This is a genomic window from Segatella copri (assembly GCF_024330485.1).
Lineage (GTDB): Bacteria > Bacteroidota > Bacteroidia > Bacteroidales > Bacteroidaceae > Prevotella > Prevotella copri_L.
On the sequence record NZ_JANDWX010000014.1, the window covers coordinates 1 to 88,478 of the forward strand.

Sequence of the window (88,478 nt, forward strand, 5' to 3'; positions counted from 1 at the left end):
GGAAGGCATTCCATGCCCTCTCATAACGTTCTGTTGCTCTCATAATTTCGTTGCTTTTAAAATTATGGTGCAAAGGTAAGAACTTTTACGATAAAGGGCAAGGTATAAATGCGGAGCCGTTTACATACTTCTATCACATTCATGATACTTCGATGATACTTTTTGTAAAGTAATCCGAAAAGTATCATTCTTGTATATTATTATATACCAATTACTTATACCGTTACTTAGCCCAAAAGATGATACTTTGAGACTTTTTTCATAAAAAAAACTTTTCTCGTGTGCGTATAAACTCGACGCTAAATCTAAAAAGAATCTGATACAATACCTTATAGATACCCCAAAAATTACGTCCCGACGTAGACTTTACTACATGGCGACGTAATCTTTCCTACGTCCCGACGCAGAGATTCCTACATCGCCATGTAATTTCAAGGACAACGGGAAATGAAAGATGTATTGAAACAATTTGCTGGTAAATGCGAAATAAAGCCCAAATAATTTGGTGTTATCGAAGAAAAACTATAACTTTGCCACCAATAGAATTTATCAAACAATATAATTTATGACAAACCATGATTTTTGGATGTCCATCAGTGACATAATCAATGAAGGATTTACATCTGAAGGTCTAGCAAAATTAGATGATTATGCAGAACAATTCAGTACTGGAAAGATCTTATATAAACGATTTTCACCGTCAGAGCAGCTTGGCTGCGTTAAAGGGGGAACAATACATGTTATTGCATCCTTACTCGCGGGAGCAGAAGTTGGCACAGATCAACTCACTGCGCCAGAACACAGTTTCAAAAGAGAACAGCAACTTGGAAAGGTCCAAGAAAAACGCATAGAATGCTGGGCTAAAAAGACAGGATGCTGGGTAGATGACACTAGCGTATACAACCAAACCTTGGGCGATAAATTAGCGCAAGGCGGTGAAGCTATTGTATATGATAACGGTAATTCTGTACTAAAAGTAATCGGCCTTGACTATTTCATACAGCCAATTTTTGCTTTGGACAGAATTTCGTTACACAATGCTTACTTTGAACAAACCAAGATGTTTGTATTGGGATTCGGTAGAAACTCTATGGGTGACTTTATGATTATTGTTACCCAAACTTTCTTTCAAGGTAGCCAAATGACCGAAGAAGACATTGAAGAGTATACGGAACGTATTGGATTTAAACTGGTGAATCCAAGAAATTGGACATACTCCACACCAGGTATATACCTAAGCGATATGCACAACGAGAATGTTTTTCGTGGCATTGATGGAGTGGTTTATGTCATAGATTGCGACATCCGGATAAACACACCAGAACTAAAGGCTGGTGGCACACGAACTTTAACAACAGAAGTTGAATTTATAAAAGAATAAAGACATTGCAAAAATGGCTATATAGGCTATGATTAAAGAATTCAAGAAGACGCTTGCATCAACCTATAGAATTGACTCCTTTATCCCATCGAGCCGACTCCGTCATCCAGTATTTTGCCTTCATAGTCAAGAAAGAATTCTTTTGTGCAGTATTAGAAAATAAGCGTTTTACAAAGCCATTTCCTGTATAATAACAAAATGTCCGCAAAACCAAATTCTTGGAATTGCGGACAAAAATGAATAGTTTTATATAATGTTAGAAAGCTGCAACATTATTAATACATGGTGTACCCTTGGCATCATCGAATACAATGCGAAGACCATTGGTCTTTACCTTGTCAAATCGTAGGATACGCTTGTAACCGATTGTGGTTGTCTCTTCCTTTTGACTGAGCTTTACCCAGTTCTTGCCCTCAAGATAATATACAGTGAATGCTTTCACACGCAGTCCTAAAAGTATATACTCCTGGAGCAAAAGTCGAGATATTTCTCAGAGTGAGGACTATTTGGTTATCTTACAGGACGAATCACGAATTTGAATGCATAGTCCTGATAAGGAAGCATATATTTCTCAATAGGTAATGAGCCCCATGTATCGATACATCCCAATCCCATCTGTCTCTGACTAATGTGTACAGAGGTAAAGTCTCGTGGTACAAGGTCTCCAGAATGTTCTTGGTTCTTTACCGGTCCGCGGTAAAGATCTGAAGTCAGATAGTTCAGGCTTGAACACTCCATTGGCTCATTGGAGAAAAACTCCAGACCTTTATTGTCTTTTGTCAGAACCTTCCAATATCTTACCTGCGTCTTGTTGCCAGATTCCTGTGGACGGACGTATGGATAATACTGATCCTTTACCAACTGGGTAAAAATGCCCAATCTGTCGGAATTGTTACGGTCTGCATAATTCTCGTTAGGACCCTTTCCGTAGAATTCAACTCTATCAAACTTCTTAGGCATCTGCAATTCCATTCCATAGCGCAGAAGATTTGGCTTGTTCTCTGCATCAGGATTTACCTTCAGATCTTGTTCAACAGTCAGTTCTCCATTATTATTCAATGTATAGGTAAGAGTCAGTGTAGACTCTGTTTCTTTGAGATACAACTCGGCAACAACAGAACCATTCTCCTTACGGGTAAAATTCTTCAGTTCCATACTTGGCTTATTCCATGCTGCACTTAATGTAGTCATATGTGAACCAAAATCGTTGTCTGTGCATGCTCTCCAGAAGTCTGGAGTCAAATCAAATCCTCTTACAAGCATAGGTGTTTTGTCAACATCCAAATAAGAAACAAGTCCTGTTGCCTTACTGATGGTAACATCCACACCATTGGCAGAAAGAACAAGATACTTGGCATGATCTACAGCCTTGACTTTGGCTGTTTCAGAGGAATTCAATACAGGGAACTTATAGTCGCTAATCACAAACTGCTGGTGGGCGATTTCTTCATCCTTACTTAGAAGAAGTGAATCACTGTTCAATTTGTACGAAAGAGTCAGTGTCTTTTCCTTTCCTCTGTACTTCTTGTCTGCAACTATCTTTGCATATCCAGGAATTGCAATGGTCTTGCCTGTCTGAGGAAGAATATTGTATTTGCCAAGGTTGATTAAACCGTTTGCTATACTTTTTCCCTCTACCTCTATTGAATATACGAGATTTACGTTATTCAATGGAACAAAGAAGTTCTCGTTGAATACAGAGACTGTACCCTTGACCTTGTTCTCAAGTTTGCTCCAGATGTTCTGATGGAAGTATTTCACTTCGTAAGCATGAGGATTTGGTCTTCTGTCCGGACTAACCAAGCCATTGTTGTTGAAGTTCTCGTCAGACATAGGGAAACGACCATAATCACCGCCATAGGCATAGATCTGATTACCAGTTATCTTGCTCTTATCGCGCAGACCCTGATCAACAAAATCCCAGATAAAACCACCCTGATACTGAGGATACTGACGGACCAAATCCCAATACTGCTTGAATCCACCCATGGAATTACCCATGGCATGGGCATACTCCTGCTGAAGAAGAGGTTTGTCACAATAGTCCTTTTCCAGATATGCTCTACAACTGTCGTAATCAGCATACATAGGACAGAAAATGTCAGTCTTGCCAGCCTTCAGACCAGCCAACTCGTATGACTCAACAGGACGGGTTTCATCATGCTTGCCTGTTGAACATGCCATTTCGTATTGTACTGGACGAGAACTATCATATGCCTTTACCCAATCGTAGGCATCCTCAAAGTTCTTACCATAACCTGATTCGTTACCAAGACTCCACATAATGATACAAGGATGTTTTTTGAGAACCTTCACATTGTGCATGTTACGCTCAAGGTGTGTCTTGTTGAACAACTCATTTTTAGCCAGAGTCTCTTTACCAAATCCCATTCCGTGGCTTTCCAGATTTGCCTCAGCCATGACATAAATACCATATTCATCACACAAATCATACCAGCGTGGGTCATTTGGATAGTGGCTGGTGCGTATAGCATTGATGTTTAATTGCTTGGCAACCTTTATGTCACGAATCATGTTCTCAACACTGACAACATATCCTCCATCAGGATCTATCTCATGACGGTTCACACCCTTGATAAGAACAGGCTGTCCATTTACCAAGAGCTGTTTTCCCTTGATCTCGATCTTTCTAAAACCGACATTTTGGCGAATGACTTCCAATACTTTATCTCCATCCATCAGTGTCGCTCTGAGTGTGTACAAATTCGGTGTTTCTGCAGTCCATTTGGCTACATTCTGAATGGTTGACTCTACTGTTGAACTGCCACCCTGTAACTGTTGCTTTCTTTCAAAAACCGTATTGCCAGTTTTCTTGTCTATCAATTCTACCAGAACATTCTTTCCTTCACATGATTCTGTAGAAAAATGAATGGCAAAGATACCGTCTTTATAATTATCGGACAAGGAAGAGGTTACGTTCAAGTCCTTAATATGTGACTTCGGCTGAGCATAGATATAGTTCTCTCTGGCAATACCGCGAAGTCTCCAATAGTCCTGATCCTCAAAATAAGAGCCATCGCACCATCTCATCAGCTGCATGGCTATCAGATTCTCTTTTCCTGGTTCTACATATTTAGTGATGTCAAATTCCGCAGCAACCTTATTGTCTTCAGCATAGCCAACAAACTTTCCATTTACATATAGGTTAATATTGCTGGAAAATTCGCCGATGTGCAGTATTATATTGTCACCATTCCAATTCTCAGGAATAACAATCTTACGTCGGTAAGATCCGACGTAGTTGCCAAGATCCTGCACATAAGGAGGATTTGATTCCCATTCATTTTCCCACTCATATCTATAGTTGGTATAGACTGGCACGCTATAGCCATTCAACTCCCAACATCCAGGAATTGGCATCTTACCCCAATTAGAATCATCAAGATTGAGAGAATAGAAATCTAAAGGACGCTCATTGGCATTCTTCACCCAATTGAATTTCCAAATTCCTTCAATAGACAAGAATCTCTTTGAAAGCTTCTTGTCATTTCTGTCAGACAGTTCCTTATTCTCATAGCCGAAGAAATCAGAAACAGGCTCGTTACGATTGATGTTGTTCACCAAAGGGTCATTCCATGGTTCTGTCTTCTGGGCATAAACATTACCTGACAAAGCCATAAAAAGTACCATAAAATTGCATAATTTATTCATAATCAATAGGTATTTATAGTTTTACACTTGCTCCAAACTCAACAGTGAAAGGACGAAGATAGCGTCCGGACATTACGTAGCCATTGAATCGCTTGGCTTCTTCCGGACCAATAAGCTCTGAGCCGGATATTGTACCGCTGGCACCTTTTTGGTTCAGGAAGTTGACTACACCAAGGTTGAATGATAATTTGTTGGTAGCATTCCATTTCACACCTGCGAAAGTTTCCCAATGGCCGTTAAACCAAAGGGCATTTGAAAGGTTAGCATACGTTTTTCCAAAATATCTGAAACTGCCCCATACAGTCATCTTATCCTTGTAAAAGGTATAACTTGGGTCAAGTTCAATCAGTATCTGTGGTATTTCCTTGACAATGTTACCAGTGGCGTTTAAGTCTGCGGTCTCACCATCATCAAACTTTACTGTCACAGAATAGTCCTTGTATGTTGGCTTCTGATAAGTAAAGAGGGCATGAAGATGCGCACCCTTGAAAGGGTCAAGTTCCACATTGGTTGTCCATCCAACAGTCTGAATGCTATAATTTAATGATGTTGTCTTTGAAATACTAGTGCCAGGTTTGGTTATATCCTGCTGGTCTGTATTGTTCGTCTTCTGAATCCAGGTTATCATTGATGTAACATCAATCCACTTATTGCGATAGTATATACCACCACGGAGCAATGGAATGCGGAGACGCAGGTCCTGTGGTCCCATATTGGCATAATCTGTCATGCGAGGAGAGCGTTCCATTTGAGTGAAGTCAGCGGTGAGTCCCATACCTTTATAAAAGGACCATGTAGCCGAAACTGTAAATGCATAATTGAGCTTATTCTTTGTTCTGTGCTGTGGTGTAATGGTTACACCATCTGCATTGGTTGCACCGACATACATGTCTGCAAATCGTGCATAAGGCAACTGGTCTACAGACATACGACACCACTCTAAGCGTGCGCCATAGAAGAAACGAAGGCTTTCAATAGGACGCCATTCGTCTGTGAAATATCCTGCTAACTTGTTCTCATTACCGATAGCATAGTCTGTAGATATCTCATTGAACCCATAATAAGTTGTTCTTGCAGTCGGGTCTGAAACCGTGGAATGTGACAGAAACTCTGGATACTCATTTACAGTGGCATCCCATTGTGTTGACGCAGACCAGTAGTTTAAGTCAAAGTTCCACTCGTTGAGACCTATTTTAAGATTATGCTGACCATAGTTTCTCATCACCTCAGAGGTGAGAAGGAAAGATTTTGCCTTTGCAGTATGAAACCAGATTCTTCGACCATCCATCATACCTGTATAAAGCTTTCCATTCTTGTCATAATACGTATTCGTATTACCCTCAACCTTTCCATCTTTGACATTCATGATGGAACTGCCGCCAAAGTCGGCATAGTTAGCATCAACCCAGGTATATTTAGCCTTTGTATCCAAGTTCCATGCATTACCTAAATCCCATTTGAATAATACCGCAAATTCGTGAGATTTGTTCTTGTTCCAATCATTGATAGTAGTGTTTTTCACTTCACCTGTCTTCATATCACGGTACATGAAGTTCTGAGAAGCTGGAACGTATGAAGATGTCCCCAATTTAAAGCCATCCAATTCTGTCACATCACCATTAGTGTGATAGATAAATGGTGCAAAACAGGTTACGGTACCCATACGCTGACTGTTTGAGAACTTGTAGAGGAAAGACAACTGACCTCTGTTTCCCCAATGCTTTGTCAGGGCACCCTTATAAATTTGTGTACGGTCATTATAGTTGGTAAACTTCAAGTCAAAGGTTCCCGGATCAAAGTTTTGATACATATTCAAGGCATAAGTCCAGCCTTTAGCCAGAGGTCCTGAAACGTTCAAATCAAACTGATGCATACCATAATGGTTGCCTTTGTAATTCAAAATACCCTTGAACGTATCACTGCCTAAGTCGCTGAAACTGTTTACTGAATAAGCGATGTTTCCTGTAGCTATGGCTGATTCCTGCGGGTTCATCAATCCTACTTCAGCCAAGCTTCCGTCACTTCTCCAATGAGCAGATAGAGGATGGATGTAAGAAGAATAAACGACAGGTAATCCGTTCTCGTACACATTTACATCTTCACTTGGAAGACCTATCTGAATGTAACGAGGTGCATTGGCATCGGATGCATTGAGCATCACATTGCGTTCTGCTTTCTTTTCTACCATTGTAGTGTCTGACTTCTCTTGAGCACTACAAATGCTTGGGATGACCACGCAACAAGATAAGAGTAAAAGTTCTCTTCTCATAACTTTAAAACATTAAAAACGCTAAACACATAATGGATTTATTTCAACCATACATGCAATTACGCTTTATGTCCGTTGCACCTATACGGACCAAATAAACTACTGAACACATACATAAGGGAAACGGCGTTGGTGCAGTACGAGCTACTCAGTCAAACAGTCCTGAACTCCTAAAACATCCTATACAAGCCAGTAGTGGAATACACTTTATTACCTCTAAGATAATTATGAAATTTTACTATACGTTATATTCTACTAATGGAACTATTCTGGTGTAGTTGATAATAAGTTAATTATTTTTATATCTTATTGGGCGGTCTATAACTGCCTTGTATATTCCTGATCCTGGTTTGATATTATTTTGATATTATATAGAATCCGTGTGTGTATAACCAAGTGCGCTTGTAAACGCCATTTCCAATATGCTTGTCCTTCCCGTCTTTCTCACTCGGCATTCGTCAATTAAGGTAAGGCGTGAAAACGATTGCAAAGTTAAGACTTAAATCTTACCCCCAAAAAAATAACAAATATTGTCAAATTTTAACGATAACAACCGAAGCGTTTATCAGATTTCAATATATTCTTACTTGTTGGCACGGATCTTTAATCTGTAGCCCTTTAGAAGTAACATCTGTTTTTACGTTATTTGTTGCATCTTTGTTTTCTTCTTTGCTCTTTTTCTCAACCTGCGACGCAAGTTCAAGCTGTATTTTTCGGTCCAATGCAGCCAGACAACAAGCCCAAGGCACTTACTGGATACGTTATCGAAGATACGACACTTTTTACTACCTTATCATCGAAAAAATGTATGATTTAACATTCGTTATCATCGAAAAAGTGTGTAATTTACTTGTTTTTATCATCGAAAAAGTGTATCTTTGCACCAGAAACATTTAAATTCCAGTTAGTTATGAAAAGCAAGATATACAAAAGGATATGTAGACCAAGAATGGATGGAAAACATCCCTATCATAGCCATTGGCACATATTTTGAGAAATGATATGTAAAGGATTATGCGGCTTTTCTGTCCGAGAGGAACAAACTTAAGAGTGTTCTATCAGTTAGCACGGACTGAAAAGCCGTTCGAAAGAATTGCAGAACATACTCAAAGAGAATAGCGGCAAGGCTGATAGTATATACAAGGAAATATCATACAAGTTATTATATATTATACATTATAGATAAGGAGATGAAAGAAGTATTGATAGTAAGCATCGGCAGCTTCTTCGGAGGCGGCATGAGATATTGGATTTCAAAGTTGGTGCAATCCTGCACGGTGATTGCCTTTCCGTTCGGAACGATGGCGGTGAATGTGGCGGGATGCCTCATCATCGGGTTCCTCTCGGGATTGAACTGGCGGGAAGGGGGATGGATGTCGCCATCTGCCAAACTGCTGCTCACCACGGGATTCTGCGGAGGATTCACTACCTTCTCTACCTTTATGAACGAGGGGGCAGGACTGATGAAGGAAGAGAATTATGTCTATATGATGCTCTATCTCTTCGGAAGTCTGGCGCTGGGACTTATTGCCGTTCTCGCCGGACATTATCTGGCGAAAATTATCGCATAAAAGACTTCGGAGAACAGAAAGAAGAAGAGCCCGGATTATCACATAAAATACTGAAGATAGTATTCCATCAAATGAAGAAACGATGAAAATACTATCTTTTTTATTATTTTATATTTCCAAAATGCCTTAATTACGAAATTTATTCGTAAATTTGCAGAAATAATCTGCATTCGACAATTTGAAAGCAAGCTTTCATCATGCTCGTTTGCTTAATTTTTGCACCAATGAATACATTAGATACAAACAATATAAAATGGAGCGAGAATGTAATTATCGCTGATGCCGACTATATCGACCGAGTGGCTTTCGACCTGACAGTCAACTTCGAACGAATGATTAACCGTCGCATCCAACCAGCCGATATGGCACAATGGGCAGTCTGCATCGCCCTCGATGGAGGACTCAGAGAGGGCGAGCACGAGACACAGGTTGTGCTTATCCACGACAAGCAGTCGATGGCGATGAAGAACTTCCGCCCTGCCAACTATGAGAAGGATCTGAACGCTCAGGCTTTCAAGGATGATAAGCTCGGAGAATTCATCATCTCTTCTTATCCTACAGAGGAAAAGATGGTTGGCAAGGACGACTTCCTCATAGATGTGGCACGCACCGTATGCAACGCCAAGGAGGTGAAGCGAGTGATGGTAATCCCAAATTCTGAGGATGGAGATGCTTACGACCGACTCCGCGAGATACTCCGTAAGGTAGATGACGATGACAAGCGCATCACCCTCTTTGCCATGCAGCCCATGCCAGGCGGCAACTTCAGACAGGAGATTCTCGGTTATTCACTCATGAATGCCCTGGGGATTTCGGCAAACGAGATTAAGTGAAGAACGAAGAGTGAAGAGTGAAGAATTCAATAGCATTAAGGGCGTTAGCCTAATTATAAATTGTAAATTATTAATTATACATTAAATAAAAAATGAGTAGAGTACTTATGATAGGCGCAGGTGGCGTGGCTACCGTGGCTGCCTTCAAGATCGTCCAGAACCAGGACGTTTTCACCGAGTTTATGATTGCTAGCCGTCGCAAGGCAAAATGCGATAAACTGGTTAAGGATATCCATGCCAAGGGCTACAAGATGGATATTCAGACAGCTGAGGTGGATGCCGACGACGTTGAGCAGTTGAAGGCTCTCTTCAATAGCTACAAGCCTGAGCTTGTCATCAACCTCGCTTTGCCTTACCAGGATCTCACTATCATGGATGCCTGTCTGGCTTGCGGTTGCAACTACATGGATACCGCTAACTATGAGCCTAAGGACGAGGCTCACTTCGAGTACTCTTGGCAGTGGGCTTACAAGGATAAGTTCGAGCAGGCAGGTCTGTGCGCTATCCTCGGCTGCGGCTTCGACCCAGGTGTATCTGGCATCTTCACCGCTTATGCAGCCAAGCATCACTTCGATGAGATTGAGGTGCTCGACATCGTGGATTGCAACGCCGGTAACCATCACAAGGCTTTCGCAACCAACTTCAACCCAGAAATCAATATCCGCGAAATTACCCAGAAGGGACTCTGGTATAAGGATGGCGAATGGATTGAAACCGACCCTCTCTCTATCCACAAGCCACTCACCTACCCTAACATCGGCCCTCGCGAGAGCTATCTGATGCACCACGAGGAGTTGGAGAGCCTGGTGAAGAACTACCCTACCATCAAGGAGGCACGCTTCTGGATGACCTTCGGTCAGCAGTATCTCACCTACCTCGACTGCATCCAGAACCTCGGCATGAGCCGCATCGACGAAATCGAGTACGAGGCTCCATTGGCAGACGGTTCCGGCAAGACTGCCAAGGTGAAGATTGTTCCTCTGCAGTTCCTCAAGGCCGTATTGCCTAACCCACAGGATCTCGGCGAGAACTATGACGGCGAAACATCTATCGGTTGCCGCATCCGTGGCAAGAAAGACGGCAAGGAGCGCACCTACTACGTTTATAACAACTGCAAGCACCAGGAGGCTTACAACGAAACCGGTATGCAGGGCGTAAGCTACACCACCGGTGTGCCAGCCATGATTGGTGCCATGATGTTCCTCAAGGGCATCTGGAAGAAACCAGGCGTATGGAACGTAGAGGAGTTCGACCCAGATCCATTCATGGAGCAGCTGAACAAGCAGGGATTGCCATGGCACGAGGTGTTTGATGGCGATTTGGAAATCGACTAAACTTTAAATTAAAATAAGAATATGGCAAAAGAAATGCAAGAGGGAAAATTGAATCCCAATGAAGGCAAGCTGAAAGCTCTTCAGGCAGCCATGGCTAAGATAGAAAAGGACTTCGGTAAGGGCTCTATCATGAAACTCGGAGATGAGCACGTTGAGAATATCGAAGTTATTCCTACAGGCAGTATCGCTCTCGACAATGCACTGGGCGTAGGCGGTTATCCTAAGGGACGTATCATCGAGATTTACGGTCCGGAATCTTCCGGTAAAACAACATTGGCTATCCATGCCATCGCAGAGGCTCAGAAGGCTGGCGGTATCGCTGCTTTCATTGATGCAGAGCACGCTTTCGACCGCTTCTATGCAGCCAAGCTGGGCGTTGATGTTGATAACTTGTGGATTTCACAACCAGATAATGGTGAGCAGGCGTTACAGATTGCAGACCAGCTGATCAGTTCTGCTGCTGTAGACATCGTAGTTGTTGACTCTGTTGCCGCCTTGACTCCTAAGAAGGAAATCGAAGGCGATATGGGTGACAATGTGGTAGGTCTTCAGGCTCGACTGATGAGTCAGGCTCTCCGCAAGCTAACTTCTACCATCAGCAAGACCAACACTACCTGCATCTTCATCAACCAGTTGCGCGAGAAGATTGGTGTAATGTTCGGTAACCCAGAGACAACCACCGGTGGTAATGCTCTGAAGTTCTATGCATCAGTGCGTTTGGATATCCGCAAAGCTACAGCCATCAAGGATGGCGATGAGGTAGTAGGTAATCTGGTTCGCGTGAAGGTAGTAAAGAACAAGGTGGCTCCTCCTTTCCGCAAGGCTGAGTTCGACATCATGTTTGGCGAAGGCATCAGCCGTGCCGGCGAGGTATTCGGCCTGGCTGTAGCCAACAATATCATCGAAAAGAGCGGCAGCTGGTATAGCTATGGCGGTTCTAAACTCGGACAGGGTGCCGATGCCTGCAAGGCATTGCTCAAGGATAACCCTGAACTTCTCGATGAACTGGAAGCTAAGGTTCGCGAAGCACTTGCTGCTAAGGAACAGAAATAAAGCCAGATAAGGTTTCACACCTTATTATATATAGGAGCTTTATCTGAAAAGAAAGATTTCTCAATCATATTACAGGAATCAAGATAGGGAGAATGCGACATTTTATCGCCTCCCATATCTTGATTCCTTTTATTTTGTCAGCATTATCTGACACCTTGTCAGCCACTTTAAATTTTACAATCCCTTGGCACATGCTTTGTTATGACGGAAAGCGTGAACGCTGAATATAGAGGTTCCCGACAGATGCATATCTTCGGCAGACTTCCAATAGCCAGCAAGTTCATGAGATAAATAACATATTAATAACGATAAAAATAAAAAAAGATATAATTATGGGAAAAGTAATTGGAATTGACTTGGGTACCACAAACAGTTGTGTTGCCGTTTTCGAAGGTAGCGAACCAGTTGTAATCGCTAACAGTGAAGGTAAGCGTACTACTCCATCAGTAGTAGGTTTCGTTAAGGATGGTGACCGCAAGGTAGGTGATCCTGCTAAGCGTCAGGCCATCACAAACCCTAAGAACACAGTATATTCTATCAAGCGTTTCATGGGTGAGACATACGCTCAGAGCCAGAAAGAGGCTGAGGCAATGCCTTACACAGTAGTAAACGAGGGTGGTTATCCACGTGTTGAAATCGAGGGTCGTAAATATACTCCACAGGAGATTTCTGCAATGGTTCTCCAGAAGATGAAGAAGACTGCAGAGGATTATCTCGGACAGGAAGTTACAGATGCTGTTATCACAGTTCCTGCTTACTTCTCTGACTCACAGCGTCAGGCTACAAAGGAGGCTGGTCAGATTGCAGGTTTGAACGTTCAGCGTATCGTAAATGAGCCTACAGCCGCAGCTTTGGCTTACGGTGTTGACAAGGCTAACAAGGATATGAAGATTGCCGTATTCGACTTGGGTGGTGGTACATTCGATATCTCTATTCTGGAGTTCGGTGGCGGCGTATTCGAGGTACTTTCTACCAATGGTGATACTCACCTGGGTGGTGATGACTTCGACCAGGTAATCATCAACTGGTTGGCTGATGGCTTCAAGGCTGAAGAAGGCGTAGATCTCCGCAAGGACCCTATGGCTATGCAGCGTTTGAAGGAGGCTGCTGAGAAGGCTAAGATTGAGTTGTCAAGCTCTACATCTACCGAAATCAACTTGCCATACATCACAGCCGTTGACGGTATGCCAAAGCACTTGGTTAAGACTTTGACCCGTGCACAGTTCGAGCAGTTGGCTCACAACCTGATTCAGGCTTGTCTCGTACCTTGCCAGAATGCCGTTCGTGACGCTAAGCTCTCTACATCAGATATCGACGAGGTTATCCTGGTGGGTGGTTCAAGCCGTATCCCAGCCGTTCAGACCTTGGTTAAGAACTACTTCGGCAAGGAGCCTTCTAAGGGCGTAAACCCAGATGAGGTTGTTGCAGTAGGTGCAGCTATCCAGGGTGCCATCCTGAACAAGGAAGAGGGTGTTGGTGACATCGTATTGCTCGACGTTACTCCATTGACTCTCGGTATCGAGACTATGGGTGGTGTGATGACTAAGCTCATCGATGCCAATACAACTATCCCTTGCAAGAAGAGCGAGGTATTCTCTACAGCAGCTGATAACCAGACAGAGGTTACCATCCACGTATTGCAGGGTGAGCGCCCAATGGCAGCTCAGAACAAGAGCATCGGCCAGTTCAACCTGACAGGTATCGCTCCAGCTCGCCGTGGTGTTCCTCAGATTGAGGTTACCTTCGATATCGATGCCAACGGTATCTTGAACGTATCAGCTAAAGATAAGGCTACCGGTAAGGAGCAGAGCATCCGCATCGAGGCTTCATCTGGCTTGAGCGAGGACGAGATCAACCGCATGAAGGCTGAGGCAGAGCAGAACGCTGCTGCTGATAAGGCTGAGCGCGAGAAGATTGACAAGATGAACCAGGCTGACAGCATGATCTTCACCACCGAGAACTTCTTGAAGGATAACGGTGATAAGATTCCTGCAGACAAGAAGCCAGGCATCGAGCAGGCATTGCAGCAGTTGAAGGATGCTCACAAGGCTGGTGATGTTGCAGCTATCGATTCAGCTATCAACAACTTGAACACCGTCATGCAGGCTGCTTCTCAGCAGATGTATCAGGGCGGCCAGCAGGCAGGTCCTCAGGGTGCACAGGGTGGTCAGCAGGCACAGGGCGGCAATGATGGCGCTCAGGACGTACAAGACGCTGACTTCGAGGAGGTTAAGTAATACAGACTAATATTATAATAAAGGCGTACAATGCTCAGAAATGAGTTTTGTACGCCTTTTTTGTTTCATTATGTTTTTTTATATCCCAATAGTTTGCTAATTCGCTGAAAATTATGTATATTTGCAAATTAAGGGAGAAAAACATCCCCGAAAGAGATAGACAGTTTAGGGTAAATATAAAAGAAAGGAGAACGGGATATGACAAAGAAGAGACCACAGGTAGCTCTGGTTTATGATTTCGACGGCACACTGTCGCCGGGCAATATGCAGGAGTTTGGATTCATACAGGCTACAGGCAAGACAAAAGACGAGTTCTGGGAGAAAAACAGAAAGTTTGCAGAGGGTAAGGATGCCAACGGCATTTTGACCTATATGTATCTGATGCTCGACGAAGCCAAGAAGAACAATATCTCGCTCACCCGGGAATCTTTTCAGAAATTCGGCAAGGATGTAGAACTGTTCCGCGGCGTAAAACAATGGTTTTCGCTCGTGAATGAATATGGCAACAGCATCGGACTGGACGTAAAGCACTACATCAACTCCTCGGGACTGAAGGAGATGATAGAGGGCACACCTATCGCCCAGGAATTTGAGAACATCTACGCCTGCTCCTTTCTCTACAACAAGGAGGGAATCGCCTATTGGCCAGCCGTAGCCGTAGACTATACTACCAAAACGCAATTCCTCTTCAAAATCAACAAAGGTATCAAACAGGTGAGCGACAACAGAAGAGTGAACCAGTATATCCCTGACGAAAAGCGCCCTATCCCTTTCCCCCGAATGATATACTTCGGAGATGGAGAAACCGATGTGCCTTGCATGAAGATGGTAAAGGAACATGGCGGCCACTCGATTGCGGTATATGATAACGAGGATAAACAGAAGACTGCCTGCCAGCTTGTCAAGGAGGGACGGGTAAACTTCATGTGCTCTGCCAACTACAGCAAAGGAAGCGTGATGAATATCATCGTAAAGAGAATATTGGATAAAATCAAAGCCGACTTTGAATTCGACCGTCTGATAGAGCTGAACCAGAAGAAGGCATGGAAGTGATTTAAAGGTAAAAGGGTAAAAAAGTAAAAAGGTAAAAGGGTAAAAAGGGCAAGAAAGTAAAGGGAGAAAGGGATTCTTTTGTGAATTCCTTGAAACTTTTCTTGGTTTTGTCGAGGATTATGCTTAATTTTGCACGCAAAAATAATAATATCAAATCATATTAATGGGAAGAAACAAATACTCAGCAGGAGAAATCAAGGAAATCGGCAAGTTGCTGCGACTCAAAAACGCAGGCAACCGTTTACAACAGAAAATGATACGCCACGACCTTCGCGTGGATTATGAATTCAATATCTCTGACTTCAATGAGCCTGGCAAGGCTTTCGGAGAAGAGGAGTTGCAGGCTGCCATCAAGCGTGGCGCCATTCAGATTCTCGACGATGCCACCATCGAGGCAATGAAGGCAAAACGTGCCCGAGATAAGGCTCGCGACGAGGCAGAGAGACAGAAAGAAGCCGTAGCCAGCGGTGAACAGACCGACTGGCAGGAGGCTATGAAGGAGTGGAATGAGTATTATAAATAATTTTGAATGTTGATTGTTAAATGTTGAATATTGAATTGCACAATGGGCTATGCTAGCCAAAAGCAAGATATAACTCAACACTCAACATTCATCACTCAACATTCATCACTCAACATTCAACACTCAACATTCAACATTTAATTAAACGATTATGGCAAAAGTATTGATAAAGACATCAGAGGGCGACATCAAGGTACGCCTCTACGACGAGACACCTCAGCATCGTGACAACTTCTTGAAGTTGGCAAAGGAGGGATATTTCGATGGCACTCTCTTCCATCGTGTCATCAAGGATTTTATGATTCAAGGCGGCGATCCAGACAGCAAAGGCGCTCCTAAAGGCAAGATGCTGGGCACAGGTGGTCCTGACTATACCATCCCTGCCGAGTTCGTTTATCCACAACTTTTCCACAAACGTGGTGCCTTGAGCGCAGCCCGTTTGGGAGATGAGGTAAACCCGGAACGAGAGAGCAGCGGTAGCCAGTTCTATATTGTATGGGGGAAGACCTACAAGCAGAATGAACTGAAGCAGATGGAAAAGCAGATGGGCATGCAGATGGAGCAGAACATCTTCAACCAGCTTGCCAAGGAGCATCATGATGAAATTATGAACTTCCGCCGCAACCGCGACCGTGAGGGGCTGATGAAACTCCAGGATGAACTGGTGGATGAAACCAAGAAGCGCTGCAAGGAGCAGGGCTATCCTAAGTTTACCGAAGAGCAGCAGAAGGCTTACACTGAAGTAGGCGGAACACCTTTCCTCGATAACCAATACACCGTTTTCGGTGAAGTAGAGGAAGGACTTGACGTGGTAGAGAAGATTCAGAACTGCGAAACATTGCGTGGCGATCGCCCAAAAGAGGATGTTTCTATGCAGATTTCAGTCATCGAGGAATAAGAAATTTCCATAACGCTCCGCCGGACGGTAAATCCGGCGGAACGCCTAATAAAAACCTGAACAAATATTATATAAGTAATAACAACTATTCATTCGTATTACACAAAAAGACAAATCAATATGGAAAAATGAAAAGCAAAATGGTAAAGAGCATCAATGCTCTTAGCATTGGCAAGTTCTAACTACAGCTATGCTTCGTCATTTTTTTATTCCGCCTTCGTCTTTCTATCCGCAATATACATACCTGCCAGAATGCAGCAGGCACCTGCCAGGAAGTAAGGAGTTATCTTTTCGTCCAATACCAGAGAGGCGAAAATCATAGTGGTGATAGGGTTGAAATAAACCCAGTTGGTAGCTTTCACGGCACCCAACTTAGAGATACACCAGTTCCAGGTAAGGAAACATATCATGGATGCCAAACAGCCCAGGAACAAGAGATTACCCACCACCTGAGGCTTCATAAACACATCCCATGACGGCCAACCAGGGATGATAAGATAATAAGGCAAGATGGTAAGCACACCATAAAAGAATACCTTGCGGGTAATAAAAGCTGCGCCATAATCGCCCGATACCGATTTCATCAGGAGCGAATAGATAGCCCAGCTCATACATGCCGTAAAAGCCAAGGCATCACCTACAGGCGACAGATGCAGCACGAATCTGCCATTCAGCACCACGATAATCATACCTACAAAAGCAAGCAGAGAGCCCAACAGCTGTATCATGTTGATGCGCGAAGAATGGCGATAAACCAGACGTACCAGCAAGGTAGCAAAGAGCGGACAGGAGCATACGATGAGCGAAGTATTGGTCGTTGTGGTATAATTCATCGCCTCGTTCTCGCTCAGGAAATAGAGCGAACCGCCCGTAATGCCCAGCATCGCCATTTTAAACTCATCCTTCCAGCTATCAGCAAACATCTTCTTATGATTCACCATCAGCATCAGGATGTATGCAATACTGAAACGGAGCGTAAAGATCTGTGCTGGTGAAAGTCCGTTCAGCATCAGCACCTTGGTAGAAACAAAGGTGGTTCCCCAGATGGCTACGGTGATGAAAGCCACAAGATGATATAATAAATTGCTATTATTCTGTTTCATTCTATCTGCTATTTTAAATTTTGCTGCAAAATTATAACTTTTATTCGAAATGAGCAAATTGTAAGTAAGAAAAAGACAGATATTCGGAGCAAAAGAAAGCAAAAGAAAAAGTCTTAGGAGTAAGTGCAGGTACGACTTATCCTAAGACCTTTATTATTTATATAGTTAAAAAATCAAGCCTTATTTTTTCTGGAATACTCTCACATAATCCACTTCCATCTGAACTGGGAGGGCGCTTTCGTCAACACCATCCTTGCCGCCCCAATCACCGCCCCAAGCCAGGTTGAGGATAACATAGAATGGTTTATTGAAAGGCCACGAACCAACATCATTTTTACCGTCGTTGTTGAAATTGAGCAGTTCCTTACCATCTACGTAGGTCTTGATATAATCAGGAGTCCACTCCAGGCGATAAACGTGGAAACCGTCTTCAGCACCCGTAGTCAGACGCTCCTTGGTAATCTGGGTTCCCATCACGTGATTAAACTTCTCAGTATGGAGCGACGAAGAAGTATAGTTAGGATTAACGCCAACCTCTTCCATAATATCAATCTCGCCACACTTAGGCCAAGGATTTGCTCCGAAATCATTGTTGCAAGGCATCATCCAGAAAGCAGGCCATGTGCCTTTACCTTTAGGCAATTTGATGCGAGCTTCGAAGATACCGTAAAGCCATCCCTGGGTTTCGTGGGCATATACGCGACCCGAATAAATCTTGCCGTCGCTGCCCTTGAAACAGTTGATATAAAGCCGGTTATCAGCAATCTCTGTTACTCGTTTGCCATCAGCAGAGCCATTCACATAATTCTGAAGTTCATTATTCACCCAGCCCGACTTCTGCACCTCATGACGCCAATCGGTACTATTCAATTCAGAGCCTTTATTAAACTCATCATTCCAGACCAGTTTGTACCCCTCAGGAATCACCATTTCGCCCCCTTCAATAGGAGTGACCTGTTTTCCAGCCTGATGCACTGGCACCGATACCTTCTTATCCTCTAATGAAATCTCGACACTTCCGTCAAGAGCTACAGACGATTTATTCTCTTCCACATCTACAGTTACCATACCCATAGCTTTGTTATTACCACTGGCACTCACTTTAAACCAAGGGTATACATTTGCCGTAGGACCTTCTCCAGGGAAGGATGCTCTCGCCTCCCAGCCTCCTTCAGAAGCCACTACCATGATTTTATAAGTACCGCCTTTGGCAGGAACATCGATGCTCGTAGGAGAGCAGGATATCGTTATCTCTCCATTGACGTCAGACGAACTACTGCTGCAAGAAAGCAGCATGAACGAAAGAAGGAAGGAAAATATTTTCAAGAATTTCATGTCATTTAAAATTTAGAAAAGGAGCCACTCCTACTTACTTATTTATAGGAGCAGCTCCTGTATAATTCTATATAAACCTATAAAACCTAAAGCCTATTTCACAATCAAAACAATGTCGCTGATGGTTACCTCGGCATCCTTAGGAGCACCAGCAAGGTCGATGACGAGTTTCATCTTGCTCATATCCTGAGGACCGCCATCAGCTTCTTTCGTACTGTTTGGTTGGTTCTCATAACGGAAGACGTATTCGCCTTTAACATCAGTAGACTCCTGGAAGAAGAGGTTTCCATCATTAGCGTCATCACAAAGCTTCAATGTCATCATTGGCAATGGAGCAGAAGTGGTAACCTTGCAAGAGAAATCAATCTTGCTATCAGCTTTGGCAGATACAGGAATACCAAGCATTTTCCACTGTGCGTGCCATAGCTCAGCAGGAGTTTCACAAGGCACGATAATGATGTGCTTGCTTCCCTCATGCTTGATAACAGGAGTTACATCAATCTGTGCCCAAGAAGCATCACCATACCAAGTTTCCTCAGTAAATGACTTGTTGGCATCAATATCCTTCCAAAGGTTACCCGCTGTATTGTAGTCGAATGGCACCTTCAATTCTACAGGAACCACAGTACCATCATCGTTGGCATGATCTTTCAGTACCAGGCTCTCTATCATGATTTCGTCATCAGCAGCATTACCACCAAAGTCGAATACAATCTTCAAATTATTGATGTCCTTGCCTTCGAGGTCTGAACCATAAATACACTTAGGCTCACCTGCTTCCAATTTTGTATTTGCATCCTTGGAATCGAAAAGGATGATATTGTCACCACCTTCTCCAGAATCACAAAGTTTCACTTTAACGGCATTATGTCCCTTGGCAGATGTAATGATGCAAGAGAAGTCATAATGCTTATCTGCGCTAGTAGAGATACCTAAGTTTTTGAAAGGAACCTGAGCTTGCCAACGTTCGGTAGTTGCCTTAGGGAGCTTCAATGTATAGCATCCCTTGCTGTAGCTACAAACCGGGTCAGCAATTTGGGTCCATCCTGGAGCATAATAGCCAGCAGAAGGTTTTTCAGGGAAGGTAATTCTCTTGAAGAGATTAAACTCGCTGTCCTCTACGAAACCTGCGAAGCCATTCATCTTGGTTTTCTCCACCGTGAAATGCTTCTTGACGCTCTCCTTGCTAATACCATTACGGTTCTTCACAAAGCACTCCACATCGTAAGTACCCTTCTTGCGATAATACTTAGAGAGGTTGAAAGCAGAAGAATAGGCACCATCTATCACCCATACCGGGCTTACTCCCTCTGCACCACCAAAAGAAAAGTTGGCTGTGTTGGTCTCTTGGTCTACATCAATCTTGAAGTTGTCGGCAAAGTCGGCTACATTAGGCAACTCACCGTTGGCACCAGAGAACTCCTCTGCAGAACATGCGCTGAGCATCAATCCACCCAGAAGAGCATAAGCCATATTTCGAAATATCTTTTTCATATTGCTGAAATCTTAAAGTTAATATTTTATTAGGGGGTAGAGGAAACTATTGTTCCTCTACCTTAATAAGTTTTAATAATTATTCTGAACCAAAGCAGGATCAGAGTCAAGCTCTGCCTGAGCGATAGGAACATACTTCTTGGATTCTGTCCAGGAGTTGGTGCGATAGCCGTAGCTGTCTGGCACCAATACGCTGGCAGCCTTGCCTGTACGAACCAAGTCGAAGTAACGCTTACCCTCACCTACAAACTCCAAGCGGCGCTCATTGATAACATCATCCAGAGTTACGGCTCCAAGCTCTGCGATTCCTGCACGGTTGCGAATCTTATTCACATAATCCTTAGCCTGATTAGCATCGCCACCTGTCTCCAACAAAAGCTCTGCAGCATTGAGGTAAGCCTCAGCCAAGCGATATACACGGAGATTGTTATTATAGTTAAGGTTATTATCGAAACCTGCGTCAGCATTGTTCTCTGTGAACGGACGATACTTGGCCAGCCAAAGACCAGTATCCTCATAACGTTTGGTATATTTCACGCCACGACAGTCCCATACAGTAGCATCACGGCGCTTGTCGTTGTCAGCAAACAGAGCATAGGTTTCGGTACGAACAGGTAGGAATCCCCAACCGTCACCGCCTTGGTTCCAACCATCGCCACCAGGCCAAGAGTTTGGAGAAATCAAGGTAGGCAATATTGTACCACCAATAGCCAATGGTGAATCCCAACCACGCTCGTTGTTACCATCCTCATAGTTTACTTCCCAGATGCTCTCCTTGCACCATTCGCCGCTTTCTTTCCAAATAGAGGCGTAATCGTCTACTATATCATAGTCACTCTTGTCGGCGATGAGCTCCTGCATATACTGGAGAGCCTTAGGATAGCGAGTCTTGTCATTCTGATACATCACCATCTCGGCATACATCATATAGCACATGGCCTGCGACATTCTTCCACAGTTGGCATCGTCCCAACGCATTGGCAGGACCTTGGAGTCAATTACAGCCTCAAGCTCTACTATCAATTTGTCATATACTTCATCAGCCTTGAGCTGTGGGGCTGTGTAAGGAGCAGACAAGTTCTCCAGATAGAAAGGAATATTGCCGAAGTAGTGCCACAAGTTATTGTAGAAATATACACGGAGGGCTCTACCCTGCATCTCATAAGATGCCCTGTTTTTCTCGTTCAAGTTTGCCTCTGCCCAGCCCAAATACTTCAAGAGGTCATTACAACGCTTGATGCCTGAGTAGTCCACTGTCCAAAGTGAGCTAAGGGTATTGCTGGCATTTGCCTCATAGTTGGCAAGCATGTGCCAGTGCTGTTGATCGGTTTTGTTAGAACCGCCTACCCAGAAGTTATCGCCCATTATCTCGGCATCGATATTGAGAGCATTATACTGTCCCAATCCCCAGTCTGGCCAGTGGATAGGATCGTAAGCCGCATTCAGAGCCTCATTGATATGGGCATCTGTGGTATAATATTCTTCGAGGTTTTCACCTGATGGGTTCTCCACCTCTAGGAAGCTGTCGCTGCAAGATGTGTTTGCCAGTGTCATACTGGTTGCCAACACTCCTAAAGCTATATATTTTATTGTCTTCATAATAGTCTTTATTTTAAAGGTTCTTATTTTAGAATGAAAGGTTTACGCCGATGGTGTAGGTGCGAGCCTGTGGATATACACCATAGTCTACACCGAGAGAAGTTCCACCTGATGAGATTTCAGGGTCGAAGCCCCAATACTTGGTCCAGGTAATCAGGTTCTCTGCCATCACGTAGAAACGCAAGTGACTGATAGACAACTTCTGTGTAAGCTGCTTTGGCAAGGTGTAACCCAAAGAGATATTCTTCAATCTCAAGTAAGAGCCATCGCAAAGATAGAGGTCTGAAACCTGCCAGTTGGTAGCATCGCCATTCTTCAGAATAGGATACTTATTGGAGGTACCCTCGCCAGTCCATCGATCGAGCATCCAAGTAGGGAAGTTGCCAGAGAACACATCTGTACGATAGGTTGCATCAAATACCTTATTACCCGTTACGCCCTGCAAGAAGAGGTTGAGGTCGAAGCCCTTCCACTCTGCATTGAAGTTGAAACCGAAGGTCCACTTTGGTGTACCATTACCAATATTGGTGCGGTCGTCTGGAGAAATCTCACCATCGCCATTAACATCTACGAAACGTACATCACCTGGCTTGGCATCTGGCATAATCATATTGCCATCCTTGTTGACGTAAGCCTGAACCTCTGCCATATTCTGGAACACACCAGCTGTCTTATAACCATAGAAGTATGGGAAAGGCTGACCGTTAGATCCACGAGTGCCACCACCAGAGATACCCAGGAAGCCATCGAGGTCGATGTAACCTGTATCATTACCGAGGTTGGTCAACTCATTGTGCAGATAGGTAACATTAGCCTTGGCATTGAAGCGAGCATCAGAGATGTGCCACTTATAGCCGAGCTCAAACTCAAGACCTGAGTTCTTCATGTCACCCACGTTACCGATTGGCTTGGTCTCACCTACGTAGCTTGGGATAGGCATAGTAATCAACATACCGTTGGTCTTCTTTACATAATAGTCAGCTGAGAATGTCAGCGCACTGCCGAAGAAACCGAAGTCGAAACCGATATCAGTCTGCTCACTCTCCTCCCACTTCAAGTCTTCATTGGCTGTGGCATTCGCCTTAGAACCATTAAACTTGACTGCATTCTTTCCGAAGAGCACGTTGTTGCCCATAGCGGTCAATACGGTATAACGGAAGTCACCGATGTTATCATTACCATTCTTACCCCAGCTGGCACGGAACTTCAAGTTGCTCAACCAATCGCGAGTACTTTCCATGAATTTCTCGTTCATAATATTCCATCCGATAGAGGCAGATGGGAAGGTACCATATTTATGAGATGGTCCGAAACGGCTTGAACCATCTCGGCGGATTGTAGCCTGAAGCATGTACTTCTCATCATAGTTATAGCTCAATCGACCGAAGAGAGAAGATATAGCATGCACTACATTATTGCCACCTGATACAGCATGCTCAATGGTTGGAGCACCTACAGAGATGATGTTACCTTCAGCATCCTTCACGATGGTCTGGCTATATTTACCAGTAGCATAGTCGATAGAAGGCTTGTTTACATTCACAAGATTCCAACGGCTGCCGTTCAGATAATCACTCTTATTCTTCATTGCACTCTGACCTAAGACAACAGCAAAACTATGCTTGCCAATAGTCTTATCATATGTCAAAGTATTCTCCACCTGCCAGTTGATACCCTTGTCAGAACTCTTGTAAGCCTGGGTATGCTCAGCCTTGACGTTACCAGAGAGGTAATACTTGGATGCGGTGTAGCTATCTGAACCCCAGAAGCTGAGGTCTGCACTATAAGTGAAATGATACTTCAAGTTATCCCAGAGCTGGAGGTCGATAGAGAACTTAGGCACAAACTTATGTGACCAGTTCTTAGCTGCTGGGCGCGCCATCATGGCAAGAGGGTTGTTCATCTCCTGATAGGTACCTCCCATACCTGGGATGGTATAATAGTTGCCATTGGCATCACGAAGAAGCTCGTAAGTATCACGAGTACCTGTAATATTACCATCTGCATCGTATGTATTAGGATCCTCGTAGGTATTATAATACTTCTTCGCCACATTGCTATTGGTTACCGTAGGAGCCAATGTTGGAGCAAGATAGAGGGCACTACCCAATACAGAGCCATTACTATTAGCATCGATACCTGTACTCTTTACACGGGTGTAAGCCATGTTGACGGTTACATCGAGCTTGTTGAGGAAGTTGCGATCCTTGCTGGCATCCAATACATTATAAATGTTGTTGCTACGCATAGAGAGACGCTCATAGTTGCTCTGTCCGTAGTTACCACCTACGATACCTTCCTGCTTGTAGTAGCCCATGGAGAGGTAGTAGTTGATCTTATCGGATGCACCACTGATGCTTACCTCATGGTTCTGTACAGGGGCATTGTCGTTGAATACCAAGTCCTGCCAATCAGTACCAAATCCATTGATAGGATTGCCATTAGAGTCAGTCAGTTTGTATGGATCAGCATAGATAGGAGCCTGACCACCATTCACTGCACGCTCGTTCTGAAGGATGGCGTAGTCAGTGGCGCTTGTTACATCACGCTTCTTCCATGCGCTCTGCCAGCCGTAAGAGAAATTGTAGCTGATCTGTGCCTTGCCCATCTTACCCTTCTTGGTGGTTACGAGAATTACACCGTTGGCAGCACGGGCACCATAGATAGCACCCGAAGCAGCATCCTTCAACACCTCGATACTCTCGATATCACTAGGGTTGAGATAGTCGAGACCACCCTCGATAGGCATGCCGTCTACGATGTAGAGAGGATCTGAATTGCTGATAGTACCTGTACCACGAATACGAACCTTAGGAGATGCACCAGGCTGACCTGAAGAAGAGGTTACGTTGACACCGGCAGCCAGACCCTTCAATGCGTTATCAACACGCACTGGGCTCTTGCCAGCCAAATCTTCGGTGCTCACTTTAGCGATAGCAGCAGTTACCACGCTCTTCTTCTGAACACCGTAACCTACAACAACCACTTCGTCCAAAGCTTTGTCGTCTTGTTTCAGAGTAATCTTCATGTTGGCTGAAGGACGGATCTCAGCATCCTTGTAGCCAATGTAGGTAATAACCAAGGTCTGGTTAGCATCTGCATCGATGACAAAGTTACCATCAAGGTCGGTAATTGCACCGGCACCCTTGACGCCTTTAACCTGTACGGTGGCTCCGATAACGGGTTCACCCAGGTCATCCAACACGACACCCTTAAAGGTGTTTTTCTGTGCGAGCGCTGACGTCGACATCAATAATGCAGTCGCCAGCAATAGACTTTTTGTTTTCATATTCGATTATTAGTTTAGAAAAATATCTGTTTGTTAGTTCACTCTATTATAATAATGTTTAAGACTGTGCGGCTGTGCATTTCCTAAAATGCGTTAAGCCGTGTTTCCGATTGCAAATATAATATGATTTTTTGATAATTCCTAGCCCCTTCAACAGATAAGTGGGAAAAATACTTGCTTCAAACAACTTATATCGCTAGTTTTCAGATACTTATCTATTTTTAATAACTATACGAAAGTGGATGGGGTAAAATGGAGAAAATGAGGCTAGAACACCCCTGAAACGTTATATCAGTATATTTCAGTGTTCACACTCTGCCACTTTTCAATAACGCACATCGCTCATTATACTTCTCATTATCAACAACTTACAAAAGTTATATTTTTACACCCATCCACTTTTCACTTATCACACATCATTTTTTCATTATTTATTTAGTAATTTTGCAGATGAATGAGCATATACGCCTAAACGCACAAAAAACGTGAGAGGCGGTGTGCATAACAAACAACTGCAAGAAATAAACAAACCATAATAAATATTCATTAACTTATGAAACAGTTCATTTTATCATGTGTCGTGTCTGTGGCAGCCATCGCTCCGTCTCAGGCACAGCAGACTACCAGACAATTGCCTGTCTATCTCGACCAGACCAAGCCGGTAGAGCAGCGCATCGATGATGCCATCTCTCGCATGACGCTGGCAGAGAAGATACGCATCATCCATGCTCAGAGCAAGTTTTCATCAGCCGGTGTACCACGCTTGGGATTTCCTGACTTCTGGACGGATGACGGACCTCACGGAGTGCGTCCTGACGTATTGTGGGATGAGTGGGAACAGGCTGGTCAGACCAACGACTCCTGTGTAGCCTTTCCTGCCCTCACCTGTCTTGCCGCATCATGGAATCCGCAGATGAGCCGCATCTATGGCGAAGCATTGGGCGAAGAAGCCCTGTATCGCGGCAAGGACATGATTCTGGGCCCTGGCGTCAATATCTACCGCACGCCTCTCAACGGCCGCAACTTCGAGTATATGGGCGAAGATCCGTTCCTGGCAAGCATCATGGTTGTGCCGTATATCCAGGGATTGCAGTCTAAGGGCGTATCAGCCTGCGTAAAGCACTATTGCCTGAACAACGATGAGGAATATCGCCATCAGGTCAACGTAATCGTCAGCGACCGTGCTCTCCACGAAATCTATCTCCCTGCCTTCAAGGCGGCTGTTGAGAAGGGTAAGACATGGGGTATCATGGGAGCCTACAACCTATATAAGAATGAGCACAACTGCCACAACCAGTGGACCCTGAACAAGATTCTGAAGGGCGACTGGAAGTATGATGGTGTCGTGGTGAGCGACTGGGGCGGTGCCCACGACCTGGAGCAGTCTGTAAAGAACGGACTGGATATGGAGTTCGGCACCTGGACAGACGGTCTTACGATGGGCGCTACCAATGCCTACGACAACTATTATCTCTCCATGCCTTACATGAAGGCCATACAGGAAGGCAAGTTCACCCAGAAGGAGCTGGACGATAAGGTGCGCCGCGTATTGCGCCTCTTCTATCGCACCACGATGAATCCGAACCGCCCTCATGGTTTCCTCTGTTCCGAGAGCCATTATGCAGCTGCCAGACAGATTGCTGAGGAAGGCATCGTATTGCTCCAGAACAGGAACAATGTGCTCCCTATCAACACCCAGAAGGCTAAGCGCGTGCTGGTAGTGGGCGAGAATGCCATCAAGATGATGACCGTAGGCGGAGGCTCTTCTTCGCTCAAGGTACAGCGCGAGATTTCGCCTCTCGATGGTCTGAAGACGCGCTTGGGCAAGGACGGCATCGAGGTAGATTATGCCCGCGGATATGTGGGCGATGTAACGGGCAACTACAATGGCGTTACAACCGGCCAGAACCTGGAAGACAAGCGCAGCGAGGCTGAACTGATAGCCGAAGCCGTAGAGAAAGCCAAGACTGCCAACTATGTCATCATGTTTGGTGGTCTGAACAAGAGCGATTTTCAGGACTGTGAGGGTCACGACCGCAAGCATTATGAGCTGCCATACCATCAGGATAAGCTGATCGAGGCTTTGGCTAAGGCAAACAGAAACTTCGTTTATGTCAACATCTCGGGCAATGCGGTAGCCATGCCTTGGAAGGCTAAGGTTGCCGGCATCGTACAGGGCTGGTTCATCGGTTCGGAGAGCGGCGAAGCCCTTGCAAGCATCCTTACAGGCGAGGCCAACCCTAGCGGTAAGTTGCCGTTTACATGGGTCAACTCGCTGAAGGAAACAGGTGCTCATGCACTCAATACCTACCCGGGAACCTGGCGCCAGAAAGGTGGAGCCGGCACGAAGGGCAACATCATTGATGAGGAATATAAGGAAGGCATCTATGTAGGTTACCGCTGGACCGATAAGGAGCGCATCAAGCCTACCTTTGCATTCGGTCACGGCTTGAGCTACACCCAGTTTGCCATCTCTAATCTGCGCAGCGACAAGATACAGATGAAGCAGGACGGCACAATCACCTTTACCGTAAACGTAAAGAATACAGGAAAGCGTGCCGGAGCCGAGACGGTTCAGCTCTATATCCACGATGTCAAGTCATCAGTAGACCGCCCTCAGAAGGAGCTGAAGGGATTCCAGAAGGTTTATCTCCAGCCAGGTGAGAGCAAGGATATCAGCATCACCATCAGCAAAGAGGCCCTCAGTTTCTACGATGAGGCATCTTCATCCTGGAAGGCTGAAGCCGGAAAGTTTGAGGCTCTTGTCGGTAATGCAGCCGATAACCTGAAGCTCAAGAAAGCCTTCGAGCTTTTTTAAAAAAGAATGATCCGATTCTGAGAAATTGAACGGAGGGAGGAAATAAATATAACGCATAAAAGTTTGTTACGGTGAAACGCCGTAACAAACTTTTATTGTTTTCCCCTGCTTTTCATCCATTGACAAACTTGTAGAAACGGGGATTTTCAAAAATATCAATATCCTGATTATCAGAAGATTAGCCCACTTGACACCCTAAAACAGGGCGCATGGGTATCTGCAGCATTTACTCCTGAATTTTCGCAAGTTTGCGCCATTACGCCCAGAAAGGCTTATTTCATGCCAATCTGCTTCACGCGCTGCTCGAACTCTTCCCTGTCACAGATGGCACTATTCTTGATTTTGGCGCGATAATTATAGATAGTGTTCACAGAATAGTGAAGGAACTCGGCAATCTTAGAACTGTCCTCGATGCCCAGACGGATAAGGGCAAAGATACGGAGGGTGGTAGAAAGACGGCAGTCATCTTCGAGCACGATACGCTCTTCAGGCTTCAAGAGGGCATTGAACTCCTCAACAAAGTCAGGGAAGAGCTTCAGGAAGGCGGAATCGAAATACTCATACAACTCGCCCATGTAGGCCTCGCCAGCCTGCATCTGCTCCAGCAACTTGTTGAGTTCTCTTGCCTTCACCAGTTTTACTACTCGCTTGCGCATGGTCTCTATCTTGTCGACATAGATGGCACAAAGGCGCAGGAATCGACCAATATATACTTCCTTCATCTTGTTACTCTCGTTGAGTGACTGGTTCATCTCGTTAAGAGACTGGTTCATCTCGTTAAGACGCTCATTTGCCAACTGCAAGGCATGGTTGGTTTCCTTTAGCTTATGATGGGCCGCAGCAATGCGCTTGCGCTGCTTGTTGACATAGTAGAGCAAGAGCATAACCACAAAGAGAAGCAAGGCTGAACACGCTACCATGAGCCGCAGATGCTGGTTGCTCGCTGAAAGTTCTTTCTGATAGCCCTCCTCAATCTGCGTGAGCACAGGCATGATCTGGCGGCTGCGGATAGGCGTATTGAAAACGGTAGCCGACTTCCAGGCAAACTTGATATACTCGTGAGAGCGCTTCTGCTCGCCCAGTTCGGCGTTGAGCAGATTGGCAACTTCCCAGAGAGACCCCTGATCCATCACAGCCAACTGGACATCGCAGATAGCAGAACGCAAGAGGCAGCGGAGGAACTGCTCTTTATCACCAAACTGATTGTAGGTCAAGCCGCGATAAAACTGAACGATGGCATACTGATGGGTGCCCGGTTTCGTCATCGCCAGCCGCTTATCGCTCAATCGCAAAGCCTCCTTCATATTGCCTGCATCGCGTGTCCTCACCTCCTGCATCTGCAGATAAAAATCATCATCATGGCTGAATGTGCTGTCTATTGCAGCCTGATAGGCATTATGCTTGCCGGCATAATATTTCTTCAAGGAAGGAACGTTGGAATAATATGCCATCTCGCCATACAGGTGCTGGCAAGCCCAGAGGTAGTTGCGTTTGCCCTCAGCATCAAGATCAGCGATATTGACAGACTTCAGCAGGTCGTACGATTCGGCATAATCGCCCGTGGTAGATTCCTGGAAAGCAAGCAGCGCCTTGGCATTTCCCACCTTCTTTTTATCGCCCATTCTGAAGGCAAGTTCCATACATCGGTTGATATATTTCAGCGCCATATCGTTCTTGTAGGAGCGGTATTCCTCAAAGAGCGCAAAGCAGGCATCATACTTACTGCTTAGCCGCCTTGCCGCCTTCAGTTTCTGCTCCCAATCGCGAATTCGGGCTTCACGTACCTTCACATAATCAGCCGAATGGGCAATAGCGTTGTCCAGACTCTGAAAAAGCTGCTCTATATTATCTGTTGTTTTTGCTGCAAGAGAAAGAGGCATCAAGACCAAGAGCAGGAAGAAGAATGCCTTTCCCCATAATTCATTTACGCGATACATCAACTTGATTCCGTTTAAGATTGATTCATTTTCATGAGGTTTCATGTGCAAAAGTAATAAAAAAATCGGAAACGACAAATCAAATATAGAAGAAATGTAGATTTCTTCGCATTTTTCGCCTATACCGCATCCACTTTTTATATATCCTCCATTTTTCTTATCCATCTCATTATCAGACATATTTTTATCTAAAAAAGAAAAATTCATCCACATTTTAACATTCGTATCGCGCATCGTATCATCTTTTTTATTATCTTTGCAGAAGATAAACATAAAAATAACAATTAACATAATAAACAATGAGAACAGCACTTTTATCACTCACATTTCTTTTGGCTGGTTCTATGGCAGCACCTGCTTTCGCCCATACCGCAGCCCCTAAGAAAAAAGTAACTGCCACAACCAAGAAAGGCAAGATTCTACCCATGAAGGAGTATATCGACCAACTGATGGCGAAGATGACGCTACAGGAAAAGATTGGTCAGCTGAACCTGATGGTAGCTGGCGACATCACCACCGGCGGCGCACTTGACACCCAGGTAGGCAGCGATATCGCCCAGGGTAACATGGGCGGAGTTTTCAACATCAAAGGCCTCGATAAGATCAAGGCTCTGCAGGAAATCGCCATCAAGAACAGCCGTCTGGGCATCCCGCTGCTCGTAGGTATGGACGTGATTCATGGTTACGAAACGATGTTCCCTATCCCTCTCGCCCTCTCCTGCTCATGGGATACCGAGGCGATGAAGAAGGTAGGCGAAGTATCGGCCAAGGAAGCAAGTGCCGACGGCATCAACTGGACATTCTCTCCTATGGTAGACATTGCACTCGATGCCCGCTGGGGACGAATAAGCGAAGGAAATGGCGAGGATCCTTATCTGAGCGGCGTGATGGGAGCAGCGATGACTCAGGGCTACCAGGGCGTGGATATGCACACAGAAGAGATTCTGAGAGCCAACCGCATCATGGCCTGTCTGAAGCATTTTGCCCTGTACGGAGGCGTTGAGAGCGGAAAGGAATATAACACGGTAGATATGAGCCGTATGCGCATGATGAACCAGTATCTGCCACCTTACGAGGCAGTGGTGAAAGCTGGCGTAGGCAGCGTGATGTCTTCATTCAATCTCATCGACTACATACCTGCTACAGCCAACAAATGGATGATGACCGATGTCTTGAGAAAGCAGTGGGGATTCAACGGTTTCGTGGTCACCGATTACGCTTCTATCGCCGAGATTCTGCAGCACGGAACGGCAAAAGACATCCAGGAGGCTTCAGAACAGGCGCTGAAGGCTGGTACCGACATGGACATGTGCTCCAACGCCTTCGTAAAGCATCTGGCAAAGAGCATAGCAGAAGGAAAGGTGAGCGAGGAGGATGTGAACATCGCCTGCCGCCGCATTCTGGAAACGAAATATAAACTGGGCCTGTTCAGCGACCCTTACCGCTACTGCAACACCAAGCGCAGCAAGAGCGAGATTTACACCGCAGAGAACCGTCAGGCAGCCCGCAATGTAGCAGCAGAGACCTTCGTGCTCCTGAAGAACGAAGGCAATATCCTGCCACTGAAAAAGGAAGGAAAGATAGCCCTGATAGGTCCGCTTGCCGACACCCGAAACAACATAGCCGGTACATGGAGCGTGGCTCAGGTACCATCTAAATATACCACCATCAAGGAGGCAATGGAGCATGCACTTGCCGGAAAAGCCACCTTATTATATGCCCAGGGAAGCAATATCTGGCGCAATCAGGAACTGCAGCAAAACGGCGAATCCGGCAAGCCAATCAACTGGGGCAACGAGGCTGAGATGAAGGCTGAAGCGCTGAAGATAGCTAAAGAGGCAGATGTCATTATATGTGCTATGGGCGAAAGTGCCGAGATGAGTGGCGAATGCGGTAGCCGTACCAACCTGGAGATGCCGGACGTACAGCGCGAACTGCTTGCCGAACTCCTGAAGACGGGCAAGCCTGTTGTGCTCCTCAACTTTGCGGGCCGTCCTACGGTTCTTACTTGGGAGAAAGCCCATGTACCAGCCATCATGAATGTATGGTTTGGAGGTTCAGAGATGGGCGATGCACTCTGCGATGTTATCTTTGGCGACAAATCGCCATCGGGTAAGCTCACTACTTCGATGCCTAAGACCACCGGTCAGGAGCCTCTCTACTACAACCATCAAAACACCGGCCGCCCTGTAGCAGACGATAATGAGAAGTTTGCCAAGTTTGCCAGCAACTGTCTGGATGTAAGCAATGGTCCGCTCTATCCTTTCGGTTACGGTTTGAGCTACACCTACTTTTCATACAGCAACTTCCGCCTGAGCAGCCAGGAGGCCGGCATCAGCCATGAGGAGGCTACCGAATGGCAGGATGGCAAGAAGATTACAGCTAGCGTCACCGTTAAGAACAATGGCTCCCGCGATGCCGACGAGATTGTGCAGCTCTACATCCGTGACATGGTAGCCAGCATCTCCCGCCCTGTAAAGGAACTGAAAGGTTTCCAGCGCATCCATCTGGCAGTAGGTGAAAGCAAGGAGGTAAGCTTTGATATCACCCCAGATATGCTCAAGTTCTACAACGCAGATCTGAAGCACGTGATAGAACCTGGCGACTTCCAGATTATGATAGGAACCAACAGCAAGGATGTAAAGACAATGAAACTGAGCGTGAAATAAACAAGAAAAATCGCCCTGTAAAGAGCAAAGCATAGCTTGAAAGATGCTTTACTTCTTACAGGGCGATTTCTATTGACTGAGCCCACTCCAACAGAAGGTTCAGTTATGGATTCTATCCTTCAGGATTACTTAGTCATCTCGAAACCTACACGCATACCATCGTAATTATTGGCGATAGTACCGATAGCGCTGAGCGTAGAACTGCCCTTGAGGGCACCCATGGTCTTGATGAGGTTGAGCAACTTTGTCTGGTCGAAAAGCAGGCTGATGCCGTTGGTAGTCTTCGTAGCATAGCCCGACATACTCAAGAGCAAGCCCTTCATCTGAATGGCATGAGTCTTCTCATCAAAAGTATAATTACCCTGCCATGACTTGCCGTCAATCTTGGCTGCGAAAGTTCCATCAGTTTTGAAAGTGAAATAGGTATTTGAGCCGCTGAAACCAAACTTGCTGTAATACTCACCCAACTTCTCCTCTACCTTGTTGGCAGCAATCTCACCGCCAGCCTTTGCCAGGAGATTCTCAGAAGTAAAGGCGCATCCCGGCTTGCTGTACTTCCAGGTATGGGCACAGAGATCCTGCTTGCTGAAGGTACCTGAACCGATTACATTATTCAGAATGCCATTGATAATGCTGCTACCTGCAGAGCTGCTGCTGTTAGAGTTCCCACCCAGTACAGCACCCAAGATACCTGCAACGGTTGAGCCTGCATTGCTGGTTGCACTGGTAGATGTAGCGGCATTGCTGGTTGTTGCTGCAGTTGTTGTTGCAGTCGCAGCTGTTGTGTTAGATGTAGCAGAAGTTGTTTTCTTTGTAGAAGTCTTCTTGGTCGTAGTCTTCTTAGAAGTCTTCTTCGAAGTCTTCTTTGTTGTCTTCTTAGTCGTTTTTTTAACCGGCATCATCTCAGACATTGAGGCATTGAGCGCTGCCTCGTTCATAGCGCTTGCGTTGCTGCCAGCTGTGCATGCGAGCACGAGGGCAGCCAAAAGAAATACCTTTTTCATTGCTTTCTATATATTTATTTTATCACTCTTATTTATATATACCCAATACTTCCTATTGTTCTTTCGGGTGCAAAGTTCGCAAAAAAATCGGAAATACGATAAGAAAAATCCCTATTTCGCGGTATGAATCTCCCTAAAAACTCAGCATTTCTGCTCTTTCTACGTTATTATAGACGATTGCGATGACAATTCGTTTAAAAGATAATGAAAAAAATCGTTCAGGAAATACTAATTATCGGTCTAAAGGGGGAAAACTGCTCAAACGATTGCACTTTTTTTTGACATACATCAAAAAATAACGAATAAAACACGTATTTTCATGCATTTTATACCTAGAAATAGGTAGAAACCCCTATCTTTGCAAGCGGTTAACAAATATCAATAGGTTATGAATGATTTAATTAAGGTAAATTCAGAAAATCAGAATCAGGCTATCGATAGATGCCAACAGATTCTTCAGGATCGCCGAGAGGCTCTTGCCTCTAAGGCAAAGAGAAGAGGTTAATACTCTTCAGAAACAAGAAGTAAAGGAGGAAAGATGATGCTCTTATACAATATAAAGACGCATCCTTTCTTTTTAAAGAGAGATTTTTCGAAACGACTCTTAAATGATGAGTTTCAAAAATTTTGGGAAAAGAAAAAAACGTAAAAATCCCGTTGTCAGCCATTTGGCTCGTACAACGGGATTTTTTCGTTTATTATATCAAGTCCGAGATTTTACTTCTCGTTCTTCACTGCCTTCATGATGATCTCGAAATGATTACCACTCTTCAAGATGACATTCTTCAGGAAGTCTGAAATCTCAGATGCCTTCAGATTCTTCACCATCTCCTTGTAATCGCTATGAGTATCAACACCCATACGCTCGTATGTGCTCAATGCACCAAGCCAATAACCGTTAGACTTCTCGCTAACAGCAGCCTGCTTCAGGAGAATCTCCTTTACCTTCTGAAGGTCTTCTGCATTTGGCTGGGCTACGGTCTCGTCCATACCCTTGAAGAAGTAAGGAATAGCGATATCCGACTTCTCTGGGTTCAGCTGAGCCACGGCAGAAATAGAGATGGCAGCCTTGTTATCATAATCGCGAAGCAAACCATAGTTTGCACCTGCATGATAAGCAGCGCTGAGTTCCTCACGGATAGTACGCAAATACTTCATCTCCAAAAGGCGGGCTGAAACATCAGCAAGAACCATATACTGCAAGGTGAATGGAGCCTTGGTATACCAGATCTCTGTTGCCTGGTTCTGTGGATTCTCCATTGCCTTGGTAAAGACATTGCTTACCTTACCCTTAGCATAAGGAATCTGCTTGTTCTTAAGCTTGAAGCCATTGTTTGGCAGACTGGCGATATACTGCTCGATGAGTGGGAGGAGAGTCTTCTCATCATAGTTACCTACGAAATAGAAGGTGAAGTCCTTGGCATTGCCGTAGAACTGCTTACCAATCTCCAGGATACGGTCGTAGTTAATATCCTTTATATCGCTTGCCTCTGGCACACGGGCAAGTTTGCTACCCAAATAGAGGGTGCTCTGAACAGAATCCTGATATACGAGGCTTGGGTTGTTGCTCTTGTTGGCAAGAACAGTAGCCATCATGCTCTTCATATTGTCAAAGCTCTTCTGGTCCTTGCTTACTGCGGTCATCTTGAGATAGATGAGCTGCATCAGGGTTTCGATGTCCTTAGGAGTAGAATTACCCTTCAAACCATGATTAAAAGGACTCAAGCTGAACGAAACGCCAGCCTGCTTACCTGCCAAAGCCTTATCAAGCTCATTGCTTGAGAAATCGCCAAGACCACTAGCATCGAGCACATCTGCTGCAAATGCAGCATTCAGGAAGTCTTCCTTGCCGAAAGTAGAATAGCCCACATTGGCTGAAGCTGCGAAAGCAACCTCATTGTCCTTGAAATCAGTCTTCTTCAATACCACCTTAGCGCCATTAGAAAGAGTCAACTCCTTGAAGCCCAGCTTCTTATTCTCAACAGTCTTCTTAATCTTACCAGCCTTAGGAGCCTGAGCGATGAGAGGTTCCTGCTTAACATTATCCACATAAGCCTCGAGCTTCTCAGCACGTACGTGCTTTACGATGGCAGAGAGTTCCTGCTCTGTAGGATAAACGGCACCAGCCTGCTCGCGCATCATAACCAATGATACAAGGTTGGTATCGCTCTGGCAAACCAACTGCTTGGCATAGCTGTTGATAACCTCAAGAGGCAAGTTTGGAACTACCATCTTCCAGATCTGACTCTCCTCTTCTACTGACGGAATAGGCTCGTTAGAAGTGAAGTTATCCACATACTGGGTGGTAAACTGCTCGTTCTTCATCTTATCCTTGTTGGCAAGCGCCTTGTCAACCTGGCTCATGAATTCATCCTTGGCACGCTGATACTCAGTAGCTGTGAAACCGAACTCATGCATACGCTGTGCCTCGCGGAGAACAGCAGCATAAGCCTCCTTAATCTTTCCTGGCTTAGCAACACCGGTAAGGGTGAAAGCATCCTTAGTACTTGAAATCAGGTATGAACCATCACCGGCATTTGCCTGGAGATATGGACAGTCTGGCTCCAATGCCTTCTCAGCATAACGGGCAGCAATCATAGAAGAAATCACGCTATCCATGTATCCCTTCAGGAGATAGCTCATGTTGCTCTTCAGAGAATCTGGCACAGCATTGTGCTTCATATAAACCTGGAAGAGATCAACCTGCTGCTCCTTATCCTTGTCGATAACATAGATGGCAGAATCATTATCAGATACTTCTACCTTCTCTATCTTAGCGGCATTCTTAGGTACCTTGATACCTGAGAAGAGTTCCTTAATCTTAGCTTCGATATGATTTACATCTACATCACCCACGATGATAATAGCCTGATTGTCTGGGCGATACCATTTGCGGTAGTAAGCACGGAGAGTTTCTGGTTTACAACCATCGATAACGCTCATCAAACCGATAGGAAAACGGTAGCCATACTTTTCGCCCTGATAGAGCTTAGGAAGTGAACGCTCTATCATGCGCTGCTGACCCACGATACGCATACGGTACTCATTGTGTACCACATCGCGCTCGCTCTCGATAGCATCCTCTGTAAGACTGATACCATTACTCCAGTCCTTGAGGATAAGCATACAGGAGTCTACGGCTGTTGTACGGGTAGTAGGAACATCTGTGAAGTAATAAACTGTCTTCTCTACTGCTGTATAGGCGTTGAGATTACGGCCATACTGCACACCGATGCTCTGCAGGTAATCCTGGAGGGAATTACCTTTGAAGTGATCGGTACCGTTGAAGGCGAGGTGCTCGAGGAGGTGAGCCAAACCGCGCTGGTCATCATTCTCATTGATAGAACCCACTTTCTGAGCGATGTAGAAACTGGCTACATGCTCAGGATAACTGTTGTGACGAATGTAGTAAGTCAATCCATTATCAAGACGACCTATCTTCACATTCTTGTCTACCGGAATAGCTGGCATCTGCTGTGCCATCGCTGTACCTGCAGAAAGGAACAGCACAACTGCTGCAAAAATCTTTCTTAGTTTCATCTGATTTTAATTATTTATATATTTATTGATTTCTATATCATTCTTTCTTTATACCTTATTATATATATCATGCTACTTAACAAGTTCGCCTATATATAACGACAAAACCTGTGACATGGTTACTGTCTGCGATGCAAAATTAAGAAAAATAAAAAAGATTTGCAAACATTTTAGAGAATATCTTCCCGATGTATGCAAATCTTAACCTAAAACTAACATTGGAGGCAGAAAACCAATCCTAACCTACATGAAAACTCTTCATCCATGAACCTCTGAAGAGGCGGATAAGGAAGAGGATTCCCCTGAATGTGAGTTCGGTAGCCATCGCTATCCATACTCCCTCCAAACCATAGCTCTTGGAAAGCGCATAAGCCAGAGTGAGGCGCACCAGCCACATGGTACCGAGATTGATCATCGCCGGTTTCCTGGTATCGCCCGCTCCTACACAAACACAATAGGTCACGATGCTGGCTGCAAAGAATGGTTCAGCAAAAGCCTCGATGCGCAAACAGATGGTACCCATCTCACGGATGCTTTCTACCGGAGAAAGAACGCCAATCATCTCAGGAGCAAAGACATACATCACCACTCCCATCACAGCCATCACAGCCATTCCCAGTCCTACTGTCATATAGGCAAAATTCTTGCACAAACCTACTCGCCCTGCTCCATGCGTCTGTCCCACCAGAGTGGTAGCCGCATCACCAATTCCATAACCCGGCATATAGCAAAGACTCTCTGCCGTTATAGCAAAAGAATGGGAAGCAATGGCTATATTGCCAAGAGGTGCCACAATCATGGTACTCACTATCTGCGCCCCACTCATCAATATGTTCTGTATGGCTATCGGAATGCTTATTTTACAGGCATTATGAACATACGACCTGACCCAACGGAAACGGACATGGTCCTGACGGAGATTCAGTATCTTATTCTTGAAACCTGCAAGATAAAGATTAGGCAGAGAGATGCAGACATAAGCCATCGCCGTTCCTAAGGCAGCCCCCACAACACCCAACTTCAGGATATAGATAAACAGGTAATTGAATATCACATCGCAGATGCAAATCAATACTGCCATCACACTAGGTGTATGCATATTGCCCGCAGATTTCAGCATCATCTCGGATATATGATAAAGGAAAACGAATGGAAGTACCAGACCGTATATCAGAAAATAGCGAGAGGAATTGGTGACAATATCAGCACCTCCACCCAGCCAATAAGGCAGATAACCATGAATGCCGACACAGAGAAGAGAAACAAAAATGCTGAACGCCACACCGCAAATCAGCGCATGACGAAACACCTGACGGGCATTTGCAAAATCATTGGCTCCGATAAAATGAGCCACCTGTACTGAAAAGCCAGTAGCCGCTGCACTGAGCAAGCTACCTATAAGCCAGGTAGTAGACTCAATCAATCCGATACTGGCAGAAGCCTCAGCTCCCAGATGACCCACCATAGAAGCATCGATGAAGAACATCATCACCGTAGAAATCTGAGCCAGCATAGAAGGTATACTCAACCCTACAATAAGATTGAGTTTCTCGCGCCGATCCATCTCCCTACCCAGGCGAATCGACTCCATCAAATAATCTGTCTTCTTGCTATAAAGCATAAATTAATTTCTCGTATATCGCTCATACAAAAAAATATGTGCATATATCATTTCAAACATATGCACATACTTTTCTCTAAATCTTTATTCTTATTATTCAGTAATCCACTTCTTGCCAGAAGCTCTCTTATAACTCTTGAGCACCATCTCAAAACGGAGCATTGAATAGCCTTGGATTGAAGAATTACCACTCTCGCCATAAGCCAGCTGGTATGGAATGAACACCTGCCAATGGTCGCCCGGATGCATCTTGAGCAATGCGGTGGTAAAGCCATCGATAAATCCACCGGCCACACTACGGGTAGGATTAGCTGTAGTTGCATCAAAAGTACCCGTAAAACTCTGGTCGAAGACGTAACCTTCCTTATAATTATCAGTAGGAATGAAACGGCCACGATAGCTCACCTGTACCGAATCGGTAAGGATTGGAGAAGTTGTACCCTCTCCCTCCTTCAGAACATGAACGATGATATTATCGCAATCCTTATAAGTAAGGGTCACTAAATTACCATTCTGATCTTTGTTCGGAGTCTGTTTTTCGAACGTCCAGTTCTTATAAACGTACCAGCCGTTAGCTTCGCCCATCTTCCTGGCATAAGCCAATGTATCGGCAAAAGCCTGCTCGTTACGCTCCTTCCAGTTGGCATATTCCGAGACAGTATCATCATCTTCGCTACATGATGACAGTGTGATCACTGCCATCATGAGGAAGAAGAAATATTTCAAACTCTTAAGATTCATCTAAATGTATTTGATTAATTAGAAGTTCTTGATTTCCTTGCCAAGCTTCTTCAATACGCTAGTGATGCTTACGCGCTCCTCGATGATGCTGCGAAGATCTGAGATAGCTACGCGCTCCTGCTCCATGGTATCACGATAACGCAGAGTTACCTTATGATCGTTTGGAGTCTCGTGGTCTACGGTGATACAGAATGGAGTACCGATAGCATCCTGACGGCGATAACGCTTACCGATAGAATCCTTAGGATCGCCATAGTGAGTATTGAAGTGGAACTTCAGCTCGTCAACGATTTCGTGAGCCAACTCTGGCAAACCATACTTCTTATCCAATGGGAACACAGCACACTTAACAGGTGCCAAAGCCTCTGGCAAACGCAAAACAACACGTGTCTCGCCATTCTCCAGCTTCTCCTCGCAGTAAGAGTGGCACATTACGCTGAGGAACATACGGTCTACACCGATAGATGTCTCTACATCGTAAGGTACATAGCTCTCGTTCTTCTCTGGATCGAAGTACTTGATAGAACGGCCGCTGTACTTCTCGTGCTGAGAAAGGTCGAAATTGGTACGGCTGTGGATACCCTCTACCTCCTTGAAACCGAATGGCATCTTAAACTCGATGTCGGTAGCAGCATTGGCATAGTGAGCCAGCTTCTCGTGATCGTGGTAACGGTAATTCTCATTACCCATACCGAGAGCCTCGTGCCAAGCCAGACGAACCTTCTTCCAATACTCAAACCACTTCATCTCAGTACCAGGCTGGCAGAAGAACTGCATCTCCATCTGCTCGAACTCACGCATACGGAATACGAACTGACGGGCTACAACCTCGTTACGGAAAGCCTTACCAATCTGGCAGATACCGAATGGCAACTTCATACGGCCGGTCTTCTGAACACTCAGGTAATCTACGAAGATACCCTGAGCTGTCTCAGGACGGAGATATACCTTGCTTGTAGCATCGCTGGCAGCACCCATCTGGGTAGAGAACATCAGGTTGAACTGACGGACATCAGTCCAGTTCTTGGTACCGCTGATAGGGCAGACAATACCCTCATCCTCAATAATCTGCTTCAGCATCTCCAGATTAGGACCCTGCATAGCCTCAGTATAGCGGGCATGGAGATCATCAAACTTCTTTTGGTTCTCCAGAACGCGAGGATTAGTTGCACGGAACTGAGCCTCATCAAAGCTATCGCCGAAACGCTTCTTAGCCTTGGCAATCTCCTTGGCAATCTTCTCCTCATACTTAGCCATGTGATCCTCGATGAGCACATCGGCACGATAACGCTTCTTTGAATCGCGGTTATCAATCAATGGGTCATTGAAAGCATCTACGTGTCCAGATGCCTTCCATACTGTAGGGTGCATGAAGATAGCTGCATCGAGACCAACAATGTTCTCGTGCAACAATACCATACTCTGCCACCAGTACTGCTTGATATTGTTTTTGAGCTCAACACCATTCTGACCATAGTCATAAACGGCAGCCAAGCCATCATAAATTTCACTACTTGGGAACACGAAGCCATATTCCTTGCAATGGCTTACAATTTTCTTAAAAACATCTTCCTGTGCCATGATTAAATCTTATTTTTTTCAAATTTTCGGCAAAGATACTCTTTTTTCTCGAAAAATTGTTGTATTTTTGCCATAAATTAATAAAATAAGTATTAAAAGCTATATATGAGCGACGAAATTAAAGATAAAAACGGTCTTGAAGAGGAAAAATCGCCAAATTTGGAAAATTCTTCTGCAGAATCTGAACAGGATGCTGCGGAAGATGCCAACGAGGAGATTTCGACCGAAGAACATTCCGATTATAAGCCGGTGAACCGATTCGATGCTTCTGCTGTACATCACCTCAGCGGAATGTATCAAAACTGGTTCCTCGACTATGCATCGTATGTGATCCTCGAGCGTGCCGTTCCTCATATTGAGGATGGTTTGAAACCGGTACAGCGACGCATCCTCCACTCTATGAAGCGCATGGACGACGGAAGATACAACAAGGTTGCCAATATCGTGGGACATACCATGCAGTTTCACCCTCATGGTGATGCGTCTATCGGAGATGCTTTGGTACAGATGGGACAGAAAGACCTGCTCATCGATACGCAGGGTAACTGGGGAAACATTCTTACGGGCGACCGTGCTGCTGCTCCCCGATATATCGAGGCACGCCTCTCTAAGTTTGCTCTCGATGTGGTTTTCAATCCTAAAACCACCGACTGGCAACTCTCTTATGATGGCAGAAACAAGGAGCCTATCACGCTCCCTGCCAAATTCCCGCTGCTCCTGGCACAAGGTGCCGAGGGTATTGCCGTGGGATTGAGCAGTAAGGTTTTGCCACATAATTTCAATGAGATTTGCGATGCTGCCGTCCACTATCTCAAGGGCGAGCCATTCCAACTCTATCCCGACTTCCCTACAGGCGGTGCCATCGATGTAAGTAAATACAATGATGGACAGCGAGGTGGTGCATTGAAGGTAAGAGCCAAGATAGACAAACTCGACAACAAGACACTCGTTATCAGCGAGATACCATTCAGTAAGACTACAGGCAGCCTCATCGATTCTATCACCAAAGCGGTAGAAAAGGGTAAGATTAAGGCACGCAAGGTAGACGATGTTACTTCGGCAAATGTTGAGATTCTTGTGCATCTGGCACCAGGTACCTCATCAGACAAAACGATGGACGCACTCTACGCATTCAGCGATTGCGAAATCAACATCTCGCCCAACTGCTGTGTCATCGAAGACAACAAACCTGTATTCCTCACCATCAGCGATGTGTTGCGCCACAGCGTAGACCGCACTATGGGATTGCTGCGCAAGGAACTGATGATCAGAAAGGGTGAATTGGAGGAACAGCTCTTCTTCTCTTCTCTCGAACGGATTTTCATCGAGGAACGCATCTACAAGGAGCGAAAGTTTGAGCAGAGTAAGAGTCAGGATGAGGTTGTTGCCTTCATCGATTCAAAACTCGAGCCATTCAAGGACAAACTCTTTACTGCCGAAGTAGACGGTAAGGGTATGGTAGAATATGCCTTCCATCGGGAAATTACCCGCGAGGACATTCTCAAACTCCTGGAAATCAAGATGCAGCGAATCCTTAAATATAATAAGGATAAGGCAGACGAACTGCTGATGAAGATTAAAGCTGAACTTGCAGAGATTGAGAACGACCTGGCTCACATGACCGATGTAACTATCAACTGGTTTGAATATCTCAAGGGCAAGTATGGAAAGAACCATCCTCGCAAAACAGAAATCAGAAACTTCGATACCATTGAGGTGACTAAGGTGGTAGAGGCTAACCAGAAACTCTATATCAACCGTCAGGAAGGTTTCGTTGGTACAGGTTTGAAGAAAGATGAATTCGTATGCAACTGCTCCGACCTCGATGACATCATTATCTTTTATAAGGATGGCAAGTTTAAAGTCACCAAGGTAGCCGACAAAATATTCGTTGGCAAGAATATCCTCCATGTTCAGGTATTCAAGAAGAACGACAAACGCACCATCTACAACTGTGTTTACCGCGACGGCAAACAAGGCGATTACTTCATCAAGCGATTCAACGTAACCGCCATGACCCGCGACAAGCTGTATGACATCACCCAGGGTACACCTGGCAGCCGCGTCATCTATTTCACCGCCAATCCGAATGGAGAGGCAGAAATCATCAAGTGTACGATGGAGCCCGACCTGACGAAGAAGCGCCAGAGCATCTTCCTGGAGAAGGATTTCTCTGACATTCTGATTAAGGGACGTGCTGCAAAAGGTAATCTCCTGACCAAGCGCCCTATTCGCCGTATCGGTCTGAAGAGTCACGGCCACAGCACGTTAGGAGGCAGAAAGGTTTGGTTCGACCCAGACGTAAACCGCATCAACTACGATGAGAACGGCCGCTTCCTGGGCGAATTCAATGATGATGATTCTATCTTGGTAGTACTCGACAACGGTGAATTCTACATCACCAATTTCGATGTCAACAACCACTACGAGGACAACATCATCCGCTTAGAGAAATGGGATGAGCACAAGATCTGGACGGCTATCCTTTACGATGCCGACAATCAGGGATATCCATACATCAAGCGATTCACGATGGATGCCACCAAGCGCCATCAGAATTTCATGGGAGAGAACCCTAACTGCAAGTTCATCTTGCTTACGGATACGATTTATCCACTTATCAAGGTTACTTATGGCGGTGTGGATGCCATCCGTCCTGCCGAAGAAATCGATGCCGAACAGTTCATTGCGCAGAAGAGTTTCAAGGCAAAGGGTAAGCGTCTCACGACATTCAAGATTGACAGCATAGAAGAACTGGAGCCAACCCGATTCCCAGAACCTCCTTCTGAGGATAATGATGAGGAACCGGATGGTTCTGACTCAGAGAATGAAGGTGAAAACCTTGATCCAGATGCTGGCAAAAGCGAGCAACAGGTGATTGACGAACTGACCGGTCAGACCAACCTCTTCTCAGAAAAAGATTTCGAAGAAGACCAGAAGGATAAAGACTGGTTATCGAAGCAATAAAAAGCGCAAGGAAAGCAGCAAGAAAAGCGCAAAAGAAAACGCAAGGAAAGCGCCCATCATAAAAAAAAGGAGCTTAAGCCCAAAAAGCTTAAGCCCTTTTTTTTATTATCTAGCCATTTGCATTTCGCGCTTTAGCGTTTCAGCATTTCGCGTTCAGTAAAAAAGAAGCCAGTCCCCCTCCTGCCCCCGTTCCAGGCGATTCCATCGCCTGTCCCCCAGCAGTCAGTAGCCTTCATTTTTACCTTTTATACCCCGCCAGCTTTTTCAGGCAGTATTCCTTAAAGTCATTCCAGTGGTAATAAGGTGCCACATCGCTCTTGATAGGCAAAGTAGCCTCATCTTCATTCAAAAGCACCTTCACCAGCACATCATTCGCCTTGTTTCTATAAAAAACAAACTGCAAATTCGTAGCCATCGGAGTAATCTTATAATCCCACCATTGAGAAGCAATCTTCTCCGGATCCTTAATCTCTTCGCCATATCCATTCAAATCCAGCAAACAGGTAAGCGGAGTAACCATCGTATCGTGTCCATATCTCAATGTAGCGCCCGGATGCGGCAAGGCGATGCAGCTATCCGCCTTCTGGATGATGTTTCTCAAGAGATTGCGCTGGGAGAACGGCTGCACATTGCCCGTATAAGGCGAGTTGCCGTAAGCCATCTGCCACCAGATGTTGGCATTCAGCCAGTTCTGATACAGTTCCTCCTCCGTAAAGAGGTCATAGAGCGAAACCGTGCCTCTCAGTTCCGTGCCTTGGATTGAGCTTGCCATCTCATAAAGTTTTCTGTTCAGGTCACTCTGGTTGATATTCTGCTTCACCCAGGCAGGGTCGTTGAACAGTTCCTGCATCACACGGCTATAGCTAACATGCTTCTGTGCAAATTCCTGCTGTGCCACCTTGATACCCACGCTGTTCTTCAAGCTGTCCAGATATCGGTCGCCCTGGTTCATATAATACATATCATGCTCGCTGGCATCATGGAAGATATGAAGTTTCGGATTCATGCGAAGCATCTGCTGCAAACCGTTCTCCATAGAGAGGATGCATCGGATTACCAAAGTACTTCGGGCCTCAATATTCGTATTACCGGCAAAAATCTCAGGGAAGCGCTCCATCATTCTTCTGGTGATACCCTGATGCTGGAGAGCCCCGAGCGGAGTCAGTTCACCATCGCGCCCCTTCGCCTCCTCACGAATCATCTTCACCTTAGCCAGCGTTTCCTCGCCCTTAGCTGTCAGTTTGCCCTCCTGCTTCGCTTTGAGCAGAGAGAAATAAGGCACATCATAAGCCTTCTTGCCAATCATATAGCGGGAACCATGCCGGCCATAATGGCTCAGATAGAAAGGCTTATAACCTTTAGGAGCCGCAGTCAACTGCTTCTGCGGACCACGATAAGCTACATAGTTACTACCCGAAAGCGTAATATCCCGCTTGAAATCCTCTTGCGGAGTCTGTGCTGTCAGAGGCATCGCCAATGTAAGAGATGCCAACAATAATAGATTTTTTGTGTTCATTGTTATCATATAATTTTGTTTGGGAAACATGCAATTTCATTTAATTCCAATTCATCAGTTTTCTCAGGAACGGAAACAATTCTGCCGCCATCTTCCGATGCTGCAACATACTAGGATGCCAGCTGGCGCCATAACCTAAATCTCCTTTCTGGAAACTGAAATCGAAACGGTAAATATTCTTATCGGTTTTATTGGCATCAGCACAGATTCTATCAAGCACAGTTCGCTGCTTGCTACTCTCCTTATCGCCGAGCATCGGACCTGTCAACATCACAATCTTTGCATGAGGATACTTGCTACGTACCGTTTTAAGAAACATGCGATAATTCTTCTCGTAGAGTTGAATATCATAATTCTTGGTAGAAAGATCGTTCGTACCCAGATTGATACAGACTAACTGAGGCTGATACTTGGCAAAATCCCATTTTTCATCATGCTGGTCAAATAAGGTATATTCATATTGCCAAGGCATGTTATCGGCATCACCTGTCTTCGGACCATTATAATTACGATATACACCGATACCACTACGGGAGATAGAAGTATGCTGAGCCTTCAGACTGTCACTTACGATATTGGCATAAGTAAGCCAATGGTTCTCCGTTTCATCCTCAAAAGGATCAGACTTGTTGATACTTTCTACGCCATAACCGCAGGTGATTGAATTTCCGATAAATTCAATCTTCCGTTCCGGGAGAGCCGGAGCCTCAACGAGCTGACATCCCTTATCAAGAACGAATCCCCTAAATTCCGGTTTACGGAATAAGCCTTCTATCACATACATCACCTTAGCATGATGCACGCCCTTTGGCAAAGCCGCAGCCAGGGTAACAACCGAATCGCGTTCGGTATTAAAGCCCACTTTGAAAGGTTCGCAACCATCAATCTGCGCCATGAAATATCCAGTCTTCGGGCGACACAGCATTTTCAGAGAAGAACCTTGAAAACTAGCCTCAATCGCAGTTCCCGGATAATTGAAACTGGCTACATCAGGATTCTTAGCAAAGCTCACACGCCCAACATACTGAATCATCGGATGAGAAGCCTTTACGATCTCTCCCTCAATAGGAAGAGCAGTTGATTTCTTCACATTTCCAGCCATCATCGTGGAAGAAACCATCAATGTAGCCAGCATCATAACCCATATTTTTTTCATATTCCTGTTATTATAGTTTTTATCTGTCCTTACCATTCAGCCTTCATTTTTGCAATGTAAAGACAAAACAATATCTGTTTGCAAAATTACCATTATTTCTCGTAAAAAGCAAGTAAAACCATCATTTTTTTCATTTTTATTCTTTTTATTCAAATTATTATTGTATCTTTGCACCCAAGAATGCGCTTGTGGCGAAATTGGTAGACGCGCTAGACTTAGGATCTAGTGGTTTAGGCCGTGTAGGTTCGAGTCCTATCAGGCGCACCGAAGAAAATCCTAACTGCCTGATAATAAGCGGTTAGGATTTTTTCATTCTAGAAATTGCCGAGTTTTTGCCGAGTTTTCCGAGCGTTATACTATTTAGAAAACTCGAAGATAATCAGATATTTTGACAAGCAACTCTGACTACAGATAATTAAGTTAAAAAGAAAAATTATCATTATACGAAAAAACATATTCTTTAGCTTGACAGAATCCTGTAATATTACATCTTTTAAGATAATCGTCGGTTACCTTCACTCATTGCTTAGAGACATTATTAAGTTCTCCAACATTCTCTACAATAGAAAAGAGGGTAATTCTTCAGATTGTATCGGATGAAACTAAAATGAAAGCGACAGCATCAGAAGGAATTATAATCAATGCTGTTATAGAGAGCAAAGACATCAATCTATCTGAAGAATATTTGCTTCATTTACTAAAGTCTAATTGTAAAATATCTGACAGAGTAAAATTGGCAGTTCTAATCATATCAGCCCAACCAGAGAATACAGAAAAAGTTCTTACTGCATTAGGTAATCAATATGCTGAGTTAAGCAATAAAGGCAAACGACCAACCATAAAAGCAACATCTTGGAATGAGTCTTTACTAAAATTGCTACAACAACAGAAGTACATATCATCCTACCAGACAACCAAAGGAAAAGAAGAATTCCGAATTTTCCACAAATCAAAAGGATGACCACCGTCTTAGAAATATAAAGTCTGCACTTCCACCATTGGAAGATGCAGATTATTTCTCATTCCACCCTTTGCGATAGACTAAACTTTGATTTTAGCATATAAAAACATCACTAATAATACATACCAATCATACTACAACTATCCCCTCGGCTTGCCGCAAAAATGAGCAACATTTTTCTTAGGGCAATATGCGAATTTTCAGCCGGTTAGCGTGCGAACCGGGGATTAGGCTCCCCCCTGCTATAAAAATGTTTCGTTTTATCGGCGCAAGCGCAAGGTAAAAAATGACCTTAATACATCCCATAAACAAGCATACGACCGCCTCACAACTTCCTGAGATTATTGCTCGAATCTAATAAGGTTCCATCCAGCCTTTCTTCGAGCAATAATCTCAGATACTTGTTTAGTTTGATGAAGGCACATACTCTTTCATCTTAGTTTTCACTTCATCAGGATTCCATTCTGCTTGCATAGCCAGAAGAATGTTCCGATGTTGATATTTTGATAATTCCGTTTCAAGAGATCCGAGAACATCTTGTCGGTCTTCGATTCGTTGTAGTCCATGCTCTGTTGACTACACAGATGAAAGAAGTCTCGCCCATCCTCACCCAACGTGGCAAGTGAGCAACCCACTTTCAGCCATTGGTCATAACCATCTGTTATGTCAATGCCACGCTGTTCTATTTGCTTGCAACAAGCAGCAACTTCTGATAAGATGTCGTTCTCCCTGATGTTCCTATACGATAAATACCGCCTCACTTTTGGCGGCTCCATATAAATGCCTTCGTATGGGATGGCATTCTCGTTAATAATTGGATGCGCATCATAGCTGACACACCTCATTCTTGTGATGTCACTACAAGCTGCATCTATGGTTATCCCCATTCGATAGAAGTCGTGCTGCAACTGTCGGAATTGCAATAAATGCTTCTCTGGATAGCGCAAGGGAATAACTGCAAAAAGTCCGTTGCCACTAACACTCAATGAGCAATAAGCTATCTGAGGTATCACGGCAAGTTGCTCCTTCACTGCATTCCAATCAGATATGGCAGGATTCTCCTTGGCATCCATATCTACACATATCAACCCAGAACGATATTGGATGTTCTGAATAGACCTCGTTGGTTGAAACACTCCACCTATCGTGGCTTGTGGCAACTTTCGCTTCCAACTATCACGCTCTTCTTTGCTTGACAGATGGCGAAGCATCAGAATCTCATACTGACGTTCTTGCGAGAACAGAAAATCTCCAAGAGAGGAGATGGTTCCCTTATTATCCATCACACCATCATAAACAGATACATTTATTGGAAATATGTTCATAATCATCACATTTGTTCTTGGTTGCGGTTGCGTTCTTATTCATCTCCCTGATTCACAGATTGATACATACTATCGCTACCGCAACCACGCAACTTAGTCTACTTTTTTATCACCTTGCTCACATATTGACGACTTACGTCTATTCCTTCTGCAAACTTCGTGATATTCATTTTGTCTATTCCGACTAATGAAACCAAATCCTTAATCAACTGTTCTTTGGTAGGTTTCTTTATCTGCCCTTCACCCACAACAAGATTCAAAGCCTTGGTTCCACAATACTCAAAGTAGCGCATGCACTCCACACTATACAGCATCTCATCAGCAGTTATCTCCAAAGAACTTGGCAAAACAAAGTATTGCCCACCTCCTGCATTATCCGAGCATGATAAGATGTGAGTAATGGCACACCACTTCAACACATGGATTCTCAACTTGGATAGCATCGAAGACAAATAGGAATCAGCATCATCTGTACGAGATATTGTCTCATTATAGTAGTCGATATAAACTTGCTTTGCTTCATTGCTCAACGTAAGTTCCATATCATTAATAGCCAACAACTTCTCAAAGATTTCATTCCATGCAGTTTCATACTTGGCATCCAATATTGAATCAGAATAAAGAGCCTTCTGTATCTCATCGGGATAGGCGAACAACCATCTTTGCACAAAGCCCACACCTGCCAAGTCTCGCTTGAATGCCTCACTGAATACATCGGGTTGGATTCCACCCATGATGCACAGGAAAGGATTCTCGATATACATCGGTGGCTGAGTCTTGCGAGTGACAGGAAAAGTGGTTCCATCCCATATTGATAAGTAATTGCTCACCTCACCACTGTTATGGTATCGTCCCATATCATCTATAAAGCCCTTGATTTCATCCCTATAGAGCAAAAGACCATCTTTCGATTCCGCTCTGCCATCCAAGATTTTATACAATCCTTCTGGAGTCACATCTGAAACCGTCAACTGATTCAAAGTCGGTTCTTCCTCGTCTGTGTTTCGTTTGAATTCCTTGAATTTCTCCCGAAACTTCTTATAGCGTCTGCTTTCTTCTTGATTCATCGGTTGCATCAGAGCCTTGATAGGCGAACTCTTGTTGGAACCACTTGGAGCAACATGACAAATCCAAAGATTGGGATGATTGCGATACTTCCCATCAAAGATTGTCACATGCCTACCACACATCGTGCCAACAACACCAAACACCGCAGAAATAATAAAGTCCCTAGGACATTGAAACACTTCTGCATAATGCTCGATAACCTTCTGCACCTCCCATCGAAGGGCATGTATTGGCAGTTGCTTGGGCAGCGACTCCAACGAATGTTGATTGATATTGAGCATACACCTATTTATTAAGATCAAATACTCGCTCTATATCTGACTGACGATAGAATGACTTGCGCCCCATCTTGATAGGAGCCAGCAATCCCATCTTGTCCCAACGCCACAAAGTGACCTTGGAAACACGATACTTCTCCGTCACCTCCGCTGGTGTCAACAGAGGCGACTCTTCCTTCTGAGGTTTCTGCACCATCTCCTCTTTCCAATTCAAGAAGAGTTCCTTCAAATCCATCGCATCCACCACCAATTGTAGTGGTGCGCCTGTAGCTAAAATGTCTTGAATACGCATCTTTTTACTTTAATTATTTTTGAAATCTGGTGCAAAAGTACGAAACAAAAAGGAATAAAGGGGGCGATGCACAATTAAACTTCATATTTAACACTTTCGTAATAAATATCTGACAAAACAGCCCATTTTATGTTAAATTTGAAAATTTATTATTTTTCGCAAAAACAAAAAACCGCACGATTTTGTATCGTACGGTTCTACAAGATTCAGAAAACCTTGGCTAAATGCAACTTATTGTTTCCTTCAATATGTCATCATCTATCTGGCGATAGCGATTGAATGCCCTACTTCCCTCAACATGACCACTCATCTTTCCAACGATATTCGGGTCACGAACAGCCTTATAAGCTGCACCAACGAAAGTACGGCGAGCCATGTGAGAACTGGCAACATCACAAATTCGTTTCATTTCATTCTCCCCAGTCGTTGAGTTACGAACCTGAACGATTCTTGTGATGCCACAAATCAACAGGATAGCCTTGATGGCATCATTGTATTTCTGTGGACTGATGAAAGGGAATAAACGTCTATCCTTATCAACACCCTCATATTTCTTCACCAATTTCAAAGCACATGGATTTAACGGAATACGAGGCTTCACCGGAGCATCCTCATCGGCCGTCTTACTCGGCACATACTCCAAGATGCCCTGGGTAATGTTTTGAGAAGTCAATCTCATCAAGTCTCCTACACGACAACCCACCAAGCACTGGAAGACAAAGATGTCACGCTGAGTTTCCAATGTTTTCAAAGGAAGTTTTGAACATGCTTTCTTGTCCTCATCCTCCAACTTCTCAAACATAGCTAGCATATCTGTTTCTGCCACGACATTACGCTCTTCCTTTGTAATATAAATAGGTGTGCCATATTTCTCCACTCCTATCTTGATGCCATCGAAAGGACGGTTGGTGGTTCTTTCCGTTTCATACAACCATTGCATAAACGCCTTGAATTTCTTTTTAAGTTTCACAATGGTATTCTCTCCACGGTCTTGCAACTTCACCATTGTATGTACCACATTGATTTCTGCAGGATATTCCTCCAAGATGCTCTCAAACTGCTTTGGATACTTCTCTGACAATGTTTTCTCATTGCGCAGATAATCCTCAAAGTCCTCAATATCCTTGCGAGTCATCTTATCTATGTTCCAAGTAAATTTCTCTTGAAGCACTTTCTTCTTGAAGGCTTCGTATCGTGCCAAGTCTCTTACTAAAACTCGAAAAGCCTTGGTATGGTCATAGGAGAAACGCTTCTTATCCAAGTACTCCTCTGCTAATTCATACATAGAGACTCGCTTCTTTCCTCTTTGTCTTTTCACTTTACCTGTACCAAGAGGATGATGAAAACGATAGACTATCTTATCAAGCCAATCCTCACTAAGATTACTTTTGTCTGCAGCAACAAAAGCATCCATGATAGTTGTCTGCAACTCCCCCAACAACCGAGCTTGTTCTTTATCAAACTTCACTTCGGGAGTAATAAGACGATCTGTGATTACTACTTCACCTCTCGTAGTAATCGCATATCCCTTGGCTTTCGCTTCTTCCTTGGTTACAGAAGTAACCTTATCTGGAACAACCACACCTTGCTTCTTACTTGCATTACGATTAACGAAATATCGGAAATGGCGTGGCTCCACAAACAAGCCACTCTTTACACGATAATCAATCTTTTGACCTTGGTAAAAACGGATTAGGATTTCGCTACGATGCGTCACCTTGTCTTCCTTGGAAGATAGTTTCAAATCAATATTTGCCATACTCTCATTGTTTAAATTCGAGTGCAAAAGTAATTATTTTACATTCGCCCACCAACATTTTTGCCGAGTTTTTGCCGAGTTTTATGCATTCTAACAAAACTTTAGGTAAAATTAAGAAACAATAATTTTTTCTATATCACTTATAATCAGGCAATTATACATTTCTCTAATTTTCATAAGATTTCACAAAAATGTGGCTATCAGGCGCACCGATAAAAATCCTAACTGCTTGATAATAAGCGGTTAGGATTTTTTCATTCTAGAAATTGCCAACATTTTGCCAACATAATTCCAAACTAAATTGAATTGGTTGGCAAAAACAAGTCATTATTTTACATACTTTCACACTATTTCTTGCGATTACACTCACCATAATTTGAGTAAAAGAAAGAACTAACTATTAGGCATATTAGCATTATCAGTAACTTATCATTTACGCTCTACCCTCTTCATTGCTTTCATGCCATAGTTAGGCGAACCATCCATCAAGCCTGTACAACTAATATTTAGTTTAGCCCCATACATAGAGATTTTCACCCCAAACTGAAAAAATCACAAAGAAAATACATTTTCCTCCTGAATATATACCCTATTTTCAAAGAAAAATGCTATCTTTGTAGCTGTTTTAATATAAATGTGTCCTAAGACAATGCCTTACTTTTTAAGTAGGCTCATTTAGGAAAATAAAGAAGGAAACAATGGAAAAATATATAGAGATATTCAACAAGCTTTGGGAACACTCAGAGAATGAGGTTATCGAGTTTAAGAAAGCAGAGACCAACTTTGATATCGATGAGTTGGGCAAATACTTCTCCGCTCTTAGCAATGAAGCAAACTTACGTGACCATGAGTTTGCTTGGATTGTATTTGGAGTTTGGGACAAAAAACATCAGATTATCGGTACAACATTCAAGGATGGTGAAGTTGCACTCAACCGTTTGAAGCAAGATATGTCTCAACACACCACAGACAACCTCATCTTTAGGGATATTGTTCCTATTGAGGTTGAAGGTAAGCGTGTTTTGCTTTTCCAGGTTCCTGCATCACCACGAAATATCGTAATGCACTGGAAAGGTGTAGCTTATGGTCGTGATGGCGAAAGTCTGAAACCACTAAACCAAGCAAAACAAGATACTATCCGCCAACAGCCACCAATACCAGATTGGACTGCTCAGCTCGTACCAAATGCCACGACCAATGACTTGGATGAACTAGCCGTAGCTACAGCTAAAGTCATGTTCAAAAAAGTTCGTTCGTCAAGTATTCCTGCCGAAGAAATAGATGCGTGGAGTACAGAAGAGTTCTTGGCTAATAGTATGATGATGCGAGAAGGGAAGATCACTCGTGCAGCCATTCTACTATTGGGTAAACCCCTTTCTATTCAAAAGATTCATCCTGCCGTAGCACAAATCACTTGGACATGGGAAGATGAAGAAGGCATCGTACAAGATTATGAGCATTTTACAATACCTTTCATCTTGACCGTAGATAAGGTGTTGAGCAAAATACGTAACAAGACTATGCGTGAGTTGCCAGGTGGAACCCTGTTCCCTGACACCATGAAACAGTATGATGAATACACCATACGAGAGGCATTACATAACGCCATCGCACATCAGGATTACACCTTACAGCAGCGAATTGTTTTTGTAGAAGGTCCTAGTACCTTATATTATGGCAATGGTGGCAGTTTCATTCCAGGAACAATAGAAAATGCCCTGGAGCATAAAGGACCTCAATTTCATTATCGTAACGATTGTCTTTGCAAGGGCATGGTCAATTTCAATATGATTGATACAGTAGGACGTGGTATCAAGAAGATCTACACAGAGCAACGCAACCGATTCTTTCCAATGCCAGATTACGACATCGACAACGAACATCGTACTGTTGGCGTAACTATCTATGGCAAAATGATTGATGAGAAATATACCAACTTGCTAAAGAGCAACCAGTCTTTGTCACTAAAGGAATGCCTTTGGCTAGATGCCGTACAAAAGCATCATCCTATCACAAAAGAAGCAGCCAAGCTACTATTTGATAAAGGTTTGATTGAAGGACGTGCTCCACATTATACCATATCATTAAAAGTAGCCAAACTGACAAACCAGATTGGTCACTACACAAAAGAGAAAGGACTTGCAGAAAAAAGTATCCAAAAGCTATTATTGCAATTGGCACATAATGCAGGAAAAATGGGATTTTGGCGCAGAGATGCATTCGAAAGTCTTCAGCATGTTTTTCCTGCAAATAATAGCCATGATGAAAAATTACGAAGAATAGGTCGCCTACTAATTAATATGGCAAAAGATGGCCTGCTAACAAAATCACCCAATGGTAAAAAATGGATTATAAGCCAAAAAGGTGAAGAAGAATTTGGAGCATAAGAGCTATCATATTTCAATCCTTATTGCAGTCGTTTGCGGTCGTTTGCGGTCGTTTTTGTGGTCGTTTGCGGTCGTTTTTGTGGTCGTTTGCGGTCGTTTGCGGTCGTTTGCGGTCGTTTGCGGTCGTTTTTGCGGTCGTTTGCGGTCGTTTTTGCGGTCGTTTTTGTGGTCGTTTGCGGTCGTTAATTCGGCTATTTGAGGTCGTTACTTGGGCATAACTCATGTAACCAGCATGTAACTGAGCAACTCGAAATAGCCCTTAATCAATGCAAAAGCCCTTTAAAACGGTGCCTGACGCATGTAACTGGCATGTAACTGGATAAAAAAAGAGAGTGTGTCATAAGTCCATGACGCACCCTCATCAACTTAAATTAACGTGACTCAGTTTATCCTTCTCCTCAAGCAGAGAGATACCTACATCATCCCTTCCAGTTTTTCCTGTGCCTCGCGCATATCTTTTTCAAAATTCACATGGTCTAGAAGGAATTCCGTTCTGCCTTGAGAAAGAAGAAGATAGAGCTGCGGATTCATACCCTCTACATACTGGGCGATGGCATACTCTATATCATCACGCTGCGTAGGATTGGTGGAAAATTCAAAAACCCTGAGCTTCTGATGAATAAAGCAATATGCCGACTCTATACTATCTCTGGTGATGCCCCCTGCCAAGAGAGCATCACCATTATTATTCTGATTCATTCTGAATATCCTTTCTATTTCACGCCCTTCATCGACAAGGCGATGCGCTTGCGCTTCAAATCTACTTCTGCCACTCTCACCATCACATGCTCATGAAGCTTTACCACCTCAGAAGGATCCTGAATGTAACGGTTTGACATCTGGGATACATGAACCAGACCATCGTTGTGGACACCTATATCTACAAAGGCACCAAACTTGGTAATGTTGGTAACAATGCCCGGCACAACCATGCCTACCTGCAAATCCTCTATCTCCTTGATGCTGGCATCAAACTCAAACTTCTCCACCTCACCACGAGGGTCCAAGCCCGGCTTGTCAAGCTCAGCCATGATATCGGTCAAAGTAGGCATACCCACCTCGGCACTCACATATTTTCTGATATCAATTTTCTTCTGCAGCGCCTTGTCTTCTACCAGCTGCTTCACCGTTACGCCCTGATCTTTCGCCATCTGCTCTACCAGCGCATAGCGCTCCGGATGAACGGCACTGTTATCCAAAGGATTCTTAGCGCCTGGAATGCGGAGGAAGCCGGCACACTGCTCAAAGGCCGAAGGACCCAGACGTGGCACCTTCTTCAACTGGGCACGGGAAGCGAAGGCTCCATTTTCGCGGCGATATTCCACGATATTCTTGGCAAGCGTAGGTCCCAAACCGCTCACATAGGTCAGCAGATGCTGCGATGCGGTATTCAGGTTGACACCCACCGAGTTCACGCAACTCATTACCACCGTATCCAGACTCTTCTTCAACTGAGTCTGATCCACATCATGCTGATACTGTCCCACACCGATGCTCTTCGGATCAATCTTCACCAATTCAGCAAGCGGATCCATCAGTCTTCGTCCGATGCTCACAGCACCACGCACGGTAACATCCTCATCCGGGAACTCATCTCTTGCAATCTTCGAAGCCGAATAGATAGAAGCGCCATCCTCGCTCACCACATAGATATCTACCGGATGAACGAAATCGATGCTATGCAGCCAGTCGCTGGTTTCGCGGCTTGCCGTACCGTTACCTACAGCCATTGCCTCCACCTGATACATCTTTACCATGCGCTGGATGGCAGCCGTAGCCTCGCTCTTCCTGTTGCGGGGAGGATGAGGATAAACGATTTCATGATGAATCAGATTGCCCTGCGCATCGAGACAGCAAGTCTTGCAACCATTGGCAAAACCCGGGTCAACCGCCATTACGCGTTTCTGCCCGAGAGGAGCCGCCAACAGGAGCTGGCGCAGGTTTTCGGCGAACACGACGATAGCCTCCTCATCCGCCTTCTGCTTGCTGAGCGCAGCAAATTCGGTTTCAATGCTAGGCTTCAGCAGTCGCTTAAAGGCATCATCTACCGCTTCACCCACCAGCGTCTGGCACTCACCGAAACCATGTACATAGTGGCGCTTCAGTTTATCCTGACACTGCTCATCATCAGCCGAGATGCTGACACGCAAGAATCCTGCCGCCTCGCCTCTACGCATAGCCAGCAGTCGGTGCGAAGAACATTTCTTCAATGGTTCTGAGAAATCGAAATAGTCGGAGAAGCGCTGCGCCTCTTCCTCATCCTTCTTCTTGGCTACCACCTTAGAAGTGATGATGGCACCACGTCTGAACTCGCCGCGAATCTGATTGCGGCTCTGCTCATTCTCGCTTACGGTTTCGGCGATGATATCCTTGGCTCCCTGAAGTGCAGCCTCCACATCCTTCACCTTATCGCCCACAAACTTTCTGGCAGCCTGTTCCGGATTGCGCTCACGCTGGAAGAGGAGCAGCTGTGCCAGAGGCTCCAAGCCAGCCTCACGTGCTATCTGGGCACGGGTGCGGCGCTTTGGCTTATAAGGAAGATAGATGTCTTCCAGTTCGGTGGCATCCCAGCACTGTTCGATGCGTTTTTTCAGTTCATCCGAGAGTTTTCCCTGTTCCTCGATGGTTTTGAGGATAGTCTCTTTTCTCTTCGCCATCTCAGAGAGTTTCTCGTTAGCCTGTGCGATGGCTTCAATGTTTACCTCGTCCATATTACCGGTTTTCTCCTTGCGGTATCGCGAGATAAACGGAATGGTGCAGCCCTCTCCGAGCAGCGCCAAAGTATTTTCTACAGCCTGCTCCTTCAGATTGAGCTGGGCTGCTATCAGCTTTGTAAATTGATTCATTTATGATATTTATAAAATATGATTCAAACTGTTTGTTCATGCAAAGATAGAGAAAAAAGTTGGTTTGCCCAAATATTCCCTCATATTATTTGGCGGTTTCACTAAAAAATCGTAGCTATTCTTCAAAAACAGCTTTAGATACATTCAGCACACCTGCTTTTTATTGATTTACATCAACAATACGGCTTGTTTTGCAAGAAAAACAGAGAAATCGTTTTGAGTTTCAAGTTATTTCCTATACCTTTGCTGCCGAATTAGAGAGTGCAGAGCATATTTTGGATGTGCTTTGCTATCATAAATAAAGGGGCTGAAAAGCTACCTGATTAGAGTGATAAAATAAAGTAATAATTAAAAGAAAAAATTGATTATGAAGAAGATTATGTTGAGCCTTGCTATGGCTCTCGTTTCAGTTTGCGCTAGCGCACAGGTTTACATCGGTGGTACAGCTGGTATTTCCAGCAACAAGATCGGTGATGGTGACAGCAAAACAGCTTACACCTTGATGCCAGAGATTGGTTACGAATTCAACAACAAGTGGGAAGCAGGTCTCGAGATTGGTATCAAGAAGGGCGATGTTTGCGAACTCAGAGAAGTAAAAGAAGCAACAACATTCATTGTAGCTCCTTACGTACGTTACACAGCCGTAGAAACCAAGTTGGTTAACCTCTTCGTTGAGGGTACAATCGGTTACGGCAGCGTCAGCAAGGGCGGTGGCGATTCTTACGAAGTAGGCATCAAGCCAGGTTTGGCTGTTAAGCTTTCAGACCACGTAAACTTCATCACAAAGGTAGGTTTCCTCGGTTACAGAGGTTATTCTCCTGACCATGGTGACAACTGGTCAACATTCGGACTTAACGTAGATGCGAGCAACATTTCATTTGGTGCTATCTACAAGTTCTAATCTTAGGGTGCTCATTTACTCATAAGCAATAATATCAGGGGCGCAAGCGATTCCTTTCCAGGAAACAGCTTGCGCCCCATTTTTTATCTGCAAGCGAACACGCTTTTACTCTTCACTCTTCACCTTTCCTTCGGAACCCCCAGTGTTTATCGGCATTCCGAGGGGTGAAGAGTTTGCAGCAACTCTTCACCCACTCTTCACCACTCTTCACCGATTCCAAAGACCAGCAGGCGTAAATTGCAGCGCAAGACCGCTAGGTGTCAAGGAGAGAAGCAAGACCGCCAGGCGTTCCTGAGGAGGGTGCGCCATAAGTTTGGATAATAGTTTGGCGCATAACAGTTGACCATCGCATGCACATCACCTGTTGTGCATGCGCATATCAGCTGTTATACAAGCGCACAACAGCTGTTGTGCGACCGAAGATACTGGCTGTTCCAACAACATATCCTATCTCTTCCAACAACATATTCTTACTCTTCCAACAACATATCCTAGCTCTTCAAACAACATATCCTTACTCATCCAACAACAAGAAAAGGGCGAATCATAAATTTATGACACATCCTCCGCCGAACCAGCCAAGGTGAAGAGTGGGTGAAGAGTGCCCAAGAACTCTTCACCCCTCGAAACGCCCATAAACACTGGGGTTTCCGAAGGAAAGGTGAAGAGTGAAGAGTATTTCCTTTATCCCTTACTTACAACATTTTTACAGGCATTTACGCTGACTGTTGCAGTAGAACAGCCAACTGGCGAGTGTATGGCTAGTCAGCTGTTCTTCATTCGCCAGTACACTATTTCCGATTAACAGCCAACTTATTCCTCGGCAAAATACTCTTCCATAACTAGGCTATAATCGCTACATACTGATAAAAATCTCTGGCAATTATTAGAAATAAGGGTAAAGGAAACTTTTAGCAAAAAGCTTGAAGCTTTGAAAGAAAAAACATAAATATGCACCTTGGAAGGTGCATATTGCGCATAGATGTGCACCTTCCAAGGTGCATATGCTACAAATTTAAAGAGCGCAATAATCAAATAAGGGGCGTGCTTAAATGAGCACGCCCCCAGACGAGAGATTTTATGTATTCTTTTCACAAAGAATCCTATTAAACATTATGTATATAATTTTATTTCATGATGGATGAACTCTAAAAAAGAGATTCTGGCATACTAGTTGTCAAGACAAACCAGTTATTTGGATTACTCTCATCAGTCAACTTTATAGAAGAAGGCTGTTTCGTTGTACCTTCCAGCAACTCGATTTTATAAGTCTTGGCCACGCCGGCTGCATGACTTCCCTGATCACCAGTCAGTGCATAAATCATATACATCTGACCCCAACCATAGAAATACTGACCATTCGCACCAAACTTGCCAGGACAAGCAAATGAGATATGATCATCGTCAACGATAGTAGGAGTAATGTCAATGAACGAAGCATAGCCTGCCACATTGAACAAGATTCCCCAATGTCCTGCATAGCCATCAAACGCAGAAGTGGTAAAAGCAGCATATTTGCAAGGAGAATAATACTTAGAAACCTCCTCGTTACCAGCATTCCAATACGCCTGAGTATAGCTACCCATATTAGCTACAGAGAAGAACCAGTCTCCACTGATAACCTGCTCACTGATAGGAGGAACAACGCCCAACATCTTTACAGCGGCATCTGTGGATTCAAACTCATAGTTATCGCCCCCTTTATAGTTGAATCCCTTGATAGTAACGCCATTAAGAGTTATTGGCTTATAAAACTCAATCCCCTTGTCTGTTACGATATAAGGAATCGTGGTAGAGCCATCCTCGGCATTAGAACTAGTGAAAGTAATGGTACGATAGCTTGATGTAGCTACATACTTGACATCATTCACCTCGCAAGTATATCTAGGGAACTGCATCTCCTGCTCCAAATCATCTATCTGATTAATGGTCTCAGTCCAATCGGCATCCTTCGCCATAGGAGTCATCACTATTTTTGTACCACGCTTCTTGCCAAGCATGACTACAGAATCAGCAGTGGCGGTAAGCACCCGGAACTCCAAGTCACCTTCCATACCCTTACCATTATCACCAATACCATCAGGGTTAGCTGGATCGGAGAAGAAATGAATCACCTTATTGTACTCATCAAAAGACAGAACGATACTAGCACTCTGCTCCAATTTATAATGTGATGTGGCTTTCGTGTCTGCACCCAAAGCATCGCTCATGGCAGTAACATTTCCATCTGTTCCAAATTTCAACAACAGATTATATCCACCATACTTGGTATTAGCCTTAGGATAATATTTCATCAGCCATCCATTCTCTGCAGAAGTAAGAACCGTCTTATACTCTGCTATTGCATCATTCACTCGCTCTGCAGAAGGTTTGTCGAACACTTCATCTATGTCGTTGGAACAAGATGTGAAAGACAAGACCGCAATCAGCGTAAATAATATGTTATATATTTTTTTCATATCCGTCTTACTTTAATGTTTCTAAATCCATTGCCTTTACTTCTGCCGTACGACGCAAGATAACTTCACGAAGCTTGGTAATATCCATGCCCCAAGTGTTGGCAAAATATTCCTTGAGAATGTTAAATTTCTGAATAATAGCTTTATAGCCACTTGCATCCTTCACTATAGGATTGCCGTCTGCATCAAGCACATAATCGCCATTTGCATCTGTTTCGTATACAATACCTGCACTCAGTATTTTTTGCCATGCTGCTTCTGAATGGGTTACATATTGGGCAAAAATCTCAGCAAAGTCCTCATTATACTCACCGCTGGCATAACCGGATACAAATCCCATGGATGGAGCTTTTTTATCCTCTACATTCACCCAACCTGAAGTCTGATACTTGCCGGCAGAAACTGTCTGGAACTCAGTAGAATAATTCTTTTTCTGAGTCAGAATATGACAGAACTCATGATTCATTGTATGGAAGAACCAGTAATTCAGATCGTATGTACCTTTTTTCTTGTCAACGAAAGGATTTTCTGGATCTATGATTGGATTATCAACATCGATAATATTTACATTATACAAAGTTACTTTCAAGCCACCCTCAGCAGTACCCATCACAATAGAAGACTGAGAATCATAAGCTGCTGAGCCAACCAACTGCATCACACGAGGAGAATAGGTCTTCATAAACTGATCGCCCATCACTTCCTTATAAGCATCCAGCCAAATATGCTTGACCATAATAGCCAATGCCTTAGACTTATTAAAATCGGCAGGTGCAAGATTATAATTGTTGTCCGTCTCCTTGTCACTATATCGATAGTTAAAGCGGATATTATAGGTATCCACATAGTTGGTCTTGAGCCACTTGTCAAAGTCATTCTGCTCTTCCTTATTCTGCGTATCGAAAATACTCTTAGAATCAAGACTATCGTCTGAGCAGGCAGCAAACAGAGAGACTGACGCTATCAGTATGAATAATTTTATATATTTCATAGTTTACTCATTTTTTATTTGTTAGACTCTTCTCTTGGATTTGCAGGTAATCCTGCCTCAATTACATCATCTGGCAATTGAATCGCACCTCGCAAGTCACCAGCCTTGAATACAATAGGAGACTCTTCGTCAACATCATGGCTGAACTCAATGCCATAGCGCTTGATGTCAAGGAAGCGAAGACCTTGATACAGGGTCTCCAGTCGACGCATCTGTAAGATGAATTGCAAAATATCCTCTTGGGTACCAGCCTCAACCGTGAATCCCTGTGGATGGAATGTCTTACGAATGCTATGTTCCAAATTGGATTTTGGTGTAACAGGTGCATACGGCAAGCTTTCGATAAAAGTCTTGATACTTTCAACTGTCATTGTTGGGCGTTTTGCCGTACCTTTCGCAGTCCCAGTATGCGACACAATCCAAGTATTGATATCTTTCACTGCATTATCATACTCCTTCTTCATGGCATAAGCCTCAGCACGACAAAGAAGGGTTTCATCAGTAGTGAACACAGCATCTACAACATGAAGATATCCAGTTTGAGCCACCTTATCAGCAAATTCAAAATGTTCAAACATCTTTGGGAAGATAAGAATACGGGCATTGCCAAACAACAAGTTTGACTGGTAGAGAGTATTGTCTTCGGATCCCCTTCCCCATGGCATCTTAGCCCAAATCGTTTCATACAGACATACATTTTGATTGTGACAAAAACGCCCTTCATTACCACTGACATTTCTACCAATTCGACTATATGCCGTCATCAACAAGAGGTTTGCATTCTCTGATGAAGAAATATAGCGATTCTCCATATCCTCTGAATTAGACAAAGACATAAAAGGCACATAGTTGCGCAACAAAGAGGCTGGATTTACTCCAAGCACCTTGTCAGCATATTTTATCACTTTGTCATAGTTCATATAGTACAGGTTGAAACGAGCAGCAAAAGCATACGCAGCCTTCTGGTTGAAATGATACTTAGGCTGGGTATAGATATCATCGCTCACATCAGGCAAGGCAGCCTCAATATCTGCATCAATCTGCTCATAAAGTTGCTTCAGTGTACCACGCTTATAATCAGGGTTTACAGTTGTCTCAGGCTTTGTTGGATAAGGAAGTCCCATGCACTTCTCTGCATTATCTGGATTATAAGTCATACAGAAAGTTGTAGCAAGACGATACATGCTATAGGCACGACAGAGCAAAGCCTCAGCTCTCTGCGCCTTTAGCGATGCTGGATTACCCATCTCATCGATGGAAGCCAAAGCCTGGTTGGCTGCTGCAATTGCAGAATAATAACCATTCCACAAACTCTTTGGGCAATCATTGGTTTGAGCTGTAATTGGCTGAAAACGATAAACCTGCTCTATTTCCTGATTGGTACTATACTGCTTTCCATTGTCTGCATAATCATCTGAGCTCCATTCCAATATCAGATTGCTGCTTGCAGTTGGGTAAGCAGACACAAGCAGAGAGGTCACCTTTTCCTCGGTATTTACCTCGGCACGATCATCTGGCAACTTGTCCAGGAAGCTGTCGCATGATGTGACCAATGACAATGCCGCAAAAGCCACCGATGCTATATATAATTTATTCTTTTTCATAATTATCTCTCTTTCTTTAAAGTCCTACTCTTAATGTCAATGTAAACTGACGTGGCATTGGGGTTGCCACACCACCAGTGTTGAAAAACTCAGGATCCTGTCCGTGCAACTTCTTGTCTGAATAAATCAAGAACAAGTTAGTAGCCTGAAGTTTCAAATTAACGCTGTTCAAGCGAAGGGCCTGAATCCACTTGCCTGGGAAATCATAAGCCAAAGAAATCTCCTTCATGCGAATGAAATCACCCTTAGCTACGCGAGCCGTAGAATAGTTATATGCATTATAAAGATAACCAATATAATTGTCATTCTGCTTCATGCGCTGGTCTGCTATGACTGGCACATCCGTATAAGCTTCATCACCGGCTTGAGTCCAACGATTTATAAATTCCTTTGGCATGGCAGTCATGTCTGAGTATGAAGAACTGAAAGCTGGATCAAGACGTACTTTATTTCCTGCAGCGTATGTAATGAACACATTCAGTTTAAAACCCTTATAAGAGAAGGTGTTTCCGAAACTGCCGTTAATGGTTGGGTCTGTTGGACCTTCATACTTCAAGTAATCTGTTGTAGTTGACTGGAAGTAGAGATCGCCACCATAGCTTGTCTCCTCGCCATTCTGATTCACAACGATAGGCAGACCTTTTTTGTTCAATCCCTTGAAATCAATAGAGAACAAAGAGCGAACAGGATAGCCATTCATTGTGAAACCGGTACCTGTAATCATCTGCATGATGTTAGCACGTGAATCCAAGTCGGTTACAGTATTCTTTGAGTGAGAGAAAATGAAGTCGGTACTCCATTTAAAATCCTTGGTTTCAATGTTGCGAGTGGAAATAGTCAACTCCTCACCATGTGAACGCATACTTGCCACATTGGCATATTTATAGATCTCACCACCAACACCCATGGTACGCTTAGGACCAATCAAATCATAATTGTTGCGGCGATACCAATCGAAAGTCACATTAATGCGGTTATTCAAAAAGCCCATATCCAAACCGAGGTTCAACTCATGCTTCTTTTCATAGGTCAAATCATCATTACCCAAGCGATAAATCTCAAGTCCAGTCTCCTTGTCACCGGCAAATGGACGCCAAGGGTTGTAACTCTGTATCACTACCAACGAGTTAGAAACGGAAGCAGGACCTCGATCAGCTGTCAATGAATATGATGCTTTTAATGTAAGATGGGAAAGAACAGGATTTAACTTAGCAAACCAACTCTCCTCATGAGCATTCCATGCTCCAGACACGTTCCAAGTAGGCAACCAACGAGCTGAGCGACTCTTACCCAACTTATTGGAACCCTCATAACGAATGGTACCATTAATTGTGTAGCGACCCTTATAAGAATAGGTGGCAGTACCAAAGAAAGAAGCCTCACGCTGATATGAATTATCCAAACTATAATATTGACCATTCTCCTCCGCCAACTGCTTGAAGAAGTTATAGTTGAAAGCAGGGAGATAACCCATATCATACTGCATGCCAACGCCATTAAAATAAGAACGGCTACGGTCGAGTGAATTGATTTCCAAACCACCGAATAAGTTCACGATATGGTCTTTGTTGTATACATCATTATAGCTAGCTGTGGCACGGAAGTCCCAGCTATTCATCTTATATTTGGTCTCACGATAAAAACCACCCTTTTCCAATACAGAGAATGGCAAAGAGTTTGCCTTGTCTGGATCGGTATACAGCCATGGGTTTGCATCACGCATCGTAGCATCATCCATCGCACGATAGGCCCAAGCCTGATTACTCTGGTCAGTAATGGTAGCGGCATTGGTCGTTGTAGAATACTTGTAAGCGCCCAATACTGCGAGTTCTACTTTAGAGATTGGCTTATATTTCAATTCGCCCTGGAATTTCATGTCAACCACATCCAAACTCAAATAGTTGTTTTCCAATTCACGGAAAATATTGAACGGAGCATAGTTACGCACATAGAGTTCATTAGGATCCATGGTACGAGAAGTGTTCAACGCATAAGAATATGGGTTGATATCAAAATCACGAGACACCTCACCTGTCACATTATTTACAGACTGTGAAGTAGTACCAGGAGCGCGCTGCTTACGATAGGAAGCATTAGCTATGGCATTGAAAGACAATTTCTTCGAAATATTGTAAAGAGCATTTACATTGGCTGTATAACGCTGTACCTTGCTCTGCTTAGACCATCCTGGATCGTTCATCACACTGAAAGATGTATAATACTGAGCCTTATCGGTACCAGTAGACATGCTGACGGAATGATTCTGGGAGATACTATTATTGAAGAGTAAGTCAAACCAGTCGGTATTTTGGTACTCAGCCTTCTGGAGATAGCTATTCATCGCCTCCTCAGTATTAGGCAATCCAAATTTTCCCGTCTTCGAATCATATGTATTCATCAGGTGATACATCTTGCCAAAGACACCACTGTTAGAAGCACGAAAACTCTTTTCAAAAGAGAAATAACCATCGTTGTACATCTCACGATATACACCCATCTGATCCTGAGAATTCATGATATTGAAATTGCGGTAGCTTGGCTTCAAACGCATGGTGAATTCACCAGTATAGTTGATACGGTTTGTACCAGCTTTACCTTTCTTGGTTGTAACAACGATGACACCAGCCATGGCACGTGCACCATAAATAGAGGTAGCAGAACCATCCTTCAAAATCTGGAAACTTTCAATATCATCAGCATTCAGACCTGCTATGGCTGAAGATATAAGGGTCTCTGCGTTACCAGAAGACAAATCATCAGCATCAACCTCAGTTACGTCCTCCATGATAACACCATCTACCACCCAAAGAGGTTTTGAGCTACCATAAATAGAAGTAGCGCCACGCACACGAATCTTTGGAGCTGTACCGAAAGTACCTGAGACGTTCTGCACAGACACACCGGCCGCTTTACCTTCCAAGGCACGACTGATGTCTGCGACACCATCCAACTTTGTCTTGTCGCCAGAAATTTTTGTAGTAGCACCAGTAAACAAACGCTTATCCATCTTCTGCATACCCGTTACAACCACCTCGCCCAAACTCTTGCTATCTGCCTTCAGGCGGATAGTCATCTTGGCGGCTGGAGTCAAGGTCTGGCTCTGCATACCGATGTAGCTAACTACAAGTTTTTTACCAGCAGGTACCTCCAAAGAGAAGTGACCGTCAATATCGGTGACGGTACCTGTACGTGCCGCTCCGGCGACTACGACAGATGCACCGATGACAGGTTCACCATCTTCCTGAGAAACTACGGTACCTGTTACTTTCGTTTGAGCCAATACCCCCCCCACAAAAAGGAAGAGATTGACTAACAAGAAAAGCAATCTTTTTTCCATAAAATCTTCTCTAAATAATTAAACAACTCTTATATAACTTTATATATTTATTTTTTCTCTTCTTACATTTTTTAAGCCTCTCTCGTTGCTTTACGGGTGCAAAGGTAAGAAAAAGTATTGGATTAATGCAAACCTTATCGATATTTTTATAGAAAAAAGTTAGTTTTTCTTGATTTTCGTCAACATTTAGAAATATTGTCTACACTTTTAATAGAAAAAAGTCAGAAACAATAGATTTAAGCAAAGTTTACGAAAAGAAAACAAAAATGTTCTAAAATACAAAAAAGGCAAGGTTTCTGTAAAACCCCATTCAGAAGTTTCTCAGAAGTCTTGCCTTTCTTTACCTATATTTATTACTTAAGTACCTTTATCAGCCACTTGATTATTGATATTTTCCGCTTAGATATTTTATTCAAAAAACATTTTTATTTCTTAAGCGTAAATTCAAATTTCAAGCCGCCTTCCTGCTGATTGCTCACACGGATGGTTCCGCCATGCAGGAGAACGGCATTCTTGACGATGGCAAGACCCAAACCGGTGCCACCCATCTTGCGGCTGCGTCCCTTATCTACCCGATAGAAACGCTCAAAAAGACGGGAGAGATGCTCGGCAGGAACTCCCTGACCATTATCACAGAAGATGAAATGCCACTTATTGCCCTGCTCCTTGGCACTCAACGTTATCTTACGTCCTTCGCCGGCATAAGCTATGGCATTGTCGGTAAGATTGCGGAACACACTGTAGAGCAGACTGCGGTTGCCCTTCACAATAATATGCTGGTCGGGAAGAAGATTCTCAAAAGTCATCTTGTGCGACTCTCTTTCCAGCGCCGTCTCATGGGCTATTTCACTCACCATCTGCGTAATGTCTACCGCCTCGAAATCTATCATATCCGAACCGTCATCCAACCGGTTCAGGGTAGAGATGTCGCGGAGCAGAGAGGTGAGGCGTTCGCTCTGGGCATAACAGCGCTGCAGAAACTGCGACTTCATCTCTTCGTTGATATGCGGATTGTCGAGTATCGTTTCCAGATAACCCTGAATACTTGCTACAGGAGTCTTCAGCTCGTGAGCGATATTCTGGGTAAGCTGCCGCTTCAGTACATCCTGTTCACGTCGGGTGGTCTGTATGCGCTTATACATCTTGATGATGCGCTCAGCAATCTCGCCCAACTCATCGTTAGGGAACTTGGCGAGATCTTCCACCTCCAGACTCTCGTTGTGGTCTGCCTTATAAGCAAAGATGCTCAGTTTGGAAACATTCTTTGCCAGACGGTCCGTAAAACGGTAGAGCACGATGGTAAGCAGAATGACGGCAACAATGGCAAACCAGATGAAATGCTGGTCGGCCTGCAGCGATTTTGCCAAATCATTATTGTAAGGTAGTGCCGTACGGATGATGAGCTTGCTTTCCGGAAAATAAGAAGCCACATAGAAATAATCGTGCTTCAGGGTTTTAGACTGTCGCTCCACGCTTGAGCCTACCCTGTTTTTCAAGGCCTCTGCTATTTCCTCACGCTTGGCATGGTTGGCAAAATGATCATAGTCGGAACTCATGTTGTCATAAATCACCTTACCGTTAGGGCGCACCAGCGTAACACGAAGATCCTTGCTTTCATGTTCTCGGACAAAAGCCTGCAACTTCTCATGAGCCACAGTCACTTTCTTATTGTGAAGGCTATCCTGCAGAATAATTCCTTCACCAGGAGAGAGCGCCAGATCTTCTGCCAGCAGTTCATTATAATTTTCCAGCTTGATAGTAAGCGTACCTATTTTATACTGTTTCTCTCGTGCCTGCTGGAACACGATAAAACTGACGGCGAACACAAGGAACACCGCCAGTACACTGAAGTACAACTTCCTACCTACACTATTTAACTTAAACATTTTAATTACGCATCAAAATAATAACCGAACCCCAGACGGGTAACGATGCACTTGGCAAACTTACCAATCTTCTTTCTCATACGGGTGATATTGACATCCACCGTGCGGTCGAGTACCATCACATCCTTAGGCCATACCCGGTCGATAAGTTCCTGACGGGAGAACACCTTGCCACGCTCTTCGAGGAAAAGACGCAGGAGTTCGAACTCGGTCTTGGTGAAAGGGATAGCCTCACCATCGATGCTCACCGTCTTCTTGTCCAGATTCAGCTGCAGTCCCTGATAGTTGATGATCTTCGATTCATCAGCATCGCCAGCCTGTTCAGCCGTACGGCGCAAGACGGCACGCACTCTGACCATCACCTCTCGTATAGAGAAAGGTTTCGAGATATAATCATCGGCACCGATATTGAATCCAGTAACCGTATCGTTTTCCGTATCTCGGGCTGTAAGGAAGATAATCGGAACATTGGCTGTCATCGGATTGTCCTTCAACTGCTTAGCCAGCTGGAAACCGCTCATTCCTCCCATCATGACGTCCAACAGCAGCAGGTCGAACGAAGCAATGTCCATCTCCAAAGCCTCTTCTGCAGAATTGGCAGTCTCTACCTCATATCCTTCTGTTTCGAGATTGAATTTCAGAATCTCACACAAGTCTTGCTCATCATCAACAACAAGTATTCTTTTCATATTCTCTTCCATATTTCATGTTATTTAAAATATCGCTGCAAAATTACGACTTTTCTTTCGTAATAAGCGTTACATTCGGTTACAATTTCGTGACATTTAGTTCTTTAGAGAAAAAAAACATAAAAAAACGGGTATTTTGTTACACATTTTAACTTAGTGTTCCAAATTCGCTACATGTTTCTTTGCTAGTTAGAAACAGAAATGCTACTTTTGCACCCGATATAACTATAAGTGAGCATATAACACAACTGAAAGAGTATGAAAGATAAAGTATAAGGTATACGGCAGAGCCACTATAGATACGGGTATGCTTTACCATATCTGTCAGTTGCTGAACATTGATTTGTTTAAGGTTTATTCAGACGCTTTGCGCAAACGCAAGAAAAAGAATCAAGATTTAAACTAAAAATAACTAAAACAATAAGACCTGAGGTTAATCACCCCAGGTCTTATTGTTTTTATGCCAATCGCTTTTCCAGACGCTCGCGGATGGCAGCGATAAAGCCGGCAGAGTTTACAGCCTTAGCCTCAACACCTTCCATCAGGTTTACGAGATCCTTGGTAGCGATACCGTCGTTCAATGTATCGAAACATGCAGCCTCCAGTTGGTCGCCAAAGTTCTGAAGTTCCTTGATGCCATCCAGTTCGCCACGCTTTCTCAACGCACCGCTCCATGCAAAGATGGTAGCCATAGGGTTGGTAGATGTATCTTCACCCTTCAGGTAGCGATAGTAGTGACGGGTCACGGTACCGTGAGCTGCCTCATACTCATACTTGCCGTCAGGAGAAACCAATACGGAAGTCATCATCGCCAGAGAACCGAAGGCTGTACTGAGCATATCACTCATCACATCACCGTCATAGTTCTTGCAAGCCCAGATAAAGCCGCCCTTGCTGCGGATAACACGGGCTACGGCATCATCAATCAATGTATAGAAATACTCGATACCGAGTTCTGCAAACTTCTCTTTATAGTCGCTCTCATATACTTCCTCAAAGATTTTACGGAACTGGGCATCATAAGTTTTAGAGATGGTATCCTTGGTAGCAAACCAGAGATCCTGCTTGGTATCAATGGCAAACTTGAAGCAGCTGTGAGCAAAGCTGCGGATACTCTTATCAGTATTGTGCATGCCCTGGATAACGCCAGAGCCATCGAAAGAATGAATCTCAATCTCCTGCTTCTTGCCGCTCTTACCCTCGAACACGAGTTTGGCTGTACCTGGCTCATCAGCACGAAGTTCCACGCTCTTGTATACATCGCCGTAAGCATGACGGGCGATGGTAATAGGCTTCTCCCAGTTCTTTACACAAGGGTGGATACTTGGGATGGTGATAGGAGCACGGAATACGGTACCGTCCATGATGCTACGGATAGTTCCATTAGGGCTCTTCCACATTTTGTGGAGTTTATACTCGTCCATACGCTGTGCATTAGGAGTGATAGTAGCACACTTCACAGCCACGCCATATTTCTTAGCCGCCTCAGCAGAGTCGATGGTTACCTGGTCATTGGTCTGGTCGCGATAAGGCAGACCGAGATCATAATACTCAGACTTCAAATCAACGAAAGGAAGAATGAGTTCATCCTTAATCATCTTCCAGAGAATTCTTGTCATCTCATCACCGTCCATCTCTACCAATGGAGTTGTCATCTTAATCTTTTCCATAACACAATATAATGTATAATTAATAATTTACAATGTATAATGATCAGGGTAGCCAAGTGGCCCCTTGATATTTTGCCTGCAAAATTAATAAAAATAATCAAGAAAAGAAAGGAAATTAAGAATAATTCTAGCAAAATGATAACAAAAAGCACTTTTTTACGTACTTAAAACATAAAACCTGTATATTTATACCTAAAAAGGCACCAATGAGCCCGAAAACTCATTGATGCCTCTACTTATTTACCTTTTTACTTTTTTACCCTTTTACCTTTTTACCTTTAAATAGCCTTTTTACTTCTCCTCTGGAGCCTTGTCAATCAAGTCCATGAACTGGTCGAGCTTAGGAGTGATGATAATCTGAGTGCGGCGGTTGCGCTGCTTGCCTACCTCTGTATCGTTAGTTGTTACAGGGTTGTACTCACCACGGCCACCAGCTGTAAGACGCTTAGGATTTACACCGAAGTGATCCTGCAAGTACTGAACAACAGAAGCTGCACGGAGAGCAGAGAGGTCCCAGTTGTTGCGGATATTCTTCATCTTAGCACTTGTAGTGCTTACTGGTACGTTATCGGTATTACCCTCTACGAGCACATCGTAATCCTTGTAGTCTGTGATGATCTTAGCAATCTTGCTCAATGTTTCCTGAGCACGGCTGTTCACCTCATAGCTACCACTCTGATAGAGCATATTGTCAGCCAGAGAAATGTAAACTACACCCTTCAGAACCTGAACATCAACCTCCTTCATCTCTTCCTTGCTCAAAGAGCGGGTCAGGTTGTTGGTAAGAACCATGTTGAGCGAATCGCTCTTGCTCTTTACCTCAACCAGGTGACGGATATACTGGTTACTCTCGTTAATCTGGTCAACGAGTTTCTCAATGCTCACGTTGTTCTGGCTTGCATTGTTCAAACTCTTGTCAAGTGAGTTCTGCAACTTAGCGTAATCGCTCTTTGCAGTAGCGAGCTGCTCCTGAGCTGCCGCCAAACTAGCCTCTGTAGCTGCCAGTTTTTCCTTGGTAGCCTGATAGTTGCTTGACAATTCCTTATTCTCATTCTGGCAATTCTGAAGATCCTTCTTACTTGCACAGCTTGTAGCCATCAGAGCTACAGCCATCATTGCCATTACCATTAACTTTGTCTGTTTCATATTCTTTCTAATTTAAATTTTCTTGTTATTATTAATTGATTATAGTATATTTTGCGTCGCTTTCTACCTCCTATTATATTAGAGTTCTCCCGGCTTTTATCCGTTATCCGGAAGCTTCTACATTTTAGGGCATTATAGAAACTGATTCACTTCTTTCACTTGCAAAGTTACAGATAAGACTCGAATAAACAATATTTGTCAAATGCATTTAGACATTTTTAACCTCTAAATCTTTATTTATCACCTTTTTAACCAAAAAAGGCAACAGAAAGCACTTTTCTTATAGCTAAACCGTCAAATGTAGCCTCTTAAGGTAAGAATAGCCCAAATCTCAACAAAAAAAACATAAAAAACAGTGTTTTATTTTGTAGTGTCTTGAAATTGCACTATCTTTGCACTCGAAAAGAAATAAATACATTAATAATATAAAAGAAAGCAAGTATGATTCTTTTTTTTAGAACTCCATCTAAGAGTGTGATTGCGACCGAGATTGACCACAAACCATCTCAGGACGAAATCAATGAACTTTGTTGGCTTTATGGTGACGCGACTTTAGAGGACGCCCAGCAGTTGCAGGGCTTCTATGTCGGCCCACGCCGTGAAATGATTACTCCTTGGAGTACGAATGCCGTTGAGATTACTCAGAACATGAGTCTTAACGGCATTTCGCGTATCGAGGAGTACTTCCCTGTAGATAGCGAAGACGCTGAGCACGACCCTATGCTCCAGCGTATGTACAACGGTATCGGACAGGATGTGTTCACCGTGAATCACCAGCCAGAACCTATCAAGTACGTCGATGACCTCGAGAAGTATAACGAGGAAGAGGGTCTTGCCCTCAGCGAGGACGAAATGGCTTATCTCCACAAGCTGGAGAAAGAGAACGGACGCCCTCTCACCGACAGCGAAATCTTCGGTTTCGCACAGATCAACTCAGAGCACTGCCGCCACAAGATTTTCGGCGGCCAGTTTATCATCGACGGTAAGGAGATGGAGTCTTCTCTCTTCAACATGATCAAGAAGACCACCAACGAGAATCCTAACAAGATTCTCTCTGCTTACAAGGACAACGTGGCTTTCTCTCAGGGTCCTGTTATCGAGCAGTTTGCTCCAGCCGATCAGACTACCAGCGATTTCTTCCAGGTGAAGGATATCGAGAGTGTTATCTCTCTGAAGGCTGAGACCCACAACTTCCCTACTACCGTAGAGCCTTTCAATGGTGCTGCTACCGGTACGGGTGGTGAAATCCGCGACCGTATGGGTGGTGGTGTAGGTTCATGGCCTATCGCAGGTACTGCCTGCTACATGACTGCTTATCCTCGCCTGAAGGATGACAACGGCAAGAGCGATGTTGAGCGCGACTGGGAAGACATCATGCCAGTACGTAAGTGGCTCTATCAGACTCCTGAGCAGATTCTGATCAAGGCTTCCAACGGTGCATCAGACTTCGGTAACAAGTTCGGTCAGCCTCTCATCACCGGTTCTGTGCTTACATTCGAGCACGAGGAGAACGGCGAGAAGTATGCTTATGATAAGGTTATCATGCTTGCTGGTGGTGTAGGCTACGGCAAGAAGCGTGACTATAAGAAGGGTGAGCCACAGAAGGGCAACAAGGTTGTCGTAGTAGGTGGTGATAACTATCGCATCGGTCTCGGTGGTGGTTCTGTTTCTTCTGTAGATACAGGCCGTTACAGCAATGGTATCGAGTTGAACGCTGTTCAGCGTGCCAACCCTGAGATGCAGAAGCGTGCCTACAACCTGGTTCGTGCACTCGTTGAGAACGATGAGAACCCAGTAGTCAGCATCCACGACCACGGTTCAGCCGGTCACTTGAACTGTCTCTCTGAGTTGGTAGAAGAGTGCGGTGGCGAAATCGACATGTCTAAGTTGCCTATCGGTGACAAGACTTTGAGCGCCAAGGAAATCATCGCCAACGAGAGCCAGGAGCGCATGGGCTTGCTCATCGACGAGAAGTATATCAGCGAGGTTCAGAAGATTGCCGACCGTGAGCGTGCTCCAATGTACGTGGTTGGTGAGACTACAGGCGATGCTCACTTCAGCTTCAAGCAGGCTGATGGTGTGAAGCCATTCGACCTCGATGTAGCTCAGATGTTCGGTCATACTCCTAAGACTGTAATGGTAGATGAGACCGTAGAGCGTAAATATGAAGATGTAACTTATTCTGCAGATAACCTCGACGAGTACTTGCAGCGTGTTCTCCAGATGGAGGCTGTGGCTTGTAAGGACTGGTTGACCAACAAGGTAGACCGTTCCGTAACAGGTAAGATTGCCCGTCAGCAGGGTCAGGGTCAGATTCAGTTGCCACTCTCAGACTGTGGTGTCGTAGCACTCGACTACCGTGGCGAGAAGGGTATCGTAACAGCAATGGGTCATGCTCCTCAGGCTGGTCTTGCCGATCCTAAGGCAGGTTCTGTACTCTCTGTAGCAGAGTCATTGACTAATATCGTATGGGCTCCATTGGCAGATGGCATGGACAGCATCAGCCTCTCAGCCAACTGGATGTGGCCTTGCCGCAGTCAGAAGGGTGAGGATGCCCGTCTGTACGAGGGTGTGAAGGCATTGTCAGACTTCTGCTGCGCCATCCACGTAAACGTACCAACAGGTAAGGACTCTCTCTCTTTGACCCAGCAGTATCCTAACGGCGAGAAGATCATCGCTCCGGGTACTGTTATCGTCAGTGCTGGTGGTGAGGTTTCAGATGTCAAGAAGGTAGTTAGCCCAGTTCTCGTTAACGACAAGAACTCTAGCCTCTACCATATCGACTTCAGTTTCGACGAGCAGCGTCTCGGTGGTTCTGCTTTCGCTCAGAGCCTGGGCAAGGTGGGCAGCGATGTTCCTACCGTCAAGAACCCAGAGTACTTCGTTGACTGCTTCAACGCCGTACAGGAACTCATCAACCGTGGTTGGGTAATGGCTGGTCACGATATCAGCGCCGGTGGTTTGATTACAACTCTCCTCGAAATGACATTCGCCAACGTAGAGGGCGGTATGAAGATCAACCTCCACGACATCGCAGATGCCGACATCATCAAGACTCTCTTCGCAGAGAACCCAGGTGTTGTCATCCAGGTAAGCGATGCTCACAAGGACGAGTTGAAAGCATTCTTCGATGAGAACGGTATCGGTTATGCCAAGATTGGTTATCCAGCTCCTGAGCTCCGCAAGATTATCATCAAGAAGGAAGGCTTCGAGCACGAGTTCGATATCGATGCTTTGCGTGACGACTGGTATAAGACATCTTACCTCCTCGACCGCAAGCAGAGCATGAATGGTATGGCTAAGAAGCGTTACACCAATTATAAGAAGCAGCCTATCGAGATGAACTTCGGTTATGGCTTCAAGGGAACCCTCGCTAGCTACAGCCTCGACGCTAACCGTCGCAAGCCATCTGGCATCAAGGCAGCTATCATCCGTGAGAAGGGTACCAATGGTGAGCGTGAGATGGCATACTCTATGTATCTCGCCGGCTTCGATGTAAAGGATGTGATGATGACCGACTTGATTTCTGGTCGTGAGACTCTGGAGGATGTGAACTTCATCGTATTCTGCGGTGGTTTCTCTAACTCCGATGTTCTCGGTTCTGCCAAGGGTTGGGCTGGTGCATTCCTCTACAATCCTAAGGCTAAGGAGGCACTTGATAAGTTCTATGCCCGTGAGGACACCCTTTCACTCGGTATCTGCAACGGTTGCCAGCTGATGGTTGAGTTGAACCTCATCAATCCTGAGCACAAGCATCGTTCACACCTCTGCCACAACACATCCAAGAAGTTCGAGAGCACATTCCTCGGTTTGACCATTCCTCAGAACGACAGTGTGATGTTCGGTAGCCTGAGCGGTGATAAGCTCGGTATCTGGGTAGCTCACGGCGAGGGCCGTTTCTACTTGCCAGAGCCAGAGGATCACTACAACATCATTGCGAAGTACAACTACGCTGAGTATCCAGGTAATCCTAACGGCAGTGACTACAATGTAGCAGGTATCTGCTCTGCAGATGGCCGCCACTTGGCTATGATGCCACACTTGGAGCGTGCCATCTTCCCATGGCAGAACGCCTGGTATCCAGCCGATCGCCGCAACGACGAGGTTACTCCTTGGATTGAGGCATTTGTCAATGCACGTCAGTGGATTGAAGAAAGAGCTTTGAAAAAGTAAAAAAATAAAAAGGTAAAAAATGAATAATAGCGTAAGTTATCTTACATTATTCAAAACATTTTTGAAGATTGGCATAGTCACCTTTGGGGGTGGCTATGCCATGATTCCTATTATAGAATCCGAAGTCGTCGACAAGCATCATTGGATGACGAAGGAGGAATTCTTGGATGCCATTGCTACTACCCAGGTTTGTCCGGGCGCCTTGGCCATCAACATGAGTTCCCTGCTCGGATATAAGTTGGCAAAGACACCGGGAGCCATCGTCTGCACCCTCGGCGCTTCGTTGCCATCGTTCCTTATTATCTTAGCGATAGCCATGTTTTTCCATCAGTTTGAAGACAACAAGGTTGTTGCTGCCATGTTTGCAGGCATCCGTCCTGCCGTCGTGGCATTGATAGCCGTACCTACATTCTCGCTTGCCAAGAGTGCCGGTATTTCGCTTGTCAACTGCTGGATTCCTATTCTATCCGCCCTTCTGATCTGGCTTTTGGGCGTCAACCCAATCTGGGTGATTATCGCAGCTGCCGTAGGTGGCTACATCTATGGACAGTTTATCCAGCCAACGGAATAAAGGTAAAAGGGTAAAAAAGTAAAAAGGTAAAAAAGTAAATCGCTTAAAACATAATGATGATATTTTTTCAGCTTTTCATCGTATTCATTCAGATAGGCATCTTCGGATTCGGAGGTGGCTACTCTATGATATCCCTCATCCAGGGACAGGTTGTTACGCAGTATCATTGGATGACGATGCAAGAGTTTACCGATGTGGTTGCCATCTCTCAGATGACACCGGGACCTATCGGTATCAACACCGCTACCTATTGTGGCTATACAGCTGTCCATAATGCCGGTATGAGTGGCATGATGGCTGTACTCGGAAGTGCCATGGCGACCTTTGCGCTGGTTCTCCCATCCTTGGTTTTGATGATTCTTATCAGCAAGATGCTGTACAAGTATATGAACACCACAGCCGTCCAGAGCATCTTCATCGGTCTTCGCCCAGCCATTGTCGGCTTGGTAGGAGCCGCAGCCCTGCTTCTGATGAATGGCGAGAACTTCTCTACGCCAGCCAATCCCTGGCATTTCTACATCTCCATCGCCCTCTTCTTTGCCACCTTTATCGGCGTGAAGGTGATGAAGATCAATCCTATCCGCATGATACTCTACTCGGCTTTTGCCGGACTGGTATTACTATATTAAAACCGATTTTATTTACCAATAATAAACAAAAGGTGGATTTTCTGATGAAAATCCACCTTTTACACTATAATTCGCTTTTTGTCCACCTCTTCTTTGTGTTTTTTGTGTACTTTTGCAACTGTGTATTAATAGCGGCATGAATTCAGGCTTAGCTTGGTTTCATGCCAACCAACAAGTAAACAAACAAACCTAAGAATAAGAAATGAATAAGAAAAGACAGATTTTACTTTCAGCAGTGTTGGCCTCTGCTTTGGCAGCCAACGCACAGGTTACCATCAATGTAGATGCCTCTAACCCAGGTATCAAGGTATCTCCTAACCTCTATGGTATCTTCTTCGAGGATATCAACCATGCTGCAGATGGCGGTCTCTATGCCGAACTCATCAGCAACCGTTCTTTCGAAGACGATGACAAGAATATTCCTACCTGGAAAACTGCCGCTCAGGAAGGTGCAAAGATCAATGCACAACTCACCAATAAGGGTTTGCTCAACAATGCACAGGGCAAGGCACTCCAATTGACTATCGCAGCTAAGCCTGCAGCTACAGCCTCTCTCATCAATGAGGGTTTCTGGGGAATCAACGCCGTGCAGGGCAGAACCTATAAACTCTCTTTCTGGGCGAAAGGCAGCTACAAAGGCGGATTGAAGGCTCGCCTCACCAACGCTAAGGGCGACAAGGTTTACGCAGAAACCACCCTCAATGCCAAGGTTGGCAAGAAGTGGACCAAATATACGGCTGAATTGACAGCCAACGGAAACGACGCCAAGGCTCAGTTCGAACTCGTAGCCAACGGAAAGGGTACCATCGTTCTCGATGTGGTAAGCCTCTTCCCTCCTACTTTCAAGAATCGCGAGAATGGCTTGCGCCCTGATTTGGCTCAGCTTCTCTATAACATCCATCCTAAGTTCGTCCGCTTCCCTGGCGGTTGCTACGTAGAGGGACAGGAGTCTCCTGAGAATGCATTCCACTGGGAGAAGACTATCGGTCCTATCGAGGAACGTCCGGGCCATAAGAACGTAAACTGGCGCTACCGTACCAGCGATGGTATGGGATTCGACGAGTATCTTCAGCTTGCCGAGGATCTGAACGCCAAGCCTCTCTATGTTGTAAACGTAGGTTTGTGGCACGGCGGTATGACTCCTGTAGACAGCATCCAGCCTTGGATTGATGAGTGCATGAATGCCCTGGAGTATGCCAACGGTCCTGTTACCTCTAAATATGGTGCGCTCCGAGCTAAGAACGGTCATCCGGAACCATACAATATCGAGTATCTGGAAATTGGTAATGAGAACAACCAGCCGGATCCTGCGGCTCAGAGCGACCATTACTACGAGCGCTTCAAGAAGTTCAAGGATGCTGTATTGGCGAAATATCCTAAGATGCACCTCATTGGTAACGTGGTGGCTTGGGGCGATGACAATCCTAAGTGGGAAAGCAACGAAAGCGTAGAACTCCTCGACGAGCACTACTACAGAAATCCTGCCTGGTTTGCCGAGAACTTCAACAAGTATGATAACTACGACCGTAAGGGCAGCGAGATTTATGTAGGTGAATATGCCGTAACCCAGGGCTTCGGTAATATGGGTTCACTCGATGCAGCACTCGGTGAGGCTGTCTATATGATGGGCATCGAGAACAACTCTGACATCGTGACCATGGCATCCTACGCTCCTATCTTCGCCAACCTCAACAACCGTATGTGGGCACCGGATATGATTCAGTATACATCAGACAAGGTATTCGGAACTCCATCTTACTACGTTCAGAACGTGATGGCAAACAACATCGGTACCCGTGTACTGAAGGTGAACCAGGAGAATCCATACAAATATGAGCAGACTCAGGTGAAGCCAGCTATCTGCCGTGTAGGTATGGGAACATGGGGCACTCAGGTTTCTTTCGAGGACAAGGGCTACAGCGATGAGAACGGAAAGGCGCTGCCGATGACCTTGCAGGAGTTGCCTACCGATATCCGTGGACAGTGGAAGACTGAGGGTAGCCTCATCAAGCAGACCAGCAACGAGGAAAGCTGCATCCGTCTGAACCCAGGCGAGATTACCAGCAACGGCTATATATATAAGGTACGCGCGAAGAAGGATGCCGGAAACGAAGGTTTCCTCATCATCTTCAACTACGTGGATAAGAACAACTACTGCTGGTTGAACCTCGGTGGATGGAACAACACCCAGCACGGAGTGGAGTCTATCGTGAATGGTGCCAAGAGTCAGATAGCTACTACCCCAGGCAGCATCGAGACCGGCAAGTGGTATGACATCGAGCTGAAAGTAGTAGGCGACAGCATCTTCGCCAAGTTGGATGGCAAGGAAATATTCTCTACCAAGTTGAAGGCAAACACCCTTCCTGGCATTTTCTCTACAGCAACACTTGATGAACAGACGGGCGAGGTAATCCTGAAGATTGCCAACACCAGCACCGAGCACACCACAGCGAAGATTAATCTTCAGGGCAAGGAAATCAAGAATGGCAAGCTCATCCGTCTTTCTGCCAAGAATGGTCTAGAGGAGAACACCATCGACAATCCTACCAATATCTATCCTGTAGAAAACTACGTAACTACAGAGAAGAACGGTGCAACGGTAGAGATTCCAGCCAGCTCGCTGAATATCATCCGTTTGAAATAACAGACTACATCCAGGGCAGGATGCCCTGGGATCCATATATAGGTAATAACATTTTGAATAGTTGATAAGAAAGTTAGTTAGAAAAGAGAAGGCGGCAACCTGCGTGATGCAGTTTGCCGCCTCGTTTTTTATCTATTGGCAAAAAAATAATAAAAGCCTATATTGGCTCAAATCTGAATATAGGTTTCTTTATCATTTCGGGTTGAAGATACATCAACATATAGATAGGGTAATAGAGAATCTTGTCTACAACCTGCACATTGCCATTAGAGAAAACTATGGCACGAGGAATAGCGTACTCCTCATTGTTCATCACATTAGAGAGTGCATTATGACGTTTATAATCCTTGCCTGACTTGATTTCTATCGGCAAGACCTTACCTCTGTCTTCTATAACAAAGTCCAGTTCCCCCTGCTTCTTATTATTGAAATAATAAAGATTATAACCGTGAGCACGTAATTCTTGCGCTGCAAAATTCTCATAAATGGCTCCATTGTTGATTTCTGTTGTACCCGTAAGTAAATCGATTGCTATATTGACAGCATACTGGCTTGCCAACAACCCCACATCGTTCATGAACAACTTAAATAAATTGCGCTGTTCACCAAGTTTTAAAGGCAAGCGAGGTTCTTCTACATTATAAGTAGGGAGCGCCACACCAGCATCGGCTAGCCATAAAAAAGAATTTCTATAACGCTCAAATTTTGCCTTCTCATTTAATGCCTTCAAAATAAAACGCTTGTTCTTGGCATTCAGTTCTGAAGGTATCAAGTCGAATATATCTTTGATATACAGCTTGTTCTTCGGGTCATACTTGGCTATATCCTTTCCGTAGAGGTGCATGATTTCTCGTTGTGCCTCACGCACTATCTGTAAATTATTCGTATTAATATACTTTTGGACAGCCTCAGGCATTCCTCCTACAATAAGATAAAGATGAATGAGATCATTCAGCTTATTATGCACAACCTCATCCACCACCTTGCATTGCTCATAGCACTCCTTGACATGAGCCATTACTCCAGTACTCATCCCTACAGCCTCAGCAAATTCCTCAAAATCGAGAGGAAACATCTCTTTTTCTGCCATATAACCAACAGGTACACTACGGATATCCTTCAACTCTACCCCTAACAACGAGCCACTCATTACATAGCGATAGCTACCCTCTTCTACCAGGAATTTGATGGCAGTAACCATCTCTGGACATTCCTGCACCTCATCAAAGAATACCAGAGTTGTGCCTGGAATAAGTTTCTTCTCTGCCAAGGCAGAAAGGCGCAAGAGGATTTCCTTAGCATCAGAAGGAGACTTAAAAGCCTCTCTATACTTAGGATTATTGAGAAAATTGAACTCCACTACATCCGCAAAGCATTCCTTTCCAACCTTCCGGATAGCGAAGGTTTTACCTACCTGGCGAGCACCTGAAACGAGAAGAGCTTTTTTCTCCATTTCGAAGAAATTGCGTAAATAATTGTATATCTTCCTGTTAAGCATATCTATATTACTTTTTCTTACCATAATTTATAGGCTTTACGGAACTTTTCCAACCTATTTTAGACTAGAAAAGGAGCTTTTCCAACCCTTTTTGGGGTATTTTCTGCCACTTTTCCAACTTCTAGCCGCTGCAAAGATACCATTTTTTTCCGAAACTCCTCTATTTAAACAAGAATATTTTCTCTAAATATCACCAATCAAAATAATTTTGAAAAATATGTCGTTTAATTAACCGAAAACATAATTGAAGAGCAGGAAGATGCTCAGGATATACAGCGTAGGATTCAGATCCTTGAACTTGCCCACCATCATCTTGATCAATACATAGCTCAGAATACCAAGGCAGATGCCATCGGCAATACTGTAGCAGAGTACCATCGTAATCATCGTGATAAAGGCAGGGAAAGACTCGGAGATATCCTCCAACTCAATCTTCTTGAACGAATCAATCATCAATACACCCACCATTACCAGGGCACCACTGGTAGCAGCGCTCGGAATCAGGAGGAAGATTGGAGCCAGGAAGATGCTCAGGATAAACATCAAACCCACAAAGAAAGATGTCAAGCCCGACTTACCGCCCTCAGCAACGCCCGAAGCACTCTCCACATAAGTGGTAATGGTAGAGCTACCCAGCAATGCACCGGCTGTAGTACCGATGGCATCACTCATCATCGCCTCCTTCACACCCGGAATCTCGCCCTTCTCATTCTCCTTGATACCCAACTTGGAAACCAATCCCAGAACCGTTCCGATGGTATCGAAAATGTTGACAAGCAACAGCGAGAATACCACCATGAACATCTTAGGAGTAAAGAAGCCGGTGAAATCGAACTGGCAGAAGATAGGAGCGATGCTGTGAGGGGTAGATACCGGCATCCAGTTGTCAGAGAACTGGGTTACGCCCATCGGAATACCTATCAATGTAGAGATGATGATGGCGATAAACAAAGAGCCCTTCACTCTTCTCGCCATCAGACAGCCGCAGAGCAGGATGCTGATGAGACCCAGGATGCTGACTGGTGTAAACTTGCCGAGTTGCACGAAAGTATCCGCATTGGCAGTAATGATGCCCGCATTCTTCAAACCGATAAAAGCGATAAACATACCGATACCGGCAGAAATGGCGAATCGGAGATTCTTCGGAATACACTCCAATATCTTGTCACGGATATTGAGGAAGGTGATGGCTAGGAAGATGATACCCTCTACGAGCAACACCGCCAAAGCCTGCTGCCAGGTCAAGCCCATAGCCTGACAAAGGGTGAAGGCGAAGAAGGCATTCAGTCCCATACTAGGAGCCTGGGCGAAAGGCAACTTTGCCATGAAAGCCAGCAGGAAGGTGGCGATGGCTGAAGCGATGGCTGTGGCAGTAAAGAGAGCTCCCTTGTCCATACCCGTAGTGGCGAGAATGGTAGGGTTCACTGCCAGGATGTAACACATGGTCAGGAAGGTAGTCATACCAGCTATCAACTCCGTCTTGACCGTAGTAGTCTTTGGGTCGAAACCCAATAAAGCTTTTAATTTGTTCATTTCTTATATTTAAATTTATCTCTATTTTCTCTTTCCCCCTTTTCACAACCCAATCCCGTTGTTTTTTCGGGGCGAACAAAGGTAAGAAAAAATAATGAGGAAAGCCTTATTTTACATGTTTTTAACTCATCAGAGTGCCTTATTTTACATGTTTCGGGGGATTCAGAACGCCTTATTTTACAAAGCATTTTATTTTTAACCATTATGCTTGGTTAATTCGGATTTTCTTTGTAACTTAGCAGCGCAAAACGTAAAGCATGTAGGATTATGGCAAAAATAGTAAATAAATATCCTGTAGGAATTCAGACTTTTGAAGAAATTCGCGAGAAAGGTTATCTCTATGTAGATAAGACCAAATACATCGTGGATTTCAGAGAAAAAGGTATGAAGTATATCTTTCTGAGCCGTCCAAGACGATTCGGAAAATCGCTCTTTGCATCTACCCTTCAGGCCTATTTCGAGGGAAGAAAGGAACTGTTCGAGGGATTGGCTATTGCTGAATACGAGAAGGAATGGGTGAAGCATCCTGTGCTCCACTTCGATATGAGCGGTGCCAAACATTTTGATGCAGATGGCTTGAACAATTATCTGAATCTGCAGCTTTTGCCTTACGAGAAACTTTATGGTAAAGGAGAAGGGGAAATTTACCCTAACGAAAGGTTGGATGGTATCGTAAAGCGTGCTTATGAGCAGACGGGCGAAAAGGCTGTTGTCATCATCGACGAATACGATGCCCCATTGCTGGATGTGGTACATGAAAAGGAAAACCTGCAACCGCTCCGCCGCATTATGCAGAACTTCTACATTCCTCTGAAAAAACTCGATCCTTACCTGGAGTTCACCTTCATCACGGGCATCACCAAGTTCTCGCAGCTCAGCATCTTCAGCGAACTCAACAACCTCGACAATATCAGTCTGTTCGACCAGTACTCAGCCATCTGCGGCATCAGCAAAACCGAGCTTACCACGCAGATGAAACCAGATATTGAGGCTATGGGCGAGGCACTGAACATGACGTATGAGGAGTGTCTGAAAGAGCTGACGCAATTCTACGACGGTTATCATTTCAGCGAGAAATCAGAAGATATTTTCAATCCGTTCAGTCTTGTAAAGGCAATGAATGCAGGCAAGATTGCTCCTTACTGGTTTGGTTCCGGCACTCCATCCTTCCTCTTGAAACTCTTGGATAAGTATCATGTCAATCTTTCTACTTTAGAGAGTCAAGAGACAGTATTGAGTTCCTTCGACCAATCAACAGAGGAAATGACAGAAGCCTTGCCATTGCTTTACCAGAGCGGCTATCTGACCATCAAGAAATATGAACCGATGTTTCAGGAATATACGCTGGGCATCCCAAACAAGGAGGTACGCGACGGACTGCTCAACTCATTGATTCCTCATTATGTGAACCCTCGCCGTTCTGACAACAATGCCTTCCTCTTGGGATTCTGCAAGGCGGTTTATAGAAATGACATCGAGGCGGCACTGGAGCACATGCGCACCTATATGGCTACGATACCATATGATTTGGAGAATCACAGCGAGAAGCATTATCAGACTATCTTCTATCTGATGTTCAGTTTCCTCAACATCTATATCCGCACAGAGGTGAAGAGTGCCATCGGCAGGGCTGATGCCGTGATGCACATGCCAGATACAATCTACGTCTTCGAACTGAAGGTAGATAAGAGTGCTGATGAGGCTTTGGCACAAATAGACGAAAAAGGCTATATGCTGCCATATCATACAGAGGGCAAGCGACTGATAAAAATCGGTATCAGTTTTGACAGCACCCAGCGCACTATCAGCGATTGGAAGATTAAGGAAGAATAAAGAAAAAATCCGAAACAGAAGCTTACCAAGTTATCTGTTTCGGATTTTTTGATGCTTATTTCGTTTGGATAAGCCAAGGGGTTCAAACCATCTTGAATTGTTAAAAAAAATAACTCGCTCTAAATTGGACTTTGATTGAAAATCAAGAAGTTGGGCGTTTGCCTATATTATATAGGTAACAATATGGAAACGAGCGGACTTCTGCTCGTTTCTGTATTTTGCAATATGCAAAGAACGCCTCTATTCGGGGACAAAGATACGATATTTTTCTTAATATCCCATAATTTGCAAGAAGAGAAACATAGAAATTAGGACTTTTTTACATAAAATCTTCTGTTCAGATATGTTTCTATTCATTTATATTATCACCCCTACTGACATAAGAAAGAACCAAACGGCGAACCACGGCATGAATGTCTTCATTAGGGAACTTCTGGCGATATTTCTCCGTAAGGTCTTCGCAGAAATACATCTTGCTATCAACCAAAGAAACAGGAATATTTTCATGCATAAACACATCGTATGTTGAAACAGGCTTGCCATCCTTTGTGTCGACAGGCACAATATCCATCTTATACCAAGCATTTACAGAAGCGGCAGAGAACAATCTATAATTGTCCTTACTCTCCACTTTACCAGCGATGTCCAGTATATATCCGTCAGCAGACTTATCGTCCTCAGGATTCACCGCATATAGCATATATGTAGCAGGAAGCGTCGAGTGTTTTTTTATGATAAACTGATATTTTTTGCTTCCTCCAAAAGGAGGGTTTGCCTTCAAATCCTGCTCTATATCCTCACGAATTTGTGGCGCATCCACCACAAACTCTACTTCGCCAGTATAATTGACGACAGTTTTCGATGACTGTGGATTTGGCTGAATAACTTCACCATTGTCATTGCTGTTGTCACACGCACAAAAAGCCAAGACTACCAACAGTAGTAAGACTGATTTTTTTACTAAATACTTCATATCCTAATTTGTCTATTAAACCTATTCTGATATTAAACGTAGAATATGCCTAAAACTTGCTCTATTTAACGTTTTTAACATTCTATCTAAAACTTGCCAACACTCACAAGAAGCAATCATTTCCCCGCTTCCTACTGCCCCTTACGGTAGATGGCGACAAAACGGTTAGCGATATTGATGAGTTTCTGCCGGGCATTAGGATCACTTACATCATCAAAACTCCAGTTGGGAAATTCGCCACGCATCTTGGAGAAACGCTTGGAGATGACACTGGCATTGGTCAGGTCGGAAGGCAATTTCAGCTGCTCTGTAAGGTACTTGCAGAAAGATGCGCCATTATCAAATTTGCCTTCAAAATCTTTGATATCAGAGAGCGCCACCATAATCAGGGCATAGTCTTTCTTCAAAGGAATAGCCTTCTCGTCTATCATCTTCTGCAAGGCCCGCTTTACTCTTTCTTCCTGGCTCAAGTCGCCCCATTCCTTCTCATTATCTTCTTCCGTTTATTCCTGCCCGCCGTTTTCCTGATGCTCATCGTCTGTCACTTCCAATTCCAATGTCTTCTTCTGTTCAGGCTCGAATCCGTGCAGATAATCTTCATCATTGTTCTGGCGCATCAGTTCATTAATCTGAGATGAAACGAAGAAACCATCCTCGCCATAATAACCGATATTGGCTGCCAGCTGTTCAACCACATCCCGGTTCTTCACGACTGCTCCGAGGCACCGCTGAGAAAACTCCTGAGTTACGTAGCCTCTCCATTGCCCCATAATCATTGAGCAAAATTGAAACACTTTCGACTCCAAAGGCATCATCTGAAGTATCACAGCTGCCATATACAGGATGACAAATACGATTCTCTGCCGCTCGTCCTGAGCTGTAGCATACTCATCCTCGTCAACATAGTTTTTCTCATATTGCCCTATTCCTTCCACAAAGGCCAGGCGGCTCTCCGTATCGGTATGCGAAAACATCATTTTGTCTACGATGCAGAATACCTCATAAAAAACATCCTCGCATGAACATCGGGACGTAGGAAACCAAGTCTTGTCATTGAAAATGTCATGAGATTCTGTGGATGAATATCTCGGTTAATAAATCCTGAGATATTCATCACACAGAATTTGGGTATTGCATTTTAGAGGTTGATTTGAAAACCAATACTTTTCTAAAAACGATTAATCTCATCCTCAGCAGAACCGCTTCCGTTGTATTTATCTTTGAAACTATTGAAGTTGTAACTAATGGAAGCTATGATGCAGCGATTGAAGTTATTCACCTTTCTGTTCTGCACCACAAAATTAACCCTCTTTACATCGTTCAACTTCGAGCTATCAAACAAGTCATCTGCTTTCAATGTTATCGTCAATTTCTTTTTAAGTAACTGTTTCTGCACCATCATATTGAATGACGAATAGCCGTTTTGCTCGTAGATGCCATGATGTCCCTTAATGTTCCAAAAGAAATCACATCGAAAAAGCCAATCGTTCCTTAGTGCCACTACATTTTGGAAAGCGAAGAGACCGTATGGATGATTGTAATCTAATTGCTCTCCATTATATGATAGCGTGAAATAAGGTTTATAAACACCCACCGTCAAAGTAGGTCGCCAACAACCAAAAACAGGTGAAACAACACATTGCGCTCCTAGTTGCTGGAAATCCTTGGCGTTGGTTGACATCCAAGTTACCGTTCCAGGTTTGCCGGATACTGCAACGACAGTCGGATGGATGTAATCCTTGATATACTGATAATCCAACTTGAAGTCGAATATGCTATAATTCACACTAAGTTCTGTATCATACACGTATTGCGGTTTCAGATAAATGTT

The 88,478-nt window shown here is 44.3% G+C and carries 56 protein-coding genes and 1 tRNA gene; 21 read left to right on the forward strand and 36 right to left on the reverse strand.

Annotated elements, in window-relative coordinates:
* Nucleotides 1-565 precede the first annotated feature (565 nt).
* Nucleotides 566-1,381 carry a hypothetical protein gene (locus NNC77_RS09200; RefSeq protein WP_254970558.1) on the forward strand — a complete coding sequence of 272 codons (816 nt, stop codon included), beginning with the start codon at nucleotides 566-568 and terminating at the stop codon, nucleotides 1,379-1,381.
* A 256-nt stretch (nucleotides 1,382-1,637) separates the two neighbouring features.
* Here NNC77_RS09200 and NNC77_RS09205 read toward each other — a convergent pair whose 3' ends face one another.
* The 3 genes from NNC77_RS09205 to NNC77_RS09215 all read right to left on the reverse strand — a co-directional run bounded on the left by NNC77_RS09205 (nucleotide 1,638) and on the right by NNC77_RS09215 (nucleotide 7,241).
* Nucleotides 1,638-1,823, reverse strand: coding sequence for a hypothetical protein (locus tag NNC77_RS09205; protein ID WP_217744095.1), 186 nt, complete (start codon nucleotides 1,821-1,823; stop codon nucleotides 1,638-1,640).
* Nucleotides 1,824-1,891: 68 nt separating this feature from the next.
* A complete protein-coding gene (locus NNC77_RS09210; RefSeq protein WP_254970557.1) occupies nucleotides 1,892-5,053 on the reverse strand; it encodes a glycoside hydrolase family 2 TIM barrel-domain containing protein in 3,162 nt (1,053 codons plus the stop codon).
* A 13-nt stretch (nucleotides 5,054-5,066) separates the two neighbouring features.
* Nucleotides 5,067-7,241 (reverse strand): TonB-dependent receptor, encoded by a 2,175-nt coding sequence (locus NNC77_RS09215; protein WP_254986873.1) that lies wholly within the window; start codon nucleotides 7,239-7,241, stop codon nucleotides 5,067-5,069.
* A 1,271-nt stretch (nucleotides 7,242-8,512) separates the two neighbouring features.
* Here NNC77_RS09215 and crcB point away from each other — a divergent pair.
* From crcB to NNC77_RS09255, 8 genes are all read left to right on the forward strand, one after another.
* The gene (gene crcB, locus NNC77_RS09220; protein ID WP_144151266.1) at nucleotides 8,513-8,893 is read left to right on the forward strand and encodes a fluoride efflux transporter CrcB; all 381 of its coding nucleotides are present in this window, start codon (nucleotides 8,513-8,515) and stop codon (nucleotides 8,891-8,893) included.
* Between the two features lie 224 nt (nucleotides 8,894-9,117).
* Complete coding sequence (locus NNC77_RS09225) at nucleotides 9,118-9,726, forward strand: DUF6621 family protein (protein WP_118140031.1); 609 nt, start codon at nucleotides 9,118-9,120, stop codon at nucleotides 9,724-9,726.
* A 92-nt stretch (nucleotides 9,727-9,818) separates the two neighbouring features.
* The gene (locus tag NNC77_RS09230) at nucleotides 9,819-11,060 is read left to right on the forward strand and encodes a saccharopine dehydrogenase family protein (RefSeq protein WP_254970554.1); all 1,242 of its coding nucleotides are present in this window, start codon (nucleotides 9,819-9,821) and stop codon (nucleotides 11,058-11,060) included.
* A gap of 21 nt (nucleotides 11,061-11,081) precedes the next feature.
* On the forward strand, nucleotides 11,082-12,113 hold the full coding sequence (gene recA / locus NNC77_RS09235) for a recombinase RecA (RefSeq protein WP_117693342.1): 1,032 nt from the start codon (nucleotides 11,082-11,084) through the stop codon (nucleotides 12,111-12,113).
* A gap of 332 nt (nucleotides 12,114-12,445) precedes the next feature.
* Nucleotides 12,446-14,350, forward strand: a complete 1,905-nt coding sequence (dnaK, locus tag NNC77_RS09240; protein ID WP_117727509.1) for a molecular chaperone DnaK — start codon at nucleotides 12,446-12,448, stop codon at nucleotides 14,348-14,350.
* 198 nt (nucleotides 14,351-14,548) lie between these two features.
* Nucleotides 14,549-15,403, forward strand: coding sequence for an HAD family hydrolase (locus tag NNC77_RS09245; RefSeq protein WP_118079192.1), 855 nt, complete (start codon nucleotides 14,549-14,551; stop codon nucleotides 15,401-15,403).
* 163 nt (nucleotides 15,404-15,566) lie between these two features.
* On the forward strand, nucleotides 15,567-15,926 hold the full coding sequence (locus NNC77_RS09250) for a hypothetical protein (RefSeq protein ID WP_118190275.1): 360 nt from the start codon (nucleotides 15,567-15,569) through the stop codon (nucleotides 15,924-15,926).
* Nucleotides 15,927-16,077: 151 nt separating this feature from the next.
* On the forward strand, nucleotides 16,078-16,824 hold the full coding sequence (locus NNC77_RS09255) for a peptidylprolyl isomerase (protein WP_153119088.1): 747 nt from the start codon (nucleotides 16,078-16,080) through the stop codon (nucleotides 16,822-16,824).
* A gap of 206 nt (nucleotides 16,825-17,030) precedes the next feature.
* On the opposite strand, the gene NNC77_RS09260 is transcribed toward NNC77_RS09255, so the two are convergent.
* The 5 genes from NNC77_RS09260 to NNC77_RS09280 all read right to left on the reverse strand — a co-directional run bounded on the left by NNC77_RS09260 (nucleotide 17,031) and on the right by NNC77_RS09280 (nucleotide 25,644).
* A complete protein-coding gene (locus NNC77_RS09260) occupies nucleotides 17,031-17,927 on the reverse strand; it encodes a DMT family transporter (protein WP_254970553.1) in 897 nt (298 codons plus the stop codon).
* A gap of 180 nt (nucleotides 17,928-18,107) precedes the next feature.
* Nucleotides 18,108-19,262 carry a family 16 glycosylhydrolase gene (locus NNC77_RS09265; protein ID WP_254970552.1) on the reverse strand — a complete coding sequence of 385 codons (1,155 nt, stop codon included), beginning with the start codon at nucleotides 19,260-19,262 and terminating at the stop codon, nucleotides 18,108-18,110.
* A gap of 93 nt (nucleotides 19,263-19,355) precedes the next feature.
* Nucleotides 19,356-20,756: a hypothetical protein gene (locus NNC77_RS09270; RefSeq protein WP_147330104.1), complete on the reverse strand. Its 1,401-nt coding sequence runs from the start codon at nucleotides 20,754-20,756 to the stop codon at nucleotides 19,356-19,358.
* Between the two features lie 72 nt (nucleotides 20,757-20,828).
* Nucleotides 20,829-22,355: a RagB/SusD family nutrient uptake outer membrane protein gene (locus tag NNC77_RS09275; RefSeq protein ID WP_118190271.1), complete on the reverse strand. Its 1,527-nt coding sequence runs from the start codon at nucleotides 22,353-22,355 to the stop codon at nucleotides 20,829-20,831.
* A 28-nt stretch (nucleotides 22,356-22,383) separates the two neighbouring features.
* On the reverse strand, nucleotides 22,384-25,644 hold the full coding sequence (locus tag NNC77_RS09280) for a SusC/RagA family TonB-linked outer membrane protein (protein ID WP_233338435.1): 3,261 nt from the start codon (nucleotides 25,642-25,644) through the stop codon (nucleotides 22,384-22,386).
* A 553-nt stretch (nucleotides 25,645-26,197) separates the two neighbouring features.
* Between NNC77_RS09280 and NNC77_RS09285 the strand changes: the two genes are divergently transcribed.
* Entirely contained in the window at nucleotides 26,198-28,462 is a 2,265-nt protein-coding gene (locus NNC77_RS09285) for a glycoside hydrolase family 3 C-terminal domain-containing protein (RefSeq protein ID WP_254970551.1), read from the forward strand.
* Between the two features lie 272 nt (nucleotides 28,463-28,734).
* On the opposite strand, the gene NNC77_RS09290 is transcribed toward NNC77_RS09285, so the two are convergent.
* Nucleotides 28,735-30,444: a DUF6377 domain-containing protein gene (locus tag NNC77_RS09290; RefSeq protein ID WP_254970550.1), complete on the reverse strand. Its 1,710-nt coding sequence runs from the start codon at nucleotides 30,442-30,444 to the stop codon at nucleotides 28,735-28,737.
* Nucleotides 30,445-30,698: 254 nt separating this feature from the next.
* Between NNC77_RS09290 and bglX the strand changes: the two genes are divergently transcribed.
* The gene (bglX, locus tag NNC77_RS09295; RefSeq protein ID WP_254970548.1) at nucleotides 30,699-33,068 is read left to right on the forward strand and encodes a beta-glucosidase BglX; all 2,370 of its coding nucleotides are present in this window, start codon (nucleotides 30,699-30,701) and stop codon (nucleotides 33,066-33,068) included.
* 125 nt (nucleotides 33,069-33,193) lie between these two features.
* Here bglX and NNC77_RS09300 read toward each other — a convergent pair whose 3' ends face one another.
* The 5 genes from NNC77_RS09300 to NNC77_RS09320 form a co-directional block, all read right to left on the reverse strand.
* On the reverse strand, nucleotides 33,194-34,072 hold the full coding sequence (locus NNC77_RS09300; RefSeq protein WP_254970546.1) for a DUF4923 family protein: 879 nt from the start codon (nucleotides 34,070-34,072) through the stop codon (nucleotides 33,194-33,196).
* Between the two features lie 717 nt (nucleotides 34,073-34,789).
* Nucleotides 34,790-37,612, reverse strand: coding sequence for a M16 family metallopeptidase (locus NNC77_RS09305; protein WP_254970544.1), 2,823 nt, complete (start codon nucleotides 37,610-37,612; stop codon nucleotides 34,790-34,792).
* A gap of 238 nt (nucleotides 37,613-37,850) precedes the next feature.
* Nucleotides 37,851-39,233: an MATE family efflux transporter gene (locus NNC77_RS09310; RefSeq protein WP_254970543.1), complete on the reverse strand. Its 1,383-nt coding sequence runs from the start codon at nucleotides 39,231-39,233 to the stop codon at nucleotides 37,851-37,853.
* 93 nt (nucleotides 39,234-39,326) lie between these two features.
* Nucleotides 39,327-39,974: an FKBP-type peptidyl-prolyl cis-trans isomerase gene (locus tag NNC77_RS09315; protein ID WP_254970541.1), complete on the reverse strand. Its 648-nt coding sequence runs from the start codon at nucleotides 39,972-39,974 to the stop codon at nucleotides 39,327-39,329.
* A gap of 18 nt (nucleotides 39,975-39,992) precedes the next feature.
* Nucleotides 39,993-41,555 carry a glycine--tRNA ligase gene (locus NNC77_RS09320; RefSeq protein ID WP_006848488.1) on the reverse strand — a complete coding sequence of 521 codons (1,563 nt, stop codon included), beginning with the start codon at nucleotides 41,553-41,555 and terminating at the stop codon, nucleotides 39,993-39,995.
* Between the two features lie 105 nt (nucleotides 41,556-41,660).
* On the opposite strand from NNC77_RS09320, the gene NNC77_RS09325 reads away from it, so the two are divergent.
* On the forward strand, nucleotides 41,661-44,522 hold the full coding sequence (locus NNC77_RS09325; RefSeq protein WP_254970539.1) for a DNA gyrase/topoisomerase IV subunit A: 2,862 nt from the start codon (nucleotides 41,661-41,663) through the stop codon (nucleotides 44,520-44,522).
* Nucleotides 44,523-44,760: 238 nt separating this feature from the next.
* Here NNC77_RS09325 and NNC77_RS09330 read toward each other — a convergent pair whose 3' ends face one another.
* Both NNC77_RS09330 and NNC77_RS09335 read right to left on the reverse strand, forming a co-directional pair.
* Nucleotides 44,761-46,038: a histidine-type phosphatase gene (locus tag NNC77_RS09330; protein WP_254970537.1), complete on the reverse strand. Its 1,278-nt coding sequence runs from the start codon at nucleotides 46,036-46,038 to the stop codon at nucleotides 44,761-44,763.
* Between the two features lie 40 nt (nucleotides 46,039-46,078).
* Nucleotides 46,079-47,194, reverse strand: a complete 1,116-nt coding sequence (locus tag NNC77_RS09335; RefSeq protein WP_254970535.1) for an SGNH/GDSL hydrolase family protein — start codon at nucleotides 47,192-47,194, stop codon at nucleotides 46,079-46,081.
* Nucleotides 47,195-47,376: 182 nt separating this feature from the next.
* Between NNC77_RS09335 and NNC77_RS09340 the strand changes: the two genes are divergently transcribed.
* A tRNA-Leu gene (locus NNC77_RS09340) sits at nucleotides 47,377-47,458 on the forward strand.
* Nucleotides 47,459-47,801: 343 nt separating this feature from the next.
* Complete coding sequence (locus NNC77_RS09345; protein WP_006848494.1) at nucleotides 47,802-48,155, forward strand: hypothetical protein; 354 nt, start codon at nucleotides 47,802-47,804, stop codon at nucleotides 48,153-48,155.
* Nucleotides 48,156-48,598: 443 nt separating this feature from the next.
* On the opposite strand, the gene NNC77_RS09350 is transcribed toward NNC77_RS09345, so the two are convergent.
* The 4 genes from NNC77_RS09350 to NNC77_RS09365 form a co-directional block, all read right to left on the reverse strand.
* Nucleotides 48,599-49,480, reverse strand: a complete 882-nt coding sequence (locus NNC77_RS09350; RefSeq protein ID WP_234564411.1) for a BT4734/BF3469 family protein — start codon at nucleotides 49,478-49,480, stop codon at nucleotides 48,599-48,601.
* 98 nt (nucleotides 49,481-49,578) lie between these two features.
* Nucleotides 49,579-50,829 carry a DUF3987 domain-containing protein gene (locus NNC77_RS09355; RefSeq protein WP_234564410.1) on the reverse strand — a complete coding sequence of 417 codons (1,251 nt, stop codon included), beginning with the start codon at nucleotides 50,827-50,829 and terminating at the stop codon, nucleotides 49,579-49,581.
* A gap of 4 nt (nucleotides 50,830-50,833) precedes the next feature.
* On the reverse strand, nucleotides 50,834-51,118 hold the full coding sequence (locus tag NNC77_RS09360; protein WP_006848509.1) for a helix-turn-helix domain-containing protein: 285 nt from the start codon (nucleotides 51,116-51,118) through the stop codon (nucleotides 50,834-50,836).
* A gap of 220 nt (nucleotides 51,119-51,338) precedes the next feature.
* Entirely contained in the window at nucleotides 51,339-52,877 is a 1,539-nt protein-coding gene (locus tag NNC77_RS09365) for a hypothetical protein (RefSeq protein WP_234564409.1), read from the reverse strand.
* A gap of 698 nt (nucleotides 52,878-53,575) precedes the next feature.
* Between NNC77_RS09365 and NNC77_RS09370 the strand changes: the two genes are divergently transcribed.
* On the forward strand, nucleotides 53,576-55,264 hold the full coding sequence (locus NNC77_RS09370) for an RNA-binding domain-containing protein (RefSeq protein WP_234564886.1): 1,689 nt from the start codon (nucleotides 53,576-53,578) through the stop codon (nucleotides 55,262-55,264).
* Between the two features lie 414 nt (nucleotides 55,265-55,678).
* Here NNC77_RS09370 and NNC77_RS09375 read toward each other — a convergent pair whose 3' ends face one another.
* On the reverse strand, nucleotides 55,679-55,963 hold the full coding sequence (locus NNC77_RS09375; protein ID WP_118140065.1) for a hypothetical protein: 285 nt from the start codon (nucleotides 55,961-55,963) through the stop codon (nucleotides 55,679-55,681).
* A 14-nt stretch (nucleotides 55,964-55,977) separates the two neighbouring features.
* Nucleotides 55,978-58,110 carry a Tex family protein gene (locus NNC77_RS09380; protein WP_254970534.1) on the reverse strand — a complete coding sequence of 711 codons (2,133 nt, stop codon included), beginning with the start codon at nucleotides 58,108-58,110 and terminating at the stop codon, nucleotides 55,978-55,980.
* 367 nt (nucleotides 58,111-58,477) lie between these two features.
* On the opposite strand from NNC77_RS09380, the gene NNC77_RS09385 reads away from it, so the two are divergent.
* Nucleotides 58,478-59,011: an outer membrane beta-barrel protein gene (locus tag NNC77_RS09385; protein WP_254970533.1), complete on the forward strand. Its 534-nt coding sequence runs from the start codon at nucleotides 58,478-58,480 to the stop codon at nucleotides 59,009-59,011.
* 1,148 nt (nucleotides 59,012-60,159) lie between these two features.
* On the opposite strand, the gene NNC77_RS09390 is transcribed toward NNC77_RS09385, so the two are convergent.
* The 8 genes from NNC77_RS09390 to NNC77_RS09425 form a co-directional block, all read right to left on the reverse strand.
* Entirely contained in the window at nucleotides 60,160-61,470 is a 1,311-nt protein-coding gene (locus NNC77_RS09390; RefSeq protein WP_254970532.1) for a DUF4302 domain-containing protein, read from the reverse strand.
* A gap of 7 nt (nucleotides 61,471-61,477) precedes the next feature.
* Nucleotides 61,478-62,461, reverse strand: a complete 984-nt coding sequence (locus NNC77_RS09395) for a zinc-binding metallopeptidase (protein ID WP_234564881.1) — start codon at nucleotides 62,459-62,461, stop codon at nucleotides 61,478-61,480.
* Nucleotides 62,462-62,475: 14 nt separating this feature from the next.
* Nucleotides 62,476-64,065, reverse strand: coding sequence for a RagB/SusD family nutrient uptake outer membrane protein (locus NNC77_RS09400; protein ID WP_254970531.1), 1,590 nt, complete (start codon nucleotides 64,063-64,065; stop codon nucleotides 62,476-62,478).
* 16 nt (nucleotides 64,066-64,081) lie between these two features.
* Nucleotides 64,082-67,402: a SusC/RagA family TonB-linked outer membrane protein gene (locus tag NNC77_RS09405; protein ID WP_254970530.1), complete on the reverse strand. Its 3,321-nt coding sequence runs from the start codon at nucleotides 67,400-67,402 to the stop codon at nucleotides 64,082-64,084.
* A 425-nt stretch (nucleotides 67,403-67,827) separates the two neighbouring features.
* The gene (locus tag NNC77_RS09410) at nucleotides 67,828-69,288 is read right to left on the reverse strand and encodes a sensor histidine kinase (protein WP_254970529.1); all 1,461 of its coding nucleotides are present in this window, start codon (nucleotides 69,286-69,288) and stop codon (nucleotides 67,828-67,830) included.
* Between the two features lie 5 nt (nucleotides 69,289-69,293).
* Complete coding sequence (locus tag NNC77_RS09415) at nucleotides 69,294-69,989, reverse strand: response regulator (protein ID WP_022121453.1); 696 nt, start codon at nucleotides 69,987-69,989, stop codon at nucleotides 69,294-69,296.
* A 446-nt stretch (nucleotides 69,990-70,435) separates the two neighbouring features.
* Entirely contained in the window at nucleotides 70,436-71,647 is a 1,212-nt protein-coding gene (locus tag NNC77_RS09420) for an NADP-dependent isocitrate dehydrogenase (protein ID WP_254970528.1), read from the reverse strand.
* 291 nt (nucleotides 71,648-71,938) lie between these two features.
* A complete protein-coding gene (locus NNC77_RS09425; protein WP_006848523.1) occupies nucleotides 71,939-72,793 on the reverse strand; it encodes an OmpA/MotB family protein in 855 nt (284 codons plus the stop codon).
* 441 nt (nucleotides 72,794-73,234) lie between these two features.
* On the opposite strand from NNC77_RS09425, the gene purL reads away from it, so the two are divergent.
* The 4 genes from purL (at nucleotide 73,235) to NNC77_RS09445 (ending at nucleotide 80,810) form a co-directional block, all read left to right on the forward strand.
* Nucleotides 73,235-76,966 carry a phosphoribosylformylglycinamidine synthase gene (purL, locus tag NNC77_RS09430; protein WP_022121456.1) on the forward strand — a complete coding sequence of 1,244 codons (3,732 nt, stop codon included), beginning with the start codon at nucleotides 73,235-73,237 and terminating at the stop codon, nucleotides 76,964-76,966.
* Between the two features lie 19 nt (nucleotides 76,967-76,985).
* Nucleotides 76,986-77,537, forward strand: a complete 552-nt coding sequence (locus NNC77_RS09435) for a chromate transporter (RefSeq protein WP_022121457.1) — start codon at nucleotides 76,986-76,988, stop codon at nucleotides 77,535-77,537.
* Between the two features lie 56 nt (nucleotides 77,538-77,593).
* The gene (locus tag NNC77_RS09440) at nucleotides 77,594-78,166 is read left to right on the forward strand and encodes a chromate transporter (RefSeq protein WP_022121458.1); all 573 of its coding nucleotides are present in this window, start codon (nucleotides 77,594-77,596) and stop codon (nucleotides 78,164-78,166) included.
* Nucleotides 78,167-78,368: 202 nt separating this feature from the next.
* Complete coding sequence (locus NNC77_RS09445) at nucleotides 78,369-80,810, forward strand: alpha-L-arabinofuranosidase C-terminal domain-containing protein (RefSeq protein ID WP_234564052.1); 2,442 nt, start codon at nucleotides 78,369-78,371, stop codon at nucleotides 80,808-80,810.
* 157 nt (nucleotides 80,811-80,967) lie between these two features.
* Here the strand turns inward: NNC77_RS09445 and NNC77_RS09450 are convergent, their stop codons facing one another.
* On the reverse strand, nucleotides 80,968-82,332 hold the full coding sequence (locus NNC77_RS09450) for an ATP-binding protein (protein ID WP_367398741.1): 1,365 nt from the start codon (nucleotides 82,330-82,332) through the stop codon (nucleotides 80,968-80,970).
* 204 nt (nucleotides 82,333-82,536) lie between these two features.
* The gene (locus NNC77_RS09455) at nucleotides 82,537-83,841 is read right to left on the reverse strand and encodes an NCS2 family permease (protein ID WP_117727474.1); all 1,305 of its coding nucleotides are present in this window, start codon (nucleotides 83,839-83,841) and stop codon (nucleotides 82,537-82,539) included.
* A gap of 267 nt (nucleotides 83,842-84,108) precedes the next feature.
* Between NNC77_RS09455 and NNC77_RS09460 the strand changes: the two genes are divergently transcribed.
* Complete coding sequence (locus NNC77_RS09460; protein ID WP_254970527.1) at nucleotides 84,109-85,674, forward strand: ATP-binding protein; 1,566 nt, start codon at nucleotides 84,109-84,111, stop codon at nucleotides 85,672-85,674.
* Nucleotides 85,675-86,023: 349 nt separating this feature from the next.
* Here the strand turns inward: NNC77_RS09460 and NNC77_RS09465 are convergent, their stop codons facing one another.
* The 4 genes from NNC77_RS09465 to NNC77_RS09480 all read right to left on the reverse strand — a co-directional run.
* Nucleotides 86,024-86,647 carry a hypothetical protein gene (locus tag NNC77_RS09465; protein ID WP_254970526.1) on the reverse strand — a complete coding sequence of 208 codons (624 nt, stop codon included), beginning with the start codon at nucleotides 86,645-86,647 and terminating at the stop codon, nucleotides 86,024-86,026.
* Between the two features lie 131 nt (nucleotides 86,648-86,778).
* Nucleotides 86,779-87,117 carry a hypothetical protein gene (locus NNC77_RS09470; RefSeq protein WP_254970524.1) on the reverse strand — a complete coding sequence of 113 codons (339 nt, stop codon included), beginning with the start codon at nucleotides 87,115-87,117 and terminating at the stop codon, nucleotides 86,779-86,781.
* Between the two features lie 33 nt (nucleotides 87,118-87,150).
* Complete coding sequence (locus NNC77_RS09475; protein WP_254970522.1) at nucleotides 87,151-87,624, reverse strand: hypothetical protein; 474 nt, start codon at nucleotides 87,622-87,624, stop codon at nucleotides 87,151-87,153.
* A 191-nt stretch (nucleotides 87,625-87,815) separates the two neighbouring features.
* Nucleotides 87,816-88,478: outer membrane beta-barrel protein (locus tag NNC77_RS09480; protein ID WP_254970520.1), on the reverse strand; the 663-nt coding region annotated here is incomplete at its 5' end.

What these genes read in the sequence shown, in the direction of transcription:
- NNC77_RS09280 (WP_233338435.1), bottom strand. Translation starts at nt 25,644, where the DNA reads ATGAAAACAAAAAGTCTATTGCTGGCGACTGCATTATTGATGTCGACG.
- NNC77_RS09380 (WP_254970534.1), bottom strand. Translation starts at nt 58,110, where the DNA reads ATGAATCAATTTACAAAGCTGATAGCAGCCCAGCTCAATCTGAAGGAG.
- NNC77_RS09410 (WP_254970529.1), bottom strand. Translation starts at nt 69,288, where the DNA reads ATGTTTAAGTTAAATAGTGTAGGTAGGAAGTTGTACTTCAGTGTACTG.
- NNC77_RS09260 (WP_254970553.1), bottom strand. Translation starts at nt 17,927, where the DNA reads ATGAAACAGAATAATAGCAATTTATTATATCATCTTGTGGCTTTCATC.
- NNC77_RS09390 (WP_254970532.1), bottom strand. Translation starts at nt 61,470, where the DNA reads ATGAAAAAAATATATAACATATTATTTACGCTGATTGCGGTCTTGTCT.
- NNC77_RS09445 (WP_234564052.1), top strand. Translation starts at nt 78,369, where the DNA reads ATGAATAAGAAAAGACAGATTTTACTTTCAGCAGTGTTGGCCTCTGCT.
- NNC77_RS09435 (WP_022121457.1), top strand. Translation starts at nt 76,986, where the DNA reads ATGAATAATAGCGTAAGTTATCTTACATTATTCAAAACATTTTTGAAG.
- NNC77_RS09425 (WP_006848523.1), bottom strand. Translation starts at nt 72,793, where the DNA reads ATGAAACAGACAAAGTTAATGGTAATGGCAATGATGGCTGTAGCTCTG.
- NNC77_RS09350 (WP_234564411.1), bottom strand. Translation starts at nt 49,480, where the DNA reads ATGAACATATTTCCAATAAATGTATCTGTTTATGATGGTGTGATGGAT.
- NNC77_RS09365 (WP_234564409.1), bottom strand. Translation starts at nt 52,877, where the DNA reads ATGGCAAATATTGATTTGAAACTATCTTCCAAGGAAGACAAGGTGACG.
- NNC77_RS09415 (WP_022121453.1), bottom strand. Translation starts at nt 69,989, where the DNA reads ATGGAAGAGAATATGAAAAGAATACTTGTTGTTGATGATGAGCAAGAC.
- NNC77_RS09230 (WP_254970554.1), top strand. Translation starts at nt 9,819, where the DNA reads ATGAGTAGAGTACTTATGATAGGCGCAGGTGGCGTGGCTACCGTGGCT.
- NNC77_RS09465 (WP_254970526.1), bottom strand. Translation starts at nt 86,647, where the DNA reads ATGAAGTATTTAGTAAAAAAATCAGTCTTACTACTGTTGGTAGTCTTG.
- NNC77_RS09245 (WP_118079192.1), top strand. Translation starts at nt 14,549, where the DNA reads ATGACAAAGAAGAGACCACAGGTAGCTCTGGTTTATGATTTCGACGGC.
- NNC77_RS09210 (WP_254970557.1), bottom strand. Translation starts at nt 5,053, where the DNA reads ATGAATAAATTATGCAATTTTATGGTACTTTTTATGGCTTTGTCAGGT.
- NNC77_RS09270 (WP_147330104.1), bottom strand. Translation starts at nt 20,756, where the DNA reads ATGAAAAAGATATTTCGAAATATGGCTTATGCTCTTCTGGGTGGATTG.
- NNC77_RS09265 (WP_254970552.1), bottom strand. Translation starts at nt 19,262, where the DNA reads ATGAAATTCTTGAAAATATTTTCCTTCCTTCTTTCGTTCATGCTGCTT.
- NNC77_RS09460 (WP_254970527.1), top strand. Translation starts at nt 84,109, where the DNA reads ATGGCAAAAATAGTAAATAAATATCCTGTAGGAATTCAGACTTTTGAA.
- NNC77_RS09285 (WP_254970551.1), top strand. Translation starts at nt 26,198, where the DNA reads ATGAAACAGTTCATTTTATCATGTGTCGTGTCTGTGGCAGCCATCGCT.
- crcB (WP_144151266.1), top strand. Translation starts at nt 8,513, where the DNA reads ATGAAAGAAGTATTGATAGTAAGCATCGGCAGCTTCTTCGGAGGCGGC.
- NNC77_RS09420 (WP_254970528.1), bottom strand. Translation starts at nt 71,647, where the DNA reads ATGGAAAAGATTAAGATGACAACTCCATTGGTAGAGATGGACGGTGAT.
- NNC77_RS09305 (WP_254970544.1), bottom strand. Translation starts at nt 37,612, where the DNA reads ATGAAACTAAGAAAGATTTTTGCAGCAGTTGTGCTGTTCCTTTCTGCA.
- dnaK (WP_117727509.1), top strand. Translation starts at nt 12,446, where the DNA reads ATGGGAAAAGTAATTGGAATTGACTTGGGTACCACAAACAGTTGTGTT.
- NNC77_RS09405 (WP_254970530.1), bottom strand. Translation starts at nt 67,402, where the DNA reads ATGGAAAAAAGATTGCTTTTCTTGTTAGTCAATCTCTTCCTTTTTGTG.
- NNC77_RS09370 (WP_234564886.1), top strand. Translation starts at nt 53,576, where the DNA reads ATGGAAAAATATATAGAGATATTCAACAAGCTTTGGGAACACTCAGAG.
- NNC77_RS09450 (WP_367398741.1), bottom strand. Translation starts at nt 82,332, where the DNA reads ATGGTAAGAAAAAGTAATATAGATATGCTTAACAGGAAGATATACAAT.
- NNC77_RS09315 (WP_254970541.1), bottom strand. Translation starts at nt 39,974, where the DNA reads ATGAATCTTAAGAGTTTGAAATATTTCTTCTTCCTCATGATGGCAGTG.
- NNC77_RS09355 (WP_234564410.1), bottom strand. Translation starts at nt 50,829, where the DNA reads ATGCTCAATATCAATCAACATTCGTTGGAGTCGCTGCCCAAGCAACTG.
- NNC77_RS09320 (WP_006848488.1), bottom strand. Translation starts at nt 41,555, where the DNA reads ATGGCACAGGAAGATGTTTTTAAGAAAATTGTAAGCCATTGCAAGGAA.
- NNC77_RS09400 (WP_254970531.1), bottom strand. Translation starts at nt 64,065, where the DNA reads ATGAAAAAGAATAAATTATATATAGCATCGGTGGCTTTTGCGGCATTG.
- NNC77_RS09215 (WP_254986873.1), bottom strand. Translation starts at nt 7,241, where the DNA reads ATGGTAGAAAAGAAAGCAGAACGCAATGTGATGCTCAATGCATCCGAT.
- NNC77_RS09440 (WP_022121458.1), top strand. Translation starts at nt 77,594, where the DNA reads ATGATATTTTTTCAGCTTTTCATCGTATTCATTCAGATAGGCATCTTC.
- purL (WP_022121456.1), top strand. Translation starts at nt 73,235, where the DNA reads ATGATTCTTTTTTTTAGAACTCCATCTAAGAGTGTGATTGCGACCGAG.
- NNC77_RS09475 (WP_254970522.1), bottom strand. Translation starts at nt 87,624, where the DNA reads ATGATGTTTTCGCATACCGATACGGAGAGCCGCCTGGCCTTTGTGGAA.
- recA (WP_117693342.1), top strand. Translation starts at nt 11,082, where the DNA reads ATGGCAAAAGAAATGCAAGAGGGAAAATTGAATCCCAATGAAGGCAAG.
- NNC77_RS09330 (WP_254970537.1), bottom strand. Translation starts at nt 46,038, where the DNA reads ATGAACACAAAAAATCTATTATTGTTGGCATCTCTTACATTGGCGATG.
- NNC77_RS09325 (WP_254970539.1), top strand. Translation starts at nt 41,661, where the DNA reads ATGAGCGACGAAATTAAAGATAAAAACGGTCTTGAAGAGGAAAAATCG.
- NNC77_RS09255 (WP_153119088.1), top strand. Translation starts at nt 16,078, where the DNA reads ATGGCAAAAGTATTGATAAAGACATCAGAGGGCGACATCAAGGTACGC.
- NNC77_RS09250 (WP_118190275.1), top strand. Translation starts at nt 15,567, where the DNA reads ATGGGAAGAAACAAATACTCAGCAGGAGAAATCAAGGAAATCGGCAAG.
- NNC77_RS09345 (WP_006848494.1), top strand. Translation starts at nt 47,802, where the DNA reads ATGAAAGCGACAGCATCAGAAGGAATTATAATCAATGCTGTTATAGAG.
- NNC77_RS09375 (WP_118140065.1), bottom strand. Translation starts at nt 55,963, where the DNA reads ATGAATCAGAATAATAATGGTGATGCTCTCTTGGCAGGGGGCATCACC.
- NNC77_RS09360 (WP_006848509.1), bottom strand. Translation starts at nt 51,118, where the DNA reads ATGCGTATTCAAGACATTTTAGCTACAGGCGCACCACTACAATTGGTG.
- NNC77_RS09290 (WP_254970550.1), bottom strand. Translation starts at nt 30,444, where the DNA reads ATGAAACCTCATGAAAATGAATCAATCTTAAACGGAATCAAGTTGATG.
- NNC77_RS09455 (WP_117727474.1), bottom strand. Translation starts at nt 83,841, where the DNA reads ATGAACAAATTAAAAGCTTTATTGGGTTTCGACCCAAAGACTACTACG.
- bglX (WP_254970548.1), top strand. Translation starts at nt 30,699, where the DNA reads ATGAGAACAGCACTTTTATCACTCACATTTCTTTTGGCTGGTTCTATG.
- NNC77_RS09300 (WP_254970546.1), bottom strand. Translation starts at nt 34,072, where the DNA reads ATGAAAAAGGTATTTCTTTTGGCTGCCCTCGTGCTCGCATGCACAGCT.
- NNC77_RS09385 (WP_254970533.1), top strand. Translation starts at nt 58,478, where the DNA reads ATGAAGAAGATTATGTTGAGCCTTGCTATGGCTCTCGTTTCAGTTTGC.
- NNC77_RS09225 (WP_118140031.1), top strand. Translation starts at nt 9,118, where the DNA reads ATGAATACATTAGATACAAACAATATAAAATGGAGCGAGAATGTAATT.
- NNC77_RS09275 (WP_118190271.1), bottom strand. Translation starts at nt 22,355, where the DNA reads ATGAAGACAATAAAATATATAGCTTTAGGAGTGTTGGCAACCAGTATG.
- NNC77_RS09395 (WP_234564881.1), bottom strand. Translation starts at nt 62,461, where the DNA reads ATGAAATATATAAAATTATTCATACTGATAGCGTCAGTCTCTCTGTTT.
- NNC77_RS09200 (WP_254970558.1), top strand. Translation starts at nt 566, where the DNA reads ATGACAAACCATGATTTTTGGATGTCCATCAGTGACATAATCAATGAA.
- NNC77_RS09335 (WP_254970535.1), bottom strand. Translation starts at nt 47,194, where the DNA reads ATGAAAAAAATATGGGTTATGATGCTGGCTACATTGATGGTTTCTTCC.
- NNC77_RS09310 (WP_254970543.1), bottom strand. Translation starts at nt 39,233, where the DNA reads ATGCTTTATAGCAAGAAGACAGATTATTTGATGGAGTCGATTCGCCTG.